General features: G+C 74.3%; 87 protein-coding genes and 1 tRNA gene. 24 read left to right on the top strand and 64 right to left on the bottom strand.

The genetic code is table 11. The features are described from left to right. Positions 1-98: 98 nt before the first annotated feature. Complete coding sequence (locus tag ACQZ2A_RS15095; protein ID WP_430212667.1) at positions 99-1,049, bottom strand: proline dehydrogenase family protein; 951 nt, start codon at positions 1,047-1,049, stop codon at positions 99-101. A 104-nt stretch (positions 1,050-1,153) separates the two neighbouring features. Here ACQZ2A_RS15095 and ACQZ2A_RS15090 point away from each other — a divergent pair, with 104 nt between their 5' ends. Then, positions 1,154-1,888 carry a M15 family metallopeptidase gene (locus tag ACQZ2A_RS15090; protein ID WP_430212664.1) on the top strand — a complete coding sequence of 245 codons (735 nt, stop codon included), beginning with the start codon at positions 1,154-1,156 and terminating at the stop codon, positions 1,886-1,888. Between the two features lie 15 nt (positions 1,889-1,903). Here ACQZ2A_RS15090 and ACQZ2A_RS15085 read toward each other — a convergent pair whose 3' ends face one another. Both ACQZ2A_RS15085 and ACQZ2A_RS15080 read right to left on the bottom strand, forming a co-directional pair. Then, positions 1,904-2,644, bottom strand: coding sequence for an ABC transporter permease (locus ACQZ2A_RS15085; RefSeq protein WP_430212663.1), 741 nt, complete (start codon positions 2,642-2,644; stop codon positions 1,904-1,906). Further along, on the bottom strand, positions 2,641-3,375 hold the full coding sequence (locus ACQZ2A_RS15080) for an ABC transporter ATP-binding protein (protein ID WP_430212661.1): 735 nt from the start codon (positions 3,373-3,375) through the stop codon (positions 2,641-2,643). The genes ACQZ2A_RS15085 and ACQZ2A_RS15080 overlap by 4 nt, the downstream gene beginning before the upstream one ends. Before the next feature lie 73 nt (positions 3,376-3,448). On the opposite strand from ACQZ2A_RS15080, the gene ACQZ2A_RS15075 reads away from it, so the two are divergent. From ACQZ2A_RS15075 to ACQZ2A_RS15065, 3 genes are all read left to right on the top strand, one after another. Beyond that, positions 3,449-4,192, top strand: coding sequence for a response regulator (locus ACQZ2A_RS15075; RefSeq protein WP_430212659.1), 744 nt, complete (start codon positions 3,449-3,451; stop codon positions 4,190-4,192). A gap of 44 nt (positions 4,193-4,236) precedes the next feature. Beyond that, complete coding sequence (locus ACQZ2A_RS15070) at positions 4,237-5,496, top strand: sensor histidine kinase (protein ID WP_430212657.1); 1,260 nt, start codon at positions 4,237-4,239, stop codon at positions 5,494-5,496. Positions 5,497-5,564: 68 nt separating this feature from the next. After that, complete coding sequence (locus ACQZ2A_RS15065) at positions 5,565-6,293, top strand: DUF4232 domain-containing protein (protein ID WP_430212654.1); 729 nt, start codon at positions 5,565-5,567, stop codon at positions 6,291-6,293. Between the two features lie 34 nt (positions 6,294-6,327). On the opposite strand, the gene ACQZ2A_RS15060 is transcribed toward ACQZ2A_RS15065, so the two are convergent. After that, complete coding sequence (locus ACQZ2A_RS15060; RefSeq protein ID WP_430212652.1) at positions 6,328-7,110, bottom strand: sugar phosphate isomerase/epimerase family protein; 783 nt, start codon at positions 7,108-7,110, stop codon at positions 6,328-6,330. Positions 7,111-7,112: 2 nt separating this feature from the next. Continuing rightward, positions 7,113-8,039, bottom strand: coding sequence for a Ppx/GppA family phosphatase (locus tag ACQZ2A_RS15055; protein ID WP_430212650.1), 927 nt, complete (start codon positions 8,037-8,039; stop codon positions 7,113-7,115). A gap of 68 nt (positions 8,040-8,107) precedes the next feature. Here ACQZ2A_RS15055 and ACQZ2A_RS15050 point away from each other — a divergent pair, with 68 nt between their 5' ends. Together ACQZ2A_RS15050 and ACQZ2A_RS15045 are read left to right on the top strand one after the other, a co-directional pair. Beyond that, on the top strand, positions 8,108-9,016 hold the full coding sequence (locus ACQZ2A_RS15050; RefSeq protein ID WP_430212647.1) for a hypothetical protein: 909 nt from the start codon (positions 8,108-8,110) through the stop codon (positions 9,014-9,016). A 26-nt stretch (positions 9,017-9,042) separates the two neighbouring features. Further along, positions 9,043-9,723: a class I SAM-dependent methyltransferase gene (locus ACQZ2A_RS15045; protein ID WP_430212645.1), complete on the top strand. Its 681-nt coding sequence runs from the start codon at positions 9,043-9,045 to the stop codon at positions 9,721-9,723. An 8-nt stretch (positions 9,724-9,731) separates the two neighbouring features. Here the strand turns inward: ACQZ2A_RS15045 and ACQZ2A_RS15040 are convergent, their stop codons facing one another. From ACQZ2A_RS15040 to ACQZ2A_RS15030, 3 genes are all read right to left on the bottom strand, one after another. Beyond that, positions 9,732-10,298 carry a dihydrofolate reductase family protein gene (locus ACQZ2A_RS15040; RefSeq protein ID WP_430212643.1) on the bottom strand — a complete coding sequence of 189 codons (567 nt, stop codon included), beginning with the start codon at positions 10,296-10,298 and terminating at the stop codon, positions 9,732-9,734. A gap of 72 nt (positions 10,299-10,370) precedes the next feature. Further along, complete coding sequence (locus ACQZ2A_RS15035) at positions 10,371-10,862, bottom strand: GNAT family N-acetyltransferase (protein ID WP_430212681.1); 492 nt, start codon at positions 10,860-10,862, stop codon at positions 10,371-10,373. Between the two features lie 104 nt (positions 10,863-10,966). Next, positions 10,967-11,332 carry a VOC family protein gene (locus ACQZ2A_RS15030; protein ID WP_430212640.1) on the bottom strand — a complete coding sequence of 122 codons (366 nt, stop codon included), beginning with the start codon at positions 11,330-11,332 and terminating at the stop codon, positions 10,967-10,969. 77 nt (positions 11,333-11,409) lie between these two features. Here ACQZ2A_RS15030 and ACQZ2A_RS15025 point away from each other — a divergent pair, with 77 nt between their 5' ends. Beyond that, complete coding sequence (locus ACQZ2A_RS15025; RefSeq protein ID WP_430212638.1) at positions 11,410-11,784, top strand: PH domain-containing protein; 375 nt, start codon at positions 11,410-11,412, stop codon at positions 11,782-11,784. Positions 11,785-11,805: 21 nt separating this feature from the next. On the opposite strand, the gene ACQZ2A_RS15020 is transcribed toward ACQZ2A_RS15025, so the two are convergent. From ACQZ2A_RS15020 to ACQZ2A_RS15010, 3 genes are all read right to left on the bottom strand, one after another. After that, entirely contained in the window at positions 11,806-13,347 is a 1,542-nt protein-coding gene (locus ACQZ2A_RS15020) for an HNH endonuclease signature motif containing protein (protein ID WP_430212635.1), read from the bottom strand. Positions 13,348-13,478: 131 nt separating this feature from the next. Continuing rightward, positions 13,479-13,943: an NUDIX hydrolase gene (locus ACQZ2A_RS15015; protein WP_430212632.1), complete on the bottom strand. Its 465-nt coding sequence runs from the start codon at positions 13,941-13,943 to the stop codon at positions 13,479-13,481. 9 nt (positions 13,944-13,952) lie between these two features. Further along, positions 13,953-14,582, bottom strand: coding sequence for a flavin reductase family protein (locus tag ACQZ2A_RS15010; protein ID WP_430212629.1), 630 nt, complete (start codon positions 14,580-14,582; stop codon positions 13,953-13,955). Positions 14,583-14,632: 50 nt separating this feature from the next. On the opposite strand from ACQZ2A_RS15010, the gene ACQZ2A_RS15005 reads away from it, so the two are divergent. Continuing rightward, positions 14,633-14,995: a hypothetical protein gene (locus tag ACQZ2A_RS15005; protein ID WP_430212628.1), complete on the top strand. Its 363-nt coding sequence runs from the start codon at positions 14,633-14,635 to the stop codon at positions 14,993-14,995. Between the two features lie 4 nt (positions 14,996-14,999). On the opposite strand, the gene nadC is transcribed toward ACQZ2A_RS15005, so the two are convergent. From nadC to ACQZ2A_RS14980, 5 genes are all read right to left on the bottom strand, one after another. Next, positions 15,000-15,893, bottom strand: a complete 894-nt coding sequence (gene nadC / locus ACQZ2A_RS15000; protein WP_430212625.1) for a carboxylating nicotinate-nucleotide diphosphorylase — start codon at positions 15,891-15,893, stop codon at positions 15,000-15,002. Further along, positions 15,890-17,575: an L-aspartate oxidase gene (locus ACQZ2A_RS14995; RefSeq protein WP_430212623.1), complete on the bottom strand. Its 1,686-nt coding sequence runs from the start codon at positions 17,573-17,575 to the stop codon at positions 15,890-15,892. The genes nadC and ACQZ2A_RS14995 overlap by 4 nt, the downstream gene beginning before the upstream one ends. Beyond that, positions 17,572-18,003, bottom strand: coding sequence for an aspartate 1-decarboxylase (gene panD / locus ACQZ2A_RS14990; protein ID WP_430212621.1), 432 nt, complete (start codon positions 18,001-18,003; stop codon positions 17,572-17,574). Before panD ends, ACQZ2A_RS14995 begins: the two co-directional genes overlap by 4 nt. Positions 18,004-18,043: 40 nt before the next feature. Then, on the bottom strand, positions 18,044-18,973 hold the full coding sequence (gene panC, locus ACQZ2A_RS14985) for a pantoate--beta-alanine ligase (RefSeq protein WP_430212619.1): 930 nt from the start codon (positions 18,971-18,973) through the stop codon (positions 18,044-18,046). Between the two features lie 67 nt (positions 18,974-19,040). After that, entirely contained in the window at positions 19,041-19,925 is an 885-nt protein-coding gene (locus tag ACQZ2A_RS14980; protein WP_430212616.1) for a Rossmann-like and DUF2520 domain-containing protein, read from the bottom strand. 42 nt (positions 19,926-19,967) lie between these two features. On the opposite strand from ACQZ2A_RS14980, the gene ACQZ2A_RS14975 reads away from it, so the two are divergent. Next, a complete protein-coding gene (locus ACQZ2A_RS14975) occupies positions 19,968-20,948 on the top strand; it encodes an SAM-dependent methyltransferase (protein ID WP_430212614.1) in 981 nt (326 codons plus the stop codon). A gap of 79 nt (positions 20,949-21,027) precedes the next feature. After that, positions 21,028-22,131, top strand: coding sequence for an NADH-quinone oxidoreductase subunit D (locus ACQZ2A_RS14970; protein ID WP_430212678.1), 1,104 nt, complete (start codon positions 21,028-21,030; stop codon positions 22,129-22,131). Positions 22,132-22,213: 82 nt separating this feature from the next. Here the strand turns inward: ACQZ2A_RS14970 and ACQZ2A_RS14965 are convergent, their stop codons facing one another. The 9 genes from ACQZ2A_RS14965 to ACQZ2A_RS14925 all read right to left on the bottom strand — a co-directional run bounded on the left by ACQZ2A_RS14965 (position 22,214) and on the right by ACQZ2A_RS14925 (position 31,398). Next, on the bottom strand, positions 22,214-22,693 hold the full coding sequence (locus ACQZ2A_RS14965; protein ID WP_430212612.1) for a DUF3180 family protein: 480 nt from the start codon (positions 22,691-22,693) through the stop codon (positions 22,214-22,216). Then, positions 22,690-23,604 carry a 2-amino-4-hydroxy-6-hydroxymethyldihydropteridine diphosphokinase gene (gene folK, locus ACQZ2A_RS14960; RefSeq protein ID WP_430212609.1) on the bottom strand — a complete coding sequence of 305 codons (915 nt, stop codon included), beginning with the start codon at positions 23,602-23,604 and terminating at the stop codon, positions 22,690-22,692. The genes ACQZ2A_RS14965 and folK overlap by 4 nt, the downstream gene beginning before the upstream one ends. Then, positions 23,601-24,398 carry a dihydropteroate synthase gene (folP, locus tag ACQZ2A_RS14955; RefSeq protein ID WP_430212675.1) on the bottom strand — a complete coding sequence of 266 codons (798 nt, stop codon included), beginning with the start codon at positions 24,396-24,398 and terminating at the stop codon, positions 23,601-23,603. The genes folK and folP overlap by 4 nt, the downstream gene beginning before the upstream one ends. Positions 24,399-24,445: 47 nt before the next feature. Then, the gene (folE, locus tag ACQZ2A_RS14950) at positions 24,446-25,060 is read right to left on the bottom strand and encodes a GTP cyclohydrolase I FolE (RefSeq protein ID WP_430212606.1); all 615 of its coding nucleotides are present in this window, start codon (positions 25,058-25,060) and stop codon (positions 24,446-24,448) included. After that, the gene (ftsH, locus tag ACQZ2A_RS14945) at positions 25,047-27,149 is read right to left on the bottom strand and encodes an ATP-dependent zinc metalloprotease FtsH (protein ID WP_430212673.1); all 2,103 of its coding nucleotides are present in this window, start codon (positions 27,147-27,149) and stop codon (positions 25,047-25,049) included. Before ftsH ends, folE begins: the two co-directional genes overlap by 14 nt. Positions 27,150-27,295: 146 nt before the next feature. After that, positions 27,296-27,847 (bottom strand): hypoxanthine phosphoribosyltransferase, encoded by a 552-nt coding sequence (gene hpt, locus ACQZ2A_RS14940; protein WP_430212604.1) that lies wholly within the window; start codon positions 27,845-27,847, stop codon positions 27,296-27,298. Between the two features lie 37 nt (positions 27,848-27,884). Then, positions 27,885-28,883 carry a tRNA lysidine(34) synthetase TilS gene (tilS, locus tag ACQZ2A_RS14935; RefSeq protein ID WP_430212601.1) on the bottom strand — a complete coding sequence of 333 codons (999 nt, stop codon included), beginning with the start codon at positions 28,881-28,883 and terminating at the stop codon, positions 27,885-27,887. Positions 28,884-28,887: 4 nt separating this feature from the next. After that, positions 28,888-29,928: a zinc-dependent metalloprotease gene (locus ACQZ2A_RS14930; protein ID WP_430212598.1), complete on the bottom strand. Its 1,041-nt coding sequence runs from the start codon at positions 29,926-29,928 to the stop codon at positions 28,888-28,890. 21 nt (positions 29,929-29,949) lie between these two features. Further along, positions 29,950-31,398 carry a D-alanyl-D-alanine carboxypeptidase/D-alanyl-D-alanine-endopeptidase gene (locus ACQZ2A_RS14925; RefSeq protein WP_430212596.1) on the bottom strand — a complete coding sequence of 483 codons (1,449 nt, stop codon included), beginning with the start codon at positions 31,396-31,398 and terminating at the stop codon, positions 29,950-29,952. An 84-nt stretch (positions 31,399-31,482) separates the two neighbouring features. Between ACQZ2A_RS14925 and ACQZ2A_RS14920 the strand changes: the two genes are divergently transcribed. Then, positions 31,483-32,121, top strand: coding sequence for an inorganic diphosphatase (locus ACQZ2A_RS14920; RefSeq protein WP_430212595.1), 639 nt, complete (start codon positions 31,483-31,485; stop codon positions 32,119-32,121). An 18-nt stretch (positions 32,122-32,139) separates the two neighbouring features. Here ACQZ2A_RS14920 and ACQZ2A_RS14915 read toward each other — a convergent pair whose 3' ends face one another. Further along, entirely contained in the window at positions 32,140-32,637 is a 498-nt protein-coding gene (locus ACQZ2A_RS14915) for a DUF427 domain-containing protein (protein ID WP_430212592.1), read from the bottom strand. Next, a complete protein-coding gene (locus ACQZ2A_RS14910) occupies positions 32,634-33,020 on the bottom strand; it encodes a hypothetical protein (protein WP_430212590.1) in 387 nt (128 codons plus the stop codon). Before ACQZ2A_RS14910 ends, ACQZ2A_RS14915 begins: the two co-directional genes overlap by 4 nt. 106 nt (positions 33,021-33,126) lie before the next feature. Between ACQZ2A_RS14910 and ACQZ2A_RS14905 the strand changes: the two genes are divergently transcribed. Further along, positions 33,127-33,714 carry a hypothetical protein gene (locus tag ACQZ2A_RS14905; protein ID WP_430212587.1) on the top strand — a complete coding sequence of 196 codons (588 nt, stop codon included), beginning with the start codon at positions 33,127-33,129 and terminating at the stop codon, positions 33,712-33,714. On the opposite strand, the gene ACQZ2A_RS14900 is transcribed toward ACQZ2A_RS14905, so the two are convergent. After that, entirely contained in the window at positions 33,711-34,586 is an 876-nt protein-coding gene (locus tag ACQZ2A_RS14900) for a PhzF family phenazine biosynthesis protein (RefSeq protein ID WP_430212584.1), read from the bottom strand. The genes ACQZ2A_RS14905 and ACQZ2A_RS14900 overlap by 4 nt on opposite strands. Positions 34,587-34,729: 143 nt before the next feature. On the opposite strand from ACQZ2A_RS14900, the gene ACQZ2A_RS14895 reads away from it, so the two are divergent. Continuing rightward, complete coding sequence (locus tag ACQZ2A_RS14895; RefSeq protein WP_430212581.1) at positions 34,730-35,116, top strand: RidA family protein; 387 nt, start codon at positions 34,730-34,732, stop codon at positions 35,114-35,116. A 57-nt stretch (positions 35,117-35,173) separates the two neighbouring features. Here ACQZ2A_RS14895 and ACQZ2A_RS14890 read toward each other — a convergent pair. Together ACQZ2A_RS14890 and ACQZ2A_RS14885 are read right to left on the bottom strand one after the other, a co-directional pair. Further along, a tRNA-Thr gene (locus tag ACQZ2A_RS14890) sits at positions 35,174-35,250 on the bottom strand. 141 nt (positions 35,251-35,391) lie between these two features. After that, on the bottom strand, positions 35,392-36,936 hold the full coding sequence (locus ACQZ2A_RS14885; RefSeq protein ID WP_430212578.1) for an alpha/beta hydrolase: 1,545 nt from the start codon (positions 36,934-36,936) through the stop codon (positions 35,392-35,394). Between the two features lie 183 nt (positions 36,937-37,119). Between ACQZ2A_RS14885 and ACQZ2A_RS14880 the strand changes: the two genes are divergently transcribed. The 3 genes from ACQZ2A_RS14880 to ACQZ2A_RS14870 all read left to right on the top strand — a co-directional run bounded on the left by ACQZ2A_RS14880 (position 37,120) and on the right by ACQZ2A_RS14870 (position 38,638). Continuing rightward, positions 37,120-37,470 (top strand): type VII secretion target, encoded by a 351-nt coding sequence (locus ACQZ2A_RS14880; protein WP_430212575.1) that lies wholly within the window; start codon positions 37,120-37,122, stop codon positions 37,468-37,470. An 11-nt stretch (positions 37,471-37,481) separates the two neighbouring features. Further along, entirely contained in the window at positions 37,482-38,243 is a 762-nt protein-coding gene (locus ACQZ2A_RS14875; RefSeq protein ID WP_430212572.1) for a hypothetical protein, read from the top strand. A gap of 77 nt (positions 38,244-38,320) precedes the next feature. Beyond that, complete coding sequence (locus ACQZ2A_RS14870; RefSeq protein WP_430212570.1) at positions 38,321-38,638, top strand: hypothetical protein; 318 nt, start codon at positions 38,321-38,323, stop codon at positions 38,636-38,638. Positions 38,639-38,657: 19 nt separating this feature from the next. Here ACQZ2A_RS14870 and ACQZ2A_RS14865 read toward each other — a convergent pair whose 3' ends face one another. Genes ACQZ2A_RS14865 through ACQZ2A_RS14855 form a run of 3 tightly spaced genes read right to left on the bottom strand, consistent with a single transcriptional unit; the run spans position 38,658 to position 42,062 of the window. Beyond that, the gene (locus ACQZ2A_RS14865; RefSeq protein WP_430212567.1) at positions 38,658-39,797 is read right to left on the bottom strand and encodes a DNA polymerase III subunit delta'; all 1,140 of its coding nucleotides are present in this window, start codon (positions 39,795-39,797) and stop codon (positions 38,658-38,660) included. Further along, positions 39,794-40,438 (bottom strand): dTMP kinase, encoded by a 645-nt coding sequence (gene tmk / locus ACQZ2A_RS14860; protein WP_430212564.1) that lies wholly within the window; start codon positions 40,436-40,438, stop codon positions 39,794-39,796. Before tmk ends, ACQZ2A_RS14865 begins: the two co-directional genes overlap by 4 nt. Before the next feature lie 25 nt (positions 40,439-40,463). Then, positions 40,464-42,062, bottom strand: coding sequence for an L-lactate permease (locus ACQZ2A_RS14855; protein ID WP_430212561.1), 1,599 nt, complete (start codon positions 42,060-42,062; stop codon positions 40,464-40,466). Positions 42,063-42,158: 96 nt separating this feature from the next. On the opposite strand from ACQZ2A_RS14855, the gene ACQZ2A_RS14850 reads away from it, so the two are divergent. After that, a complete protein-coding gene (locus ACQZ2A_RS14850; RefSeq protein ID WP_430212559.1) occupies positions 42,159-42,824 on the top strand; it encodes a GntR family transcriptional regulator in 666 nt (221 codons plus the stop codon). 15 nt (positions 42,825-42,839) lie between these two features. Here the strand turns inward: ACQZ2A_RS14850 and ACQZ2A_RS14845 are convergent, their stop codons facing one another. The 21 genes from ACQZ2A_RS14845 to ACQZ2A_RS14745 all read right to left on the bottom strand — a co-directional run bounded on the left by ACQZ2A_RS14845 (position 42,840) and on the right by ACQZ2A_RS14745 (position 70,353). Beyond that, positions 42,840-44,621 carry a gamma-glutamyltransferase family protein gene (locus tag ACQZ2A_RS14845; protein WP_430212556.1) on the bottom strand — a complete coding sequence of 594 codons (1,782 nt, stop codon included), beginning with the start codon at positions 44,619-44,621 and terminating at the stop codon, positions 42,840-42,842. Next, positions 44,618-45,646 carry an ABC transporter ATP-binding protein gene (locus ACQZ2A_RS14840; RefSeq protein ID WP_430212554.1) on the bottom strand — a complete coding sequence of 343 codons (1,029 nt, stop codon included), beginning with the start codon at positions 45,644-45,646 and terminating at the stop codon, positions 44,618-44,620. Before ACQZ2A_RS14840 ends, ACQZ2A_RS14845 begins: the two co-directional genes overlap by 4 nt. Further along, entirely contained in the window at positions 45,643-46,698 is a 1,056-nt protein-coding gene (locus tag ACQZ2A_RS14835) for an ABC transporter ATP-binding protein (protein WP_430212551.1), read from the bottom strand. The genes ACQZ2A_RS14840 and ACQZ2A_RS14835 overlap by 4 nt, the downstream gene beginning before the upstream one ends. Further along, entirely contained in the window at positions 46,695-47,609 is a 915-nt protein-coding gene (locus tag ACQZ2A_RS14830; protein ID WP_430212549.1) for an ABC transporter permease, read from the bottom strand. The genes ACQZ2A_RS14835 and ACQZ2A_RS14830 overlap by 4 nt, the downstream gene beginning before the upstream one ends. After that, positions 47,606-48,562: an ABC transporter permease gene (locus ACQZ2A_RS14825; RefSeq protein WP_430212546.1), complete on the bottom strand. Its 957-nt coding sequence runs from the start codon at positions 48,560-48,562 to the stop codon at positions 47,606-47,608. The genes ACQZ2A_RS14830 and ACQZ2A_RS14825 overlap by 4 nt, the downstream gene beginning before the upstream one ends. 6 nt (positions 48,563-48,568) lie before the next feature. Continuing rightward, positions 48,569-50,221, bottom strand: coding sequence for an ABC transporter substrate-binding protein (locus ACQZ2A_RS14820; RefSeq protein ID WP_430212543.1), 1,653 nt, complete (start codon positions 50,219-50,221; stop codon positions 48,569-48,571). A 111-nt stretch (positions 50,222-50,332) separates the two neighbouring features. Continuing rightward, positions 50,333-50,965 carry a response regulator gene (locus tag ACQZ2A_RS14815; protein ID WP_430212540.1) on the bottom strand — a complete coding sequence of 211 codons (633 nt, stop codon included), beginning with the start codon at positions 50,963-50,965 and terminating at the stop codon, positions 50,333-50,335. Further along, positions 50,962-52,491: a sensor histidine kinase gene (locus tag ACQZ2A_RS14810; RefSeq protein ID WP_430212537.1), complete on the bottom strand. Its 1,530-nt coding sequence runs from the start codon at positions 52,489-52,491 to the stop codon at positions 50,962-50,964. The genes ACQZ2A_RS14815 and ACQZ2A_RS14810 overlap by 4 nt, the downstream gene beginning before the upstream one ends. After that, positions 52,469-52,996, bottom strand: coding sequence for a hypothetical protein (locus tag ACQZ2A_RS14805; RefSeq protein ID WP_430212535.1), 528 nt, complete (start codon positions 52,994-52,996; stop codon positions 52,469-52,471). Before ACQZ2A_RS14805 ends, ACQZ2A_RS14810 begins: the two co-directional genes overlap by 23 nt. Before the next feature lie 38 nt (positions 52,997-53,034). Next, positions 53,035-53,439, bottom strand: coding sequence for a hypothetical protein (locus tag ACQZ2A_RS14800; RefSeq protein ID WP_430212532.1), 405 nt, complete (start codon positions 53,437-53,439; stop codon positions 53,035-53,037). 218 nt (positions 53,440-53,657) lie between these two features. Beyond that, on the bottom strand, positions 53,658-54,449 hold the full coding sequence (locus ACQZ2A_RS14795) for a MerR family transcriptional regulator (RefSeq protein ID WP_430212529.1): 792 nt from the start codon (positions 54,447-54,449) through the stop codon (positions 53,658-53,660). An 84-nt stretch (positions 54,450-54,533) separates the two neighbouring features. After that, positions 54,534-54,965: a VOC family protein gene (locus ACQZ2A_RS14790; protein WP_430212526.1), complete on the bottom strand. Its 432-nt coding sequence runs from the start codon at positions 54,963-54,965 to the stop codon at positions 54,534-54,536. Between the two features lie 94 nt (positions 54,966-55,059). Continuing rightward, on the bottom strand, positions 55,060-55,509 hold the full coding sequence (locus ACQZ2A_RS14785) for an SCP2 sterol-binding domain-containing protein (protein ID WP_430212523.1): 450 nt from the start codon (positions 55,507-55,509) through the stop codon (positions 55,060-55,062). A gap of 63 nt (positions 55,510-55,572) precedes the next feature. Continuing rightward, the gene (locus ACQZ2A_RS14780; RefSeq protein WP_430212520.1) at positions 55,573-57,444 is read right to left on the bottom strand and encodes an FG-GAP repeat domain-containing protein; all 1,872 of its coding nucleotides are present in this window, start codon (positions 57,442-57,444) and stop codon (positions 55,573-55,575) included. Next, the gene (locus ACQZ2A_RS14775) at positions 57,441-59,297 is read right to left on the bottom strand and encodes an FG-GAP repeat domain-containing protein (RefSeq protein WP_430212518.1); all 1,857 of its coding nucleotides are present in this window, start codon (positions 59,295-59,297) and stop codon (positions 57,441-57,443) included. The genes ACQZ2A_RS14780 and ACQZ2A_RS14775 overlap by 4 nt, the downstream gene beginning before the upstream one ends. A gap of 131 nt (positions 59,298-59,428) precedes the next feature. Then, a complete protein-coding gene (locus ACQZ2A_RS14770; protein ID WP_430212515.1) occupies positions 59,429-61,276 on the bottom strand; it encodes an FG-GAP repeat domain-containing protein in 1,848 nt (615 codons plus the stop codon). A gap of 131 nt (positions 61,277-61,407) precedes the next feature. Next, positions 61,408-63,282: an FG-GAP repeat domain-containing protein gene (locus ACQZ2A_RS14765; RefSeq protein WP_430212513.1), complete on the bottom strand. Its 1,875-nt coding sequence runs from the start codon at positions 63,280-63,282 to the stop codon at positions 61,408-61,410. 134 nt (positions 63,283-63,416) lie between these two features. Continuing rightward, positions 63,417-65,270: an FG-GAP repeat domain-containing protein gene (locus ACQZ2A_RS14760; protein ID WP_430212510.1), complete on the bottom strand. Its 1,854-nt coding sequence runs from the start codon at positions 65,268-65,270 to the stop codon at positions 63,417-63,419. 131 nt (positions 65,271-65,401) lie between these two features. Next, positions 65,402-68,182, bottom strand: coding sequence for a type I DNA topoisomerase (topA, locus tag ACQZ2A_RS14755; RefSeq protein ID WP_430212508.1), 2,781 nt, complete (start codon positions 68,180-68,182; stop codon positions 65,402-65,404). A gap of 474 nt (positions 68,183-68,656) precedes the next feature. After that, complete coding sequence (locus ACQZ2A_RS14750) at positions 68,657-69,463, bottom strand: ABC transporter permease (RefSeq protein ID WP_430212505.1); 807 nt, start codon at positions 69,461-69,463, stop codon at positions 68,657-68,659. Continuing rightward, complete coding sequence (locus tag ACQZ2A_RS14745; RefSeq protein WP_430212502.1) at positions 69,460-70,353, bottom strand: ABC transporter ATP-binding protein; 894 nt, start codon at positions 70,351-70,353, stop codon at positions 69,460-69,462. Before ACQZ2A_RS14745 ends, ACQZ2A_RS14750 begins: the two co-directional genes overlap by 4 nt. 141 nt (positions 70,354-70,494) lie before the next feature. On the opposite strand from ACQZ2A_RS14745, the gene ACQZ2A_RS14740 reads away from it, so the two are divergent. From ACQZ2A_RS14740 to ACQZ2A_RS14725, 4 genes are read left to right on the top strand one after another with little or no spacing between them, the layout of a single operon-like run. Next, positions 70,495-71,676, top strand: a complete 1,182-nt coding sequence (locus ACQZ2A_RS14740; RefSeq protein WP_430212499.1) for a sensor histidine kinase — start codon at positions 70,495-70,497, stop codon at positions 71,674-71,676. After that, on the top strand, positions 71,673-72,359 hold the full coding sequence (locus tag ACQZ2A_RS14735; RefSeq protein ID WP_430212496.1) for a response regulator transcription factor: 687 nt from the start codon (positions 71,673-71,675) through the stop codon (positions 72,357-72,359). The genes ACQZ2A_RS14740 and ACQZ2A_RS14735 overlap by 4 nt, the downstream gene beginning before the upstream one ends. 56 nt (positions 72,360-72,415) lie before the next feature. Beyond that, complete coding sequence (locus tag ACQZ2A_RS14730; protein WP_430212494.1) at positions 72,416-73,225, top strand: dioxygenase family protein; 810 nt, start codon at positions 72,416-72,418, stop codon at positions 73,223-73,225. 21 nt (positions 73,226-73,246) lie between these two features. Further along, a complete protein-coding gene (locus ACQZ2A_RS14725; RefSeq protein ID WP_430212491.1) occupies positions 73,247-74,023 on the top strand; it encodes a maleylpyruvate isomerase family mycothiol-dependent enzyme in 777 nt (258 codons plus the stop codon). On the opposite strand, the gene ACQZ2A_RS14720 is transcribed toward ACQZ2A_RS14725, so the two are convergent. The 6 genes from ACQZ2A_RS14720 to ACQZ2A_RS14695 form a co-directional block, all read right to left on the bottom strand. Then, on the bottom strand, positions 74,020-74,736 hold the full coding sequence (locus ACQZ2A_RS14720; RefSeq protein ID WP_430212489.1) for a dienelactone hydrolase family protein: 717 nt from the start codon (positions 74,734-74,736) through the stop codon (positions 74,020-74,022). The two genes, ACQZ2A_RS14725 and ACQZ2A_RS14720, sit on opposite strands and share 4 nt — an antisense overlap. A gap of 2 nt (positions 74,737-74,738) precedes the next feature. Continuing rightward, complete coding sequence (locus ACQZ2A_RS14715; protein ID WP_430212487.1) at positions 74,739-75,029, bottom strand: hypothetical protein; 291 nt, start codon at positions 75,027-75,029, stop codon at positions 74,739-74,741. Between the two features lie 13 nt (positions 75,030-75,042). Next, positions 75,043-76,782, bottom strand: a complete 1,740-nt coding sequence (locus ACQZ2A_RS14710; protein WP_430212670.1) for a sodium:solute symporter family protein — start codon at positions 76,780-76,782, stop codon at positions 75,043-75,045. A 175-nt stretch (positions 76,783-76,957) separates the two neighbouring features. Further along, positions 76,958-78,997, bottom strand: a complete 2,040-nt coding sequence (locus ACQZ2A_RS14705) for an ABC transporter ATP-binding protein (protein ID WP_430212484.1) — start codon at positions 78,995-78,997, stop codon at positions 76,958-76,960. Continuing rightward, positions 78,994-80,727: an ABC transporter ATP-binding protein gene (locus ACQZ2A_RS14700; protein WP_430212481.1), complete on the bottom strand. Its 1,734-nt coding sequence runs from the start codon at positions 80,725-80,727 to the stop codon at positions 78,994-78,996. Before ACQZ2A_RS14700 ends, ACQZ2A_RS14705 begins: the two co-directional genes overlap by 4 nt. Continuing rightward, positions 80,727-81,317, bottom strand: coding sequence for a TetR/AcrR family transcriptional regulator (locus tag ACQZ2A_RS14695; RefSeq protein WP_430212479.1), 591 nt, complete (start codon positions 81,315-81,317; stop codon positions 80,727-80,729). The genes ACQZ2A_RS14700 and ACQZ2A_RS14695 overlap by 1 nt, the downstream gene beginning before the upstream one ends. Before the next feature lie 289 nt (positions 81,318-81,606). Here ACQZ2A_RS14695 and ACQZ2A_RS14690 point away from each other — a divergent pair, with 289 nt between their 5' ends. Genes ACQZ2A_RS14690 through ACQZ2A_RS14680 form a run of 3 tightly spaced genes read left to right on the top strand, consistent with a single transcriptional unit; the run spans position 81,607 to position 84,120 of the window. Beyond that, positions 81,607-82,026: a hypothetical protein gene (locus ACQZ2A_RS14690; RefSeq protein ID WP_430212476.1), complete on the top strand. Its 420-nt coding sequence runs from the start codon at positions 81,607-81,609 to the stop codon at positions 82,024-82,026. Beyond that, positions 82,013-83,461 (top strand): sensor histidine kinase, encoded by a 1,449-nt coding sequence (locus tag ACQZ2A_RS14685; RefSeq protein WP_430212474.1) that lies wholly within the window; start codon positions 82,013-82,015, stop codon positions 83,459-83,461. The genes ACQZ2A_RS14690 and ACQZ2A_RS14685 overlap by 14 nt, the downstream gene beginning before the upstream one ends. Then, positions 83,458-84,120, top strand: a complete 663-nt coding sequence (locus ACQZ2A_RS14680) for a response regulator transcription factor (RefSeq protein ID WP_430212471.1) — start codon at positions 83,458-83,460, stop codon at positions 84,118-84,120. The genes ACQZ2A_RS14685 and ACQZ2A_RS14680 overlap by 4 nt, the downstream gene beginning before the upstream one ends. Here the strand turns inward: ACQZ2A_RS14680 and ACQZ2A_RS14675 are convergent. From ACQZ2A_RS14675 to ACQZ2A_RS14660, 4 genes are all read right to left on the bottom strand, one after another. Further along, positions 84,102-85,325 carry a phosphotransferase gene (locus tag ACQZ2A_RS14675; RefSeq protein ID WP_430212469.1) on the bottom strand — a complete coding sequence of 408 codons (1,224 nt, stop codon included), beginning with the start codon at positions 85,323-85,325 and terminating at the stop codon, positions 84,102-84,104. The genes ACQZ2A_RS14680 and ACQZ2A_RS14675 overlap by 19 nt on opposite strands. A 3-nt stretch (positions 85,326-85,328) precedes the next feature. Then, entirely contained in the window at positions 85,329-85,787 is a 459-nt protein-coding gene (locus ACQZ2A_RS14670) for a hypothetical protein (protein WP_430212466.1), read from the bottom strand. Positions 85,788-86,158: 371 nt separating this feature from the next. After that, positions 86,159-87,661 (bottom strand): DUF7059 domain-containing protein, encoded by a 1,503-nt coding sequence (locus ACQZ2A_RS14665; protein WP_430212464.1) that lies wholly within the window; start codon positions 87,659-87,661, stop codon positions 86,159-86,161. Positions 87,662-87,692: 31 nt separating this feature from the next. After that, positions 87,693-89,070: LuxR C-terminal-related transcriptional regulator (locus tag ACQZ2A_RS14660; protein WP_430212462.1), on the bottom strand; the 1,378-nt coding region annotated here is incomplete at its 5' end.

Here is an 89,070-nt window from a genome sequence, read left to right as displayed (position 1 = left end):
TGGGGGGGGGGGGGGGGGGGGGGGGGGGGGGGGGCCCCGCCCCCCCCCCCCCCCCCCCCCCCCCCCCCCCCCCCCCCCACTCCAGCAGGCCGGGGGGGTCAGCCGCTGGACGCGAGCGAGCGCAGGAAGAAGCGGACGTTGGCCGGGCGCTCGGCGAGCCGGCGCACGAGGTACCCGTACCAGTCCTCGCCGAAGGGCAGGTAGACGCGCATCTGGTGGCCGCGGTCGGCGATCCGCTTCTGCTCCAGGGGCCGGACGCCGAGGAGCATCTGGAACTCGTAGGAGTCGGGCGAGCGGCCGTGGTGCGAGGCCAGCGCGCCGGCGATCTCGACGAGCCGCGGGTCGTGCGTGGCGACCATCGGGTAGCCCTCGCCGCCCATGAGGACCTTGAGGCAGCGCACGTACGAGAGGTCGACGTCGCCGCCGTCCTGGTACGCGACGGACGCCGGCTCCTTGTACGCGCCCTTGCAGAGGCGGACCCGGCTGCCGGGACCGGACAGGTCGCGGCAGTCGGCCTCGGTGCGGTGCAGGTAGGCCTGCAGCACGGCGCCGACCCAGGGGAAGTCCTCGCGCAGGGCGCGGACGGCCTCGAGGGTGCGGTCGGTGGTCGTGTGGTCCTCCATGTCGAGGGTGACCGTGGTGCCGACCCGCTGGGCCGCCTCGCAGATGGCGCGGGCGTTCTCGAGGGCGATGGCGTCCCCGTCACCCGGGATGGCCTGCCCCACCGCGCTCAGCTTGACGCTCACCTCGGCGGCGCCGAAGCGGGAGAGGTCGGCCTCCTCGAGAGCGGCGAGCAGCGCGAGGTAGGTGTCGCGGGTGTGCTCGGCCTGGGAGCGCTCGGTGACGTCCTCGCCGAGGTGGTCGACGGTCACCATCCGGTTCGTGGAGCGCAGCTCGTTCGTGACGCGCACGGCGTCGGGCACCTCCTCGCCGGCGACGTAGCGGGAGACGACGGAGCGGCTGACGGGGGCCCGCACGACGGCGGATCGCACCGCGTCGGAACCGGAGATCTGCAGCAGGGCTCCACGGAGCAGGTCGGAGGCGTCCACGCCCTGCAGGCTAGCCGTGGGGGCCCTGCCGCTCGACGCGCGGTGTCGCACGAGCCGACCTACGGTGGCAGGAGGCCACCCGTCCCCGACCCCGGAGCCCCCTGATGCGCACCCGCCCGACCCTCGTCGCCCTCGCCGCCGCCGCCCTCGCCGGTGTCCTCGCCGTGCCGGCCGCCGCCGCCCCTGCCGCCGCGCCGGCGGAGCGGTCGCCCTCCGCCGGGCTCGAGCGCGCGGTGTCGTCGTGGCATCCGGGCCGGCACCTGCCGTTCCTCGCGCTCGTCACCCCGGTCGACCGCTGGACGCGAGCCTCGATGGTGGGGGTCAGCTGGAAGCCCGGGTGTCCCGTGCCGATCGAGGACCTGCGCATCGTGACGATGACCTACTGGGGCTTCGACGACCGCCCGCACCTCGGCCGGCTGATGGTCCACGAGGACGTCGCGCGCGACGTGGCCCGGGTCTTCGGGCAGCTCTACGAGAAGCGTTTCCCGATCCGCCGCATGGAGCTCATCGAGACGTACGACGCCGACGACGACGCGTCGATGGCCGCCGACAACACCTCGGCCTTCAACTGCCGGCCGATCACCGGCACCACCGACCGCTTCTCGATCCACAGCTACGGCAAGGCGATCGACATCAACACGATCGAGAACCCGTACGTCAAGGGGACGACGGTCCTGCCGGCCGCCGGACGTGACTTCCTCGACCGCACCGACGTCCGCCCCGGGATGGTCGTCGCCGGCGACTTCGTCGTGAAGGCGTTCGCGGACAAGGGGTTCGCGTGGGGCGGCGACTACACGAGCCTCAAGGACTACCAGCACTTCGAGATCCCGAACCCCTGACCGCCGGGGCGCCCCTCAGGGGGTGCGGCGGCGCAGGGTGAGGCTGCCGAGCACGAGCGCGACGGCGATCCACAGCACCATCACCCCGAGGCTCGGCAGGACGTCGCCGAGCGGGTCGGCCTGCTGCGCGACGTCCTGCATCGCGTCGACGGCGTAGGACAGCGGCAGGACGTCCGAGACCGCCTCCAGCACCCCGGGCATCCGGTCACGCGGGACGATCAGACCGCAGAGGAGGAACTGCGGGAGGATGAGCGCCGGCATGAACTGCACGGCCTGGAACTCGGTGCGCGCGAACCCGCTCGCCAGCAGACCGAGAGCGGTGCCGAGCACGGCGTCGAGCACGGCGATGACGACGAGCACCCACAGCGGACCGGCGACGTCGAGCCCGCACACCCACACCGCGAAGGCGCTGGCCACCACGGCCTGCACGACGGCCATCACGCCGAAGGCAAGCGCGTAGCCGAGCATCAGGTCGCCCTTGCCGAGGGGTGTCGTGAGCAGCCGCTCCAGGGTGCCGGTGGTGCGCTCGCGCAGCGTGGCGATGCTCGTGACGATGAACATCACGACGAGGGGGAAGACGCCGAGCAGCGCCGGACCGATCTCGTCGAAGACGTCGACCGGGGAGTCTGCGAAGACCCACGCGAGCAGGCCGAGCAGGACGCACGGGACGACGAGCATCAGCGCGACCGTGCGGTGGTCGCCGCGCAGCTGGCGCAGGATGCGGCCCGCGGTGGCGAGCGTGATGCGGGGGTTCACGCCGCACCTCCACCCTCGGCCACGTCGCGGTCGACGAGGGCGAGGAACGCCGACTCGGCATCCTCGGTCCCGGTGCGGGACAACAGCTCCGGCAGCGTCGAGTCGCTGAGCACGCGTCCGCCGCGCAGGAGGACGAGCCGGTCGCAGCGCACGGCCTCGTCCATGACGTGGCTGGAGACGAGCAGCGTGCGTCCCTCGGCGGCCAGCCCGCGGAAGATCTCCCACAGGTCCCGGCGCAGCACGGGGTCGAGCCCCACGGTCGGCTCGTCGAGGACGAGCACCTCGGGGTCGCCGACGAGGGTGCAGGCCAGGCCGGCCCGCGAGCGCTGGCCGCCCGACAGGTTCTCGACGCGCGCGTCGGCGTGGTCGGTGAGGTCGACGGTGGCGATGGCGCGGTCGGCCGCGTCCGCCGGCGCGCCGAGGACGCGGGCGAAGTAGCGCACGTTGTCGCGCACCGAGAGGTCGGCGTAGACGCTGGAGGCCTGGGTGAGGTAGCCGACGCGGCGGCGCAGGGACGGCGAGCCGGCCGGCTCGCCGAGCACGGTGACCTCGCCGCCCGCGACGACCTGCACGCCGACGACCGAGCGCATCAGCGTCGACTTGCCGCCGCCGCTCGGCCCGAGAAGTCCGACGACCTGCCCGTGGGGGACGCGCAGCGACAGGTCGGGGAGCACCTCGCGCCCGCCGCGCTCGACGCGGAGGTGCTCGACGACGACGGCATCGCTCGTCATGCCCCGACCATGGCACCACCCGCGCCGGCTGTCGAGGACCGGCCGGGCCCCCACGCCGACCTAGAGTGGCGAGGTGACCACGGGCAGGGGGAGGACCGGCGACGGCGAGGCACCCGTGGCGCTGCGCGTCCTGCTCGTGGAGGACGACCCCGTCATCGGCGAGGCCACCGCCGCGCACCTCGAGCGCGACGGGTACGAGGTCGTCCGGCTCGGGGACGGGCTCGAGGCGTGGGACCGCTGGCGCGAGGCCGACCCGCCGTTCGACCTCGTCGTCTCCGACGTCGTGCTGCCCGGGCTCGACGGCGCCACCCTGACCCGACGCATCCGCGGGGTCGACCAGGTACCCGTCGTGCTCGTGTCGGCCCGCACCGACGCCCTCGACGTCGTCGGCGGGCTCGAGGCCGGGGCCGACGACTACGTGACCAAGCCGTTCGACGTGCAGGTGCTGCTGGCCCGCCTCCGCAACGCTCTCCGCCGCACGACCGCGGCCCCCGGTGCCGTCACGGACACCGACCCCGGGCCGGCCGGCGAGGGCGAGACGTGGGGCGACCTCACCCTCGACCGCCGGGCGCTGCGGGTGCTCCGGGGCGGTGAGCCGGTCCGGCTGACGCCCACCGAGCTGCGCCTCCTCCTCGAGCTCGCCGACGAGGCGGGGCACGTCGTCTCGCGGCGCACCCTGCTCGAGCGGGTCTGGGGGTACGGCGACGCCGAGGACGACGACCACCTCGTCAACGTGCACGTGCAGCGGCTGCGGGCCAAGGTCGGCGCCGAGCGGGTCGAGACCGTCCGTGGGTTCGGCTACCGGCTCGTGCCGTGAGGGGGTCGGGGCGGGTCACGGGGCTCCGGGGCCGGATCGCCGCGGTGATCATCCTCGTCGTCCTGGCCGCCGTCGCGGCCCTGGGCGTGGCCGTGCACCTGCTCGTCCTGCGCGAGCAGGTCGACGGCGCGCGGCGGGCGGCCGACGACCGGGTCGCGGCCGCGCTCGACGTGTACGCAGCCACCGGGCTGCTCGCGTTCGACGCGAGGGTCGATGCACCGGACCTGCCCGGGGAGCTGCGCGCCGCGGTGCCCGCCGACGGCGACCGCGCGACCCTCGTGACGGGCGGCTCGGTGCGCACCGTCTGGGCGGCCGGCCGCTCCGGCGACACGCTCCTCTCCCTGCGCACCCGCTTCGACACCGACAGCCCCACCCTCCGGCAGGTGGACCGCGCGATGCTCCTCGCCGCGGGGGGCGTCGTCGTGGCCGCCGGGCTCGTCGGCTGGGTCACGGCCGGGCGGCTGGCCCGCCGGCTGCGCCGCGCCGCCGGCAGCGCCCTCGCCGTCGCGGCGGGAGGCGACCCGACGTCCCTGCGGAGGGTCGTCGGCGACCGCCACGACGAGGTCGGTGCCCTGGCCGACGCCGTCGACGCGATGTCGGCACGGCTGTCCGAGCGTGTCCGGGCCGAGCAGCGTTTCACCGCCGACGTGGCACACGACCTGCGGACCCCCGTCACGGGCCTGCTCACGGCCGCCGAGCTGCTCGACGACTCCCGCCCGGCGGCCCTCGTGCGCGACCGGGCGCGGGCGCTGGCCGCGCTCGTCGAGGAGCTGCTCGAGGTCGCCCGGCTCGACGGGGGTCGGGAGCAGGCGCTCGTCGAGGTGGCCGACCTCGCGGAGGTGGTCTCCCGGGTCGTGCGGCGCGGGGTCGCGAGCGGCGAGCTGCCGGACGGCGCGGTGACGGTCAGAGTGCTCGCCCCCGCGAGCCTGCCCACCGACGCCCGGCGGGTGGACCGGATCGTCACCAACCTCGTCCGCAACGCGGTGCAGCACGGGGCCGCGCCCGTCGATGTCCTCCTGGACGGGCGCGAGGTCGTCGTGCGCGACCACGGGCCCGGCTTCGACGCCGAGCTCCTGCGCAGCGGGCCGCAGCGGCTCCGTCGCGCCGCCGGGGACCGGGGCGGGCACGGGCTCGGGCTCGTCATCGCGGCCGGTCAGGCCGAGGTGCTCGGCGGGACCCTGACCTTCGACGACCACCCGTCGGGGGGCGCCCGGGCCCGTCTCGTCCTGCCGCCGGACGGGGCGCCACGGCCGCCCCGCGACGAGGCCCCGGCGGAGGTCCCCGGAGAGGTCACGAGATCGTGACGAAGCCTGCCGCCCACCGTGACCCGGCCGGCGCCGCCCCGCGACGCGCCCGTCCTAGCGTCGGGGACATGCACACGACAGCAGCCACGCACCGCACCGTCCGCACCGCCTCGGCCGTCACCGCCGCACTGGCCTCCCTCGTCCTGCTGTCCGGCTGCGGCAACGGCCTCGAGTCCGGCGGACGGGCGAGCGGCACGGGCCTGTCCCCCGGCCCCTCGCCCACGTCCTCCTCGTCCGCCTCGCCGAGCGCCACCCCGACGGAGTCCTCGCCCGCCCCGTCGGACGCCGCGACGCCGACCGACGGGTCGACCGGCGCGTCGACCGCCACCTCGGGGGGCAGCGGCACCACGGGCGCCGAAGGGACCCCGGCGCGCTGCACCGTCGGGCACCTCGCCGTCGGCCTGCGCACCCCGGCCGGCTCCGGTGCGGCGGGCAGCACCTACCTGCTCCTCACCTTCCGCAACACGGGCGGGTCCGCGTGCCGGCTGTCCGGCTTCCCGGGCGTCTCGTTCGTCGGCAAGGGCGACGGGACCCAGATCGGTGCCCCCGCCGCGCGCACCGGGTCGGCCGTGGCCGTCACCCTGGCGCCGGACGCGTCGACCACCGCCCTCCTGCGGGTCGTCGACGCCGGCGTATACCCCTCGCGCTCGTGCGCCCCGACGACGGCCGACGGCCTGCGCGTCTACCCGCCGGGCTCGACCGACGCCGCCTACGTCGCCCGTCCGCTGCAGGCCTGCCAGGGGTCGACCGGCGACTCCCCGCAGCTGACCGTCTCCTCGGTGGGCACGAGGTCCTGAGCGCGCCCCACCCGCGGATGGCTCGTCCCGGCGGTCAGCCGAGGTGCAGGCGGGCAAAGGCGAGGGACTCGGCGAGGTCGAGCTCGCGCTGGGCCTCGTCGCCCTTGCGAGTGGCGACCTCCACCACGACCTGTCCGTCGTAGCCGGCACCCGCGAGGGTCTCGAGCACCTCCCCGCACGGCTGGCCACCGCGGCCGGGCACGAGGTGCTCGTCGCGCGGGGCGCCCGAGCCGTCGGCGAGGTGGAGGTGCGTGAGGCGCGGGCCCAGCCGCTCGACCATCTCGAGGGCGTCCGAGCCGGCGGTCGCGGTGTGCGACAGGTCGACCGTCACGTGGTCGTAGGGCTGCTCCACCGGGTCCCAGTGCGGGAGGTAGGCCTCGAGCTCGCGACTGCGGGCGTTAGCCCGCCACGGGTACATGTTCTCGACGGCGAGCGTGATGCCGGAGTCGCTCTCGCGCACCGCGACCCCATCGGCGAAGCCGCGCGCGTAGTCGCGCTGCCAACGGAACGGCGGGTGGAGGACGACCGTGTCGGCACCGAGGTCCTGGGCGAGCTCGACGGAGCGGTCGACCTTGTCCCACGGGTCGGTGCCCCACACGCGCTGCGTCACGAGGAGCGTCGGGGCGTGGACCGAGAGCACCGGTACCCCGTGCAGCTCCGAGAGACGCTGCAGCGCACCGGCTTCCCGGGTCAGCGGGTCGGTCCAGACCATCACCTCGACCCCGTCGTAGCCGAGCCGGGCGGCGGTGGCGAAGGCGGCGGCGCATCCCTCGGGATAGACCGACGCCGTGGACAGCGTCACCCGGGGCGCGGCCACGCTCACCCCATCCGGTCGAGGTGCCGCAGGAGGATGCCCTCGCGCAGCGCCCAGGGGCAGATCTGGAGCTGGTCGAGCCCGAGCAGGTCCATGGTGGCGTCCGCGACGATCGCCCCCGCGAGCAGCTGGCGCGAGCGCGAGCCCGAGACGCCCGGCAGGTCGGCGCGCTCGGCGGCGGTCATCGCGGCGATCTCGGGGAGCCGCTCGGCCAGCGCCTCGCGCGGCAGCACCCGCGCCTCGTACATCCCCTCCGAGCTGGGGGCGGCCCCGCAGATGCGGGCCAGCGAGCGCATCGTCTTGGAGGTCCCGACCGCGAGGTCCGGGGCACCGGCCTTGGCGAGCGGACGCAGCTCGGCCGCGATGGTCGCGCGCACGACGCGGCGGGCCTCGCGCACGGCGTCCGGCGAGGGCGGGTCACCGGGCAGCAGGTCACGGGTGACCCGGCCCGCACCGAGCGGCACGGAGATGGCGACGTCTGGCTCCTCGTCCATGCCCATCGCCAGCTCGAGGGAACCGCCGCCGATGTCGGCGACGAGCAGCGTGCCGGCCGACCAGCCGAACCAGCGGCGGACGGCGAGGAAGGTGAGCCGGGCCTCCTCCTCGCCGGTCAGGACGTCGAGCCGCACGCCGGTGCGCTCGGCGACGTGGTCGAGGACCTCCTGGCCGTTCGGGGCCTCGCGGATGGCGCTGGTCACGAAGCCGCGCAGGTCCTCGACGCCCTGGTCCTCGGCGACCGTCAGGCACTCGGCCACGAAGTCGGCGAGGGCCTCGCGCCCGCCGTCGGCGATGCGACCGCCGTCCTCGACGTGCTCGGAGAGGCGCAGGTCGATCTTGTGCTTGCTGGCGGGAAGGGGCTGGGCCCCGGGGTGGGCGTCGACGACGAGGAGGTGGACGGTGTTGGAACCGACGTCGACGACACCGAGGCGCATGGGGGCAAACCTAGTGGGTGCGGCGTGGACCGGGGCCTACCGCCCGTCCGCGTGCATAGGGTGGGTGGGTGCCCGAAGCCTCCCTCGACATCCCGCGCACCTGGGCCGAGTTCGCCGACCCGTCCGATGCCGGCCAGCGCTTCCGCGTCGACCTCACCTGGCTGACCTCGAGCTGGACCTGCATCTTCGGCTCCGGCTGCCGGGGCATCTACGCGGACCGCCCGGACGACGGGTGCTGCACCCTCGGCGCCCACTTCACCGACGACGACGACCTCGAGCGGGTGCGGGCGGTCGTCGGCGAGCTCGGCGAGGACGAGTGGCAGCACCACCCCGGGTTCGGCAAGAACGGCGACAAGGACCCCGCCCGCCGCTCGGCCTGGACCGAGGTCGACGAGGACGGCGACCGCAAGACCAAGGTCGTCGACGGCGCGTGCATCTTCCTCAACCGGCCCGGCTTCCCCGCCGGCGCCGGGTGCGCGCTGCACCAGCACGCCGTGCTCACCGGGCAAGCGCCGCACGAGGTGAAGCCGGACGTCTGCTGGCAGCTGCCGATCCGCCGGTCGTACCGCACCGTCGAGCAGCCGGACGACACCTCCTACCTCGAGGTCACGATCGCGGAGTACACGCGGCGTGGATGGGGGCCGGGCGGCCACGACCTCGACTGGTACTGCTCGTCCAACCCGGAGGCCCACGTGGGGCGCGAGCCGGTCTACCGCAGCAGCCACGCCGAGCTGGTGGCGCTGATGGGGCAGGCCGGGTACGACGAGCTCGTCCTGCGGTGCGAGGCACACCTCGCGGCGGTCCGGCACGCGCGGACCGTGGGCGCGCGCAAGCTCATCCCCCTGCTCGTGCACCCCGCGACGCGCGAGGCCGACACCATCGGCGGCCGGCGCGCCAAGGTGCCACGCGTCAAGGGTGGGTCAGCCCTGCCGGAGGGCTCGAACGAGCCGGCGCACCCGGTTCCCCCGTCGTCCTGAGCCGTCCAGAGCCGTTCCGCCGCACCATGATCCGCAGCCCGAACATCTGGGACACCCCCGAGGTCTACGAGCTCGAGAACCTCGCGTCGGACCGAGCGGGGGTCATTGACCGGGCCCTCGAGTCACTGCACCCGCTGCGAGGGGCCGACCTCCTCGACGTCGGGTGCGGCACCGGGTTCCACCTGCCGCGCTTCGCCGAGCGGGGGGCGCGCGTGGTCGGGGTCGAGCCGCACCTGCCGCTCGTCCGTCGGGCCGCGAACCGGTTGCGGGCCAGAGGATCCCGCGCCCGGGTGGTGGCCGGGGACGCCGAGGCCCTGCCGCTGGCCGACGGGTCCGTCGACGTCGTGCACGCCCGCTGGGCGTACTTCTTCGGCGCCGGGTGCGAGCCGGGCCTCGTCGAGCTGGAGCGGGTGGTGCGTCCGGGCGGCGTGGCCTGCCTCGTCGACAACGACGCGACGCGCTCGACCTTCGGGGCGTGGTTCTCGCAGGCCTACCCGACGTACGACGCCGTTGCCGTGCAACGGTTCTGGGACCGGCAGGGCTTCACGACGGAGGCGCTGACCATCGAGTGGACGTTCGAGCGGCGCGAGGACCTGGAGGCGGTGGTGCGCATCGAGCTGCCGCCGGGGCCGGCCGAGGCGGTGCTGGCGTCGCACGAGGGGATGACCGTCGACTACGCCGTGGCCCTGCGCTGGCGCCGGTACTGAGGAGTCGGTCAGCCGGGGTTCCGCACTGCGTGGCGGAGGTACACGACGCCGTTGTCGAACCGCCGCTGCTCCAGTAGCTCGAGGTCGAGGCGCACGCCCCGGGGCAGGGCCGGCTTGCCGCCCCCGACGAGGACGGGGCAGAGCAGCAGCGCCGTCTCGTCGACCAGCCCGTGCCGGAAGGCCTCGACCGCGATGCCCGCCCCGCCGATGCTGAGGTCCGCGGCGGACTCCTCCTTGAGCCGCCGGACCGCCTCGGGGTCGAACTCGCTCTCCAGCCTGGTGCGCGGGGTGGACACCTCGGTGAGGGACCGGGAGTAGACGATCCGGTCGGTGTCCCGCCAGATCTCCGCGTACTCGCGGACGACGTCCGGCTCGCCGACCAGCCAGTCGTCGTCGGCCCAGACGCGCATCGTCTCGTAGAGGCGCCGGCCGTAGAGCGAGGTGCCGATGCCCCGCTCGTGCTCGTTCCAGAAGGCGTGGACCGCCTCGTCGGGAACGGACCAGTCGAAGGCGCCGGTCTCGTCCTCCAGGAACCCGTCGAGCGAGATGTTCGCCGCGTACACCAACCGCCCCATGGCACCCCTCCGTCCGTCCCGGGACCCCAGCCTGCGGCGTCGTGCGGCGGCGGTCAACCCCGGTCGGCGACGTCAGTGGTGCCGGACGAGGAAGAGCGTGACGCCCCGCTCCGGGTCGACCTCGGTGCGTCCGGTGTCCTCGAAGCCGAGCCGGGCCAGCAGCCGGCGCGACGGGGTGTTCCAGTCCCAGACCGTCGCCCAGGTGCGGGCGTGGCCGAGGTCGCGCGCCAGGGCGAGCACCGCCAGCGACGCCTCCGTCGCCCATCCGCGGCCCTGCGCGCTGCGGAGCAGCTCGACGGCGAGCTCCGGCTCGCCCGCCGCGCCCCGCCCGGTGTCGACGAGTCCGCACGAGCCGACGACGCCGCCCCCGTCGCGGCACTCGAGGGCGAGCACGCCGGGGGCATCGGGGGTGGGTGGTGCCGCCCGACGGATCTCGGCCTCGAGCTCCGCGACGGTGGGGTGCCCCTTCGCGTCCAGCCCTCGGTGCGGGGGCACCCGCGGGTCGCGCTCGGCCCACATCAGGTGTCGCACAGCGGCGTCCTCCGGGCGCCACGACCGAAGCACCAGGTGCTCGGTCCGGAGCACGAGACCACCTTCCGCGGTCGGGTCCTCGACCGGGCTGCCACCGTCGCGCCCCGCCGCCTCCCCGGAGGTCCCGTCCGCCACGCTCACGGCCTGCGTCCGGTGAAGCGCCAGTAGTAGCCGTCCGGGTCGGTGAGGCGGAGGTCGGTCAGGCCCCAGGGCCTCGGCGTCAGGTCCTCGGCGAGCACGATCCCCGCGGCCACGAAGCGGTCCCGCTCGGCGTGGACGTCGTCGACCTCGACGACGATCTCGGTGCCGACGGGGTACGCACGGGCCCCGGGTGGGACCGGCGCCGCCTCGGCGGCGCCGAGCCGGACCCCACCGAGGCGCAGGCTCGCGTAGCGGGGCGGTCCGTCGCTCCTCCCCAGCAGCTCGAAGCCCAGCCGGCCGTAGAAGTCGACGGTCGCGTCGAGGTCGACCGGGAAGATCTCGATGCGCAGGGTGGCGTCCACCTCACCAGTGTCGGTCACCCGGCGTCGGGTCCTCAGCCGCGCCACCCTTTCGCGCGTCCCCTCGTAGGGTCGAGGCCATGATCGACTTCCAGAACGCGAGCTACGTCAAGCTGGGTCGGGTGGACTACTCGTCCATCGCCGGGCAGATCGACCCCCTGCTCATCGAGGGGGAGCAGGGCTTCCTGGCCTTCAAGGGGATGCGGGACTACATCGTCTTCACGAGCAAGCGGATCATCGCCGTCAACGTCCAGGGCCTGACGGGCAAGAAGAAGGACTTCACCTCCCTGCCCTTCTCCAAGGTGCAGGCGTTCTCGCTCGAGACGGCCGGCACGTTCGACCTCGACGCCGAGCTCGAGCTCTGGTTCTCCGGCCTCGGGCGCGTGAAGTTCGAGTTCAAGGGGAACACCGACGTCGCCTACCTCAACCGGCTCATCGCGCACCACGTGCTCTGAGCGAGGCCAGGGCCACCGACATCAGAAGGGCGGGTCGCCCGGGGGGATGACGCATCGGCGGCGATGTCCGAGTCGAGGGTCGTACTCGAGGACCCAGGGCCGCGCCGGCGGCGGATGGTGCTCGAGGCGGTGCTCGAGCGCCGAGTGCGGGGCGCCGGCCGGCTCGCCGCGCAGGTTCGCCGGGACGGCGGGGCGATCGGTCCCGGTGTCGCGCAGCGTCGTGTCCCGATGGTCCCGCGGCCCGCTGGTCCGGGTCCTCCCGGTGGGATCGGTCCACGTCGCCGTGCCGTCGGGAGCCAGGCGCACCCACCACCCGGCCCGCTGCTTGATGCGGTGGTGGCGGCGGCAGAGGCAGACGAGGTTGGCGGCCGAGGTGGGGCCCGTGGGCCAGGAGACGACGTGGTCGAGGTCGCAGAACCGCGCCGCCACGTGGCAACCGGGGAAGCGGCACCGGCCGTCACGGGCGCGCACGAAGCGGATCAGCTCGGCTCCGGGGCGGTACGCGGCGGTGCGCAGCCGGTCCTCGGGGTCGAGGAGACCGCCGGTCCGGAGGTCGCAGGCGAGCACCGGACGCCCGAGGTGGTCGCGGCCCACGGAGGTCAGGGCCACCGCCCGCTCCAGCCATCCGCGCTCCACGAGCACCGGCTCGCCGGCGGCCGGGCCGTGGACGGGCACGAGGTCGGCGGGTCGGCCCTCGACGACGGCCTGCTCGCCCACACCGTCGACCGGTGCGGTGAGCGTCACGCGCAGGTCGATCGTGGCGTTGGAGGTCACGAGGTCGGTCAGCGCCCGGGCCCGGGCGCGGTCGATGCGCTCGCAGGTGCCGTCGGCGACGTACCGCTGCGCGAGCGCGTCGATGGCCGCCCACGCCGCGCACGCCTCCTCGGACGGGAAGGTCCCGAGCCAGGTGTCGACCCCCGGCTCGTCGACCCACCGGCGCAGGCCGCTCTCGCTGCGTGCACGGACCGCGCGCTGCCGCAGCAGGTCCGGGCTGATGCGGGCGAGCAGCCGCCGGCACCGGCGGCGCAGGGCGCCGGCGTCCTCGCGGTCGAGCCACGGGTCGAGCGCCTCGACGACGGCCCGGGCGACAGCGCTCGGCACCTCCTCGAGCTCGTGGGCCACGACCTGTCCCCGGTAGGCGTCGAGCCGACCCGCAGCCATCGCTTCGTGCAACCCGCCGAGGCCGGTGGACGCCGACGCCCCCTCCGGACCGTCGGCCGCCAGCCGGACGGCATGCCGGACGCGCCGCTCGGCCTGCACCGCCGTCAGGTTCAGGACACCCGAGAGGACGGCGGGGGCGTCGAGCGCGACGTGCCCAAGGGGACGGAGGAGCTCGGTGACCGTCCCGTCCTCGGCCCACTCGTGCTCGACGGCGGCCAGCCGCACGATCGCCGCGTCCTGGGCCGCCGTGGCGGTGTCGATGACGGCCTGCAACTCCCCCACGACGTCCGTCCAGCCCTCGACCGACCCTCCGGTCCCGACCTCGTCCAGCGCCTCCCCGACCGTCGCACGCGCGTCACGGGCGGCCGCCAGCATCCGCTCCGCTGCGCTCGTGCCGGCCATTATCGGCCCCCTTCCCTGCTGCCCCCATCGTACCGACGCCCACCGACACCCATCCGCGTCGTCCACAGGTACTCACCTGCAGCACAACCGGATACCGGCCATCACCGGCCCCGATGACCCGGCGTGAGCAGCTACACGAACCGTGTGGGCCCCTCGTGCCCCACCGCCACCGAGACCCGCTCCCGCTGCACCGCCGCCATCGCCGGCAGCCCGTCGAGCGGGAACCACCGCACGTCCGCGGACTCGTCGTCGGCCACGTGGGCCTCGCCACCGACGTACCGGCACCGGAAGGTGTGGTCGACGTACTGCGACCGGTCGCCGTTGGGGTAGGTGACCACCCCGGTCACCCCCACCCACGCGAGCAGCTCGACCTCGCACTCGACCCCGGTCTCCTCGAGGCACTCGCGCACCGCCGTCACCGCCGGGTGCTCGCCGGGGTCACAGATCCCCGTCACCGGCGTCCACTCACCCGTGTCGGCCCGCTTCACCAGCAGCACCTCGTCCCCGCGCAGCACCACGGCCGTCACGCCGGGCAGCCACAGCAGGTCGTGACCGATGCCCTCGCGCAGCCGCAGGACGTAGTCGGGGGTTGCCATCGTGGCTCCTCAGCCGTCGTAGGTCGGGCGGGCCAGGTCGACCACCTCGCCGAGCCGACCCCACTCGTCGGCCCCCAGCCGGGCCCACGGGTCCAGCGCCCGGATGTCGACGTGCGGCCGGCGGCGCATGTCCTCGGACGCCGCGACGGCCTCCGACACCGCCGCGTGCAGCACGGTCCCCACGACGACGAAGCAGTTCCCGGTGGGCCGCACCTCCTCCAGGCGGCACTCGAAGGCGATGGGCGAGGCCGCGACCCGGAACGGGGCGACGGTCAGCGAAGGCTCGCGCTCGACAGCCTCGGCGTCGAACTCGCCGATCTCCGGCGGGTAGTCGGTGCTCGTGCCGTTGGCGACCCGCGACAGCGAGCCGGAGACGACGTTGACGACGAACTCGCCCGTCGCCTCGACGTTGTCGAGCGTGTCCTTGCGACCGACCGAGGTGAAGGACAGCATCGCCGGGTCGGTGCTGACCACCGTGAAGAACGAGTGCGGCGCGACGTTGTCGACCCCTGCGGCCGACCGCGTGCTCACCCAGGCGATCGGTCGCGGGACCACCGAGGCGGTGAGCAACCGGTACGCCGCACCGGCGCGCATCCGCTCGGACTCGGGGCCGTGCTGCACGGCGAGCTCGTGGCGCATCCCCCGAGCCTAGGCCGCCACCCGGCGCCGTCCTCACCCACACTGGGTGGATGCTCACCCGCTTCGTCGCGACCGTCTTCTACGCCGACCTCTCCGTCGGCCTCGACCTGTTCGTCGACGGCCTGGGGATGACGGTCGTCCACCGGGACGGGGGCTTCGTCGTGCTCGAGCGCGACGGCGCGAAGATCCAGCTGGCGGAGAACGCCGAGGCCGCCGCCCACTCCGAGCGCCCCGAGCTCGGCCTCGAGACCGACGACCTCGACGCCGTGTTCGCCGACATCTCGGCGCGCCGCCCCGACCTGCTGCACCCGAACCTGCCCGCCCCGCGGCTGCGCCCCTGGGGCGCACGGGAGTTCGCGATGCTCGACGCCACCACCGTGTGCGTCGTCCTCCGCGAGTGGCCGCGGAGCTGAGCCGTCAGGCGTCGTCGGGGTCGAGGTCGAGCGCGATGTCGACGATCGGCGACGAGTGCGTGAGGCCCCCGACCGACAGGTAGTCGACGCCGGTCTGCGCGTAGTCGCGGGCGACCTCGAGCGTCAGCCCGCCGGTCGCCTCGAGCTCGACGACCTCGCCGGTGTCCCGCACGGCGGTCACCGTCGCGGCGAGCTGGGCCGGAGTCATGTTGTCGCAGAGCAGGAAGCGCGCACCGACCGCCACCGACTCCAGCGCCTCGGCCGTCGTCGTCACCTCGACCTGCACGTCGACGTCGGGGTACTCACGCCGCACGGCCTCGTACGCGGCGGTCAGCCCGCCGGCGGCCAGCTTGTGGTTGTCCTTGATCATCGCGACGTCGTACAGGCCCATCCGCTTGTTCGTGCCGCCCCCGCAGCGCACCGCGTACTTCTCGAGCGCCCGCAGCCCCGGCGTCGTCTTGCGGGTGTCGAGCACGCTCGCCCCGGTGCCCTCGAGCTCGTCTGCCCACCGCCGGGTGTGCGTGGCCACACCGGAGGTGCGGGACAGCACGTTGAGGACGGTCCGCTCGGCGACGAGCGTCGTACGGGTCGTGCCGCGGAGCGTGGCGAGGCGGTCCCCGCGCACGACCCGGTCACCGTCGGCGACGTGCAGCTCGACCGCCACCGCACCCGTGGACAGCCGACGCGCGACGGCGTCGAGGACGAGCGCCACGACCGGCAGGCCGGCGACGACCCCCGACGACCGCGCGACGACGTGCGAGACCGACTCCTGCGAGGCCGGGATGGTCGCCAGGGTCGTGACGTCGCGGCCGCCCCCGCCGTGCGTGCCGAGGTCCTCGTCGAGCGCTCGCTCGACCACGAGCCGGGCGTCCTCCTCCGGGAAGCCGTGGCCGCTCATCGCCCTGCTCCCATCGGCTCGGACACGGGGCGTTCGTCGACGACGAGAACCCCTGCCGCGGAACGCTCCAGGCCCTGGTGCACCAGCCACCGCCCGTCGTCCCGCTCGGGGTGGTCCGTGCGCACGTGACCGCCGCGCGTCTCCTCGCGCCGGTGCGCGAGGAGGGTGAGGGCCTGCCCGAGGTGCAGCAGGTTCGTCGTCTCCCAGGTGCGCGGGCCGGGCTCCGCGGCGCCGCTCGGCAGGGCGGCCAGCGCCTCGAGCTCGAGCTGGGCGCGGGCCGTCGAGTCGGCACTGCGCAACGGCCCGCATCCACGGGTCATGGTGCGCTGCAGGCCGATCCGCTGGGTCGAGTCGAGCAGCCGGGCCGGCTCGCCGTCCGCGACGACGGGCTCACGCACGGGGAGGTCACCGTCGCCGAGCCTGGCACTCACGTCGTCGGCGATGCGGTGCGCGAAGACCAGACCCTCGAGGAGTGAGTTCGAGGCCAGGCGGTTCGCGCCGTGGACCCCGGTGCAGGACACCTCGCCGCACGCGTACAGCCCTTCGACCGAGGTCCGTCCGCGCAGGTCGGTCTCCACGCCACCGGAGGCGTAGTGCTGCGCCGGTGCCACCGGGAGCAGCTCGGTGGCCGGGTCGAACCCCAGCTCGCGGCACCGCGCGACGATGGACGGGAACCGCTGCTCGAGGAAGTCCCGGCCGAGGTGGCGCGCGTCGAGCCACACGTGCTCGAGCCCCCGCTCGCCCATGACGTCGAGGATCCCGCGGGCCACGACGTCGCGGGGCGCGAGGTCGGCGAGCTCATGGCGGCCCTCCATGATCCGAGCACCGGTGTCGTCGACCAGGAAGGCGCCCTCGCCGCGGACCGCTTCGGAGATCAGCGGCTGCTGGCCCGTGGACCCCTCGCCGAGGTAGAGCACCGTCGGGTGGAACTGGACGAACTCGAGGTCCGTGACGCGCGCCCCGGCTCGCAGGGCAGCCGCCATCCCGTCGCCGGTGGCGACCGGGGGGTTGGTGGTCGAGGTGTAGATCTGCCCCAGCCCGCCGGTGGCGAGGACGACGGCCCGCGCCCGCGCCGCACCGACCCCGTCGACCTGTCCCTCACCGATGACGTGCAGCGTCACCCCGCACGCCGAACCGTCGGCGGCGGTCACGAGGTCGACCACGAGCGCGTGCTCGACGACCTCGATGCCGGGGTCGGCGAGCACCCGCTGGAGCGCGGCGATGAGCGCGCGCGAGATCTCGGCCCCGGTGGCGTCGCCGCCGGCGTGGGCGATGCGGTCGCGGTGGTGCCCGCCCTCGCGGGTCAGCTTGATCTCCCCGCCGGCGTCGCGGTCGAACTCGGCGCCCAGGGCGACGAGCTCGCGCACGCGGTCCGGGCCCTCGGTCACGAGCGCACGCACGGCCTCGACGTCGCACAGCCCGACCCCGGCGACGAGGGTGTCCTCGAGGTGCTCCTGCGGGGTGTCCTCGGGGTCGAGGGCGGCCGCGATGCCGCCCTGCGCCCACGCCGTGGAGCCCGCCGAGAGGACGGTCTTCGTGACGAGCAGCACCCGGTCGACCCGTTCCCGCAGGCGAAGGGCGCAGGTGAGCCCGGCGATGCCGGACCCCACCACGACCACGTCCGCCGAAACCGTCCACCCCGGCTCGGGGGCGGCCAGGCGGCGCGGCACCGCGACGCTCACGACACACGCTCCGGCACCCGCGGGACGGCCACCGTGGACAGCCCCGACCCGTCCGGGGCGTGACCGGGGTCCTCACCCACCTCGACCACGCGGTTCGCGCCGTCGACGAACACGACGTGCGGCGAGAACGCGCGCGCCTCGGCGTCGTCCATCGCGGCGTAGGAGATGACGATGACGGTGTCCCCGGGCGCGACGAGCCGGGCCGCGGCGCCGTTGACGCACACGACGCCCGAGCCCCTCTCCCCCTCGATGACGTAGGTCGTGAAGCGCTGCCCGTTGTCGACGTCGACCACGTCGACCTGCTGGCCGGACAGGAGGTCGGCGGCGTCCATCAGGTCGCGGTCCAGGGTCAGCGAACCGACGTAGTGCAGGTCGGCGGCGGTGACGGTGGCGCGGTGGATCTTGCCGTGGAGCATGTAGCGCTGCATGGGTCCTCGGGTGGTCGGGAGGGGCGGACGAGTGAGGGCGTCAGACCTCGGCGCGCGCGTGCGGGACGTCGGAGAAGACGTCGACGGCGCCGCCACCGGGTCCGACGACGAGCGGGGTGTTGTCGATGAGCCGCGTCGTGCCGATGCGCGCGGCGACGGCGAGCAGGGCCTCGCCCCGGTACCACTCCGGCACGTCGGCCAGCGTGGTCGGGTGGACGAGCACGAGGTAGTCGACGAGGGCGAGCGGCTCCTCGACGACCACCTCACGGGCGGCCCGGCGCACGGCCGAGGGCCCGAACGGGGCGGCCTCGGCCCCGGCCCGCAGCGCCCGCGACAGGCAGAGCGCGACCTCGCGGTCGGAGGCGGTGAGGTAGGTGTTGCGGCTGCTCATCGCCAGCCCGTCCGGCTCGCGCACGGTGGGTACCGACACGATGTCGACGGGGAAGTCGAGGTCGCGCACCATCCGCCGGATGAGCAGCAGCTGCTGGGCGTCCTTCTGGCCGAAGTACGCGCTGCGGGCGGCCGTCAGGTGCAGGAGCTTGCCGACGACGGTCAACACGCCGTCGAAGTGGCCTGCGCGGGAGGCGCCTTCGAGCACCTCGCCGAGCGGACCGGCCGACACCCGCACCCCCGGGTCGCCGTCGGGGTAGACGACGTCCGGCGTCGGGGCGAAGACGACGTCGACCCCGGCATCCCGGCAGATGGCCATGTCGGCGTCGAAGGTGCGCGGGTAGCGCGACAGGTCCTCCTTCGGCCCGAACTGCAGCGGGTTGAGGAAGATCGTCACGACGACGTGGTCGTGGCGCTGGCGGGCCGCCCGGATGAGCTGCGCATGCCCGTCGTGGAGGGCGCCCATCGTCATGACGACCGCGACGTCCCGGCTGGTCAGGGCCTCGCGTGCGGCCTTGAGCTCATCGCGGGTCATCGCGACCGTGGGGACGGCCCGGGTGTCGGTCGACTGCGACGTCATGCCCGCATCCTTGCGTACACGCCCCCCGGTCGGCCCGCCGGGAGGTACGGGCGGCCCGGTTCGCACGTCAGTCGTCGCGCAGGACGTCGAGCAGCGGCTCGGCCGTGGTGGGCCGCAGCCGGCCGTCGTCGAGAGCACGCAGCGCGGTGGCCCGGGCGAGGGCCACGTAGGTCCTGCGGACCTCGGGGGCCAGCCGGTCCAGCTCGCGCAGGTGGTCGTCCACCGTGCCGACGTCACCGCGTGCGACGGGACCGGTGAGGGCGGCGTCACCCATCCGCAGGGCGTTGTCGAGCGCGGCGTGCATCAGGGGTCCGAGGAGGCGGCGCGGCTCCTCGACGCCGGCCCGCCCCAGCACCTCCATCGCCTCGGCGGTGAGCGTCACGAGGTGGTTCGCGCCGTGCGCGAGGGCTGCGTGGTACGCCACGCGGTCCTCCTCCGGCACCCACACCGGCTGGCCCCCCATCTCGAGGACGAGGGCCTCGGCGACCGGGCGCAGGGGCTCGTCGGCGGTCACGCCGAATGCGCAGTCGGCGAGCCGGTCGAGGTCCATCGCCGTGCCCGTGAAGGTCATCGCCGGGTGCAGCGCGAGGGGCATCGCGTGGTGCTCCCGCACCGGGGCCAGGACGGCCGTGCCGTGCCGACCGCTCGTGTGCACGACGATCTGCCCCGCCTGCCACGTCCCGGTCGCCGACAGCCCCGCGACGAGGTCGGCGAGCGCGTCGTCGGGGACGGCCAGCAGGACCAGCTCGGCGCCGGCGACGACGGTCGGGACGTCGGCGACGGGAACGCCGGGGAGCATCGCGGCCGCGCGTTCACGGCTGGCCTCGGAGACGGCGTACGCCCCGGAGACCCGGTGGCCGGCCCGCGCGAGAGCGGCCCCGAGGACCGCGCCGACGCGACCGGCACCGACGACTCCGACGGAGAGGCGCGCAGGGTGCTCGAGGCCGTCCACGCGAGCACGCTACCCCCGGCGCCCACCGGTAGCGTGCGGCGGATGGAGCTGGTGCCCTGGCGTGACGCGTGGCAGGACGCCCTCTACGGCCCCGATGGCTTCTACCGGCGGCCCGAGGGTCCGGCCGGGCACTTCACGACCTCGACGCACGGGCCGCTCGGCGGCCTGCTCGCCGAGGCGCTGGGCCGGCTGGCCGACGCCGAGGGGGCCACGCACGTCGTCGACGTGGGCGCCGGCCGGGGCGAGCTGCTGCGGGCCCTGCACGGGGTGCGGCCGGACCTGCGGCTCACCGGGGTCGACGTCGTCGACCGGCCCGAGGCCCTCCCGGCGGCCGTCGGCTGGATGACCTCGCCCGGCGGCGCCGGGCTCCCCGACGACCTGCACGACCTCGACGACGTGCTCGCCGTGGCCCACGAGTGGCTCGACGTCGTCCCGTGCAGCGTCCTCGAGGTCGACGACGGCGGCGTGGCCCGCGGCGTGCTCGTCGACGCCGCCGCGCGCGTCGAGTCGGTCTCCGGCCCGGTAGAGCCCGACGACGCCGCGTGGTGCGCCGCGCACTGGCCGCTCGAGGGCCTCCCCGCCGGCACGCGGGTCGAGGTGGGGCTCTCCCGCGACCGGGCGTGGGCCGACCTGCTGTCACGCATCCGCTCGGGCACCGCCCTGGCCGTCGACTACGGGCACACGCGCGAGGACCGCCCACCGTCCGGGACCCTCGTCGGCTTCCGGGACGGCGTGGCGGTGCCGGCCCTGCCCGACGGCACGTGCGACCTCACCGCGCACGTCGCGGTCGACTCCCTCGAGCAGGACGAACGGCGCACCCAGCGCGAGGCACTGCACGCCCTCGGGCTCTCCGCGGCCGCACCCGACCACGTCCGCGCCCGCACCGACCCCGCCGGGTACCTCGCGGACCTCGCCCGCTCGTCGGCGGTGCGCGCCCTCACCGACGAGGACGGCCTCGGCGGCTTCTGGTGGGTGCTGCGCCGCGTCCGGACCCGACCCTCCCGGGCCCGTGCGGCAGACTGACGGGGTGAGCCCCGACGCCCCCACCGAGCCGCGCGCCCTCGACGTCGCCGTCGGGGCCGGCGGGCTCGCGACGGCCGACATGGTGCTCAACATCGGTCCGCAGCACCCGGCGACGCACGGGGTGCTCCGGCTCAAGGTCGTCCTCGACGGCGAGCGCATCGTCTCGGCCGAGCCCGTCGTCGGCTACATGCACCGGGGCGCCGAGAAGCTCTTCGAGGTGCGCGACTACCGCCAGATCACGGTGCTCGCGAACCGGCACGACTGGCTGTCCGCGTTCTCCAACGAGCTCGGGGTGGTCCTCGGCGTCGAGGCGATGCTCGGGATGGAGGTGCCGGTCCGCGCCGTGTGGCTGCGCACCCTGCTCGCCGAGCTGAACCGGGTACTCAACCACCTGATGTTCCTCGGCTCCTACCCGCTCGAGCTCGGCGCCATCACGCCGGTGTTCTACGCGTTCCGCGAGCGCGAGGAGCTGCAGGCCGTCATGGAGGAGGCCTCCGGCGGCCGGATGCACTACATGTTCAACCGCGTCGGCGGCCTCAAGGAGGACGTGCCCGCGGGATGGCTGGGGCGGGTCGCGACGGCCGTGGATGCCGTGCGCCGGCGGCTCCCGGACCTCGAGTCGCTGCTGGTGGGCAACGAGATCCTCCTGGCCCGCACGCGCGGGGTGGGTGTGCTCGACCCCGCCACGGTGCTGCAGTACGGCGTCTCCGGTCCGATCGCGCGCGCCAGCGGGGTCGACCTCGACCTGCGCCGCGACGACCCCTACCTCGCGTACGCCGAGCTCTTCGCGCCGGGCGGTCCCGGCCGGGTCGTCACGCGCACCGAGGGCGACTGCCTGGCGCGCCTCGAGGTGCTGCTCGAGCAGGTGCACGTCAGCCTCGACCTCGCCGGGGCCTGCCTCGACCGGCTGCGCTCGCTCCCGGCCGGGCCGGTGAACCAGCGGCTGCCGAAGGTGCTCAAGGTGCCGGAGGGCGAGCGGTACACCGCCACCGAGAACCCGTTGGGGCTCAACGGGTACCACCTCGTCTCTCGTGGTGAGAAGACGCCGTGGCGGCTCAAGCTGAGGTCGGCGTCGTTCAACAACGTGCAGGTGCTCACCGAGGTGCTGCCCGGATGCCTGGTCGCCGACATGGTCGCCGTCCTCGGCTCGATGTTCTTCGTCGTCGGCGACGTCGACAAGTAGCCCGGCGTCCCCCTACCGGGTGTCCATCAATCGACACATTCGACGATTGATGCACGGGGCGGTCAGGTCGGAGCCGAGGCCCTCAGGCGTCGTCGTCGATCCCCGGACGCTCCTCGTCGTCCTCGTCGATGCGGCACCACGCCTGCGCGACCATCCCGGCGACGGAGAGCAGCACCGACGCGAGGAGCGCCAGCGCGAAGGACAGGAGCCGCTCGCGGTTCGCGACGAGGGACAGGTCGGTGAGGAGGACGAGCAGCTGGCCGAGGTACCAGCCCGTGGCGGCGGCCCCGGTGAGCGCGGCGGCCTGGGCGAGCACGACGGTGCGGGCGGCGCGCAGGGCGTCGACGGAGGTCCGACGGCCGCTGCGCAGGTGGGCCCGGACCGGCCGGGCGATCCACACCACGAGGCCGCCCATGACGACGAGCAGCAGCATCGCGACCCACGGCGGACGCTGGAGGAGGGTGCCGTCGCGGGTGACCACCATCGCCACGAGGAAGCCCAGCACGGTCGTCACGAGGGCGGCGCCGAGGAGCACGGGGACGCGGACACCGTTGCGGTTCACCGGGACTCCTCCTGGACGGACGGGCGCACACCGGAGGTGTCGACCGTCTCCACGAGCTCGGAGACCGGCCGGAGGTCGTCACCGACACGCAGCAGAGCCCCGGAGTCGGCGTCGAGCCACGGCACGAGGACGAAGGCCCGCTCGTGGGCCCGGGGGTGCGGCAGCGTGAGGTGCGGCCGCGACGAGACGACGTCCGTCCCGGCCGCGGGGTCGCCATACTGCACGAGGTCGAGGTCGAGCGTCCTTGCGCCCCACCGGACCTCGCGCACGCGGTCGAAGGCCGCCTCGACCGCGTGCAGCTCGCGGAGCAGGGAGACCGGCGACAGGGAGGTGCGCACGAGCGCGACGGCGTTGACGTACACCGGCTGCCCCTCCGGCCCGCCCACGGGATCGGACTCGACGACCGCGGAGCGCGCGACGACCGACAGCGCGGGGTGGTGGCTCAGCGCCTCGACCGCCCCGGCGAGCGTCTCGGCCGGGGAGCTCTCGCCCCACGGCAGGTTGGCCCCGACGGCGACGACGGCCGCCACCGGCGGGCGACGCCGCACGACCCGCACCTCGACGTCCTCGAAGGCGACCCCGACCGGCGCCTGCGGCTTGTGCACGATCACGGTCACCTCGTCGACGGCGCTGTGCGACAACGCGTCCGAGGCGATGACGTCGGCCAGCCGCTCGATGAGGTCGTACGGCTCACCCTCGATCCGGGCGAGCACGGCCGCGCCGATCTCGCCGTAGTTGACCGTGTCGGCGAGGTCGTCGGAGGCCCCCGGCGCGGCGAGGTCGACGGCCAGCTCGACGTCGACGACGAAGTCCTGGCCGTCGCGCTTCTCGTGCTCGAAGACGCCGTGGAACCCGCGCCCGCGCACCCCGCGCAGGACGATGCGGTCGCGGGCGGTGCCGGCGGCGCTCATCGGGGCCCCTCCGGCCCGAGCTCGGCGGCGACGTCGAGGGCGTCCACCGCCGCGACGACGTCGTGGACCCGCACGCCCCACGCGCCGTGCCGCGCGGCGTGCGCGGTGGTGACGGCGGTGGCGACGTCGCGGTCGAGCGGGGTGCGCTCGGCGGCGCCCTCGCGCCCGACGAGCCCGAGGAACTTCTTGCGCGAGGTGCCCACGAGCACCGGGAAGCCGAGGCCGAGCACGGCCTCGAGGTCGCGCAGCAGCGCCCAGTTGTGGTGCGCCAGCTTGGCGAACCCGAACCCGGGGTCGAGGACGAGCCGGTCGGCGGGCACGCCGGCCCCGAGCAGCGCCTCGGCCCGCTCCCCCAGCTCGCGGCAGACGTCGGCGACGACGTCGGCGTAGTGCGCGCGGTCCTGCATCCCCAGGCTGTGGCCGCGCCAGTGCATCGCGACGTACGGGACGCCCCGCTCGGCGACCAGCGCCGCCATCTCGGGGTCGGCGAGGCCGCCGGAGACGTCGTTGACGAGGGAGGCCCCGGCGTCGAGCGCGGCCGCGGCGACCGCGGCGCGCATCGTGTCGATGGAGACCGGCCCGAGCGCGGAGAGCCCCTCGACGACGGGCAGCACCCGGCGCAGCTCCTCGGCCTCGGAGGGCCGCTCGGCCCCCGGGCGGGTGGACTCGCCGCCGACGTCGAGGACGTCGGCACCCTGCTCGCGCAGCGCCCGGCCGTGGGCGAGGGCGTCCTCGGGCTGGAACCACTCGCCGCCGTCGCTGAAGGAGTCGGGCGTGACGTTGACGACGCCCATGACGACCGGGCGTCCCGGCCGCCCGGTGGGCAGACCCGCGGCCTGCGTCACCGCTTCCCGCCGAGCAGCAGCGACATCGCCTCTGCCCGGGTAGCCGGGTCCCGCAGCTGGCCGCGCACCGCCGAGGTGATGGTGCGCGACCCCGGCTTCTGCACACCGCGCATCGACATGCAGAGGTGCTCGGCCTCGACGACGACGATGACGCCCTGCGCCCCGAGGTGCTCGACGAGCGCGTCGGCGACCTGCGTGGTGATCTGCTCCTGCACCTGCGGCCGGCGTGCGTAGACGTCGACGAGCCGGCCGAGCTTGGACAGCCCGGTCACCGTGCCGTCCGGGCCCGGGATGTACCCGATGTGCGCCACGCCGTGGAAGGGCAGCAGGTGGTGCTCGCACGTCGAGTACATCGGGATGTCCCGGACGATGACGAGCTCCTCGTGCTCGATCGGGAACGTCTTGCTGAGGATCTCGGCGGCGTCCTGCCACAGGCCGGCGTACAGCTCGTGGGCGGCCTTGGCGACCCGCTTCGGCGTCTCCTGGAGACCCTCGCGGTCGGGGTCCTCCCCGATGGCGAGGAGGAACTCCCGGACCGCGGCCTCGGCGCGCGGGACGTCCACGGGAGGGCGCGTCGTCACGACGACGCCGTCCGGCTCACGGCTCGACACGCCCACCCTCCGGCACCTCGACGGTCTCGGTGGCGGGGCGCTCGCTCGGGCGGCCCGCGCCCTCCTGCGCCCGGGCGTCGATGGCCGCCTCGGTGGCCGGGTCGCCCGGCGTCACGACCGCACCGGCGGGGGCACCGGAGCCGTTGGCGCGCCCGGCGAGGGCGGCCTCCTCGGCCGGGGTGAGGACCGGCGGGATGTCGGACAGCGTGCGGTGCTCGCTGGAGAGCCACAGCGGGCGCCGGGGGCGCTTGTGGATGTCCTGGAACAGGTCGGCGAGCTCGGCCGCGTTGAGCGTCTCCTTCTCGAGCAGCTCGAGGACGAGGCGGTCGAGGAGGTCGCGGTTGTCGTTGACGACGTGCCACGCCTCGTCGTGCGCGGAGTCGATGAGCTTGCGCACCTCCTCGTCGACGACGGCGGCGACCTGCTCGGAGTAGTCGCGCTGGTGGCCCATGTCGCGGCCGAGGAACGGCTCGCCCTGGCTCTGGCCGAGCTTGATCGCGCCGACGCGCTCGCTCATGCCGAACTCGGTGACCATCTTGCGGGCCATCGCGGTGGCCTTCTCGATGTCGTTCGCGGCGCCGGTGGTGGGGTCGTGGAAGATGATCTCCTCCGCGACCCGGCCGCCGAGCGCGTAGGCCAGCTGGTCGAGGATCTCGTTGCGGGTCGTCGAGTACTTGTCGTCGACGGGCATGACCATCGTGTAGCCGAGGGCGCGCCCGCGCGGCAGGATCGTCACCTTCGTCACGGGGTCGAGGTGGTTCATCCCCGCGGCGACCAGGGCGTGACCGCCCTCGTGGTACGCGGTGATCTTGCGCTCCTTGGCCGACATGATGCGCGTGCGCTTCTGCGGGCCGGCGATGACGCGGTCGATGGCCTCGTCGAGGACCTCGTCGTCGATGAGCTTCTTGTCGCCGCGCGCCGTGAGCAGCGCGGCCTCGTTGAGGACGTTGGCGAGGTCGGCACCGGTCATCCCGGGCGTGCGGCGCGCGACGGCGAGCAGGTCGACGTCGGCGGCCATCGGCTTGCCCTGGCCGTGCACCTGGAGGATCTTGTGCCGCCCGATCATGTCGGGGTTCTCGACCGCGATCTGGCGGTCGAAGCGGCCCGGGCGCAGCAGGGCGGGGTCGAGGATGTCGGGCCGGTTCGTGGCCGCGATGAGGATGACGTTGGTCTTGACGTCGAAGCCGTCCATCTCGACGAGCAGCTGGTTGAGGGTCTGCTCGCGCTCGTCGTGCCCGCCACCGAGGCCGGCGCCGCGGTGGCGCCCGACGGCGTCGATCTCGTCGACGAAGACGATGGCCGGCGCGTTGGCCTTGGCCTGCTCGAAGAGGTCGCGGACGCGGCTGGCGCCGACACCGACGAACATCTCGACGAAGTCCGAGCCGGAGATCGAGTAGAACGGCACGCCCGCCTCGCCGGCGACGGCGCGCGCGAGGAGGGTCTTGCCCGTACCGGGCTGGCCGTAGAGCAGGACGCCCTTGGGGATCTTGGCGCCGACCGCGAGGAACTTGGCGGGCTCGCGGAGGAACTCGACGATCTCGTGGAGCTCCTCGACGGCCTCGTCGGCGCCGGCGACGTCGGCGAAGGTGACCTTCGGGGTGTCCTTCGTGGCCAGCTTGGCGCGCGACTTGCCGAACTGCATGACCCGCGAGCCGCCGCCCTGGGCCTGGCTCATGAGGAACCAGAAGAGGCCGACGAGCAGGAGGACCGGGAAGAAGGAGATGAACAGGGTCCAGAAGGCGCTGTCGCCCTCGACCTTGTCGTTGAAGCCCTCGGGCACGTTGGCGTCGAGCTCCTGGACGAGCTGCTCGGCGCGGGCGTCGACGTACTCGGCGCGCACCTTCGTGGCGCCGGAGATCTTCGCCTCGGGGTCGGAGAAGGACTGGCCGGACTTGAGGTCGAGGCTGATGACGTTGTCGGTGGTCATCACCGCCTTGTCGACCTTCTTGTCGGTGATGAGCTTCTCGGCCTGCGCCGTCGTGATCGTCGTGTAGCCGCCGTTGCCCCCGAGGGTGAAGACGGCGAGGAGGAGCACGAGGGCGATGAGCACCCAGAACACCGGTGCCCGGAGAATGCGTTTGAAGTCCATCTGGTCGCGGGGCGCGGGCCCCACCCTCCTGGTCGTCGTCGCTGGCCCGTCCGGAGACCTCCGGCGGACTGGTACACGCTAGCAACGAGCCCGTCGGTGCTCGTGTTCCGCCGGGAAATCCGGGTTCGACGGGAGGCGGCCCGACCTCAGCTGTAGACGTGCGGCGCGAGGGTGCCGACGCAGCGCAGGCCGCGGTAGTCCTCGGCGTAGTCCAGGCCGTAGCCGACGACGAACTCGTTGGGGATGTCGAAGCCGACCCACTGCACGTCGACCTCGACCTTGGCGGCGTCCGGCTTGCGCAGGAGCGTGCAGATCTCGACCGACGCGGGGCTGCGCGACTCGAGGTTGGACCGGATCCAGGACAGCGTCAGCCCGGAGTCGATGATGTCCTCGACGATCAGCACGTGCCGGCCGGTGATGTCGGTGTCGAGGTCCTTGAGGATGCGCACGACGCCGCTGCTCTTGGTGCCCGAGCCGTAGGACGAGACGGCCATCCAGTCGACGGGGACGCTGCGGGGCAGGGCGCGCATGAGGTCGGCCATCACCATGACCGCCCCCTTGAGGACGCCGACGAGCAGGAGGTCCTTGCCCTCGTACTCCTTCGCGATGAACTCGGCCAGCTCGTCGAGCTTGGCGAGGATCTCCTCCTCGGTGATGAGGACGTGCTCGAGGTCTGCTCCCATGTGGGCGGCGTCCACTGCGGCTCCCTGATCGGGGGTGGGCGGGCGGTCGGTGCTATTCAACCCGAGCGGCGGGGGCGATGGACACCCGACCACCGGACCGGCTGGCCCGGAGCCCACCGGGGAGGTGCACGGCACCCTGCCCGTGCCAGTCCGTGACGAGCCGGTCGCAGGCGTCGGTGTGCCGGCTCGAGAGCTGACCCGCCGGGGCGCCGGCGGCGACGGCGAGCCGGCGCCAGGTGCGGGTGCGGACCGGGCGGGGCAGGGCGGCGAGGGCGTCGGCGGCCCACGGCCCGTCGCCGAGGGCGGCGGCGGCGTCGTCGGCGAGCGCGTCGAGGTGGTCGGCGTCCTCGCGGAGCTGGTCGGCGCTGCGGGCGAGGGCGGCGGCCAGGCCCGGCCCGAGGTCGGCCTCGAGGTCGGCCAGCGCGCGCCGGGCCCGCACCCGGGTGAACGCGGGGTCCTCGTTCATCGGGTCCTCCCACCACGGGAGGCCCTCGGCCGTGCAGGCGGCGCGGGTCTGCTCGCGGGTGACGGCGAGCAGCGGGCGGCGGTACCGGCCGCGGGCGGCGGGCATCCCGGCGAGGCTGCGGGCGCCGGAGCCGCGGGCCAGCCCGAGGAGGACCTGCTCGGCCTGGTCGTCGCGGGTGTGGCCGAGGAGGACGAGGCGGGCGCCGAGGTGGTCGGCGGCGGTGTCGAGCTCGCGGTAGCGCGCGGCGCGGGCCATCGCCTCGAGGCCGTCCGGGCCGTCGGCCAGCACCCACGGCGTCGCGACGTGGACCGGGTCCAGGTCCATCCCCCGCAGGGCCCGCGCCGCGTCCTGGGCGACCTGCGCGGAGCCCTCCTGGAGCCCGTGGTCGACGACGACGGCACCGACCCGCACCCCGGCCCGTTCGCCCTCGAACGCCGCGGCGTCGGCGAGGGCCATCGAGTCACCACCCCCGCTGCACGCGACGAGGACGAGGTCGCCCGGGTCGCACTCCGCGAGGCTCGCGCGCACCGCCGAGCGCACGGCGGCCACGGCCGGGTGCGGCCTGCCCCACACGCGCGGGCCCATCGGGTCAGGCGTGGACGCGACGGACCCAGGCGGTGGGGTCGGCGATCTCCTGGGGCAGCGGCAGCGTCTCGGGAGAGGTCCAGACGGCGTTGAAGCCGTCGACGCCCACCTCGGCCTGCACTCCGCGCACGAAGGCCGCGCCGTCCTTGTACTGCCGCATCTTCGCCTCGAGCCCGAGCAGCCGCCGGAGCAGCCGGTCGGGGGCGCCGCCGCCGCGGCGCCGCTCGCCGAACTTGCGGCGGATGTCGGCCACGCTCGGGATGTGCGCCGGCCCGACGTCGTCCATCACGACGTCGGCGTGGCCCTCGAGGAGGGACATCACGGCGGTGACCCTGGCCAGCTGCTCGCGCTGCTCGGGGGTGGCGAAGAGCTCGGTGATGCCGGTGCCGCCCTCGGAGAACAGCTCGGGGAGCCGCTCGGTGACCCGCGAGGCGATCTCCTGGATCCGCTCCTGGTCCGGGGCGAGGTCGATGGCGAGGTGGCGGACCTGGCCGATGAGGTGCTCGCGCAGCCAGGGGTTCGCCGTGAACTGCACGCGGTGGGTCTCCTCGTGCATGCACACCCAGGCGCGGAAGTCGGCGGGGTCGACGTCGAGCTCGCGCGCGGTGGCCATCAGGTTCGGCGCGACGAGGAGCAGCGACGGGGTGCCGTCGGGGGCGATGTCGTACTGACCGAGCACCTTGCTCGCCATGAACGCGAGGAGCGCGCCCGCCTCGGCGCCGGTGACCTTGCCGCCGACGACCTGCGCGGCCGCGCCGGGCACGACCCCGCGCTTCTCGACGATGGCGTCGACGGCGGGGTCGAGGAGCGCCGACATCGAGTCGACGTTGACGGCGATCCACGTGGCGCGGTCGACGACGAGCGCGTCGGGCGCGTCGGGCGGGGTGTGCAGCCGGGCGGTGTCGGCGACCGGGCCGCGCGCGGCCCGGGCGGCACCCCGGATCGCCTCGACCTCCGCCCGCGCCTCGGCCGGCGAGACCACCGGCCCCGCCGGGACGAGCGTCCGGCCCGTCGTCTTCGCGAACTCCCAGTCGACGTATCCCACGTGCTCAGCCTCTCATCCGGGTCAGCCGCCCGTGCCCGCGCAGCCGCACCGGGTGAGGGCGGCGACCACGCGGTCCATCGCCGCGCGGGCGCGCAGCGTGCCGTCGTAGGTGCGCGGGAAGCCGTTGACCTGCACGACGAAGGTGAGCGGCCGGCCGTCGGCGTCGACCGTGGTGCCCGCGAGCGCCGAGCCCGCGCGCAGCGTGCCGGTCTTGGCACGGGGTACGCCGAGGACGTCGCGGGTCGCGCTGGAGGCGAAGCGGCCGCGCAGGGTGCCGGACAGGCCGGAGACGGGGAGCCGGGCGACCACGTCGCGGAGCTGCTCCGGCCCGCCGGTGACGGCCAGCCCGAGGACCGCCGAGAGCGTCGCCGGCGCCACCGCCTGCCCGGGGCTGAGGCCGCTCGCGTCCTTGAGCACCATGCCCGCCGTCGGCACGGCCGCCGCCTCCAGCCGGTCCCGGATGAACGCCGCGTTGTCGCCGGCGCCCCGGGTCGGCTCGCCGGCGGTGGCGGCGGCCTGGCGCACCAGGCTCTCGGCGAGGGAGTTGTCGGACTCGTCGAGGGCGAGCGAGAGGAGCTCGCCGTAGGTGGCCGACTCGACGCGGCCGAGCTCGGCGGCGCCCGCCGGCGCGGGGGTGGCCCAGGTACGACCGGGCCGCAGGGTGGCCCTCACCCCGCGCTTCGCCAGGAGCTTCACCATCGTCGTCGCGACCGAGACGTCGGGCCGGGCCGGGGCCGGGCGCACCGGGGTCGCGCGCTGCGTCGAGAGCCCGGTCATCAGGACCGGACCGGCGAAGCCGTCGCGCACGTCGTTGGGGTTCCACGTGGGCGGGACCAGCGGGCCGGGCGCGAAGGAGAGGTCGAGGCGCAGCCCGACGCGGGTGCGCCCGTCCTTCCGCAGCCCCGCCGCCACCTGGTCGGCGAGGTCGGCCAGCCCCGCGTGCCCGGCCACGACGGACGGGTCACCGGCGCCGGGCGCGAGGAACATGTCGCCGCGCGCGACGAGCACGAGCTCGGTGGAGCCGGGGGCCGCCACGACGGTGGTGGGCACCCGCTCGCCGAGGTCGAGGGTCGAGGAGACGGCCAGGGCCGCGAGCAGCTTCGCGGTGGAGGCCGGGGGCCGCGGGGTGCCGGCCGCCCGTGACCAGAGCACCTCACCGGTCACGCCGTCGCGCACGCTGATGCCGAGGCCCTTGGCGAGGTCGGGGTCGCGCGAGGCGCCACCGACCGCGGCGGCGAGCCCCTCGGCCGTCGGGACCGGCGCGTCGGCGGCGGCCGAGGCCGGGGAGGGCGACACCGGCGTCGGGAGGAGGTCGGGGACCTGCGCGGCCGCGCTGCCGGGGCGGGGCGCCCCTGCAGGACGGTCGAGGGTGAGGATGCCGGGCACGACGTCGAGGGCGTCGGCGGTGGCGTAGCCGCCCACCCCGACGAGCACGGCGGCCACGGTGGAGGCCACCATGACGCGTCTCACCCGTGCTCCCTTCGTGCTCCCGGCCCTCCATGCGCCAGACTGTCGGTCGAGCCTAGGTCACACATCAGAGGGAGCCGGTACACCGTGGAGTTCGACGTCACCATCGAGATCCCCAAGGGGCACCGCAACAAGTACGAGGTCGACCACGAGACGGGGCGCATCCGCCTCGACCGGATGCTCTTCACGGCGATGTCCTACCCCTCCGACTACGGCTACATCGAGGACTCCCTCGGCGAGGACGGCGACCCGCTCGACGCGCTCGTGCTCCTCGACGAGCCGACCTTCCCCGGCTGCATCGTCCGGGCCCGCCCGATCGGCATGTTCCACATGCGGGACGAGGCCGGCGGCGACGACAAGATCCTCTGCATCCCGGCCGGCGACCCGCGCAAGAACCACATCGTCGACCTCGAGGACATCAGCTCCTTCGACCGGCTCGAGATCCAGCACTTCTTCGAGACCTACAAGGACCTCGAGCCCGGCAAGTCCGTCGAGGGCGCGCACTGGGCCGGCCGCGAGGAGGCCGAGGCGTGCATCAACCAGGCCATCGAGCGGGCCAGCTCGGCCGGCCTGTCGACGGCGCGCTGGCGGATGCCGGCCCACGCGACCGACGTGCTCACCGAGTCCGAGATCTCCCGCGCGCGCACCCACGACGAGGTCACCGCGGCCGACGAGAAGGCCCGCGCCGAGCTCGCGACCAAGGACAAGCCGCTCAGCGACGACTGAGCGCGCGGCTCCTGCGGGTCACCAGCCCCAGGTGCCGGGCTCGCCCTTGAACGGGCCGACGACGCGGCCGGTGATCCAGCCGCCGTAGAACCCGCCGGCCTGCGGCACGACGACCTCGCCGTCGACGACGCAGCGCTCCATCGCGCCGGGCATCACCGCGACGTGGTCGAGCAGGGCCTCGAAACCCGGGGTCGGGTGCGGGTAGGTCCAGGCCGCGCCGGCCGCCTCGACGTCCCCGCCGACGACGTCGAAGTAGAGGGCCTCGCCCTTCCACTCGCAGTACGACGATCCGTGCGTGCGGCGCAGCGCGCCGCCCGCGAAGTCCGCGTGCGGCAGGTAGTACGTGGGCGGGTGGCTCGTCTCGAGGACGCGCAGCGTGCGCGTCGAGGCGGCGACGCGCACCCCGCCGAGCCAGACCTCCACCGACTCCCTGCTCGCGTCGAGCGCCGGCGGGCGCGGGTAGTCCCACACCGACTCCTGGCCGGGTCCGGGACGCTCGGGCACGGGGCGCCTCATCGGGTGCTCGCCTCGGCCAGGGCGGTGCGGATGGCCTCGCCGACGGCGTCCACCGAGCCGCGGGCCGCGGCGAGCCGGTCCGGCGCCACGAGCACGGTGTGGGTGCCGTCGGCGCACGCCCCGAGGACCGCCGGCAGCCCGCTGTCGGCGACGGCCCGGCGCTCGGCGTCGGACAGCTCGTTGCGGTGGACGAGCCGGACGGGGACCGGGAGGGAGCGGGCCAGGGCGTCCCAGGCCGGCCGGCGCCGCAGCCCGCCGTGGGTGACGTCGCACAGGGCGCACTCGGCACGTCCGAGGGCATGGCCGACGACGTAGGCGAGCTCGCCGAGCACACCGCCGTCGGCGTCGTACACGCCGACGACCTCGACCACGGGATCCGTCATGCGCGTCACGCTAACCCGCGGCGTGGGCGGCGGACGCCGGGACGCACCCGCTACGGTCCGTCCTGACGAAGGCTCGGCGCGCGCCGGGGCCGGGAAGGCAGGACGGATGCGCCGCTCACGCGGGGCGCTGTGGCCGGCGGCGGTGCTGGTGCTGACGATGCTGCTGATGGTCGTCGGGCTCACCGCCGGCTGGGAGTCGTTCAACGGCAAGGGTTTCGTGGCCCGCGTGGTGGTCTACCCGGTGCTGATGCTCGTGCTGCCCGTCGGGTGGTGGTGGCGGCACCGGGGACGGGACGTCGAGCCGCCGTGGGGTGCCTTCGCCCTCGTGATGCTGCCCTTCCTCGTCGACGTCGTCGGCAACTTCCTCGACCTCTACGACACGGTCGCGGTCTGGGACGACGTCAACCACCTCGTCAACTGGTTCCTCCTGCTCTGGGGCATCGGCCTGCTGCTGTTCCCCGGGCCGGACGACGTGCGGCGGCCGGCGCTCGCCGTCCTGACCGTCGCCGGGGCCGGGGCGCTCCTCGCGGTGCTCTGGGAGGTCGGCGAGTGGTTCGTCTTCCTCCGCGCGGGCGTCGAGGTCGAGCGGCTCTACCAGGACACCCTCGGTGACGAGCTGCTCGGCACGACCGGTGCCCTGCTGGCGGGCGTCCTCGTCGCGTGGTGGCGCCGCCGGACCGTGCCGACCGGCTAGAGGCGCAGCCGGCCCTCCCCGACGACGAGCCCCGAGCCCACGAGCCGGACGCGCTCGCCGTCGACCCGCACCCGCAGCCGGCTGGGGCGGCCGATCGCGCGGCCCTGCTCGACGACGACCTCGGTGCCCGGCGCGACGAGGCCCTCACGGGTGAGGAGCACCGCGAGCGGTCCGGCCGCGGTGCCCGTCGCCGGGTCCTCGCCGATGCCCATCGTCGGGTTGAAGAAGCGCGCGGAGGCGTGGGTGCCGTCCGGGGCGTCGCGCGTCCAGACGTAGCAGCCCTCACCACCGACGCCGGCGAGCACGTGGAGCAGGCCGGCGCCGGGCCGGGCGCCATCGACCGTGCCGGCGTCCTCGACGGCGACGAGCAGGTGCCCTGCCCCGGTCGAGACCACCTGCGGCCGTGGGGTGCTCGCGAAGGACGAGGTCGGCAGGCCGAGAGCCTCGGCGAGCGGGCCGACATCCTCGAGCACCCGGCCCTGCACGGGCGGCTGCTGCTCCATCACCACCTCGACCCCACCGTCGGCGGCGGTGGCGACCTCGACCGGCAGGACGCTGCCGCCGACCTCCTGGTGGTGGTGGCCGGGACCGAACCGCCCCTGCGCGGCGAGCCACAGCCAGGCACCCAGCGTGTGGTGCCCGACGCCACCGACCTCGGCCCCGCTCGGCGTGAACGAGCGCAGCCGGACGTCGGCGCCGGGCAGCGTGGGGCGCACGACGAACGTCGTCTCGGACTGCTTCAGCTCGCGGGCGACGGCCCGCATCTGCTCGACGTCGAGGTCGTCGGCGTCCGGCACGAGGGTCAGGGGGTTGCCGGTCAGCGGTCGCTCGGCGAAGACGTCGACGACGAAGAACTCCACGGTCTCGGGCATGCGGCCACTCTCCCCCGCCGGCGCCTCTGCTGCCACGGGTTTGCCGGGCGGGCCCGGACACGGCGCGATGACGGCCGTGGACGCGGCGCGGGCCCGCGAGGAGAATCGGCCGACCGAGAGCCCTCACGTCGCAGGAGGCCACCATGGCTCGCGAGACCATCAGCACCCCCGATGCCCCGGCCTCGCCGCTGTTCGCCCAGGGCGTGCGGGTCGGCGGGCAGCTCCACGTCTCGGGGATGACCGGGCTCGACGTCGCGACCGGGGCGATGGCCGGCCCCGGCATCGCCGAGCAGACCGAGCAGGCCCTCCTCAACTGCGAGCGGGTGCTCCACGCCGCGGGCGGCGCGCGCGAGGACATCGTCGAGGTCGGGGTGCTGCTCGCCCGCCCGGAGGACTTCGCCGGCCTCAACGAGGCCTGGGCACGGCACTTCCCCGAGGACCCACCCACCCGCTATGTGGCGCGCCTCGGCCCCGAGATCCCGGGCGTGCTCGTGTCGGTGCGGATGACCGCCGTCCTCGACCGGCCCTGAGCGAGCACGAGGCCCCTCGACCGGGGGGTCGAGGGGCCTCGTCGTGCGGTGCTGCGGTGGAGCCGCCTATCGGAATCGAACCGATGACCTATTCATTACGAGTGAATCGCTCTGGCCGACTGAGCTAAGGCGGCGTGCGCCCGAGGGCGCGCGGACGAGTATAGGCAGGCCACGGCACGCGCCGCGAATCCGCCCGGCAAACCGGTCGAAAGGACAGAACGCGCCGTCTCGCCCGGGGCGCACACGGCGTGTTCTGTACTTTCGACGGGTCGGGGTCAGCAGCGCAGGCCGTCCTTGGGCAGCGTGCCCTTGAGGTACCAGGCGTCCACCGCGTCGTCGACGCAGGAGTTCGAGCGCGTGTACGCGGTGTGGCCGTCCCCGTCGAAGGTGATGAGGGAGGCCTTGGCCAGCTGCTTGCGCAGCCGGACCGACCACTCGTACGGCGTCGCGGGGTCGCGGGTGGTGCCGATGACGACGATCGGCTCGGCCCCCTGCGCCGCCACGGTGTGCGGCGTGCCCTTGGCCGGGATCGGCCAGTAGCCGCAGACGAGCGAGCTCCAGGCGAGGTAACGGCCCCACGTGGGCGCCTGCTTCGCGGCCGCGTCGGCGAGCGCCGCGTGCTCGGGCACGCTGTCGCTCTCCGGCTTGTCGAGGCAGTTGACCGCGTAGATGACCTCCATGATGTTGCCCGCGTAGCCGCCGCCCGGGTTCCGGTCGGCGTACTGGTCGGCGAGCTGCATCAGCGCGGTGCCGTCGCCGCCGAGCGCGTCGCCCATCGCGTCGACGAGCGTGCGCCAGGCACCCTGGTCGTACATCGCCGCCGCGATGCCGAGCGAGGCCCAGCCCTCCGTGAGCTTCGGCACCGACCCGTCGCCGGTCCTGGGCACCGGGGTGGCGTCGACGTCGGCGAGGAAGGTGCGCAGGTTCTCCATCACGGCGTCCACCGAGTCGCCGAGGGGGCAGTCGCCCTCGGTGACGCAGTACTTGGCGAAGGCGCGGGTGGCGGTCTCGAAGCCCTTGGCCTGGCCGAGGTTGATCTCGTCCGAGGTGAGGTCGGGGGCCACGACGCCGTCGAGCACGAAGCGCCCGACCTGCTTCGGGAACAGCTCCGCGTAGGTCGAGCCGAGGTAGGTGCCGTAGGACTTGCCGAGGTAGGTGAGCTTCTCCTCGCCGAGCGCGGCCCGCAGCACGTCCATGTCGCGGGCGGCGTCCTCGGTGGAGACGTGCGCGAGCAGCGGCCCGGCGTTCTTGGCGCAGGCCGCGGCGAAGGCCGCCGACCCCTGCGCGAAGGTCCGTTCCTCGGCCTCGTCGTCCGGGGTGGGGTCGGACCCGAGGAAGGCGTCGAGCTGGGTGTCCGTGAGGCAGTCCACCGGCGCCGAGCGGCCCACGCCCCGCGGGTCGAACCCGACGACGTCGTAGCGGTCGCGCACGCCGGGGCCCACGATGAAGTCGGCCGCGCGCGCGTAGTCGACGCCCGAGCCGCCGGGGCCACCCGGGTTGACCACGAGCGAGCCGATCCGCTTCGAGGACTTCTTGGCCGGCACCTTGAGCAGCGCGACCTCGATCGTGCTGCCCTCGGGGCGCGCGTAGTCGACCGGCACGGTGAGCTTGGCGCACTGCGCGCCCGAGCACTCCGTCCAGTCCAGCTTCTGCCCGTAGTACCGCGCGAGCGCCTCGGACCCCGCGGGCGGGCTCTGCGGCGACACCGACACCGACGGGGCGGGCTCGTCCTCGGTGGCTCCCCCCACGAGCGAGCAGCCGGAGAGCAGGGTCGTCACGGCGACCGCGCCGGCGAGCAGGGCGGAGGGGCGCAGGGTCATGGGCGCACGATATGTGAGCCGGATGGGAGCCCCGGCCGCGGGGAGGTCACGATCCGGACGCATTCGCCGCGTCCTCTGCGCGACCCCACCCCCTGCGACCTCCCCGTTCGCCCGGGGAGTGCTGCCCATTGCGCCTACGCTGCGACAACGGGGACCGTGGGAGGCACACGACGAGGGGGCGGTATGGGAACGCGCGACGACGACAGCGGCGGCAGCACACCGGACGAGGCGTTCCGGGCCGACCCGGCCGGCCTGCGCGCGGTCGCGCACCAGTTCGCAGGGCTCGGCGACGACGCCGCCGCCGCGATGACCTACGCCTCGACGTGGGTCGACTTCGACCCCACGGGCGGGGCCGCCATCGAGCGCCTCAACGACTGGTGCACCGGGATGGACGACGGCGTGCGCGACCTCATGGCCGACATCCACCAGGCGGTCAGTGGCACGGCGGCGGCGATCTTCGCCTCGGCCGACCGGTACGAGGACCTCGACGCCGCGGCCGCCCAACGGCTCGACTCGAACTACTGGAAGCACTGAGAGGGGGAACCATGACCAGGGCCGACGACGGCGGCGGGGTCCACAACCCGGCGAGCTGGCTGTACACACCGGTGCCCGGTGACCCGGTGCCGTCGACGTTCGACGGCGTGCTGGGCATCGCCGACTGGCTCTCGCTCGGCCACTGGGCGCTCGTCGTGCTCGACAAGGCTGACGGCAGCTTCGACCTGCAGGAGAAGGCGCAGACCTGGATCGCTGGCGACTGGGAGCACGTCGCCATCGCCGCCGCGGCCCTGCGCAACCTCAAGGGGTACTGCGAGAGCATGTCCGGCGCGATCGACGCCTACTCGACGACACTCGACCAGCACTGGGACGGTGTCGCGTGGGCGGAAGCCCAGTCGACGATGATCCGGCACAGCCTCGCCCTGCAGAAGGCGGCCACGATGCTCGAGATCGCATCCAAGGGCTACGACGACGTCGCCCAGGGCATCTACGGCATCGCCAAGTCGGTCGGGGACATGGTCCAGACCCTCATCGACTGGCTCATCAAGACGGGCATCAGCGCCGCCGCCGCCTCGGCCGGGAGCCTGACGCTCATCGGGGGCGCCCTCGGTGCAGCCGGGACCTTCTACGGCATCACCCAGGTCGTCAAGACGATCCACTCGATCACCAAGGCGATCGAGAGGACGCTGACGGTCGTCGACGCAATCATGGACGGGTTCCACGGACTGCTGGGGTCGGCCGGTGACTGGCACCTCGTCGACATCCCGGCCGCCTTCGAGAACAACAACGCGCCCGTCCCAGGAGCATCGTGAACCGCGAGAACCCTTCTGCCGCAGGCTCGTCCGATAACCGGCCGCCCCTGTTGCCCGGCACCCCGACGCCCGCCGCCATGGAACGGCACCTGCGCCGCTCGCTCGAGGTGCTGCGCGACCGCGCCGACGACCCGGCCCTGCGCCGCCGGATGGACGAGGTGCTGGCCGGCCGGGCGTCGCTGCGCGACCTCGCCCGCGACGACGGTTTCGACGCGATGATGACCCCGCTCGTCGAGCGCGGGATGCATGACCTCGACGAGCTCTCGCCCGAGGAGCGGGCCCGCGCCGAAGCCGGCGCCGCGGCCCTCGAGCGCGGCGAGGACCCGTGGGCCCCGGAGGACGAGGCGGGCGCCGACCGGGCGCCCTACCGACCTCCCGGACCCGGCACCTGGTGAGCGAGCGGCCTCCCGCCGCTCAGCGCGGAAGGCGCAGGTCGAGGGCCATCGCCTCGAGGGCCAGCAGCGGTGCGACGTTGGCGCCGATGCGCTCGCGGGCGGTGCCGACCGCGTCCATCGCGGCGAGGACCTGCTCGGCGGTGAGGACCTCGGCGACCCGGGTGACGACCTGCCGGCCGTCCTCGTTGACCAGCGCCGTGCCGGCGCCGGTGCGCAGGACGAGGGCGTCGCGGTAGACCGAGAGCAGGTCGACGAGCGCGCGGTCGACGACGTCGCGGGTGAACCGGGTGGCCCGGGCCTTCTGCTCCCGCTCGAGGGCGGCGACCTGCGAGCGGATGTGCGGCGGCTGGGTGCGGGCCGTGGCGTCGGCCCCGAGCACCTCGAGCAGGCGCGCCTTCTCGGCGGCGTCGCGCTCCCCCGATGCCGCGGCCGACTCCTCGGCGGCGATGGTCATGATGTCCTGGGCGGCGCCGACGGCCTCGCCGACCGAGGTGATGCGGGCCGCGAGCGCGACGACGTCGTGGCGCCGGATGCGGGCGTGCTCGTCGCGGGCGAGCCGCCGGGCCAGCCCGACGTGCGACTGGGCGGCCCGAGCGGCGTAGAGCGCCATCGCGTGGTCGACGCCGTCGCGGCGCACGAGCAGGTCGGCGACCGCCTCGACCGACGGGGTGCGCAGGCGCACGTGCCGCGAGCGCGAGCGGATGGTGATGATGACGTCCTCGACCGACGGGGCGCACAGCATCCACACGGTGCGGGGCGTGGGCTCCTCGAGGGCCTTGAGCAGCGCGTCGGCGGCGCGCTCGGTGAGCCGGTCGGCGTCCTCGACGACGATGACCCGGTAGCGCCCGACCGAGGGCCGGTGCGCGGCGAGGGCGACGAGGTCGCGGGCCTGCTCGACCTTGATCGAGAGGCCCTCGGTGGCGATGACGTCGACGTCGGCGTGCGTGGCGTCCAGCGCCGTGCGGCACTCGCGGCACTCGCCGCAGCCACCCTGAGGGCAGAGCAGCGCGGCGGCGAAGGCGCGCGCGGCGACCGACCGGCCGGACCCCGGCGGGCCGGTGAAGAGCCAGGCGTGGGTCATCGAGGCGGGGTCGCGGACCGCCCGCTCGAGGGTGGCGACGGCCTGCTCCTGGCCGATGACGTCGCGCCAGACGCTCACAGCGACCCCTCCGCCGCCGGCCCCAGGGCGCCCAGGGCCTCGACGCGGGCCACGACCTCGGCGTGGATCTCCTCGGCCGGGCGGGTGCCGTCGACGACGAGGTAGCGCTGCGGGTTGCCGCGGGCGACGGCGAGGAAGTGCTCGCGGATGGAGGCGTGGAAGGCGTCGGCCTCGGCCTCGAGCCGGTCGTGGACCTCGCCGCGCCGGCGCCGCCCCTCCTCGGGGGAGACGTCGACGACGACGGTGAGGTCGGGGACGAGGTCGCCGACGGCCCACATCTGCAGGTCGTGGACCTCGTCGGCGCCGAGGTCGCGGCCGGCGCCCTGGTAGGCGACCGAGGAGTCGGTGTAGCGGTCGGTGAGGACGGCCTGCCCGGCGGCGAGCGCGGGCCGGACGACGAGGTCGACGTGGTGCGCCTTGTCGGCGGCGAAGAGCAGTGCCTCGGCCCGGGGCGAGACGTGGTCACCGTGGAGGACGAGGTCGCGGATGGCCACGCCGAGCGCGGTGCCGCCGGGCTGGCGGGTGACGAGCACCTCGCGGCCGCGGGCGCGCAGGACCTCGGCGAGGAGCCGCACCTGCGTCGACTTGCCCGCGCCGTCGCCGCCCTCGAAGGCGATGAACACCCCGTCCCGTCCGCTCACGCCGCGAGCCTAGGCCAGCGCGCCGTCAGCCGTGCAGGGCCACCACCGCGCTCGTCGTCGCGACCGTCGCCGCCAGGAGCACGGCGGCCGGGAGCAGCGTCGCGCGCAGCACCTTCCCCGCCGAGGAGCGGTCACCCCCGACGGCGCTCAGGCCGAGGACGATGACCACCGGGGCGAGCGAGTTGCCGATGTTGCCGCCGGCGAGCTGCGCGGCGAGGAGGTCGGCGCGCGGCACGTCGATGAGCGTGGCCACCTCGCCCTGGAGCGCCGAGAACAGCGCGTTCGAGCTCGTCGTCGAGCCCGTGACGAACGAGCCGAGGGCCCCGACGAACGGTGCCACCACCGGGTAGGCCCCGCCGGCGGCCGCGGCCGCACCGCGGGCGACGGTGGTGACCATCCCGCTGTCGACGAGCACGCCGGCGACGGCCGCGAGCAGGACCACCCCCGGCGCCGACTTGCGCAGCTGGGCCAGCGCACCCCGCAGGACCGGGGGCCACGAGCCGTGCGGCCACCGCCCGCGCAGCCGCCAGACCAGCACGCTGCCGAGGGAGGCGAGCAGGAGGAAGGTGCCGGGGTGCCCGGCGAGGGCGATCGGGTTGTAGGTGTCGACGGCGGCGGTGCGCACCCCGTCGCCGGCCGAGGTGGCCGGGAAGGACGGCCCGAGGAGCAGGTGGCCCTTGGCCCACTCGCGCGCGGGCGGGGGCAGGAACACGGCGAGCGCCACGACGGCGAGGAGGACGTACGGCACCACCGCGGCCCGGGCCCGGCCGTGGTCGTCCGGCTCGACGTCGGGGGCGTGCTCCGCGTCCCGCCCGCCGCGCAGCCACCGCAGCAGGAAGACGACGAGGACGCCGGCCGCGCCCCCGCACAGGGCGCCGATGCCGGGCTCGACGCGGCTGGCCGCGGCCTGGACGAGCGCCATCGCCGGGCCGACCGTGACGAGCATCGGCCACGCCTCGCGCAGGGCGGCGCGACCGCCGGACATCAGCGCCACGAGGACCCCGGACAGCAGGCAGTTGACGCCCAGGGCGAGGGCGGCGGCGGCCGCGTACTCCGCGGTCTCGGCGCCGTCGAGGTGGGCGGTGAGCGCCCCGATGTAGAAGGAGGAGCCCATCGAGCCGAAGCCGACGGCCCAGTGGTACCCGACGAGCGGCAGCGCGACGGCCCGCACCGTGCCGACCCCGAGGGCGAGGAGCAGCGGTGCCGTGACCGCGATCGGCGTGCCGAACCCGGAGACCCCCTGGATGAACGAGGGCAGCACCCACGCGAGGAGGAGGACGTTCTCGGTGCGGGTCGGGAGGATGCCGGCCAGCACGCGCCCGAGCGAGGCCATCCCCACCCGCGTGGCGAGGTGGTGCATGAGCAGGGCCGGCCCGATGACGTAGAGGATCCAGAGCCCGACCCAGGCGCCCTTGCCGAACCCGACGAGCACCGTCTCGGCGTCCGCCCCGAACCACACGGCCGCGACGAGGGCGGCCCACAGCACCGTGACCCCGGCGTTGAGCACCATCGGCAGCCGGCCCCACAGCACGAGCAGGAGCAGGACGACGACGGGGCTCACGGCCAGCAGCCAGTGGCCGGGCGCCACCCCGGCGACGGTGGCGACGGGGCTCGGGCCGGTCATCGGGAACAGGGGTCTCACCCTCTTGTCTTTCGTATACGGTCAGGGACGGAAGCGGTGGAGGCACCACCCTCCGGACAGGACGGAGGACGGCCCGTGGTGCGGGAGCAGACGATCGGCGGGAGCCACCTCGCGCTGCGCGACCAGGTGCTCGCCGAGCTCCGCCGGCGGATCGTCGACGGGTACTACCCGCCCGGGCAGCGGCTCACGGAGGAGCGGCTGGCCGTCGACTTCGGGGTGTCGCGCAACCCGGTCCGCGAGGCGCTGCGCGTCGTCGAGGCCGACGGCCTGGTCTCGCTCACCCCTCGCCGCGGTGCGGTCGTCGCGGCGCCGGACCCCTCCACCGTCGCCGACCTCTTCGCCGTCCGCGCGAGCCTCGAGACGGTCGCCGCGCGGCTGGCCGCCGAGCGCGCGCAGCCCGCGGACGTCGCCGACCTGCGCCGGCTGCTCGAGCAGGCCCGCGAGGCCACCGACTCCGACGACCTCTCGCAGGTCGCCGAGCTGAACAGCGCGCTGCACATGCGCGTCATCGAGATCAGCGGCAACCGGTGGATGCTCACGATGTCGGCCTCGCTGTACCTCCACGTGCACTGGGTGTTCAAGCTCGGGGCCGCGGTGCGCGCACCGCACTCGTGGGAGGAGCACATCCGGCTCGTCGACGCCATCGCCGCCGGGGACGCCGACGGCGCGGAGGCCGCCGCGCGCGAGCACGTGGCGGCCGCCGCCGAGGCCGCCACCGCGAGCCTGGCGGCCGCCTCCTCCTGAGGCCGGCGGCGGCGGTCAGCGACCGACCGCATAGCCCTGCATCCCGCGCGCGTTCGCGCCGGCGCGCAGCACGCCGTCCTCCTCGCGGGTGACGGCGCACAGCCGGCCGAGGCTCCAGGCGCCCTCGACCCGCACGTCGTGGCCGCGGGCCTCGAGGTCGGCGACGACCTCGGCCCCCAGCCGCTCCTCGACGACGAGGACGCCGGGCTCGCTGGTGCGCGGCCAGAACGACCCCGGGAAGCTCGTCGTGTGCCAGGCCGGTGCGTCGATGGCCTCCTGGAGCCCCTGCCCCAGGCCGAGCGTGCGCAGGAGGAAGAGCAGCTGCCACTGGTCCTGCTGGTCCCCGCCGGGCGAGCCGCAGGCCATGAACGGCCGGCCCTCGCGCAGGACGACCGTCGGGGTGAGGGTCGTGCGGGGCCGGCGGCCGGGTGCGAGCGAGGAGGGCAGCCCCTCGTCGAGCCAGAACATCTGCATCCGGCTGCCGAGGCAGAACCCGAGCTCGGGGATGGTCGGCGAGCTCTGCAGCCAGCCACCGCTCGGGGTGGCCGAGACCATGTTGCCGAAGCGGTCGACGACGTCGACGTGGCAGGTGTCGCCGCGGGTCAGCCCGCTGCGCTCGACGGTCGGCTCGCCGGTCGTCGCGTCGCCGGCGGCCGGGGCGGTGCCGCCCTGCGCGTGGGCGGCCAGCCGCGGCGTCCGGCCGTCGGGCGAGCCGGGGCGCAGGTCGTGCGAGGCGCGCTCCCCCACCAGGGCGGCGCGCTCCGCGGCGTACGCCGGGGACAGCAGGGTGTCGAGCGGCACGTCGTCGACGTCCCCGTACCAGGCCTCGCGGTCGGCGAAGGCGAGCTTCATCGCCTCGGCGACGACGTGGGCGCCGTCGGCGGTACCGGGGTCGGGCACCGTGTCGGGGTCGAGGGCGTCGAGCGTGGCGAGCGCCTGGAGCAGCGCCGGGCCCTGCCCCCACGCCCCGGTCTTGCAGACGGTGTGCCCGCGCCAGTCGAGGGTGACGGGCGCCTCCCACGTGGCGCCGAACGACGCCATGTCCTGGCCCGTGACGAGCCCGCCGTGCCGCTCACCGCTGGAGTCGCGGAACGGCTTGCGCGAGAACGCATCGATGGCCTCGGCGACGAAACCCTGCGACCAGGCCCGGCGTGCGGCCTCGACCTGGCGCACGTGGTCGCCACCGGCCGCCTCCGCCTCGGCGACGAGCCGGTCGAGGGTGTCGGCCCACGCCGGGTTGCGGTGCAGCGACCCCGGGGCCGGGGCGCGGCCGCCGTCGAGCCAGAGGTCGGCCGAGGTGGTCCAGTCCTCGGTGAAGAGGTCCGCCACCCGCTCGACGGTGGCGCTCACGCACTCCAGCACGGGGTGCCCGTGGCGCGCGTAGTGGGCCGCCGGGCCGAGCACCTCGCCGAGCGGCAGGCTGCCGTGGTCGCGCAGGAGGGCCAGCCACGCGTCGACAGCACCGGGCACGGCAGCGGCGAGCGGGCCGGAGCCGGGCACGAGGTCGAGCCCCTCGGAGCGGTAGTGCTCGATGGTCGCCCCGGCCGGTGCGGGACCCTGGCCGCAGAGCACCCGGGGCGTCGGGTCGTCGGCGGTGACGACGATCGCCGGCATGTCGCCGCCCGGGCCGTTGAGGTGCGGCTCGACGACGTGCAGCACGAAACCCGCTGCGGCGGCGGCGTCGAAGGCGTTGCCCCCGCGCTCGAGGAGACGCATCCCGACCTGCGAGGCGATCCAGTGCGTCGAGGACACCATGCCGAAGGTGCCCTCGAGGGTCGGTCGGGTCGTGAAGGTCATGCAGGGTCTCCGGTCTCGTGGGGCTGGTCGCGGACGTCGGGCCCGGTGCCGTCGTCCTCGACGAGGTGGCAGGCGACGGTGCCGCCGCCGACCCGGCGCAGGGCCGGGACGACCGTCGCACACCGCTCGACGGCGACGGGGCACCGGGTGTGGAAGCGGCAGCCGCTGGGCGGGTCGATCGCCGAGGGCAGGTCGTCGCCGAGCAGCACGCGCACACGCTCGCGCTGGCGCACGGGGTCCGCGACCGGCGCCGCCGCGAGCAGGGCCTGGGTGTACGGGTGCCGCGGGTGCGCGAACACCTCCTCGCGCGTGCCGGTCTCGACCACCTGGCCCAGGTACATCACGGCGATGTCGTCGGCGAGGTACTCGACGGCGGACAGGTCGTGGGTGATGAACAGGCAGGCGAAGCCGATGTCGCGCTGGAGGTCCGCGAGCAGGTTCAGCACCGACGCCTGCACCGACACGTCGAGGGCGCTCGTGGGCTCGTCGGCCACGAGGAGGTGCGGCTCGGACACCAGGGCACGCGCGATGCTCACCCGCTGCCGCTGACCACCCGACAGCTCGTGCGGGTAGCGCTGCGCGACAGAGGAGTTCAGTCCCACCCGCTCCAGCTGCTCGGCGACGCGGCGGGTGCGGTCGGCGCGGTTCCCGGCCCGGCCCTGGAGCCGCAGCGGCTCGGCGACCACGTCGCCGACGAGCATCCGCGGGTCGATCGACCCGGCTGGGTCCTGGAAGACGATGGAGACGTCGCGCCGGTGCGCCCGCATCGCCCGGCGGGACAGGGTGGTGACGTCGGTCCCGGCGAGCCGGACGGTGCCCGAGGTCGGCGACAGCAGCCTCACCACGCAGCGGCCGACGGTGGACTTGCCCGAGCCGCTCTCGCCCACGAGGGCGGTCACCCGGCCGGGGGCGATGGACATCGAGACGCCGTCGACGGCGCGCACCGGGCCGAAGTGCATCACGAGGTCCTCGAGCTCGAGGACGGGTGCGCCCGCGGGTGGGGCGTCGGGGGTGGCGGCGGTCACGAGTCCTCCTCGGTGGCGGCACGGGTCCCGTCCGACCCGTCGTGCGGGTGCCAGCAGGCCACCTCGTGCGACGAGCCGGGGGCCACGCGCTCCAACGGCGGTGCGGCGGAACGGCACCGCTCGGTGGCGGCGGGGCAGCGGTCGGCGAAGGTGCAGGCGTCCGGCTGCTCGGAGAGCACCGGCACCAGCCCGGGGATCTCCTGGAGCCGGTGGTTCTCCGACGCGTGCCGGCCGGGCACCGGTGAGGCCGAGAGGAGCCCGGAGGTGTAGTGGTGGCGAGGCCGCGCGAACAGCTCGTCGATACCCGCCCGCTCGACGACCCGGCCCGCGTACATGACGACGACGCGGTCGGCGAGGTCGGCGATCACGCCGAGGTCGTGCGTGATGACGAGGATGCTCGTGCCGAGCCGGTCCCGCAGGCCGCGCAGCACGTCGAGGATGCCCGCCTGCACGGTCACGTCGAGGGCGGTCGTGGGCTCGTCGGCCACGAGCACCGTCGGGTCGCAGGCGACCGCCATCGCGATCATCACCCGCTGACGCATGCCACCGGAGAGCTCGTGCGGGTACTGCTTCACCCGACGCTCGGGCGAGGGGATGCCGACCAGCCGCAGCAGCTCGACGGCCCGTTCCCGCGCCCGCGCGCCGGACAGCCGCTCGTGCACCTCGAGGACCTCGGAGATCTGCCGGCCGACCGTGAGGACCGGGTTCAGCGAGGACATCGGCTCCTGGAAGATGTAGGCGATCTCGCGGCCGCGGGCGGCGCGCACCCGCGCCGGCGGTGCCCCGACCAGCTCCTCGCCGAGCAGGCGCACCGAGCCGGTGACGTCTGCGCTGCGCGGCAGCAGGCCGGCCAGGCTCATCGCCGTCACGCTCTTGCCGCACCCGGACTCGCCGACCACGCCGACGATCTCGCCCCGGCCGAGGGTCAGGTCGACGGAGTCGACGGCGCTCACCGAGCCGCCTTCGGTGCCGAAGGTGACCGACAGGTCGCGCACCTCGAGGACGGCGTCCCCGGTGGCGGCCGCCCGCTGCTCCATGCTGGAGGTGGTCATCGGCGGCTGCCTCTCGGGTCGAGCGCGTCGCGCAGGCTGTCGCCGAACACGTTGAAGGACAGGGCGAGCAGCATGATGGCCAGCCCCGGCATCACGGCGTTCCACGGGGCCCGGGCCGCGAACGGCTGGGCCGCGGCGAGCATCGTGCCGAGGCTGGGGTCGGGCGGCTGGATGCCGAGCCCGAGGAAGGAGAGCACGGCCTCGCCGAGGATCGCGGCGGGGACGGCGACCGTGGCCTGGACCAGCACCACCGACGTGGCGTTCGGGAGGACGTGGCGCACGAGCACCCACAGGTCGCTCGCGCCGTCGACCACCGCCGCGGCGACGAAGTCGAGGGACTTCAGCCGGAGCGTGTCCGAGCGCACCACGCGGATCACCCCGGGGATCTGGGCGATGCCGATGGCGACGGCCGCATTGCCGAGGCTGGCCCCCCGCACCGCGGCCAGGCCGACGGCGAGGATGAGGAACGGGAAGGCGAGCATCAGGTCGGTGAGCCGGGAGATGACGCCGTCGACGGCCCGGAAGTAGCCGGCGAGCAGGCCGAGCGGCACCCCGATGCCGATGGCCGTGACGACCGCGAGGACGGCGACCAGCAGCGAGGCGCGCATCCCGAGCATGATGCGGCTGAGCACGTCGCGGCCGAGGTCGTCGGTGCCGAGGACGTGACCCGGGGTGCCGGGCGGCGCGAGGGTGGCCCCGAAGTCGGTGGCCTCGGCCGTGTAGGGCGCGATGACGGGAGCCAGCAGCCCGACCAGGACGGCGAGCACGAGCACGACGCCGCTGACGACGGCCAGGGGGTTGCGCAGCAGCCGGCGCAGGACGCGGCGCCGGGGCCCGCCCGCAGCCCGGACCGCGGTGCCGGAGGCCGGCGCGTCCGTGGGCGCCTCGGAGAGAACGGGATCGACGCTCATGACGGCTCTCCTGCCACCCGCACGCGCGGGTCGATGACCGAGTAGAGGAGGTCCACCGCGAAGTTGATGACGATGTACGACGTCGCCGTGACGAGGATGACCGCCTGGATGACCGGGTAGTCGCGCTGGAACACCGCGTCGATGGTCAGCTTCCCGAAGCCGGGGAGGGTGAAGATCTGCTCGGTGACCACGGCCCCGGAGATCAACGCGCCGAGCTGCAGGCCGACGATGGTCACGACGACGATCAGGCTGTTGCGCAACGCGTGCCGCGTGATGACGACCCGCGGGCGCAGCCCCTTCGCCTCGGCCGTGCGCACGTAGTCGGCCGAGAGCGCGTCGAGCATCGAGGAGCGGGTCTGGCGCATGATGACCGCCGCCAGCCCGGTGCCGAGGATGACCGACGGCAGCACGAGGTGGTGCAGGTTCGCGATCGGGTCCTGGGTCAGGGGTACGAACCCGCTGGCGGGGAACAGGTTCGTGGCCACCGCGAGGTAGAGGATCGCGACGAGGCCGAGCCAGAAGTGCGGCACGGACAGCCCGATGAGGGCCAGCGCGTTGGCCACCCACTCCTCCGGCCGCCCCCGGCGCACGGCCGCCACGACACCGGCCAGCACGCCGAGCAGCGTCGCGATGAGGATGGCCAGGACCGACAGCTCCAGGGTGACCGGGAGCGCGGTGCGCAGCATCTCGCTCACCGGCTCGCCGGTACGGATCGAGGTTCCGAGGTCACCCCGCACCGTGCGGGAGACGTACTGCCAGAACTGAATCGGCAGCGACTGGTCGAGGCCGTACTCGGACCGGATGGCGGCCAGCGCCTCCGGGCTCCGGTCCTCCCCCGCCAGGGCGAGGGCGGGGTCGCCCGGCAGCGCGCGGATGCCGAGGAAGACGACGACCGCGGCGAGCACGAGGGTCAGCAGGGACTGCCACGCCCGGGTGGCGAGGTAGCGGGCCATCCCGGCCTACTTGGCGAAGCCGGAGAACCCGACGCGGATGACGCCGTCCGGGAACACCTGGACGCCCTTGACGGTGTCCGAGACGCCGGTGAGGTTGCGCTGGCGGTAGAGGTAGATGATCGGGTTGTCCTTCTCGAGCTCTCCGACGACCTGGCCGTAGAGGTCGCGGCGTGCGGCGGTGTCGTTCTCGGTGCGGGCCTTCTCCAGCAGCCCGTCCACGGTGGCGTTGCTGTAGCCGCTGACGTTCTGGCTGCCCCCGGTGCCGACGAAGTTCGTGATGTTGGCGTCGGGGTCGATCCGCCCGGACCAGCCGAGCTGCAGGAGCGAGAAGTCGCCGCGGTCCTGCTGGTCGAGCAGGCTCGCGTACTCGACGGGCTGGATCTTCAGGTCGAAGCCGCCCTCCTTGACCATCGCCTGCAGCGCCTGGGCCAGGCGCAGGCTGTCCGGGTTGTTCGAGGTGATCATCTCGACCGACACCGGGGTCTTCACACCGGCGTCGGCGAGCACCTTCTTGGCTCCGGCCGGGTCGTGCTCCTCGCACGCCTGCGCCGCGTCGGAGGTGAACTCGGTCGTCGGCGAGACCGGCGAGCAGGCCGCGCTGTTCAGGCCGTTGAAGACGACCTTGATGAGCTGCTCGCGGTCGATCGACATCGCGAGCGCCCGGCGCACCTCGGGCTTGCTGCCGACGAGGGTGTCGACCGTCCCGACCGGCTTGCCGACGCCCTGGGTGTTGCCGACGTTGATCGTCAGGCCCTGGTAGCCGAGCGAGTTCGACTGGAGCAGCTGAAGGCCCTCCTCGGACCCGATGGCCGGGGCGTCCTGCGCCGAGAGCGAGTCGGCGACCTGCACGTCGCCGGAGCGCAGGTTGGCCGCGCGGATGCTGGCGTCGGTGATGATGCGGTAGGTGATGCCCTCGAGGTGGACCTTGTCGGCGTCGTAGTACTTCGGGTCCTTGACCAGCTCGATCGAGGTCTGCGGCGTCCGCTTCGAGAACTTGAACGGCCCGACGCACACCGGGGCGGACGCGAAGTCCTCGCCGAGGGCCTTGGCGGCCTTCGGGCTGACGATCATGCCGGCCCGGTCGGTGAGGGCCGCGGTCAGCGGCGCGAACGGCGCCGACAGGCTGATGGCGACCGTGCTCGCGTCCTTGGCCTCGACCTTCTCGATGGGCCCGAGCTCGCTCTTGCGGGCGCTCGTGGGCAGGGTCAGCTCGCGCTGGATGCTCGCCGCGACGGCCGAGGCGTCGAAGGGGGTGCCGTCGGCGAAGGTGACTCCGGTGCGCACCGGGATGGTGACGGTCTTCCCGTCCTCGCTCGTCGTCGGGAGGTCGGTGGCGAGCTGGGGCACGATCTGCGCCTTCTCGTCGGTGTCGTAGAGCTTCTGGCACATCGCGTGGAACACGTAGCGCGAGTACAGGCTGCGCGAGAGCGCCGGGTCGAGCTGGTCCGGCTCGGCCGAGAGCGCCATCGTCAGGGTGCCGCCGGCCTTGACGGCTCCGGGGTCGGCGGGGTCGCCGAAGACGTCCTCGCCGGCGGCGCTCGAGCCCCCTCCCCCGGAGGACGCGCCACCCCCTCCCTGCTGGCCGACCGCCGAGCAGCCCACGAGGGCGAGGGCGGCGGCGGTCACGACGGAGACGAGCGCGAGGGGTCTGCGGGACATGGGGTTCCTCCGGCGGGGACGAGCAACGGATCGGGGAACCGTATCCTGTATACAGTGTCCAGCGGAGGGTGCGTCCCGAGGTTTTCCGTGAGGGTGCTGCCGGGGTGGGGCTCAGGTCGAGGGCAGGTTGTCCCGGGCCCAGAGCGCCGCGCTGGTGCGGTCCAGGACCCCGATCTCCCGGAAGACCCGCCCCAGGTGGGCCTTGACCGTGCGCTCGGTGATGCCGAGCGCCCGGGCGATCTGCTTGTTGGCCAGGCCCTGCGCGACGAGGCGCAGCACCTCGGTCTCGCGCGGGGAGAGCCCGGCGACGACGCCGTCGCGGACCGGGTCGCCGGAGGCCGGCAGCAGCGCGACCGCCACCCGCGGGTCGATGGGCACGTGCCCGGCCGCGGCCGCACGCACGGCCGACAGCAGGTCGGCCGGCTCGGAGTCCTTCAGGACGTAACCGATGGCGCCGGCGGCCAGCACCTCGCGGACCCGCTCGCGGTCCGAGAAGCTCGTCAGCACCAGCACCCGGGTGTCGGGGCAGCGGGCCAGGACACCGCGGGTGCCCTCGACGCCGTCGACGCCGGGCATCGAGAGGTCCATGAGGACGACGTCGGGGTCGGTGCCGACGGCCGACTCGACCGCCTCGGCACCGTCGCGCGCCTCGGCGACGACGGTGATGTCGGGCTCGGCGTCGAGGAGGGTGCGCACGCCGGCGCGCACGAGCTGGTGGTCGTCGGCGACGAGCACCCTGATCATGCGCGTTCCCCCATCGGTCCGTCGAGGTCGAGCCGCCAGTGTGTCCCCTGACCGGGGGCGGTCGCGACCCGGAGCCGCGACCCGGGCACCGAGGCGGCCTCCGCGAGCAGCTGCGTCCCGAGGTGACCGGCCTCCGGGTGGGCCAGGACCTCCTCGGCGTCGAAGCCCCGGCCGTCGTCGATCACCTCGAGGACGACGCTCCCCGGGCCGGTGCGGTGCAGCGAGACGAGGACGTCGGCCGGCCCGGCGTGCTTGGCCGCGTTGCGGACGCACTCCTGGGCGACGCGGTGGACCAGGCGCAACGCGTCGGGCGTGAGGGCCAGGACGTCGTCGGAGTCGGTGTCGAGCCGGACGACGACGTCGTCGGCGCGCACGGACTGGGCCAGGTCGGCCAGGGCGGCCACGACCCCCGAGCGGGACAGGCTCGGCGGGTGCAGGTCGACGAGGAGGGTGCGCAGCGAACGGATGCTGGCCCGGACCGCGCTGGCCGCGGCATCCAGGTCGCGGGCGAGCACCGCGTCCCCGCGGGTCGAGGCCGTGGCGGAGGCGCCGGCGACCGTGAACGACGTCGCCGCGAGCTCCTGCACCGGACCGTCGTGCAGGGTCGCCGCGATGCGCCGTCGCTCGTCCGAGGACGCGTCGACGGCCCGCTGGAGCAGCGCGACCCGCTGCGACTCGGCATCGCGCAGCCGCCGGGTGAGGGCGAGCACGAGGGGGATGACGATGAGCACGAAGAGGATGAGGCTGCTGGCCGTCACCCCGGCGAACCCGCGCCACAGCTGGCTCGTGCGTGCCGAGACGGGCTGGTACGAGACGTAGATCTCGAACAGCGCGGTGCGCCCGTCCTTGGTCCAGACCGGCCGGTAGACCTCGACGAGCTTGTCGCCGCTCTCGAAGGCGTTCTCGCTGGAGTCCAGGCTGGAGACCTCGGCGACGGTCTGGGGGCCGTCGAGGGCCTCGCGCTGGTCGTCGTCGAAGGAGAAGGTGCGCCCGATGAGCTGGGGCTCGTCCGCGTAGAGGACGTAGCCGTCGGGGCGCCACAGCTTGACCCGCACGACGGTGTCGGGGTCGAGGCTGCGCTCGAGGGTTGCCCCGAAGGCGTCGGCGGCCGCGCGGTCGCCGTTCATCAGGGCGTCGGTGAGGTTGGGCTGGACGACCGCCTCGGCGAGGACGGAGGCCATCGACGCGGCGTCGTTGACCGCCTCGCGCTCGGCGAGCGTGCTGGCCGCGACGGCCCCGAGGACCAGGACGACGAGCATCGCCGCGACGATGCCGCCGACGAGCTGGGTGATGACGCGCCGCGGGCGCACCGGCGGGATGCGGTCCTCGGCAGCAGTGGGGTCGGAGACGAGCGTCCACGGCAGCGGCGCGTCCCCCGTGTCCCGCGCCTCACCGACCGGTGCGAGGCGGTCGAGGAGCGAGGGACGGTCCTCCTCCTCGGTCGGGTGGGGACGCCCCGAGGCCCCGGCCGGGGCAGGTCCGGCCGGGGACGTCAGGGGGATCTCAGTCGTCGGATCCGTGGCCACCCGAACCCCCGCCGTGGTCGTCGCCCGCGTCGTGCGTGGCCGGGTCGTCGGACCCGCCGCGGCCGGAGCCGGAGCCGCCCTTGCCCGAGCCGCTGCCCGAGTCGGTGGAGCCGCCGCTCGAGCCGGAGTCACCGCCGTGGTCGTCGCCGGCGTCGTGCGTGGCCGGGTCGTCGGAGCCGCCGCGGCCGGAGCTGGTCGAGCCCTCGCCGGAGTTCGCCGAGCCCTTGCCGGAGTTGCCCGAGTCGCCGCCGTGGTCGTCGTTCGCGTCGTGCGAGGCGGGGTCGTCGGACTCGCCGCGCGGGCGGTCGCCGCCGTGGTCGTCGCCGGCGTCGTGCGACGTGGGGTCGTCCGAGGAGTGGGTGGCCGACGGGCTGGCCGACGACGTGGCGCTCACCGGGGCCCGGACGGGCAGGCGCTCGGCGAAGGAGGCGTTGCCGAGCACCCCCACGAGGGCGGGGGTGACCGCCACGGCGGCCCCGACGGTGATGAGTGCGATGCGCTTCATGTCATGTGTCCTTTGCGTGCAGTGTGGCAGGGGGGCGTTCAGCCGGGGAAGACAACGCGCAGGTTGCACTTCTGGCCGGAGGCGGCGTGCGTGGCGGTCGCGGTGATGGTGTCCTTGCCGGCCCGGTTCGCGATGCGACGCTCGACGCTGAAGGACCCGCTGGGGGCCACGGTCCGGGAGGTGCCGGAGGAGACCTTGACGCCGTTGTCGCGCAGCGTCCACGCCCAGGCCTGGCCGGTGCGGTTGGAGTCGACCTCGAACTCGACCTCGACGCGGCCGTCGTCGGCCTTGGCCTTGATCTTCCAGGCGGCGCCCTGGCTGCAGGTGCCGGACGCCTTGTAGGTGGGCGCCTTGGCGGAGGCGGCGGGGAGGGTGCCGGCGACCAGGGCGGTGCCGACGATGCCGACCGCGGCCACCCGGCGGAGGGAGAGGGAGCTGCGCATGATGTCCTCCAGAGGACGGGGGCCGCGGATCGGCCCGACATGGAGAAGAGTCACCCGGTCGCACGGACACCCACCATCGGGCGTTGGTCCTAGTACCCGCGCCCGGCCCGCGGCCGTCTCCGGAGCACCCGAGCACCCCGTCGAGTGAACAGAACACGCCGTGTGCACCCGGGCGCACACGGCGTGTTCTGTTCTGTCGACGGTTGGGGCAGAAGGGATCAGCCCTGCTCGTGACGGTCGGCGTTGGCGTGGATGGCGTCGCGCACGTACTGCGCGAGGCCCGGGGCCTGCTCCTCGTACGTGGCCGTGAACCGCGGGTCCGAGACGTACATGTCCCCGAGGTTCCGGTGGAAGGCGTGGTCGAGGTCGTAGAACCACCGCTCGATCTGGGCGCGGTGCGCCTCGGCGGCGTCCATCGCCCGCTGCGACGTCGGCGGCTCGCCGGCCTGCATCGCGGCGACGAGCTCGGCACCGACCGCCTCCTGCTCGGCCTTGACCGCCTCCCAGTCGGCCTTCGTGTAGGAGTCGGTGCGGCGCTTGGACTGCTTCCAGGCGTCCGTCTCACCCCAGCGCTCCTGCGCCTCCTGCTGGTACTCCTCGCTGAAACCGTCGCCGAAGAGCTCCTTGAGGTCATCGGTCGTGGCGGGCTGCTCGTTCATCTCTCTCTCCAGTGCTCGGTCGATGGCCGAGACGAGCTCCTCGAGCTCGCCCAGCCGGGACACGACCACGGCGCGCTGGCGGCGCAGGTGCTCCTCGGCGCTCCCGTCGCCGTCGAGCAGGTCCTTCACCTCGTCGAGGGGGAGGTCCAGCCGGCGGTACGTGACGACCGAGGCCAGCCGGGCGAGGTCCGCCTCGGTGTAGAGGCGGTACCCGGAGTGCGTGCGCGCGGACGGGACGACGAGGCCGATGGCGTCGTAGTGGTGCAGCGTGCGCACCGTGACGCCGTAGGTCTCGGCGACCTGCCCGACGGTCAGCTCCACCCGGTCAGTCTGCTGGCTCGTCGTGGTCATGTCATCCACGGTGGGCCCTGACGTCGCGTGAGGGTCAAGCCGTTTCGCCGGACCCGACATCGCGGATCCTCTCCGGACGGAGGTTCAGTCGAGCGGGGAGGTGAGCTCGAGGTTGACGTCGTCGGGGTCCTGGAAGGACAGGATGGCGATGCCGGCGTCGGCGAGCTCGATGATCTCCCCGTGCGGAATGCCGGAGTCGCCGAGGGCCTGCGCGGCGGCGTCGAGGTCGGCTCGCGAGGCGACGGCGAAGCTCACGTGGTCCAGACCGGTGACGTCGGAGCGGAAGGGCTGGGAGCCGACCGGACGCAGGCCGAACAGGCTGCCCTGCGGGGTCTGGTAGACGACCCCGCCGTAGAACTTCTCGGGAGCCTCCTCGAGCCCGGGCTCGCCCTGGTGCTCGCGGGCGTCCACCGCCTTGTCCCAGCCGAAGACGCGGTCGTAGAAGGCGACCGAGCGCTCGATGTCGGTGACGGTGAGGCGGACGTGGGCGTAGCCGGAGCTCGTGACGAGTGACATACCGCCACGCTATGTCGCGGACGGCCGCAGATCGCCGGCACCGACGAGGTTCCTGACGGTGGGACGACAGGCTCGCGCCCGGGCTCCGGCCGGGTCAGGCCTTCGGGGTCTCGAACCAGTTCGCGAGGGCGGAGGCCAGACCGAGGTCGCCGCGGGCCTTGATCTTGCCCATCATGAACATCATCGCCGGGTTGCCCGTGCCGGAGATCAGCTTGAGGAACTCGGCGGGGCCGGCCATCAGCGAGAGGTCGGGCTCGGCGGTCGGTGCCTTCTCGACGGTGCACGTGCCGTGGTCGACCACGACGGCGTAGGTGTCGCTGGAGTCGCCCGGCCCACCGGTGACGCGGAAGTCGATGCGGGCGCTGCGGTCGCCGGCCTTGTCGGCGCGGAACTGCTCGGGGAAGCGCTCGAACACCGCGTCGAGCAGCGTCGTGCGGTGCTCGCCGGCGAAGGCGTCGCGGATGTCGCCGTCGGAGGCCTGCTTCACCGCCGCGACGAACTCGGCGGGCGTGGCGGTGGTCAGGGACTGCGGGTCGAACGGCATGCCGTTGAACCTACTGGCGGGTAACCCGTGAGGCAAGCGCGCCACGCCCGTCGGCACGTGGGCTCAGAAGTACATGTTCCAGCCAGTGCCGACCAGAACCCCGGGCCGCAGCCCGCCACTGCCGGTACCCCGGTACATCAGCAGGCGACCGTCCATCGCCACCGCACCGACGTCGGCGCGCCCGTCGCCGTCGAAGTCGCGCATCGCGAAGATCGAGCCCATGCCCGCCCACCCCGACCCGATCTGCCGACGCGCCGTCACCCGGCCGTGGCCGTTCCCGGGGTAGAGCCACAAGCGACCGGCGGCGTCCGCAGCCACGACGTCGTTGCGCCGGTCCCCGTTCAGGTCCCCGGCCGAGAAGACCGCGAGCATCGAGCCCCACCCGGTCCCGATGTCGTTCTGCCGCAGCACCTTCCCGGACAGCGTCCGGGCGTACAACCGCAGGTTCCCGTCGGAGGCCACGGCGATGATGTCCCCCGTCCCGTCCCCGGTGAGGTCGAACCCACCGTCCAGCGACCGCAGGGAGGACCACCCGGAACCGAGCTTCACGGGCCGGACCCACGGACTGTCCTCGACCAGGTCGCCGTCCTTCTCCACCCGGACGTAGGTGCCGAGGGCGGAGGAGTTGCGGCTGTCACGACGGGCCGACGCGATGCTGCTCCACTTCGCGTCGGTGGCCTCCGTCCAGGCCTCGGTGAACCGTGACCGGCCGTCGGTGGCGTAGATGCGCAGGGTGTGGGACAGGTCGGTCCCGTCCCACCGGCGGAGCGCGAGGACGTCGGGCCGCCGGTCGTCGGTGACGTCGGACAGCACGGCGATGTTCGTCGACATCCGGGGGATGAAGGATCCCCGACGCGCCGGGCTGGTCCCGTACTCGTCCGAGGCCGTGACGGCCCACGTGTACGCGACGCCCTTGCGGAGGCCGTCGAGCCGGACCAGCGTCGAGCCTTGGCCGACCCGGACCTGGCGCACGATGCCCCCGGGCTCCACCGAGAGCCGGAGGGTGGCCGCCCGGCCCAGGCTGTCGCCCATCGACAGGAGCGCCCCTCCCGGCGTGGCCCTCGCGGTCACGGACGGCACCCGCGGAGGGGTGCCGATGTCGAACTGGGAGAAGTCGAGCGAGTGCTTCCGCGTGATGAACCATCCCTCGGTCGGGTTCGAGAAGTCCACGACACCCTCGCGCCAGTAGAGGGAGGTGTTACCCGCTCGGTCCGTGACGCGGACGGACACGAGCTGTGAGCGGCCGGGGTGGCGCAACGTCAGCCGTCCGGAACCGTCGACGGGGACGTCCTGGGCGGAGACGACGACCTCGGCCGTCGAGGGATCACGCCACACGATGCGGATCGAGGCGAGCTCCCCGCCGGCTTCCGACACGTGCCAGCCGATGGTGGTCGCGGTGTCGAGGTCCGTCGTGGCCGGCACGTCGACCCCAAGGAGCACGGGCACCGTGCGGTCCGTCGCTCCTGCGATGTGCAGGCGCGGCGAGCCCAGGTCGACGGTGGTCGGCGTCCTGACCGTGCGCCCGTCCGTCGTGACGCAGGTCGTGGTCGTCGTGTCGTACACCGCCAGGTTGCCCGCGGCGTCCCGGACCTCGACGGAGGAAACGGCGTACTCGCCGTCGAAGCTCGTCGGCGTCACCTCGGTTCGCAGCAGGTCTGGTGCGCCGGCAGCGGACGCGAGCCAGAGCGCGCCGCCCCATTCGCCGACCTTGCGGAGGGTCGCCCCGGTCCGGGCGACGGCCACGTCGTCGGAGACCTCGAGGTGGATGGCCGCGGACTCACCCGGGTGCACCGGACCCGGCGGCCCGGTGAGCGACGTGAGGACCGGGCAGGTGAGGTCGGCGGCGGCGAGGGCCGCGGGCGTGGTCCCCAGCCCGGCCGTGACGAGCACGGCGCCCAGGACGGCGAGGCGACTGAGGCGCGAGCGACTGGTCACAGGTAGCGCTGCCACCCCGTGCCGATGCGCACGCCCGGACGGACGCCGCCGGTCCCGGTACCCCGGTAGAGCATCAGGTCCCCGGTCGACGTGATGCCACCCAGGTCGACCCGCCCGTCGTGGTCGAAGTCCCGCAGCGCCAGCAGGGCACCCATCCGGTGCCAGCCCGACCCGATCTGCCGGCGAGCCGTGACCCCGCCCGTACCGTTGCCCGGGTACAGCCAGAGCCGACCGGAGGCATCGACGGCGGCGATGTCGTTCTTCCGGTCACCGGTCAGGTCCCCGACCGAGACCACCGAGATCATCGACTGCCACCCGGTGCCGATTCGTGGCCGGGCGACGAGCGAGCCCGTCGTGGACTGGGCGTACAGGCGCAGCTGCCCCCCTGGGTCCACCGCGATGATGTCGGCCCGGCGGTCCCCGGTCAGGTCGAACCCACCGTCGACGAAGCGCATGACCGACCACCCTCGGGCACCGATGATCGGCGGCGTGCCGTAGTAGGCGACCGGCGCGAGGTCGTCGCGCTGGCAGAGCGGGGTCCCCGGAGTGTCCTTCCCCAAGGAGAACGCGACGAGCGACTGGCAGAGGCTGTTGAACTCGGAGTTCTCGCGCATCAGGAACGGACCCCTGAGCCCACCGCTGCCGGTCGACTCGTAGCTGAAGACGCTGGTGTCCGTCGTCGTCCCGAGAGGGCGGGTCGCCACGAGGTCCGAGGACCACATGAAGCTCGGGATGGCCGCGACAGTGCTCGCGAGGACCGGGCGAGCACGACGGGTGGCCACTGCGCTCGTTCCGTACCCGCTGAGAGAGGTGACCGAGACCGTCTGCTCCACCCCGTTGGGCAGATCGGCGACGTCCACGGCCAGCCGGCCGTCGGCACCGGCCTGCGCCACCGGTACAACCCGGACGACATCCGCCGGCTGCACCGTGACCCGGTACCCGGTCACGCCCTCGGCGCGGCCGGGGACCGTGTCGACATACGTCGAGACCTTGGTGGCACGCGGGACCACCGACACGAGCGGGGCATCGGGCGCGACGACCTGGTCCAGGGCGGCGAAGTCCAGGTCGTGGTGCAGCGGCGGCGCACCCTGGTCCGGCTGGAACTCACCGGAGTCGAGGTAGGCCGTCTGCCGCCCCGACCAGACGAGCTCGAGCGAGCGCAGGTGCCACCGCCCCCCGCGGGGCAGCGTCACCGTCGCCGACCCCGAAGCGGTCGGGTTCGTGACCGACGAGGAGAACGGGTGCGCGGGATCTTCGGCGGAGATCCACGTGGAGCTCAGCGAGGAGATGACACGCCCCCGGGTGTCGATCCGCCAGGCGAGGCCGGCCGCCCGGGGCTGCCCCGGAGCCACCGCTCCCGGGGTCAGGGCCTCCAGCACCGGCGGGCTCCAGTCGGTGGCCCCGGAGACGGTGAAGACCGGCCCCCGCAGGTCCACGCCGTGGGTCGAGGTCGTGGCCGGGGTGGTGTCGAGCCGACCGTCGAAGGAGTAGACCGCCCGGTTCCCGGCAGCGTCGAAGAGGACGACGCGCTGCACCCGCCAGTCACCATCGGCCCAGTTGGTGCCGACGGCGAGCGTGATGGGCTGGGTCGGCGTGGTGGACCGCCACGTCCCGGACTGGCCGGAGGTGGCCTCGTAGAGCGCCAAGGAGACCGATGCCACTGCTCCGTCGTCGGTGGCGTCCACGGACGCCAGGAGCTGCTGCCCGGGCTGGGCCCGCGCCGCGGAGAACGCGACCGAACGTAACACCGGCGGGGCGGTGTCGACCTCTGCCGCAACGGCGTTCGCGGGCAGCAGGCCCAGCACCCCGACGGCAGCAGCGACCATCCCCACGACGACCCGACGAGCTCTCACCGGCGATTCCCCTCGCATCCGCCGGACGGACCGGCGCTCCCACGTCCGCGCACCGCGGCCGGCTGGAACGTAGCACCCGGGGGCGCAACCGCCCAGCAGTCCTGCGAGAACTCGCAGCACCTACCCCGGGATCAGAAGAAGGCGTGCCAGCCGGTGCCGACCCGGACCCCGGGCCGCAACCCACCGGTGCCGGTGCCCCGGTACATCAGCAGGCGGCCGTCCATCGCCACCCCGCCGACGTCGGCGCGCCCGTCGCCGTCGAAGTCGCGCATCGCGAAGATCGAGCCCATGCCCTGCCAGCCCGACCCGATCTGCCGACGCGGCGACACGCCTCCCCTGCCGTTGCCGGGATAGAGCCACAACCGGCCGGCGGTGTCGACCGCGGCGACGTCGTTGCGCCGGTCCCCGTCGAGGTCCCCCGCCGAGAACACCGAGATCATCGACTGCCAGCCGGTGCCGATGCGGGTCGGGGCCGCGAGCAGTCCCTTCGTGGTCTGGCGGAACAGGACCAGCTCGCCGGAGGGTCGCATCGAGACGACGTCCGCCCGGCGGTCACCGTCCAGGTCGAACCCTCCGTCGATCCAGCGCATGCGGTCCCAACCCGCCGAGCCCACCACCTGCTCGCCCCGTCCCGGAGCCATGGAGGTCAGGCGGCCGTCGGTCCGGGCGCACAGGATGTCGCCGACCCCCGCCTCGAGCAGGTCAGCGGGTCCGGTGTCCTCGCACCGGGAGTGCCCCACGAGGGTCTTCGTCCCGGCGAGCCGCCCGGTCCCGGTCGCGGGGTAGGCGTAGTGCGCGTCAGGGTCGGAATCTGCTCGCCACCACCGGTGGGCGATGACGTCGAGGCGCCGGCCCGGGCCCGTGGCCGGGACGGCGGCGACGGAGTGCGCGAGGACCGGCGTGACGGACACCGTGGCTGGGCGGCCGGCGCCGTAGGCGTTGATCCCCCGGACGACGAGCTGGGTGGAGCGGCCGTTGGCGAGTCCACCAACCGTGGCCCGGCCCTCCTCCCCCGGTGCCGCAGGGACCTCCACGACGCTCCCGCCACCTGTCACCTCGACCCGCAGGGCCGTCATCGCCCGGGTGAAGCCGGTGACGAAGGCCCCGCCGGGGCGGGGGCGGACGGTGGTCGCGGGGGTGTCGGGGCGCACGCCGACGTCGGCAGGGGCGAAGTCGAGCAGCCGGTTCGGCCGGGACAGGCGGTCGGCGCCCCGCGTCACCACCTCGCCGCCCGCGCGGTCGTGGTCGGTCGTGATGCCCTGGGCATCGACCATCGTCACGCTCCGCAGGACGTGCAGGCCACCCTCGGTGGGCCGCAGGCGCACCGTCCCGGACGGCGGTGCAGGGGACAGGGTCGCGCTGGCCGTGCCGGAACTCGGGGTCCACCAGGTGAAGGTGACGCTCCGCAGCGGCAGGCTGACGTCGGTGACCCGGTAGGGCACCGAGACCTCCTCCCCCGGGAGCGGGTTGGCCGACGGCGAACCCACGCCCTCCAGAATCGGCCCCGACCGGTCCGTGGCGCCGGAGACCCGCACCACGGCGCCCCCCAGGTCGACCGTGTGCTGGGCCACCGGGACCCGGCTCCGAACCAGCTGACCGTTGGCGTAGTAGGTCGCACGTTGGCCCGCGGTGTCGACGAGCGCGACGGAGTCCAGCTGCCAGGGGCCGTCGCTCGACGAGGGCGCGACGACCCACTCGCCTCGACCGGTGGCGGGGTCGGACACGACCTCGAACGCCGCCGTCGGACCGAGCGAGTCCCGGTTCACCCACCGGGTGGTGACCCCGGCGATCCCGACGTCGTCCGTCGCCACGACCTCGACCGTCCCCGGGCTGCCGGGGCTCGCGGCACCCGTGCCGACGCTGACCGAGGTCAGCACCGGGTGGGCATCGGCCTCGGCGGCCGAGGCGGACGCGGGCAGCAGCCCGAGCACCCCCACGGCACCTGCGACCATCCCCACGACCACACGACGACCACGCATCCGCGTAATCCCCTCACCCGTGCCGGACGGACCGGCGGACCGCGACCGTGCACCACGGTCGGCTGGAACGTAGCACCGGGCCGACCCTCCTGCCGAGGGTCCTGCGAGAACTCGCAGCGGCCACCGCAGGATCAGAAGAAGGCGTGCCAGCCGGTGCCGACCCGGACCCCGGGCCGCAGCCCGCCGCTGCCGGTACCCCGGTACATCAGCAGGCGACCGTCCATCGCCACCGCACCAACGTCGGCGCGCCCGTCGCCGTCGAAGTCGCGCATCGCGAAGATCGAGCCCATGCCCGCCCACCCCGACCCGATCTGCCGACGCGCCGTCACCCGGCCGTGGCCGTTCCCGGGGTAGAGCCACAAGCGACCGGCGGCGTCCGCAGCCACGACGTCGTTGCGCCGGTCCCCGTTCAGGTCCCCGGCCGAGAAGACCGCGAGCATCGAGCCCCACCCGGTCCCGATGTCGTTCTGCCGCAGCACCTTCCCGGACAGCGTCCGGGCGTACAACCGCAGGTTCCCGTCGGAGGCCACGGCGATGATGTCCCCCGTCCCGTCCCCGGTGAGGTCGAACCCACCGTCCAGCGACCGCAGCGAGGACCAGCCCCGGCCGAGGGTCACGGGTGGGACGTTGGCGTTCTGCTCGACGAGGTCCCCGCCCTCGTCCACCCGCAGGTACGTGCCGAGCGTCTCGGGGTAGTAGCCCCCCGGATGCGCCGGGCCGATGGTGCGCCAGCCCTGATGTCCGGACAGCGTCCTCGTCCCGGTGAAGTGCGCGCGGCCGTCCGTCGCATAGAGACGGACGCGTTCGGCGAACGGCGCCCCGGGCACCTCCGGCTGCAGCGCGACCACGTCGGCCTTCCGGTCGTTCGTGAAGTCCTGGAGGACGGCGATGTTCGTCGACAGCCTCGGGACCACTTCCCCCGTCACCGCCGGCCCCGTTCCGGCGGCGTTCGTCGCCGTCACCGTGTAGGAGTAGGTCACGCCGTTGCACAGACCCGGGACGGCGATCCGCACCCGGCTGTCCGCCGGCGCCTGCACCTCGCGGATGATGTTCCCCGGCTGGAGGGTGAGCCGCAGGGTGGCCGGCCGCTGGAGCGCCTCGCTGCCCTCGAGGACGGCTCCCCCGGGCACCGGACGGACCCGGACACCGGGCGCCAGCGGCAGGATGTCGACGTCGAACGTGGAGAAGTCGAAGGGGTTCGCGCCGGGAACCCGCAGCCCCGAGGGCCCCGGACTCGACGCGTACAGGACCGACCCGTCGCGGAGGTAGGTCGATGTGTTCCCCACCGCATCGGAGACCACGACGCTTTGCAGCTGGACATCGAACGGCGCGTCCAGGGTGAGGTCCGCGGAGCCCTCGAGCGGTGCGTTCGTGACCGAGACGACCGGCGTGACGTCGACGGCCGTCGCCTTCCACTCGGCGCGGACCGTGAGCGGGGGCGAGCTGTCGGCGACGCGCCACCGGATCGGCGTGGGCCGGTTCAGCGTGGCGACGTCCGGGACCTGCAGGGCGAGCAGGATCGGCGTCGTGCGGTCGGTGGCCCCGGCGATGACGAAGGAGGGGCTGACGAGGTCGACCGTGTGGGGACCGCTGGTCGTGACCCGGGTCACCGGGTCGCAGGTGAAGCGCTCGCCGGTGTACCGGACCCGGTTCCCGGCCGCGTCCCGCAGGTCGACGTAGTCCAGCCGGTACTCGCCGTCACCCTGGGTCGGTGCGACCACCGTGCTGACCGTCCCGGGATCGCCCACGGCCGAGGAGACCGTCAGCGCGGACTTCAGGCGGTCGACCTTGCTCCAGCGCGTGAGGACCGAGGCGAGCTCGACGTCGTCCGTCGCCCGCACGTCCAGGGCGAGGGTCTCTCCCGGCCCCACCGGCGAGGTCGGCGCGGTGACCGAAATGAGCACCGGACAGGTGAGGTCGTCGGCCGCCGAGGCGGACGCGGGCAGCAGCCCGAGCACCCCCACGGCGGCAGCGACCATCCCCACGACGACCCGACGAGCACCCATCGGCCATTCCCCTCGCCCGCACCGGGAAGCCCCGATGTTCCTGTGGCCGTGCACCACGGCCGGCTGGAACGTAGCAGCCGACAACCACCGCACCCCGGCGGTCTGCGAGAACTCGCAGGCCGTGGGTCAGAGGGTCAGAGGTACATGTTCCAGCCCCAGCCCATGAACACGCCGGCCCGCACCCCACCCGTGCCCGTGCCGCGGTAGAGGCGGAGGTCACCGTCCGGACCGATGCCGCCCAGGTCGGCCTTGCCGTCGCGGTCGAAGTCCCGCATCGGCAGCAGCGCACCCATCGACTGCCACCCCGACCCGATCTGCCGGCGGGTCGTCACGCCGCCCTTGCCGTTGCCCGGGTACAGCCACAGCCGCCCGGAGGCGTCGACCGCTGCGATGTCGTTCTTCCGGTCCCCGTTCAGGTCCCCGGCCGAGATGACGGAGATCATCGACTGCCACCCGGTGCCGATGCGCGTCGGCGCCAGGAGCCGGTCGGTCGAGGTCTTCGGGTAGAGCAGCAGCTCGCCCTTGGCGTTCATCGCGACGACGTCCGGGTAGGCGTCGCCGTTCAGGGAGAACCCGCCGTCGACCCAGCGCATGGTGCTCCAGCCGCGCGACCCGAGCACCGTGCCGCTGCCGTCCTCACGCAGGGACGCCAGCTCGTCGGTCCGGCACAGCAGCTCACCGGAGCCCAGGACGTAGGTGTCCACGGCGGCGATCGAGTCGCAGAAGGGGCTCCGGTCGGTGGGGATGTAGGCCGTCTTCGGGCGGACCGCGCCGGCGCCGGTGCCGGGGTAGGCCCACACGGCACGGTCCTGCTCCAGCCCGGGCTGGCGCGTCGCGAAGATGTCGGCGCGGCCGTCGCCGGTCACGTCGCCGGTGCCGGTGACGTTGCGGGAGAGGACGGGTCGACCGGACACGGTGGCCACCGGGCTGTCACCCCACGTGCTGTTGAGCGTGACCGAGAGGCTCTGGGTCACGCCGTTCGGGAGACCCGCGACGTCGAGGGCCAACGACGCGGAGGCTCCGAGGGGCTGCTCGACGACGACGCCGGACGGACTGGCGACGATGCGCACCCGCGTGAGGTTCGCCGGTGAGACGGTGTCCGGGAGGACGAGGGTGAGCCGGCCCGCACGCTCGACCACACGGGGGGTGAAGGCGTTCGGCGCGACCCCCAGGCCCAGGTTCGCGAAGGGGAGCGAGTGCGTCAGGGGCATGAGCGCGTAGGGCACCTGCACCTGCCCGTTCGCGAGGTAGGTGGCCTTGTTGTCCTTGGAGTCCACGACCTCGACGGAGGTCATCCGCCACTCGCCGGCGTGCGGGACCGTGATCGAGAAGGTTCCCGACCCCGGCGACGCCGGCAGCAGCGGGGTGCTCACCGTGTCCCCCGTCATCGGGTTGGTCAGGGTGGCCCGGATGGTGGCCGGCAGGCTCCCCACGTCGGTGACCGACCACGACCACGTGCTCGCCTCGCCCGCGCGGCCCGCTGCCGTCACCTTCTGCAACGAGGTGAGCGTCGGGGGCGTGCGGTCCAGCGCACCGCTGACGACGAAGGAGGCGCCCGAGAGGTCGACACCGTGCGTCGTCGTGGTGGACGCCGGCCGGCTCACGTACCGGCCGTCGAGGCGGTAGATCGAGTAGTTCCCGGCAGCATCGGTGAGCCGGACCTCGTAGGGCCGCCAGGTGCCGTTGGCGTCGCCCTGCGAGAAGTACCGGGCGACGGTCAGCGGGGAGGACGTGTCGGCGACGTACACGTACCGGTGCGAGCCGTCCTCGAGGAACGTCACCTCGGACCGGACGATGCCGACGTCGTCGGTGGCGTCGAGGGTGAGGGTGGCGGTGCCGGGAGCGGTCAGCGTGGGCGCCGAGAAGGACACCGACGCCAGCACGGGCGGCGTCGTGTCCACCTCCGCCGCCGACGCGGCCGCGGGCAGCAGCCCGAGCACCCCCACGACGGCAGCGACCGTCCCCACGACCATCCGACGAGCACCCACGAGCCTGATCCCCTCACGCGCGCCGGCCGGACCGGCGCCTCCACGTCCACCGACCGTGGACGCGAGGAAAGGTAACACCCGGCGCCGACGCAACCCAGCCCCGTTGCGAGGTCTCGCAGGAAGCCGGTGGCTCAGGCCTTCTTGGCGGCCTTCTTCGTCGTCTTCTTGGCCGCCGTCTTCTTGGTGGTCGACTTCTTCGCCGTCTTCTTCGCGGTCTTGCGGGCGGTCTTCTTCACCGGGCCGCGGGCGCGCTTGTCGGCGAGCAGCTCGTAGCCGCGCTCGGGCGTGATCTTCTCGGGGTCGTCGTCCTTGCGCAGCGTCGCGTTGGTCTCGCCGTCGGTGACGTACGGCCCGAACCGGCCGTCCTTGACGACCACCGGCTTGCCGGACACCGGGTCGTTCCCCAGCTCGGCGAGCGGCGGCTTGGCGGCGGCCCGGCCACGCTGCTTGGGCTGGGCGTAGATGGCCAGCGCCTCCTCGAGCGTGATGTCGAAGAGCTGCTGCTCGCTGGTCAGCGACCGCGAGTCGGTGCCCTTCTTGAGGTACGGCCCGTACCGCCCGTTCTGCGCGGTGATCTCGACCTCGGTGCCGTCCTCCGCGGCCGTCGTGCCGACGACGCGGGGCAAAGAGAGCAGCCGCAGCGCGGTCTCGAGGTCGATGGTCCCGAGGTCCATGTCCTTGAACAGCGATGCGGTGCGGGGCTTGGCCTTCGCGGCCTTCTTGCCCTTGCCCGTCGGCGCCGACTCGTCCTCGGGCAGCACCTCGGTGACGTACGGCCCGTACCGCCCGGACTTGGCGACGATGTCGTGCCCCGTCGTCGGGTCCTTCCCGACCACCCGGCCGTCGTCGGCGGCGCGGTCGAGCAGCTCGCGGGCGATGGCCGGCGTCATCTCGTCGGGGGCGACGTCGTCGGTGATGGTGGCGCGGCGCGGCTGGGTGTCGCCGCGCTCGGCGGCCGCGGCATCCGTGACCTCGCCGGTCCGCGGGTCGATGCCCGCCGGCACGACCTCCTCGACGTACGGCCCGTAGCGGCCGACGCGCACGACGATGCCGTCGCCGATCTCGATGGTGGAGACGGCCCGGGCGTCGATGTCGCCGAGGTCCTCGACGAGCGAGCGCAGGCCCTCGGCCGAGCTCGCCTCGTCGCCGAAGTAGAAGCGGCGCAACCATGCCGCGCGCTGCTGGTCCCCGCGCGCGATGGCGTCGAGATCCTCCTCCATCGAGGCGGTGAAGTCGTAGTCGACGAGCCGGCCGAAGTGCTCCTCCATCAGCCGCGTCACGGCGAACGCCAGCCACGACGGCACGAGCGCCGACCCGCGCGACGACACGTACCCGCGGTCCTGGATGGTGCCGATCGTCGACGCGTAGGTGGAGGGCCGGCCGATGCCGCGCTCCTCCATCGCCTTGACCAGCGTGGCCTCGGTGTACCGCGCGGGCGGCGAGGTCTCGTGGCCGTTCGCCTCGGCGCGCTTGACGTCGAGCGAGCGGCCGGCGCCGAGCTTGGGCAGGCGGCGCTCGTCGTCGTCGCGGGTGCGGGTGTCGTCGCGGCCCTCCTCGTACGCGGCGAGGAAGCCGCGGAAGGTGATGACGGTGCCGCTGGCCGACAGCTCGACCTCGCGGGCCGGCGCGCCGTCGGGCAGCGTGGCCGCGAGTCGGACGGAGGCGGTCGAGCCGCGGGCGTCGGCCATCTGCGAGGCGACGGTGCGCATCCAGATCAGCTCGTAGAGACGGAACTCCTCGCCACGCAGCTCGCCGGACACCTGGGCCGGGGTGCGGAAGCGGTCGCCGGCGGGGCGGATGGCCTCGTGCGCCTCCTGGGCGTTCTTGACCTTCTTCTCGTAGCGGCGCGGAGCATCCGGGACGGAGTCGCCCCCGTACATCTCGCGGGCCTGCTGCCGGGCGGCGGTGAGCGCGGTGTCGGACAGCGCGGTGCTGTCGGTCCGCATGTAGGTGATGTAGCCGTTCTCGTACAGGCGCTGGGCGACCCGCATCGCGTTGCGGGAGTTCAGCCGCAGCTTGCGCGAGGCCTCCTGCTGGAGCGTGCTCGTGGTGAACGGCGCGCTCGGGCGGCGCGTGTACGGCTTCTCGGAGACCTCGGCGACCGTGACGGCCGCGCGGCGCAGGGCCTCGGCGATGCCGGTGGCGCGCTCCTCGTCGAGCTGGACCGCCCGCTCCCCCTTGAGGGTGCCGTCGTCGGCGAAGTCGCGCCCGGTGGCGACCTTCTTGCCGTCGACCCCGGTGAGGCGCGCGGTGAACAGGTCCTCCTGCGCGCCGGGCGTGACGTCGGCGTCGACGTCCCAGTAGGAGGCACGCACGAACGCCATCCGCTCACGCTCGCGCTCGACGACCAGGCGCGTGGCGACGGACTGCACCCGCCCGGCCGAGAGCCCGGCCTTGACCTTGCGCCACAGGACCGGGCTGACCTCGTAGCCGTAGAGGCGGTCGAGGATGCGGCGGGTCTCCTGGGCGTCGACGAGCGCGACGTTGATGTCGCGGGTCTGGGTGGCCGCCCGCTGGATGGCCTCGCGGGTGATCTCGTGGAAGACCATCCGCTTGACGGGGACCTTGGGCTGCAGGGTCTCGTACAGGTGCCACGCGATGGCCTCGCCCTCGCGGTCCTCATCCGTGGCGAGGTAGAGCTCGTCGGCGTTCTTCAGGAGGGCCTTGAGCTCGCGGACCTTCTTCTTCTTGTCCACGTCGACGACGTAGTAGGGATCGAAGTCGTCGTCGATGTTGACGCCGAACTTGCCGAAGGGGCCCTTCTTGATCTCCGCCGGCATCTCGCTCGGGGTCGGGATGTCGCGGATGTGCCCGACCGACGCCTCGACGTCCCAGTCGGTGCCGAGGTAGCCCGCGATGGTCCGTGCCTTCGCGGGGGACTCGACGATGACGAGCTTGCGCCCTGATGCCATGCCAGACCTGCCTGTTCCGTCGGCCACGTGCAGCGGATTCGTCGCTGCCTCGGACGTGGTGACGGCTCCGACGGTAGCGCCCCGCCCCACCGAACGCGCAAACCGGTCCGGGTTCCCGGTGCGTCACGGCGGGGCGGAGGATGACGCGCCGCTCCCGTGACGTCCGGATGCTCCGAACCCTGGGCCATCGCTCGCCACGCGGCGCACACGGTCCTGTGCTGGCGTCGTCGCGCGGTGGCCCGGTACCGGGAGCAGTCGGACGTCATGGGCACCACCCCGCTACCGGGCCCCCGGCGCCAGGACCCCGACCCGACGACCGAGAAGCGACGACAACTGACACATTCGTCGGTTGTCGTCGCTCGCCGGTGCACCCCGGGGGCGACGACAACCGACACGTTCGTCGGTTCTCGTCGGTCGCGGAACGCCCGGCGGACCGGCCCCCGCACGCTGCGAGGGCCGGTCCGGGGACGTCGGTCAGGCGATCTCCTTGGTCAGCACCCGCCAGGTGCCGATGCCCAGCGGCAGCCCGATCCACAGCAGGGCGGCGGTGCCGAAGTGCGCCCAGTCCGCGCCCGCCATCTCCCCCGAGAGCAGGGGGTCGGTGACGCGGGAGAGGTCCACCCACGCCGTGAACCGGTAGAGGCCCTCGTTCAGGCCGCCGACGATGCTGAAGGCGATCGGCAGGGCGAAGGACGCGGCGATGGCGAGCGGTGTGTTGAGGAACACCAGCCCGAAGGCGACGCCCTGCACGAGGTAGACGACCATCGCGAGCACGAGGCCGAGGGCCACGGCCGCCGGCATCCCGAAGTCGCTCGGCTGGTCGCGCAGGCCCGAGCCCACGAGGTGGGCGAGCGCGACGGCCACCGCGGAGGCGGCGACCACGACGAGCCCGAGAACGACCGCGGCGGTCGTCTTCGCGAGCACCACCCGGCCGCGGTGCGGCTCGAGGGCGAAGGTCACGAGGCCGGTCCGCTGCGACCACTCCGCCGTCGCCGTCATGATCCCGAGGATCGGGAGCAGCACGGCGAGGGGGAGGGTGCTCAGCGACAGCAGGCTCGCGAAGGAGGTGTCGTTCGCCGACCCCCAGATGAGGAAGGCCACGACGACGAGCACCGCGAGCGCGCCGGTCACGACGAGCAGCCAGAACCCGGCGCGGGTGTCGACGGCCTTGCGCAGCTCGACCCGGAGCAGCCGGGCGAAGGGGACCCCGGCACGGCCGGTGTCGGTGGGGGCGGCGCGCTCGGTGCGCGCCGGGGCGGGGGTCTGCGTCGCGGTGCTCACGCCGCCACCTCCCGCGCGTCGTCGGCGGTGAGCCGGAGGAACAGCTCCTCGAGCCCCTGGGACCCGTGCGGCCGCAGGTCGGTGACGACCACACCGGCGGCGAGGGCCGCGCGGCCCACGACGGCCGGGTCGGCGTCGACGACGACGCCCTCCGGGGTCAGCGTCGCGGTGTGCCCCGCGGCCTCGAGGGCGACGGCCAGGGCGCCGTCGTCCTCGGAGCGGGCCCGGCTGCCGGAGCCGGCCACGAGCTCGGCGACCGAGCCCTGCGCCACGACCCGCCCGCGCCCGATGACGACGATGTCGTCCGCGACGGCCTGCACCTCGTGGAGGAGGTGCGAGGAGAGCAGGACGGCGCCGCCGCGGTCGGCGAAGCCCCGGAGCAGGGTGCGCATCCAGTGGATGCCCTGCGGGTCCAGGCCGTTGGCCGGCTCGTCGAGGACGAGCACCTCGGGCTCGCCGAGGAAGGCGCCGGCCAGGCCGAGCCGCTGGCGCATCCCGAGCGAGTAGGTGCGGACGCGTCGGCCCGCCTCGTCGTCGGTCAGGCCGACGAGCCGGAGCACGTCGTCCACGCGGGTGCGGGGCACGCCGACGGTGAGGGCGGCGAGGGTCAGCGCCTCGCGGCCGGTGCGCCCGGGGTGCTGCGCCGAGGCGTCGAGCATGACGCCGATCCGGCTGCCGGGGTTGACGAGGTCGCGGTAGTCCTTGCCGAACACCGTGGCCCGCCCGCTCGTCGGCGGGGTGAGGCCGGTCAGCATCCGCATGACGGTGGACTTGCCCGCGCCGTTGGGCCCGAGGAAGCCGGTGACCGACCCGGCGGGGACGGTGAAGGTGACGCCGTCGACGGCGACGACGCGGCCGTAGCGTTTCGTGAGGTTCTCGATCTGGATCATGGGGACGAGCCTGCCGAGCGGGGAGCCGTACCCACATCGGTCGCGGGTCTCGGGCGGGAGCGACCTCCGGCTACCGTGCGGCCTGTCGGGGTAGACCAAAGGCGGACGCGGCGCCTGCGGGGCGGCTCATACAGTGGCGGGATGCCTGCGCCCCCGCCCGCTCCCCGCCTCACCTGGTGGGGCCACACCTGGCGTGTCGTCCTCGCGCTGCTCGCGAGCCTCTCGGTGTGGGCGCTCACCCTCGAGTCGCTCGAGGAGGCCGGGTTCGCGGACCACCCGCTGACGATCTGGGTGCTCGTCGGCGACCCCCTCCTCTGCCTGCTCGTGCTCGCGGTCGTCGTCGTGGCCCGGCGCCGCTTCCCGCTGGCCGTGGCGCTGGGCACCGCCCTCCTCACGGCCGTCTCCCCGATGGCCTTCGGCCCGGCCACCCTGGCCCTCTGCTCCCTCGCCACCCGGCGCCGTCCGCGCGAGCTGCTGCTCGCCGGCGGCACCACCGTCGTGGCGGCCCTCGTCTTCGAGGCCGTCTACCCCGAGCCCAGCCCGCTGCCGCTGTGGGCCGCCGCCCTCCTCGTCACCCTCTTCGTCGCCGTCGTCCTCGCCGTGGGGTTCTCGGTCGGGGCCGACCGCGAGCGCCTCGTCTCGCTCGAGGACCGCGCCGAGACCGCCGAGCGCGAGCAGCAGGCCCGGGTGGCCGCGGCCCGCGCCGCCGAGCGCACCCGCATCGCCCGCGAGATGCACGACGTCCTCGCGCACCGCATCTCGCTCGTCGCGATGCACGCCGGCGCCCTCACCTTCCGCGACGACCTGCCGCGCGAGCAGCAGGCGGAGGTGGCGCTCACCATCGAGGAGAACGCCCACCTGGCGCTGCGCGACCTGCGCGACGTCCTCGGGGTCCTGCGCGCCGACTCCGCCGACCCGTCGCTGGCGCCCGAGCGGCCCCAGCCCGGACTCACCGACCTGCCGGCCCTGGTCGAGGAGGCCCGGGCCACCGGCACCCGCGTCGTGCTCGAGGAAGGGGTCGGCACCGACGTCCCGGCGACGGTCGGCCGCACCGTCTATCGCATCACCCAGGAGGCGCTGACCAACGCCCGCAAGCACGCGCCGTCCTGCCCCGTCGAGGTCCTCGTCGGCGGTGGCCCCGGGGAGGGCGTCCGGGTCGAGGTGTCCAACCCGCTCCCCGTGCGCCCCGGGAGCGGCCTGCCGGGGGCCGGCCTCGGGCTGCTCGGGCTCCACGAGCGGGTCGACCTGCTCGGGGGCACCCTGACGCACGGCGTCGAGGGCGGGCGCTTCGTCGTGCGCGCCTCGCTACCGTGGGCGGCATGAGCACCGCCCCCGTCCGGGTCGCCCTCGTCGACGACGACCCGCTCGTGCGCGCCGGCCTGACGATGATCCTCGGCGGCGACGCCGGGCTCGAGGTGGTCGGGGAGGCCTCCGACGGCAGCGACGCGGTCGCGCTGGTGCGCTCGAGCCGCCCGGACGTGGTGCTGATGGACATCCGGATGCCGCGCCGCGACGGCATCGCCGCCACCGCCGACGTCCTGGCCCTGCCGGACGCCCCGCGCGTGCTGGTCCTCACGACCTTCGACGCCGACGAGATGGTCCTGCGCGCGCTGCGGGTCGGCGCGCACGGCTTCCTCCTGAAGGACACCCCACCGGCGCGGCTCGTCGAGGCCGTGCACACCGTCGCGGCGGGGGGCCCGATCCTCTCGCCGAGCGCGACCTCGGCGCTCATCGCCGCCGTCGCCGGACGCGAGGACGAGGAGGCGGCTCCGGCGAGGCGCCGCCGCGACGAGGCCCGGCGAGCGCTGGAGGGGCTGACCGAGCGCGAGCTCGAGGTGGCCGTCGCCCTGGGCCGCGGCCGGAGCAACCAGGAGATCGGCGCCTCCCTCTACCTGAGCGTCGCGACGGTCAAGGCGCACGTGGGCCGCATCCTCACCAAGCTCGGGCTGGAGAACCGCACGCAGGTCGCCCTGCTCGTCCACGACGCCGGGCACGCCCGCGACTGAGGAACACCGGTGCACACCATGTGGTTGAATGTTCAACGACATCGCGAGGAGCAGCCATGACCGCCGACACCGCACCGACCCCCACCCGGGCCCCGGTCCTCTACCTCAGCCACGGCGCGCCCCCGCTGGCCGACGACACCACCTGGACCGCCGAGCTCGCGGGCTGGGCGGGCGACATCCCGCGCCCCGACGCCGTGCTCATGGTCTCGGCGCACTGGGAGCAGGCGCCGGTCTCGGTGTCGGCCACCTCCGGCGACGTCCCCCTCACCTACGACTTCTGGGGCTTCCCGCAGCGCTACTACGACGTCACGTACGACGCGCCGGGCGCCCCCGCGCTGGCGCAGTCGGTGGCGCGGCTGCTCGGCGAGGCCGGCGAGACCCTCCACCAGGACCCGGCCCGCGGCCTCGACCACGGTGCGTACGTCCCGCTGAAGGAGATGTACCCCGACGCCGACGTGCCGGTCCTCCAGCTCTCGATGCCGACCCTCGACCCGCACCGCCTCTTCGAGCTCGGGCGCCGGCTCGCGCCGCTGCGCGACGAGAACGTGCTCGTCGTCGGGTCGGGGTTCACGACGCACAACCTCGGCTGGTTCGACCCGTCCGCGGGGCCGGACGGTGCTCCGCCGACGCCCTCGGCGGAGTTCGACCACTGGGCCGCCGAGACGGTCGCCGCCGGTGACGTCGACGCCGTCCTCGACTTCCTCGCCAAGGCGCCGGCCGCCCGCGAGGCGCACCCGCGTACCGAGCACTGGGCACCGCTCTACGTCGCGCTCGGCGCCGCCTCGGTCGACGGCGACGTGGCCGGCCGCAGCGTCATCGACGGCTTCTGGTTCGGGCTGAGCAAGCGCTCCTGGCAGTTCGCCTGAGCCGACGGCAGACTGGCGCGCATGAGCGACCTGCGCCCGGGCGTCGAGCACCACCTCACGGGGATCGCGGTTGCCGTCGAGCGGATGGTCGGCTGGGCCGGTGAGGCCGGCCCGGACGCACCGGTGCCGACCTGCCCAGGCTGGACGGTGACCGACCTCGTCGTGCACCAGGGCGCCGTGCACCGGTGGGCGACGGCGATGCTCACCGGCGGCGACCCCCGCGCGGTCGACATCGACACCTTCGAGGCCGGCGGGCGCGAGGCCCCGGACCTGCTGGCCTGGCTGCGCGAGGGCGCCGATGCCCTCATGGCCACGCTGCGCGCCGCACCCGACGACCTCGAGGCGTTCACCTTCCTGCGCGAGGCGCCGCCGCCCCGGCTGTTCTGGGCCCGGCGCCAGCACCACGAGACGACGATCCACGCGCTCGATGCCCTGGCCGCCCGCGACGACCGCACCCTGACCGCCGCCGACGCCTGGTTCGACGCCGCCACCGCCCTCGACGGCGTCGACGAGCTGCTCGTCGGCTTCTGGCCGCGCCGCGGGAAGGGCCCTCGCGCGGAGGCCGGCCCGTACCCGGCGGTCGTCGCCGCCGACAGCGGGGAGCGCTGGCTGCTCGAGGTCGGCACCGACGCCGTGGCCACCCGCCGGCTCGCACCGGGCGCGCCGTCACCCGACGGCGCCGTGGCGCTGACCGGCACCGCCGTGGACCTCTACCTGGCCCTCTGGAACCGCGGCGGCACGCCCGACGACCCCGCCGGCCTGCTGCCCCGCTGGAGCGGGCCGGGGCGCATCGTCTAGGACGCCGCCGGTCCCGCGAGGTGCTCGCCGAGGAAGGTGTCGATGCGGCGCCAGGCGTCGGCGGCCGACTCCGGCTCGGGCCCGGCGTGCAGGACGAAGCGCGCGACCGGCGTCAGCCACCACGGCCCGGCCTCCTCGGGGTTGAGGAAGGAGTGGCCGGCCCGCGGGTACTCGCGCACGTCGTGCGGCACGTCCCGGGCGGCGAGGGCCACCTCGAGCTTCTCGGCGGCGCCCGAGAGGCTGCGGTCGCGCCCGCCGTAGCTGGCGACGACCGGGCAGGCACCGTCGAGGGCGTCCGGGGAGGAGGGCAGCATCCCGTAGTTCACGGCCGCCGCGTCCCAGCCGGGGCGCGGCGCGAGGGCCAGCGCGAACGCCCCGCCCATGCAGAACCCGATGACCCCGACCCGGCCGCTGCACCGCTCGTGGGCGAGCAGCTGCCCCCGGGCCGCATCGACGTCGTCGAAGGCCGGGCCGTGGCCGCGTCGCAGGGCGGTGAACGTCTGCCGCAGGCAGGTCGAGCGGCGCCCGCGCGAGAAGAGGTCGGGGGCCAGGGTGAGGAACCCGGCGCCGGCCATCCGGTCGGCGAGGGCACGCATGTTCGCGTCGAGCCCGAACGCCTCGTGGACGAGCACGAGCCCCGGCCACGGGCCCTCGCCGTCCGGGACCGCGAGGTACGCGTCGAGGTCGCCCACGCGGGCGGCCCGGGACGGCATCGTCAGTGCCCGCCGCGCGGGCGCTTCTTCGGGGCCGGGCGGGTGGGGTCGTCGGTCACGTGCTCGACGTCCTCAGGCACGACGATCGGCCGGACCCGCGCCCACGCCATGAACCCGAGCCCGACCACGAGCAGGGCGATGCCCGCCCACAGGTTGGCGTTGACGCCGCCGGTCTTCTCGGTCTCGGCGTCGGCGAAGAGGCCCATCGCGAGGAGGATGACGCCGTAGATCGCGAGCAGCGACCCGATGACGTTGCGGATGTCGAAGGCGCCGGCCTTGTGCGTGTCTGCCATGACTGCTCCTTCGTCAGAAGAGGATGTTGAGGACGACGACCATGCCGAGCGCGACACCCGCGAGAGGCACCGTGCGGCGGTACCAGGGGTAGGTCGCCTCCTTGGGGTCGGTGCGCTGCTCGACCGGGGTCTCCGAGTACACCAGCCCCACCAGCTCGGAGGCGGGCTTGGGCTGGGTCACCATCGTCACCGCCACCGACACCGCGATGTCGACGACGAACGCCGTGGCCGCCGCGACGAACGCCGCACCCTGCCCACCGAGCGGGATCACGCCGAGCGAGGCCGAGCCGAAGGCGTCCTCGCTGAGGAAGGCCACGAGCACCGCCGAGACCGTGCCGGACACCAGACCCGTCCATCCCGCCGTGGCCGTCATCCGCTTCCAGAACATGCCGAGGATGAAGGTCGCGAAGAGCGGGGCGTTGAAGAAGCCGAACAGCGTCTGGAGGTAGTCCATGACGTTGCCGAAGCCGCTCGCGACGAACGCGGTGAAGATCGCGATGACCGTGGCGCCGACGGTGGCCAGCCGGCCGATCCGCAGGTAGTAGTCGTCGCTGCGGTCCTTGCGGATGTAGCGCTCCCACAGGTCGTAGCTGAAGACCGTGTTGAACGCGGAGATGTTGGCCGCCATGCCCGCCATGAACGCGGCGAGCAGACCGGTGATCGCCAGGCCGAGGAGGCCGTTGGGCAGGAGGTCGCGCATCAGGAAGAGCAGCGAGTCGTTGTACTTCACGCCCTCCCCCGAGGCCCCGCCCGGTGGGCTCCCGCCGTTCTTCAGGTCGACGATCTCGGGCACGAGGACCGCGGCGATCATGCCCGGGAAGATCGTGAGGAAGGGGATGAACATCTTCGGGAAGGCGCCGATGATCGGCGTCTTGCGCGCCGCCGAGATCGACTCGGAGGCCATGGCCCGCTGGACCTCGACGAAGTTGGTCGTCCAGTAGCCGAAGGAGAGGACGAAGCCCAGGCCGAAGACGATGCCGACCACCGACCAGAACGGGTTGTCGAAGCCGGAGAGCGCCTGACCGGGCCAGGACTCGAGCTGCTGGTCGGCCGGCGGGACGCCCGCCGCGGCCGGGGCCGACGCCGCCATCTCGGTGATCTTGTCCTTGAGCCCGCCGTAGCCGCCGACGCGGTGGAGCCCGATGAGGACGAGCGGCAGGAGGCTCGCGACGATGACGAAGAACTGGAGGACCTCGTTGTAGATCGCCGCCGACAGCCCGCCGAGGGTGATGTACGAGAGGACGATGATCGCCGCGACGATCAGCGAGACCCACAGCGGCCAGCCGAGCAGCGCGCGCACGATGCTGCCGAGGAGGTAGAGGTTGACGCCGGCGATGAGCAGCTGCGCGACCGCGAAGGAGAGGGCGTTGACCAGGTGCGCGCCGGTGCCGAAGCGCCGGAACATGAACTCGGGGACCGAGCGCACCTTCGAGCCGTAGTAGAAGGGCATCATCACGACGCCGAGGAAGAGCATCGCCGGGATGGCGCCGACCCAGAAGTAGTGGACGGTCGGGATGCCGAACTGGGCACCGTTCGCGCTCATGCCCATGATCTCGACGGCGCCGAGGTTGGCCGAGATGAAGGCCAGGCCGGTGACCCACGCCGGCAGCGAGCGACCGGAGAGGAAGAAGTCGACCGAGTCCGAGACCGAGCGCCGGGCGATGACGCCGATGCCGAGGACGAAGCCGAAGTAGACGACGAGGATCAGGTAGTCGACGGGACTCGCGTCGATGAGGGTGTCCGCGCTGGGCAGCGCCGCCGGCAGCCCTCCGACCAGTGCCTGCGCTCCTGCTGCGACCACGCCCACCACCCGCTCCACGTCGAGGACGGTGCCGCACCGGCACCGCCCGTCACGCTAGCCCCTCCCGCCCACGCGGTCGGGCCCGCGCACCGGCGCGATTTCGCCGGTGCCGCGGGTCGGCCGGGGCTCAGCCGCGGGGGCCGGCCAGGGCGGGCGGGCCGCCGGGTGCCGGAGCCTCCTCGGCGATGTCGCCGACCGCCCCCTCGAACTGCGCGGCGTGCAGCCGGGCGAACGCGCCGCCGGCGGCGAGCAGCTCTGCGTGCGAACCGCGTTCGACGATGCGGCCGTCCTCCATGACGAGGATGAGGTCGGCGTCGCGGATCGTCGAGAGGCGGTGCGCGATGACGAAGCTCGTGCGGTCGCTGCGCAGCGCGGCCATCGCGTGCTGGACGAGCAGCTCGGTGCGGGTGTCGACCGAGCTCGTGGCCTCGTCGAGGATCAGCAGGGACGGGTTCGCGAGGAAGGCCCGCGCGATGGTGACCAGCTGGCGCTCACCGGCGCTGATGTTGTCGGCCTCGGCGTTGAGCTCGGTGTCGTAGCCGTCCGGCAGCGAGTGCACGAAGCGGTCCACGTAGGTGGCGCGGGCCGCCTCGAGGATCTCCTCCTCCGTCGCACCCGGCCGCCCGTAGGCGATGTTGTCGCGGATGGTCCCCGCGAACAGCCAGGTGTCCTGCAGGACCATGCCGGTGCGCGAGCGGAGGTCGTGGCGCGTCAGCTCACGGATGTCCTTGCCGTCGAGGGTGATCCGGCCGCCGTCGAGCTCGTAGAAGCGCATCACGAGGTTGACGAGCGTCGTCTTGCCGGCGCCGGTGGGGCCGACGATGGCCACCGTCTGGCCGGGCTCGACGACGAGGTCGAGGTGCTCGATGAGCGGCTGCTCGGGCGTGTAGGAGAACGAGACGTCCTCGAAGGCGACGCGACCGCGGGGGTCGTCGATGCGGGCCGGCGTGCCGGAGTCGGGCTCCTGCTCCGGGGCGTCGAGGACCTCGAACACCCGCTCGGCGGAGGCGACCCCGCTCTGCATGAGGTTGGCCATCGAGGCGACCTGCGTCAGGGGCTGGGTGAACTGGCGCGAGTACTGGATGAAGGCCTGGACGTCACCGAGGCTCATCGCACCGCTCGCGACCCGGAAGCCGCCGACCACGGCGATGGCGACGTAGTTGAGGTTCCCGATGAACATCAGCGTCGGCATGATGACGCCGCTGATGAACTGCGCGCGGAAGCTCGCGTGGTGCAGGGCGTCGTTGCGCTCGGCGAACTCGCGGTCGGCCTCGTCACGGCGGCCGAAGACCTTGACCAGCTCGTGACCGGTGAAGGTCTCCTCGACGACCGAGTTGACCTCTCCCGTGCTCTTCCACTGCTGGACGAAGTGCCCCTGCGAGCGCTTGCCGATCGCCGCCGTCACGACCATCGTCACGGGGATGGTCACGAGCGCGATGACCGCGAGCAGCGGCGAGATGTAGAGCATCATCGCGATCATCGCCACGACGGTGAGCAGCGAGGTGACGAGCTGGCTGAGCGTCTGCTGGAGGCTCTGCGCGACGTTGTCGATGTCGTTGGTGACGCGGCTGAGCAGCTCGCCGCGCGGCTGGGCGTCGAAGTACGGCAGCGGGAGCCGGTTCAGCTTGTCCTCGACGTCGCGGCGCAGGCGGAACACGGTGCGGTTCACCGCGGTCGTGAGCAGCCTCCCCTGCACGAGCTGGAGCCCTGCCGCGACGACGTAGATGCCGAGCACGACGAGCAGGACCTGCCCGACGGCGCCGAAGTCGATGCCCTGCCCGGGGACCACGTGGTCCATCGCGGCGAGGACATCGGCGACGGTGTCCTGCCCGCGGGCCCGCAGCCCCGCGACGAACTGCTCCTGGGTGACGTCGGCCGGGATCTGGCGGCTGAAGACGCCGGCGAAGATCAGGTCGGTCGCCCGGCCGAGGATCTTGGGGCCGATCGCGTTGAGCACGACGCTGACGAGCGCGAGGACGAGCGAGCCCGCGACGACGGCGCGCTCGGGGCGCAGCAGCCCGAGGACCCGCTTGGCGGACGGGACGAAGTCCTGCGACTTCTCGGTGGGCATGCCGATCTGGGCGTGCGGGGGGCCGCCGCGGCGGGCCCCGGCCGGGCCGCGACGCGCCTCGGCGGCCTTCTCCTCGGCCGACTTCAGCTCGCTCATGCGACCTCCTCCATCGCCTGCTGGCTCTCGACGATCTCGACGTACGTGGGGCAGGAGCCGAGCAGCTCCTCGTGGGTGCCGACGCCGACGACGGCGCCGTCCTCGAGGACGACCACCTGGTCGGCGTGGACGATGCTCGAGACGCGCTGCGCGACGAGCACGACGGTGGCCTCGCGGGTGACCGGTCGCAGGGCCGCACGCAGCCGGGCGTCGGTGGCGACGTCGAGCGCGGAGAACGCGTCGTCGAAGAGGTACACGGCCGGGCGGCGCACGAGGGCGCGGGCGATGGCGAGGCGCTGGCGCTGGCCGCCGCTGACGTTGGTGCCGCCCTGGGCGATCGGGGCGTCCAGGCCCCCGGGCATCGCGCGGACGAAGTCCTCGGCCTGGGCGATGCGCAGCGCCTCCCAGAGCTCGTCGTCGGTCGCGTCGGCGTCGCCGTGGCGCAGGTTGCTCGCGACCGTGCCGGTGAAGAGGTACGGCCGTTGCGGCACGAGGCCGATGTGCGACCACAGGTCCTCGAGCGCGACGTCGCGGGTGTCGAGGCCTCCGAGGAGCACCGCTCCTCCGGTGACGTCGTGGAGGCGCGGCACGAGGCCGACGAGGGTCGTCTTGCCGGCACCGGTGGAGCCGACGACGGCGGTCGTCGTGCCGGGGCGGGCCGTGAAGGATACCTCCCGGAGCACCGGGGAGTCGGCGCCGGGGTAGGTGAAGGTCGCGGCGCGCAGCTCGAGCGCGAGCGGGCCCGCGGGCAGCGGCACCGGGTCGGCCGCCGGGACGACGGAGGACTCGGTGTCGAGGACCTCGACGATGCGCCCGGCCGAGACCGAGGCGCGGGGGATCATCATCGACATGAAGGTCGCCATCATCACCGACATGAGGATCTGGATCAGGTAGCTCATGAAGGCGGTGAGGGCCCCGACCTGCATCGCGCCGGAGTCGACCCGCTGGGCGCCGAACCAGATGACCGCGACGGTCGAGGCGTTGAAGACGACCATGACGATGGGGAAGGCCAGCGCCATCAGCCGACCGACGGCCAGCGCGGTGTTCGTGTACGTGTGGTTGGCCTCGCCGAAGCGCTCGCGCTCGACGTCCTCGCGGACGAAGGCGCGCACCACCCGGATGCCCGTGATCTGTTCCCGCAGGATGCGGTTCACGGTGTCGACGGCCTTCTGCATCGCGCGGAAGTGGGGGATCATCCGGCTGATGACGAGGCCGACCGACGCGCCGAGCAGCGGGACCGCGACGGCCACGAGCCACGACAGCCCGATGTCCTCGCGCAGCGCCATGACGATGCCGCCGACCATCATGATCGGGGCCGACACCATGATCGCCAGACCCATGTAGACGACCTGCTGGACCTGCGTGACGTCGTTGGTCGTGCGGCTGATCAGGGTCGGGGCGCCGAACGAGGACACCTCGCGCGCCGAGAACGAGCCGACCCGCGAGAAGACGGCCGCGCGGACGTCGCGCCCGAGGGAGGCCGCGGTCAGGGCGGCGATCCGCGTGGCGACGATGGTGGCGAGGATCTGGACGAACGAGACGCCGAGCATCCACATCCCGGCGGTGACGATGAAGCCGGTGTCCCCCACCGCGACCCCCTCGTCGATGATGCGGCCGTTGAGGCTCGGCAGGTACAGCGAGGCGAGCGTGCCGGCCAGCTGGAGCGCGAGGAGCAGGGTCAGCGGGACCGCGTAGGGCCGCAGGTGGGTTCGGACGAGACGGAGCAGCATCAGCGGGTCTCCCGGTCGGGGTGGTGGCGGGTGCCGTCGAGGACGACGTCGACGATCTCGGCGGGGTCGAGCCGGCCCGTGGACATCAGCGGGTGGACGCTCGAGAGGGTCAGCAGCTGGAGGAGGCCGATGACCTCGCGGACCGGCTTGCGCAGGGTTGCGGCGTCCGGGCCGACCAGGTCGGTGAACGCGGCGTCGACGGCGGGGTCCGAGGATCCGCGCCGCTTCGGGTCCACCGGGGGTCGGGCCCCCGCGTGGTGGAGGACCGAGATGAGTCCCACGATGCGCTCGACGTGGGCCTGCATGACGGCCACGCCGGCGGTGAGCCGTGCGTCGAGGGGGAGCTCGGGGTCGATACCGCGCAGGGCGGCGACGGCCGGCGTGCTGTCGAACACCGCTGTGGCGCAGGCCTGGACGAGGTCGTCCTTGGTACCGAACGCCCGGAACACCGTGCCCTCGGCGATCCCGGCCGCCTCGGCCACCTGCTTGGTGGTCAGGGCGCTCCCGTGCTCGCGCAGCAGGGGGATCGTCACGTCGACGATGGCCGAGCGGCGGTCCTCGGGGCTCATCGCGGGGGCACGGGGGGTCACGAGGGACGATCTTAAGTGAGTGAGCACTCACTCACAAGCGGTTCCGGACACGCGGCGGCCCCGCCCCCCGAGGCAGGGTGTGGGGAGCGGGGCCGTCCGGCCGCAGGGCGGACGGGGTTGGTTCCCCGACAGGGAGTTCCGATCCGCGGCGGGGATCATCCTCACGGCACGTCGATGCCCCGCGGGGCATTGCGCGGCGGCGCGCCGATGTGACGCCGGTCACATCCCTCCCCCGACGACGCGGTGGCCGTCTCATCCCCCTCTCATGACCGGCTGCGAGGATGTCGCGGTGTCCCGTCGAGCCCTCGTCGTCGCGCTCCTTGCGCTGGGCGTCGCGCTGGGCCTCGGGGGCGCCGCGCTCGCCACCACGCTGGCCGCGCCGTCCGACGTCCCGCTCGGCGACCCGGTCGTCGTCGACCCCACCGCCGCACCGTCGCCGACCCCGAGCGCGGACCCGACGCCCGGCTCCGGTGCCAGCCTTTCCGCGTCCCCCACGGCCCGTCCCGGGGCCACGGCGCGTCCCACCACGACCGGCCCGGTGACGCCGGCACCGGTCGACCCGCCCGCCCCCCGGTCGACCGATGACGACGACGATGACGACGAGCCGGACGAGCCGGACGACGACGGCGACGGCGACAACGACGATGGTGGGGACGGCGGCAGCCACCGCGGCCCGGGCGGCGGCGAGGACGAGCGTGACGACGGCTGACCGGGCGGCGCCGACGGTGCGCACCAAGGTGGTCGCCGTCCTCGTGCTGCTCGTCCTGCTCGCCCTCGGGGTGGGCGGGGTGCTCACCTGGGTGATCCAGCGCCGGCAGGCCGACGAGCGCATCGAGGCCAACCTCTCCCGCTCGGTGGCCCAGCTGCGCCAGTCCGCGTCGAGCACGACCGAGGGCGGCGCACCCGAGAGCCTGCGCCGGGCTCTCCAGCAGACCGTGCCCCTGCCCGACGAGGGGATGATGGCGCTCGTCGACGGCCGGCCCACGTGGTACGCGCCGCGCACGGTCCGCCTCCGGCTCGAGGACGACGCCCAGCTCGTCGACGCCGTCGCGGCCGTGGCCACCGACCGTGCCCGGCTGACCACGGTCACGACCACCCGCACCACCTACCGCGTCGCCACCGTCCCCGTGCGGGTGAGCGGCGACCCGCGCCTCGGCCTCTACGTGCTCGCCGCGGACCGGGACGCCGAGCTCGACGCGCTGGCCGCCACCTGGCGCACCTACGCCCTCGTCGCCCTCGGCGCTCTCGCCGTGGTGGCGGTCGTCGGGTCGCTGGTCCTGCGCCGCCTCCTGCGTCCCCTCGACGACCTGCGCTCCACGGCGCAGCGCATCACCGAGACCGACCTCTCCGAGCGGATCCCGGTGCGCGGCACCGACGACGTCGCCGAGCTCACCCGGACCGTCAACGCCATGCTCGACCGGCTCGAGGCCTCCATCGACGGTCAGCGCCGGCTCCTCGACGACGTCGGGCACGAGCTGCGCACCCCGCTGACGGTGATCGGCGGCCACCTGGAGCTCGTGGACGTCACCGACCCGCACGACGTCGCGGCCACGCGCGACCTCACCCTCGACGAGGTCCAGCGGATGCGGGTCCTCGTCGACGACCTGCTCGTGCTGGCCGGCACCGAGCGCCCCGACTTCGTCCGCCGCGTCCCGACCCGGATCGGCGTCCTCACCGACGACGTGCTCGACAAGGCGCGGATGCTCGGCGCCCGCACCTGGGTGGTCGGCTCGCGGGCCGACGTCGAGTGCGACGTCGACCCCGTCCGGCTGACCCAGGCGTGGCTCCAGCTGGCCGCCAACGCCGTCAGCTACTCGGCACCCGGCTCGCGGGTGACCATCGGCTCCTCGCTCGAGGGGAACCGGTTGCGGCTCAGCGTGTCCGACGAGGGGCTGGGTATCGACCCCGAGGACGTGGACCGGGTCTTCGAGCGCTTCACCCGAGGACGCGCGGCCCTCGATGCCGGGGTCCCCGGCTCCGGTCTCGGCCTGGCGATCGTCGCCGCCATCGTCTCCGGGCACGGCGGGGAGGTGCGCCTGTCGTCGGTCCGCGGACGGGGGACCACCGTCGTCCTCGACCTCCCGGTGACGACCGACGGCCAGGCCACCCGGCCTCTCGAGCTCCACCCCGAGGAGGTCCCGTGAGCCGCATCCTGGTCGTCGAGGACGAGGAGCGCATCGCCGCCTTCGTCGCGAAGGGCCTGCGCGCCGCCGGCATGCAGCCGACGACGGTGCGGACCGGGGCCGACGCCCTGGAGATCGTCCGGTCCGGCGAGGTGGACCTCGTCGTCCTCGACCTCGGCCTCCCCGACACCGACGGCTTCGCGGTCCTGCGCCGGATGCGCGAGACGGGTTCCGCGACACCGGTCATCATCCTGACGGCCCGGACGTCGGTCGAGGACACCGTTGCCGGGCTCGAGGGCGGCGCCGACGACTACATGCCCAAGCCGTTCCGCTTCGAGGAGCTGCTGGCCCGCATCCGGCGCCGGCTGAGCACGCCGTCCGGGCCCGGCGAGACGACGACGCTCGAGCATGGTTCGGTGTCGCTCGACCTGCGGACCCGCCGGGCCGGCGTCGGCGGGCGCGAGGTCGAGCTGTCGGCGCGCGAGTTCGCCCTCGCCGAGGCGTTCCTGCGCCACCCGGGGCAGGTGCTCTCGCGCGAGCAGCTGCTGTCACGGGTGTGGGGCTACGACTTCGACCCGGGCTCCAACGTCGTCGACGTGTACGTGCGCTACCTGCGCAACAAGCTCGGCACCGAGGTGATCGCGACGGTCCGCGGGATGGGTTACCGGCTCGACGGCTGAGCCGCGCCGCACCGGGCCAGCGCGGCCTCGGCCAGGGCGAGGAGGCCGCCGGCGTCGGGGCCGGCCCCCGGCGCGGCCCCGGCCCGTTCACGGTCGTGCGCGCCGACCGCCAGCGAGAGCAGGACGCCGGCCGCGCGCACCTCGAGGGCGGCGGGATCGGCGAGCCGGCGGGCGTCGCGCCTCCACCGCCGTGCGACGCCGGCACCGGCCGGCCCGAGGGCCTCGGCGTGGGCGAGGAGGCAGGCGAGGTCGTCGACCCGGTGTCCCGGGCCGACCGTGTCGACGTCGAGCAGCCCGCGCAGACGCCATCCGGCGTGGTGGGGGTCGGCGGTGAGCTGGCCCTCGTGGAGGTCGCCGTGGGTGGGCACGAGCGGGCCGAGGTCGGTGTCGGCCGAGCCGCGGCGCACCGCCTCGGCGACGCCGGCGGCCCGCGCGGCGAGGGGGGTGCCGGCGAGCGCGCCCGCGTACTGACGCGCGCGGTCCGACCAGGCCGGGCGGGCGGGGAGGTCGAGGACGGCAGCGGGGAGCCGGTCGAGGAGGCCGACGAGGTGCTCGACCTCGACACCGCGGGCGTCGTCGGCCACGACGGCGTCGAGGAGCGGGCGTCCCGGGAGGTGCTCGAGCACGAGCAGGCCGAGGGCCTCGTCCTCGGTGGCGACCTCGGGCACGGGCAGCCCGGCGGCGTGGAGCATCTCCAGGCGGCCACGCACGTCCGCCCAGCCGCCGCGGGCGTCGGCCCCGGTGCGCAGGACCTTGACCCATCGTGGTCCGTCCTCGCCGTCGAGGCGCACGACGGCCCGGCGCAGGGGGCGGTACCCCACCAGGGCCAGACCGGCGAGCGGTCCGCGCGGCAGCAGGGTGGCCGCGCGGACCGGGTCGCAGGCCGGAGCGAGCCCGGGCAGGGCCGGGTCGCCCGGGAACCGCCAGGCGAGGACGCGCCCCGCCTCGGACCCCAGCGTCACGAGGCCGGGGGCCGCCGGGTCGACGCCGCGGGCCGCGGACGTCGAGAGGAGGAGGTAGTCCTCACCGGTGGAGCCGTCCGGGTGCTCGACCCGGACGCGGTACCCCGCGGTGGTCCCGTCGCCCGGACGGGCGTCCACCGCGTGGAGGGCGTGCCCCAGCACGCGGGCGCCGGTCGTCGCCGCGGCGAGCGCGAGCAGCTCGCCCGCGCCCTCCCCGACGACGTCCGGCACCGCGTGCGGCACGGGTCAGTCCGCGCTGGGCGCCGTGGCGGGGGTCGCGGGCGTGGCCGGCGTCGCCGGGGTGGCGGGCGTCGCCGAGGTCGCGGCCGACGCCGGGGTGGGCGGGGTGGCCGGGGTCGCCGCGCTGACCGGCGAGGCCGGCGTCACGGGGGTCGCGGCGCTGACGGGCGAGGCCGGGGTCGCGGGCGTGGCGGCGGTCGGCGCGGTGGCGGGCGTCGCCGGGGTGACGGCGGTGTCGGCCGTCGCGCTGTCGGTCGGGGCCGGGACGGTCGGCACGTCGGAGGGCGAGGGGTCCGGGCTCGGGGTCGCGGACGGGCTCGCGCTCGCGTCGTCGCTGGAGCGGGCGACGCTCGGGGTCGCGGCGTCGTCGGCGGTGGCGGCGCCGGCGGCGACGGCGGACCCGACGATCGCCGCGGCACCGAGGGCACCGCTCACGACCCAGGCCGTGCGGGGGATGCTGCGCATGAGAAACCTCCTGGTGGTGGGCGACGCGGTGCCGCCTCGGGAGGTGCCAGCCTCACGGGTCTCGATGAGACGCGCGGGAGAGCATCATGAGACCGCTCTCATCCGCACCGGCACCGCAGCCGACACCCCGCGGGAGGGGGTGCGCCCTCCCGGGAACCGGACGACACGACCGGGATACCGGACACCGCGACCACGAAACCGGACGCCAGGACCGCGATACCGGTCGCGACGACCAGGAAACCGGTCGCGATGACCGCGATACCGGACACCGCGACCACGAAACCGGTCGCGACGACCAGGAAACCGGTCGCGGCGACGGGGATCCGGGCCGACCCACCATCATTCGCGGGTCCGGTCGGCGGCGCCGGCGCTCAGCGGACGAGGAGCCCGTCGCGGACCGCGTCCCGGAGGAAGGTCACCGCCTCGGCGCGCACGTCGGCGTCTTCGAGGTCGAGCAGGCCAGCGATCGCGGCCACCGCCGCCCGCGCCACCAGCTCTCCGTCGCAGACGGACACCAGGGCCGCGGTCACCGTCGTGAGGGTCAGCCGGCACCGCAGCCCGCCACCCTGCCGCAGAGCGATGATGCGCGGATCGGGCTCTCCCGGAACGCTGTGCCGCTCCTCGGTGACGTCCTCGGCGCAGCGCCAGGCGGTGTCGAGGACGGCGTCGTCGTCGTGCTCGGCCAGCCAGGTGCGCGCCCGCAGACCACGCAGGACGGCGGGGCCCATCGGCTGCTCGACCGGGCCGGGCACGTCGACGAGGTCGCGGAACGGTTCGCGGTCCCCGACCGGTCGCTGCACCGTCACGACCCCGAAGCCGATCGCCTCGACGTCGCGCGCCGCGAAGTCGTCGAGCCACTCGGTGTACATCGCGTTGAAGTCGGCGGTGCCGGGGTGGTGGCCGCCGTCGCGCGCCCAGGTCTCGGCGTACTCCGCGGGATCCTGCACCTCGCGCTGGACGACCCACGCGTCGAGCCCCGTGCCGTCGAGCCACTCCCCCACGCGCTCGGTCCACGAGCGGCCGCGCGGGACCTCCCAGTTGCCGAGGAGCTGGGCGATGCCGCCGGGCTCGAGGTGCGCGCCGACGCTGCGGACGAGGTCGGCGACGACCGCGTCCCCGGATGCGCCACCGTCCCGGTACTCGAAGAGCGGCACGCCACCCGAGCGCGGGGTGATGACGAACGGCGGGTTGGAGACGACGAGGTCGAAGCGCTCGCCGGCCACGGGGTCGAGCATCGAGCCGGAGCGGACCTCCCACTCGAGCCCGTTGAGCGCGGCGTTGAAGCGGGCGTAGGCCAGGGCCCGCTCGGAGAGATCGGTGACGACGACGCGCTCGGCGTGCGCCCCGAGGTGGAGCGCCTGCACCCCGCACCCGGTGCCGAGGTCCAGGGCCCTCCCGACCGGCGGCCGGGGGCTCCACGACGCGAGGGTGGCCGAGGCGCCGCCGACACCCAGGACGTGGTCGGGGCTCAGCGGCCGGCCGGTGGCCAGCTCACCGAGGTCGGAGGCCACCCACCAGTCGGCGCCGTCGGCGGCGTACGGCCGCAGGTCGCAGAGCGCGACGAGGGCGTCGCCCTCGGGGGCCACGAGCCCGAGCTCGGCGGCACCGGACACCCCGAGCGTCGGCAGGGCGGCCTCGACCTCGGGGGCGTCGACGGGGTCGCCGAGGGTGAAGAGCCGCACGAGCGCCGCCCGCGGGTCCGAGGAGGCGTCGGTGGCGCGCTGGGCCGGCAACGCCTGGTCACGCTCGAGCGCGGCGGCCGCCATCGGGCCCAGCAGCGCTGTCACGCCCGCGACGGTGAAGTCGGACGCGACGAGGTCGGCACGCAGGCGGGCGACGAGGGCGTCGTCGACGCGGGGCGGGTGAACGGTCATCGGGACGAGCCTAGGGCGTGGTGGGCCCCGCTCACCCCCCGCTCCCGTCGTGGACCAGCGCAGCCAGCTCGCTTCGCGAGGCGATGCCCAGCCGGGCGTAGACGTTCCGCAGGTGGTACTCGACCGTCTTGGGGCTGAGGAAGAGCCGCAGCGCCGTCTCACGGGTCGTCAGGCCGTCGGTGACGAGCCCGACGATCTGGCGCTCACGGGGCGTCAGCGCGCCGAGCACGTTCGCGGCGCGCCGGACGGTGGGCTCCCCGGTCGCCTCGAGCTCGGCGGCGGCGCGGTCGGCCCACGGTGCGGCCCCGAGCCGCTCGAACGTCGCCAGGGCCTGGCGCAGCGGGACGCGGGCGTCGACCCGGCGCCGGAGGCGGCGCAGCCGTTGGCCGTGCAGGAGGGCGGTGCGGGCGGCCTCGAAGCCGTCGGTCGTGCGGGCGTGCAGCGCGGCGGCCTCGCCGAACCGGTCGTCGACCGTCTCCGGCGCGGCGAGCAGCCCCTCGGCGCGGGCGGCCCGGGCCAGGGCCCACGGGCGGGCCTTGGCGCGGGCCCGGGCGGAGTAGCGCCCGACCACGTCGGCCGCCTCGTCACCCCGCCCGAGGAGCACCAGGCACTCGGCGAGCTCGGGCCCGGGGTGGACGTCGACGTCCGCGAGCCCGGTCTGCTCGAGGCGATGGGCCAGTGCGGCATACCGGGTCCGGGCCTGCTCGACGTCCCCCACCGCCAGGGCGGCGTCGCCACGCGCGAAGTCGGCCCACACCTCGACCATCCGGTTCTCGCGCGGGCGGGCGAGGGCCACGGCGGCCTCGGCGTGCGCGCCACTCTCCGCCGCCTCGCCGGCGCGGGCCTCGACCCACGCGAGCCCCACCAGGGCCGCCGCCTCGTCGGTGGCGTGGCCGAGCTCGTGGGCGAGCTCGATGGCCTCCGCGTAGGCCGACCGCGCGTCGGACCAGCGGTCGGCAGTCGCGGCGTCGCGCCCGAGGTGGAACAGCAGCCGCGGCAGCGACCCCAGCGCCCACGCGCTGCGCCGGGCCTCGATGGCGCGGGCGAGCTCCTCCGGGGCGTCGTCGCCGCGCAGCCACATGAGGGTCACGAGGGCCCACGCCGCGTCGTCGTCCGCGCCGGGGTCCTCGGGCGCGGACGGCGCGCTCCGTGGGTCGAGCCCGCCCAGGTCGTCGAGGGCGGCGGCGAGCGCGTGCTCCCCGGAGCGCCCGGCGAGCACCTCGGCCATCCCCTCGACCATGAGGCACCGGCCGCGGACCGCGCCCGTCGCCCCGCCGGCGAGCAGAGCGGCGGCCCGCGTCCCGGCCTCGGCGGCCAGCGCGGGGTCGGCACGGTAGAACGCCACGTTCACCAGCTCGCAGGCGACCCGGCTCACGAGCTCGCTCGCCCCGGGCGGCGCCGCGGCGACG

The organism is Phycicoccus avicenniae (assembly GCF_050496545.1).
Lineage (GTDB): Bacteria > Actinomycetota > Actinomycetes > Actinomycetales > Dermatophilaceae > Phycicoccus > Phycicoccus avicenniae_A.
The sequence above is the reverse complement of the archived record's forward strand: the minus strand, read 5'-3'. Positions and strand labels throughout refer to the sequence as shown.

Coding starts and splice junctions, on each gene's coding strand:
- ACQZ2A_RS15090 (WP_430212664.1), top strand. CDS start 1,154: ATGCGCACCCGCCCGACCCTCGTCGCCCTCGCCGCCGCCGCCCTCGCC.
- ACQZ2A_RS15080 (WP_430212661.1), bottom strand. CDS start 3,375: ATGACGAGCGATGCCGTCGTCGTCGAGCACCTCCGCGTCGAGCGCGGC.
- ACQZ2A_RS15065 (WP_430212654.1), top strand. CDS start 5,565: ATGCACACGACAGCAGCCACGCACCGCACCGTCCGCACCGCCTCGGCC.
- ACQZ2A_RS15055 (WP_430212650.1), bottom strand. CDS start 8,039: ATGCGCCTCGGTGTCGTCGACGTCGGTTCCAACACCGTCCACCTCCTC.
- ACQZ2A_RS15045 (WP_430212645.1), top strand. CDS start 9,043: ATGATCCGCAGCCCGAACATCTGGGACACCCCCGAGGTCTACGAGCTC.
- ACQZ2A_RS15040 (WP_430212643.1), bottom strand. CDS start 10,298: ATGGGGCGGTTGGTGTACGCGGCGAACATCTCGCTCGACGGGTTCCTG.
- ACQZ2A_RS15025 (WP_430212638.1), top strand. CDS start 11,410: ATGATCGACTTCCAGAACGCGAGCTACGTCAAGCTGGGTCGGGTGGAC.
- ACQZ2A_RS15020 (WP_430212635.1), bottom strand. CDS start 13,347: ATGGCCGGCACGAGCGCAGCGGAGCGGATGCTGGCGGCCGCCCGTGAC.
- ACQZ2A_RS15015 (WP_430212632.1), bottom strand. CDS start 13,943: ATGGCAACCCCCGACTACGTCCTGCGGCTGCGCGAGGGCATCGGTCAC.
- ACQZ2A_RS15010 (WP_430212629.1), bottom strand. CDS start 14,582: ATGCGCCACGAGCTCGCCGTGCAGCACGGCCCCGAGTCCGAGCGGATG.
- ACQZ2A_RS15005 (WP_430212628.1), top strand. CDS start 14,633: ATGCTCACCCGCTTCGTCGCGACCGTCTTCTACGCCGACCTCTCCGTC.
- nadC (WP_430212625.1), bottom strand. CDS start 15,893: ATGAGCGGCCACGGCTTCCCGGAGGAGGACGCCCGGCTCGTGGTCGAG.
- panD (WP_430212621.1), bottom strand. CDS start 18,003: ATGCAGCGCTACATGCTCCACGGCAAGATCCACCGCGCCACCGTCACC.
- panC (WP_430212619.1), bottom strand. CDS start 18,973: ATGACGTCGCAGTCGACCGACACCCGGGCCGTCCCCACGGTCGCGATG.
- ACQZ2A_RS14975 (WP_430212614.1), top strand. CDS start 19,968: ATGGAGCTGGTGCCCTGGCGTGACGCGTGGCAGGACGCCCTCTACGGC.
- ACQZ2A_RS14970 (WP_430212678.1), top strand. CDS start 21,028: ATGGTGCTCAACATCGGTCCGCAGCACCCGGCGACGCACGGGGTGCTC.
- folK (WP_430212609.1), bottom strand. CDS start 23,604: ATGAGCGCCGCCGGCACCGCCCGCGACCGCATCGTCCTGCGCGGGGTG.
- folP (WP_430212675.1), bottom strand. CDS start 24,398: ATGGGCGTCGTCAACGTCACGCCCGACTCCTTCAGCGACGGCGGCGAG.
- ftsH (WP_430212673.1), bottom strand. CDS start 27,149: ATGGACTTCAAACGCATTCTCCGGGCACCGGTGTTCTGGGTGCTCATC.
- tilS (WP_430212601.1), bottom strand. CDS start 28,883: ATGGGCCCGCGCGTGTGGGGCAGGCCGCACCCGGCCGTGGCCGCCGTG.
- ACQZ2A_RS14915 (WP_430212592.1), bottom strand. CDS start 32,637: ATGAGGCGCCCCGTGCCCGAGCGTCCCGGACCCGGCCAGGAGTCGGTG.
- ACQZ2A_RS14910 (WP_430212590.1), bottom strand. CDS start 33,020: ATGACGGATCCCGTGGTCGAGGTCGTCGGCGTGTACGACGCCGACGGC.
- ACQZ2A_RS14905 (WP_430212587.1), top strand. CDS start 33,127: ATGCGCCGCTCACGCGGGGCGCTGTGGCCGGCGGCGGTGCTGGTGCTG.
- ACQZ2A_RS14900 (WP_430212584.1), bottom strand. CDS start 34,586: ATGCCCGAGACCGTGGAGTTCTTCGTCGTCGACGTCTTCGCCGAGCGA.
- ACQZ2A_RS14895 (WP_430212581.1), top strand. CDS start 34,730: ATGGCTCGCGAGACCATCAGCACCCCCGATGCCCCGGCCTCGCCGCTG.
- ACQZ2A_RS14885 (WP_430212578.1), bottom strand. CDS start 36,936: ATGACCCTGCGCCCCTCCGCCCTGCTCGCCGGCGCGGTCGCCGTGACG.
- ACQZ2A_RS14880 (WP_430212575.1), top strand. CDS start 37,120: ATGGGAACGCGCGACGACGACAGCGGCGGCAGCACACCGGACGAGGCG.
- ACQZ2A_RS14875 (WP_430212572.1), top strand. CDS start 37,482: ATGACCAGGGCCGACGACGGCGGCGGGGTCCACAACCCGGCGAGCTGG.
- ACQZ2A_RS14870 (WP_430212570.1), top strand. CDS start 38,321: ATGGAACGGCACCTGCGCCGCTCGCTCGAGGTGCTGCGCGACCGCGCC.
- ACQZ2A_RS14855 (WP_430212561.1), bottom strand. CDS start 42,062: ATGACCGGCCCGAGCCCCGTCGCCACCGTCGCCGGGGTGGCGCCCGGC.
- ACQZ2A_RS14845 (WP_430212556.1), bottom strand. CDS start 44,621: ATGACCTTCACGACCCGACCGACCCTCGAGGGCACCTTCGGCATGGTG.
- ACQZ2A_RS14835 (WP_430212551.1), bottom strand. CDS start 46,698: ATGACCACCTCCAGCATGGAGCAGCGGGCGGCCGCCACCGGGGACGCC.
- ACQZ2A_RS14830 (WP_430212549.1), bottom strand. CDS start 47,609: ATGAGCGTCGATCCCGTTCTCTCCGAGGCGCCCACGGACGCGCCGGCC.
- ACQZ2A_RS14825 (WP_430212546.1), bottom strand. CDS start 48,562: ATGGCCCGCTACCTCGCCACCCGGGCGTGGCAGTCCCTGCTGACCCTC.
- ACQZ2A_RS14820 (WP_430212543.1), bottom strand. CDS start 50,221: ATGTCCCGCAGACCCCTCGCGCTCGTCTCCGTCGTGACCGCCGCCGCC.
- ACQZ2A_RS14815 (WP_430212540.1), bottom strand. CDS start 50,965: ATGATCAGGGTGCTCGTCGCCGACGACCACCAGCTCGTGCGCGCCGGC.
- ACQZ2A_RS14805 (WP_430212535.1), bottom strand. CDS start 52,996: ATGAAGCGCATCGCACTCATCACCGTCGGGGCCGCCGTGGCGGTCACC.
- ACQZ2A_RS14800 (WP_430212532.1), bottom strand. CDS start 53,439: ATGCGCAGCTCCCTCTCCCTCCGCCGGGTGGCCGCGGTCGGCATCGTC.
- ACQZ2A_RS14795 (WP_430212529.1), bottom strand. CDS start 54,449: ATGACCACGACGAGCCAGCAGACTGACCGGGTGGAGCTGACCGTCGGG.
- ACQZ2A_RS14790 (WP_430212526.1), bottom strand. CDS start 54,965: ATGTCACTCGTCACGAGCTCCGGCTACGCCCACGTCCGCCTCACCGTC.
- ACQZ2A_RS14785 (WP_430212523.1), bottom strand. CDS start 55,509: ATGCCGTTCGACCCGCAGTCCCTGACCACCGCCACGCCCGCCGAGTTC.
- ACQZ2A_RS14770 (WP_430212515.1), bottom strand. CDS start 61,276: ATGCGTGGTCGTCGTGTGGTCGTGGGGATGGTCGCAGGTGCCGTGGGG.
- ACQZ2A_RS14765 (WP_430212513.1), bottom strand. CDS start 63,282: ATGGGTGCTCGTCGGGTCGTCGTGGGGATGGTCGCTGCCGCCGTGGGG.
- topA (WP_430212508.1), bottom strand. CDS start 68,182: ATGGCATCAGGGCGCAAGCTCGTCATCGTCGAGTCCCCCGCGAAGGCA.
- ACQZ2A_RS14745 (WP_430212502.1), bottom strand. CDS start 70,353: ATGATCCAGATCGAGAACCTCACGAAACGCTACGGCCGCGTCGTCGCC.
- ACQZ2A_RS14740 (WP_430212499.1), top strand. CDS start 70,495: ATGCCTGCGCCCCCGCCCGCTCCCCGCCTCACCTGGTGGGGCCACACC.
- ACQZ2A_RS14735 (WP_430212496.1), top strand. CDS start 71,673: ATGAGCACCGCCCCCGTCCGGGTCGCCCTCGTCGACGACGACCCGCTC.
- ACQZ2A_RS14730 (WP_430212494.1), top strand. CDS start 72,416: ATGACCGCCGACACCGCACCGACCCCCACCCGGGCCCCGGTCCTCTAC.
- ACQZ2A_RS14725 (WP_430212491.1), top strand. CDS start 73,247: ATGAGCGACCTGCGCCCGGGCGTCGAGCACCACCTCACGGGGATCGCG.
- ACQZ2A_RS14720 (WP_430212489.1), bottom strand. CDS start 74,736: ATGCCGTCCCGGGCCGCCCGCGTGGGCGACCTCGACGCGTACCTCGCG.
- ACQZ2A_RS14715 (WP_430212487.1), bottom strand. CDS start 75,029: ATGGCAGACACGCACAAGGCCGGCGCCTTCGACATCCGCAACGTCATC.
- ACQZ2A_RS14705 (WP_430212484.1), bottom strand. CDS start 78,997: ATGAGCGAGCTGAAGTCGGCCGAGGAGAAGGCCGCCGAGGCGCGTCGC.
- ACQZ2A_RS14700 (WP_430212481.1), bottom strand. CDS start 80,727: ATGCTGCTCCGTCTCGTCCGAACCCACCTGCGGCCCTACGCGGTCCCG.
- ACQZ2A_RS14670 (WP_430212466.1), bottom strand. CDS start 85,787: ATGCGCAGCATCCCCCGCACGGCCTGGGTCGTGAGCGGTGCCCTCGGT.
- ACQZ2A_RS14665 (WP_430212464.1), bottom strand. CDS start 87,661: ATGACCGTTCACCCGCCCCGCGTCGACGACGCCCTCGTCGCCCGCCTG.